General features: G+C 64.3%; 93 protein-coding genes and 1 tRNA gene (1 of these 94 only partly in view). 37 read left to right on the forward strand and 57 right to left on the reverse strand.

What is annotated here, in order from left to right:
• Positions 1–465, reverse strand: partial view of a M28 family metallopeptidase gene (locus DKB74_RS10955; protein ID WP_109808155.1) — the 5' portion only. 1,212 nt of this gene lie to the left of the window's left edge; 465 of the gene's 1,677 nt are visible here — the first part of the coding sequence; its start codon is at positions 463–465; its stop codon lies off the left edge, out of view.
• A 130-nt stretch (positions 466–595) separates the two neighbouring features.
• On the opposite strand from DKB74_RS10955, the gene pepN reads away from it, so the two are divergent.
• Positions 596–3,190 carry an aminopeptidase N gene (gene pepN, locus DKB74_RS10960; protein WP_109808156.1) on the forward strand — a complete coding sequence of 865 codons (2,595 nt, stop codon included), beginning with the start codon at positions 596–598 and terminating at the stop codon, positions 3,188–3,190.
• A 137-nt stretch (positions 3,191–3,327) separates the two neighbouring features.
• On the opposite strand, the gene DKB74_RS10965 is transcribed toward pepN, so the two are convergent.
• Positions 3,328–4,320 carry a DUF6607 family protein gene (locus DKB74_RS10965; protein ID WP_109808157.1) on the reverse strand — a complete coding sequence of 331 codons (993 nt, stop codon included), beginning with the start codon at positions 4,318–4,320 and terminating at the stop codon, positions 3,328–3,330.
• Positions 4,321–4,334: 14 nt separating this feature from the next.
• A complete protein-coding gene (locus tag DKB74_RS10970; protein ID WP_239987473.1) occupies positions 4,335–6,563 on the reverse strand; it encodes a TonB-dependent hemoglobin/transferrin/lactoferrin family receptor in 2,229 nt (742 codons plus the stop codon).
• Between the two features lie 189 nt (positions 6,564–6,752).
• On the opposite strand from DKB74_RS10970, the gene DKB74_RS10975 reads away from it, so the two are divergent.
• Genes DKB74_RS10975 through DKB74_RS10990 form a run of 4 tightly spaced genes read left to right on the forward strand, consistent with a single transcriptional unit; the run spans position 6,753 to position 9,669 of the window.
• The gene (locus DKB74_RS10975; protein WP_161956848.1) at positions 6,753–7,697 is read left to right on the forward strand and encodes an acyl-CoA thioester hydrolase/BAAT C-terminal domain-containing protein; all 945 of its coding nucleotides are present in this window, start codon (positions 6,753–6,755) and stop codon (positions 7,695–7,697) included.
• Positions 7,698–7,708: 11 nt separating this feature from the next.
• Positions 7,709–8,272: a hypothetical protein gene (locus DKB74_RS10980; protein WP_109808159.1), complete on the forward strand. Its 564-nt coding sequence runs from the start codon at positions 7,709–7,711 to the stop codon at positions 8,270–8,272.
• Complete coding sequence (locus tag DKB74_RS10985; protein WP_205007869.1) at positions 8,269–8,586, forward strand: transcriptional regulator; 318 nt, start codon at positions 8,269–8,271, stop codon at positions 8,584–8,586. Before DKB74_RS10980 ends, DKB74_RS10985 begins: the two co-directional genes overlap by 4 nt.
• Positions 8,587–8,631: 45 nt before the next feature.
• Entirely contained in the window at positions 8,632–9,669 is a 1,038-nt protein-coding gene (locus DKB74_RS10990; protein WP_109808160.1) for a glycosyltransferase family 2 protein, read from the forward strand.
• A gap of 191 nt (positions 9,670–9,860) precedes the next feature.
• Here DKB74_RS10990 and DKB74_RS10995 read toward each other — a convergent pair whose 3' ends face one another.
• Complete coding sequence (locus DKB74_RS10995; protein WP_109808161.1) at positions 9,861–10,592, reverse strand: class I SAM-dependent methyltransferase; 732 nt, start codon at positions 10,590–10,592, stop codon at positions 9,861–9,863.
• 1 nt (position 10,593) lies between these two features.
• A complete protein-coding gene (locus DKB74_RS11000) occupies positions 10,594–11,019 on the reverse strand; it encodes a GtrA family protein (protein WP_239987474.1) in 426 nt (141 codons plus the stop codon).
• Positions 11,020–11,143: 124 nt separating this feature from the next.
• On the opposite strand from DKB74_RS11000, the gene DKB74_RS11005 reads away from it, so the two are divergent.
• Positions 11,144–12,973, forward strand: a complete 1,830-nt coding sequence (locus DKB74_RS11005; protein WP_239987475.1) for an AcrB/AcrD/AcrF family protein — start codon at positions 11,144–11,146, stop codon at positions 12,971–12,973.
• On the opposite strand, the gene DKB74_RS11010 is transcribed toward DKB74_RS11005, so the two are convergent.
• The 6 genes from DKB74_RS11010 to DKB74_RS11035 all read right to left on the reverse strand — a co-directional run bounded on the left by DKB74_RS11010 (position 12,967) and on the right by DKB74_RS11035 (position 16,885).
• Positions 12,967–13,608, reverse strand: a complete 642-nt coding sequence (locus DKB74_RS11010) for a MarC family protein (protein ID WP_109808163.1) — start codon at positions 13,606–13,608, stop codon at positions 12,967–12,969. The two genes, DKB74_RS11005 and DKB74_RS11010, sit on opposite strands and share 7 nt — an antisense overlap.
• A complete protein-coding gene (folD, locus tag DKB74_RS11015; RefSeq protein ID WP_109808164.1) occupies positions 13,608–14,483 on the reverse strand; it encodes a bifunctional methylenetetrahydrofolate dehydrogenase/methenyltetrahydrofolate cyclohydrolase FolD in 876 nt (291 codons plus the stop codon). Before folD ends, DKB74_RS11010 begins: the two co-directional genes overlap by 1 nt.
• Positions 14,480–14,782 carry a DUF167 domain-containing protein gene (locus tag DKB74_RS11020; RefSeq protein ID WP_109808165.1) on the reverse strand — a complete coding sequence of 101 codons (303 nt, stop codon included), beginning with the start codon at positions 14,780–14,782 and terminating at the stop codon, positions 14,480–14,482. Before DKB74_RS11020 ends, folD begins: the two co-directional genes overlap by 4 nt.
• Before the next feature lie 7 nt (positions 14,783–14,789).
• Entirely contained in the window at positions 14,790–15,095 is a 306-nt protein-coding gene (locus DKB74_RS11025; protein WP_109808299.1) for a YggT family protein, read from the reverse strand.
• 57 nt (positions 15,096–15,152) lie between these two features.
• Positions 15,153–16,070, reverse strand: coding sequence for an acetylglutamate kinase (gene argB / locus DKB74_RS11030; protein ID WP_109808166.1), 918 nt, complete (start codon positions 16,068–16,070; stop codon positions 15,153–15,155).
• A 143-nt stretch (positions 16,071–16,213) separates the two neighbouring features.
• Positions 16,214–16,885 carry a queuosine precursor transporter gene (locus DKB74_RS11035; protein ID WP_109808167.1) on the reverse strand — a complete coding sequence of 224 codons (672 nt, stop codon included), beginning with the start codon at positions 16,883–16,885 and terminating at the stop codon, positions 16,214–16,216.
• A gap of 112 nt (positions 16,886–16,997) precedes the next feature.
• Here DKB74_RS11035 and DKB74_RS18575 point away from each other — a divergent pair, with 112 nt between their 5' ends.
• Together DKB74_RS18575 and DKB74_RS11040 are read left to right on the forward strand one after the other, a co-directional pair.
• Positions 16,998–17,471 (forward strand): hypothetical protein, encoded by a 474-nt coding sequence (locus tag DKB74_RS18575; protein ID WP_145960954.1) that lies wholly within the window; start codon positions 16,998–17,000, stop codon positions 17,469–17,471.
• A gap of 44 nt (positions 17,472–17,515) precedes the next feature.
• Positions 17,516–18,787 (forward strand): NupC/NupG family nucleoside CNT transporter, encoded by a 1,272-nt coding sequence (locus DKB74_RS11040; RefSeq protein ID WP_109808300.1) that lies wholly within the window; start codon positions 17,516–17,518, stop codon positions 18,785–18,787.
• 5 nt (positions 18,788–18,792) lie between these two features.
• Here DKB74_RS11040 and DKB74_RS11045 read toward each other — a convergent pair whose 3' ends face one another.
• From DKB74_RS11045 to DKB74_RS18580, 9 genes are all read right to left on the reverse strand, one after another.
• Positions 18,793–19,434 (reverse strand): exopolysaccharide biosynthesis protein, encoded by a 642-nt coding sequence (locus DKB74_RS11045; protein WP_109808168.1) that lies wholly within the window; start codon positions 19,432–19,434, stop codon positions 18,793–18,795.
• Positions 19,435–19,484: 50 nt separating this feature from the next.
• Positions 19,485–20,324 (reverse strand): hypothetical protein, encoded by an 840-nt coding sequence (locus tag DKB74_RS11050; protein WP_109808169.1) that lies wholly within the window; start codon positions 20,322–20,324, stop codon positions 19,485–19,487.
• A 186-nt stretch (positions 20,325–20,510) separates the two neighbouring features.
• A complete protein-coding gene (gene rpsD / locus DKB74_RS11055) occupies positions 20,511–21,125 on the reverse strand; it encodes a 30S ribosomal protein S4 (protein WP_109808170.1) in 615 nt (204 codons plus the stop codon).
• Between the two features lie 171 nt (positions 21,126–21,296).
• The gene (locus DKB74_RS11060; protein WP_109808171.1) at positions 21,297–22,028 is read right to left on the reverse strand and encodes an RNA methyltransferase; all 732 of its coding nucleotides are present in this window, start codon (positions 22,026–22,028) and stop codon (positions 21,297–21,299) included.
• A gap of 2 nt (positions 22,029–22,030) precedes the next feature.
• Positions 22,031–22,372: a GIY-YIG nuclease family protein gene (locus tag DKB74_RS11065; RefSeq protein WP_109808301.1), complete on the reverse strand. Its 342-nt coding sequence runs from the start codon at positions 22,370–22,372 to the stop codon at positions 22,031–22,033.
• Positions 22,373–22,451: 79 nt separating this feature from the next.
• Positions 22,452–22,913, reverse strand: coding sequence for a transcriptional regulator NrdR (gene nrdR / locus DKB74_RS11070; RefSeq protein ID WP_109808172.1), 462 nt, complete (start codon positions 22,911–22,913; stop codon positions 22,452–22,454).
• A gap of 142 nt (positions 22,914–23,055) precedes the next feature.
• Positions 23,056–24,366 carry a serine hydroxymethyltransferase gene (gene glyA / locus DKB74_RS11075; protein WP_109808173.1) on the reverse strand — a complete coding sequence of 437 codons (1,311 nt, stop codon included), beginning with the start codon at positions 24,364–24,366 and terminating at the stop codon, positions 23,056–23,058.
• Positions 24,363–24,815 (reverse strand): ribose 5-phosphate isomerase B, encoded by a 453-nt coding sequence (gene rpiB, locus DKB74_RS11080; RefSeq protein ID WP_109808174.1) that lies wholly within the window; start codon positions 24,813–24,815, stop codon positions 24,363–24,365. The genes glyA and rpiB overlap by 4 nt, the downstream gene beginning before the upstream one ends.
• Positions 24,816–24,861: 46 nt before the next feature.
• Positions 24,862–25,176 carry a hypothetical protein gene (locus tag DKB74_RS18580; protein ID WP_145960955.1) on the reverse strand — a complete coding sequence of 105 codons (315 nt, stop codon included), beginning with the start codon at positions 25,174–25,176 and terminating at the stop codon, positions 24,862–24,864.
• A 469-nt stretch (positions 25,177–25,645) separates the two neighbouring features.
• Between DKB74_RS18580 and DKB74_RS11090 the strand changes: the two genes are divergently transcribed.
• From DKB74_RS11090 to DKB74_RS11100, 3 genes are read left to right on the forward strand one after another with little or no spacing between them, the layout of a single operon-like run.
• A complete protein-coding gene (locus tag DKB74_RS11090) occupies positions 25,646–26,893 on the forward strand; it encodes a BtaA family protein (protein ID WP_109808176.1) in 1,248 nt (415 codons plus the stop codon).
• A complete protein-coding gene (locus DKB74_RS11095) occupies positions 26,890–27,561 on the forward strand; it encodes a class I SAM-dependent methyltransferase (RefSeq protein ID WP_109808177.1) in 672 nt (223 codons plus the stop codon). The genes DKB74_RS11090 and DKB74_RS11095 overlap by 4 nt, the downstream gene beginning before the upstream one ends.
• Positions 27,562–27,566: 5 nt before the next feature.
• Positions 27,567–28,952, forward strand: a complete 1,386-nt coding sequence (locus tag DKB74_RS11100) for a glycoside hydrolase family 47 protein (protein WP_164497941.1) — start codon at positions 27,567–27,569, stop codon at positions 28,950–28,952.
• A 4-nt stretch (positions 28,953–28,956) separates the two neighbouring features.
• Here the strand turns inward: DKB74_RS11100 and DKB74_RS11105 are convergent, their stop codons facing one another.
• Entirely contained in the window at positions 28,957–30,030 is a 1,074-nt protein-coding gene (locus DKB74_RS11105) for a YeiH family protein (RefSeq protein ID WP_109808179.1), read from the reverse strand.
• A gap of 96 nt (positions 30,031–30,126) precedes the next feature.
• Between DKB74_RS11105 and DKB74_RS11110 the strand changes: the two genes are divergently transcribed.
• Positions 30,127–31,002 carry a LysR family transcriptional regulator gene (locus tag DKB74_RS11110; protein WP_109808180.1) on the forward strand — a complete coding sequence of 292 codons (876 nt, stop codon included), beginning with the start codon at positions 30,127–30,129 and terminating at the stop codon, positions 31,000–31,002.
• An 11-nt stretch (positions 31,003–31,013) separates the two neighbouring features.
• Here the strand turns inward: DKB74_RS11110 and DKB74_RS11115 are convergent, their stop codons facing one another.
• The 3 genes from DKB74_RS11115 to hemA are packed head-to-tail and all read right to left on the reverse strand — an operon-like array spanning position 31,014 to position 33,216.
• The gene (locus DKB74_RS11115) at positions 31,014–31,451 is read right to left on the reverse strand and encodes a DUF695 domain-containing protein (RefSeq protein WP_109808181.1); all 438 of its coding nucleotides are present in this window, start codon (positions 31,449–31,451) and stop codon (positions 31,014–31,016) included.
• Positions 31,448–31,966 (reverse strand): SF0329 family protein, encoded by a 519-nt coding sequence (locus DKB74_RS11120; protein ID WP_193504424.1) that lies wholly within the window; start codon positions 31,964–31,966, stop codon positions 31,448–31,450. The genes DKB74_RS11115 and DKB74_RS11120 overlap by 4 nt, the downstream gene beginning before the upstream one ends.
• On the reverse strand, positions 31,966–33,216 hold the full coding sequence (gene hemA / locus DKB74_RS11125; RefSeq protein WP_420822408.1) for a 5-aminolevulinate synthase: 1,251 nt from the start codon (positions 33,214–33,216) through the stop codon (positions 31,966–31,968). The genes DKB74_RS11120 and hemA overlap by 1 nt, the downstream gene beginning before the upstream one ends.
• Positions 33,217–33,458: 242 nt before the next feature.
• Between hemA and DKB74_RS18585 the strand changes: the two genes are divergently transcribed.
• On the forward strand, positions 33,459–33,779 hold the full coding sequence (locus tag DKB74_RS18585; RefSeq protein WP_145960956.1) for a hypothetical protein: 321 nt from the start codon (positions 33,459–33,461) through the stop codon (positions 33,777–33,779).
• Between the two features lie 21 nt (positions 33,780–33,800).
• On the opposite strand, the gene murI is transcribed toward DKB74_RS18585, so the two are convergent.
• Entirely contained in the window at positions 33,801–34,598 is a 798-nt protein-coding gene (gene murI, locus DKB74_RS11130; protein WP_109808182.1) for a glutamate racemase, read from the reverse strand.
• Positions 34,599–34,676: 78 nt separating this feature from the next.
• On the opposite strand from murI, the gene plsY reads away from it, so the two are divergent.
• From plsY to yghU, 4 genes are all read left to right on the forward strand, one after another.
• Positions 34,677–35,279: a glycerol-3-phosphate 1-O-acyltransferase PlsY gene (plsY, locus tag DKB74_RS11135; RefSeq protein ID WP_109808183.1), complete on the forward strand. Its 603-nt coding sequence runs from the start codon at positions 34,677–34,679 to the stop codon at positions 35,277–35,279.
• Entirely contained in the window at positions 35,276–36,367 is a 1,092-nt protein-coding gene (gene dprA / locus DKB74_RS11140; RefSeq protein WP_109808184.1) for a DNA-processing protein DprA, read from the forward strand. Before plsY ends, dprA begins: the two co-directional genes overlap by 4 nt.
• The gene (locus DKB74_RS18590) at positions 36,364–36,747 is read left to right on the forward strand and encodes a hypothetical protein (RefSeq protein WP_145960957.1); all 384 of its coding nucleotides are present in this window, start codon (positions 36,364–36,366) and stop codon (positions 36,745–36,747) included. The genes dprA and DKB74_RS18590 overlap by 4 nt, the downstream gene beginning before the upstream one ends.
• 122 nt (positions 36,748–36,869) lie before the next feature.
• Complete coding sequence (yghU, locus tag DKB74_RS11150; protein WP_109808186.1) at positions 36,870–37,772, forward strand: glutathione-dependent disulfide-bond oxidoreductase; 903 nt, start codon at positions 36,870–36,872, stop codon at positions 37,770–37,772.
• A gap of 103 nt (positions 37,773–37,875) precedes the next feature.
• Here the strand turns inward: yghU and DKB74_RS11155 are convergent, their stop codons facing one another.
• Together DKB74_RS11155 and DKB74_RS11160 are read right to left on the reverse strand one after the other, a co-directional pair.
• Positions 37,876–39,753 carry an ABC-F family ATP-binding cassette domain-containing protein gene (locus DKB74_RS11155; protein WP_109808187.1) on the reverse strand — a complete coding sequence of 626 codons (1,878 nt, stop codon included), beginning with the start codon at positions 39,751–39,753 and terminating at the stop codon, positions 37,876–37,878.
• Between the two features lie 62 nt (positions 39,754–39,815).
• Positions 39,816–40,565 carry a COG4705 family protein gene (locus DKB74_RS11160; RefSeq protein ID WP_109808303.1) on the reverse strand — a complete coding sequence of 250 codons (750 nt, stop codon included), beginning with the start codon at positions 40,563–40,565 and terminating at the stop codon, positions 39,816–39,818.
• Positions 40,566–40,704: 139 nt separating this feature from the next.
• Between DKB74_RS11160 and DKB74_RS11165 the strand changes: the two genes are divergently transcribed.
• The 3 genes from DKB74_RS11165 to DKB74_RS11175 all read left to right on the forward strand — a co-directional run bounded on the left by DKB74_RS11165 (position 40,705) and on the right by DKB74_RS11175 (position 44,745).
• Complete coding sequence (locus DKB74_RS11165; protein ID WP_109808188.1) at positions 40,705–41,193, forward strand: helix-turn-helix transcriptional regulator; 489 nt, start codon at positions 40,705–40,707, stop codon at positions 41,191–41,193.
• 323 nt (positions 41,194–41,516) lie between these two features.
• The gene (gene topA / locus DKB74_RS11170; RefSeq protein ID WP_109808189.1) at positions 41,517–44,090 is read left to right on the forward strand and encodes a type I DNA topoisomerase; all 2,574 of its coding nucleotides are present in this window, start codon (positions 41,517–41,519) and stop codon (positions 44,088–44,090) included.
• A gap of 13 nt (positions 44,091–44,103) precedes the next feature.
• On the forward strand, positions 44,104–44,745 hold the full coding sequence (locus tag DKB74_RS11175; protein ID WP_161956849.1) for a metallophosphatase domain-containing protein: 642 nt from the start codon (positions 44,104–44,106) through the stop codon (positions 44,743–44,745).
• 65 nt (positions 44,746–44,810) lie between these two features.
• On the opposite strand, the gene DKB74_RS11180 is transcribed toward DKB74_RS11175, so the two are convergent.
• Both DKB74_RS11180 and panC read right to left on the reverse strand, forming a co-directional pair.
• The gene (locus DKB74_RS11180; RefSeq protein ID WP_109808191.1) at positions 44,811–45,107 is read right to left on the reverse strand and encodes an SEL1-like repeat protein; all 297 of its coding nucleotides are present in this window, start codon (positions 45,105–45,107) and stop codon (positions 44,811–44,813) included.
• Between the two features lie 75 nt (positions 45,108–45,182).
• Positions 45,183–46,025 (reverse strand): pantoate--beta-alanine ligase, encoded by an 843-nt coding sequence (panC, locus tag DKB74_RS11185; protein ID WP_109808192.1) that lies wholly within the window; start codon positions 46,023–46,025, stop codon positions 45,183–45,185.
• A gap of 80 nt (positions 46,026–46,105) precedes the next feature.
• Between panC and DKB74_RS11190 the strand changes: the two genes are divergently transcribed.
• The 4 genes from DKB74_RS11190 to DKB74_RS11205 all read left to right on the forward strand — a co-directional run bounded on the left by DKB74_RS11190 (position 46,106) and on the right by DKB74_RS11205 (position 49,520).
• Complete coding sequence (locus DKB74_RS11190; protein WP_109808193.1) at positions 46,106–46,900, forward strand: division plane positioning ATPase MipZ; 795 nt, start codon at positions 46,106–46,108, stop codon at positions 46,898–46,900.
• 7 nt (positions 46,901–46,907) lie between these two features.
• Positions 46,908–47,216, forward strand: coding sequence for a DnaJ domain-containing protein (locus DKB74_RS11195; protein ID WP_420822409.1), 309 nt, complete (start codon positions 46,908–46,910; stop codon positions 47,214–47,216).
• Between the two features lie 49 nt (positions 47,217–47,265).
• Positions 47,266–48,648 carry a phosphoglucomutase/phosphomannomutase PgmG gene (gene pgmG / locus DKB74_RS11200; protein ID WP_109808194.1) on the forward strand — a complete coding sequence of 461 codons (1,383 nt, stop codon included), beginning with the start codon at positions 47,266–47,268 and terminating at the stop codon, positions 48,646–48,648.
• Between the two features lie 113 nt (positions 48,649–48,761).
• Entirely contained in the window at positions 48,762–49,520 is a 759-nt protein-coding gene (locus tag DKB74_RS11205) for an exonuclease domain-containing protein (RefSeq protein WP_109808195.1), read from the forward strand.
• A gap of 33 nt (positions 49,521–49,553) precedes the next feature.
• On the opposite strand, the gene DKB74_RS11210 is transcribed toward DKB74_RS11205, so the two are convergent.
• The 3 genes from DKB74_RS11210 to DKB74_RS11220 form a co-directional block, all read right to left on the reverse strand.
• On the reverse strand, positions 49,554–50,483 hold the full coding sequence (locus tag DKB74_RS11210) for a TraB/GumN family protein (RefSeq protein WP_239987476.1): 930 nt from the start codon (positions 50,481–50,483) through the stop codon (positions 49,554–49,556).
• Positions 50,484–50,620: 137 nt separating this feature from the next.
• On the reverse strand, positions 50,621–51,844 hold the full coding sequence (locus DKB74_RS11215; protein ID WP_109808197.1) for an NAD(P)/FAD-dependent oxidoreductase: 1,224 nt from the start codon (positions 51,842–51,844) through the stop codon (positions 50,621–50,623).
• A gap of 192 nt (positions 51,845–52,036) precedes the next feature.
• Positions 52,037–52,111 (reverse strand) — tRNA-Thr (locus tag DKB74_RS11220).
• 87 nt (positions 52,112–52,198) lie between these two features.
• Between DKB74_RS11220 and DKB74_RS18905 the strand changes: the two genes are divergently transcribed.
• Positions 52,199–52,363 (forward strand): hypothetical protein, encoded by a 165-nt coding sequence (locus DKB74_RS18905; protein WP_164497942.1) that lies wholly within the window; start codon positions 52,199–52,201, stop codon positions 52,361–52,363.
• On the opposite strand, the gene DKB74_RS11225 is transcribed toward DKB74_RS18905, so the two are convergent.
• Together DKB74_RS11225 and DKB74_RS11230 are read right to left on the reverse strand one after the other, a co-directional pair.
• Complete coding sequence (locus DKB74_RS11225; protein WP_109808198.1) at positions 52,326–52,718, reverse strand: cupin domain-containing protein; 393 nt, start codon at positions 52,716–52,718, stop codon at positions 52,326–52,328. The genes DKB74_RS18905 and DKB74_RS11225 overlap by 38 nt on opposite strands.
• A gap of 58 nt (positions 52,719–52,776) precedes the next feature.
• A complete protein-coding gene (locus tag DKB74_RS11230) occupies positions 52,777–54,570 on the reverse strand; it encodes an aminopeptidase P family protein (RefSeq protein ID WP_109808199.1) in 1,794 nt (597 codons plus the stop codon).
• A gap of 259 nt (positions 54,571–54,829) precedes the next feature.
• Here DKB74_RS11230 and katG point away from each other — a divergent pair, with 259 nt between their 5' ends.
• Complete coding sequence (katG, locus tag DKB74_RS11235) at positions 54,830–57,064, forward strand: catalase/peroxidase HPI (RefSeq protein WP_109808200.1); 2,235 nt, start codon at positions 54,830–54,832, stop codon at positions 57,062–57,064.
• Positions 57,065–57,170: 106 nt separating this feature from the next.
• Positions 57,171–59,231: a S9 family peptidase gene (locus tag DKB74_RS11240; RefSeq protein WP_109808201.1), complete on the forward strand. Its 2,061-nt coding sequence runs from the start codon at positions 57,171–57,173 to the stop codon at positions 59,229–59,231.
• Positions 59,232–59,282: 51 nt separating this feature from the next.
• On the opposite strand, the gene DKB74_RS11245 is transcribed toward DKB74_RS11240, so the two are convergent.
• On the reverse strand, positions 59,283–59,480 hold the full coding sequence (locus tag DKB74_RS11245; RefSeq protein WP_109808202.1) for a hypothetical protein: 198 nt from the start codon (positions 59,478–59,480) through the stop codon (positions 59,283–59,285).
• 233 nt (positions 59,481–59,713) lie between these two features.
• Here DKB74_RS11245 and DKB74_RS11250 point away from each other — a divergent pair, with 233 nt between their 5' ends.
• Positions 59,714–60,793, forward strand: coding sequence for a lipase family protein (locus DKB74_RS11250; protein WP_109808203.1), 1,080 nt, complete (start codon positions 59,714–59,716; stop codon positions 60,791–60,793).
• Positions 60,794–60,796: 3 nt separating this feature from the next.
• Here DKB74_RS11250 and DKB74_RS11255 read toward each other — a convergent pair whose 3' ends face one another.
• The 4 genes from DKB74_RS11255 to DKB74_RS11270 all read right to left on the reverse strand — a co-directional run bounded on the left by DKB74_RS11255 (position 60,797) and on the right by DKB74_RS11270 (position 62,816).
• Entirely contained in the window at positions 60,797–61,210 is a 414-nt protein-coding gene (locus DKB74_RS11255; protein WP_109808204.1) for a DUF1330 domain-containing protein, read from the reverse strand.
• Between the two features lie 71 nt (positions 61,211–61,281).
• Positions 61,282–61,779 carry a globin domain-containing protein gene (locus DKB74_RS11260; protein ID WP_338062889.1) on the reverse strand — a complete coding sequence of 166 codons (498 nt, stop codon included), beginning with the start codon at positions 61,777–61,779 and terminating at the stop codon, positions 61,282–61,284.
• 126 nt (positions 61,780–61,905) lie between these two features.
• Complete coding sequence (locus tag DKB74_RS11265) at positions 61,906–62,301, reverse strand: hypothetical protein (protein WP_145960958.1); 396 nt, start codon at positions 62,299–62,301, stop codon at positions 61,906–61,908.
• A gap of 254 nt (positions 62,302–62,555) precedes the next feature.
• Entirely contained in the window at positions 62,556–62,816 is a 261-nt protein-coding gene (locus DKB74_RS11270) for a YjhX family toxin (protein ID WP_109808306.1), read from the reverse strand.
• Positions 62,817–63,218: 402 nt separating this feature from the next.
• On the opposite strand from DKB74_RS11270, the gene DKB74_RS11275 reads away from it, so the two are divergent.
• Both DKB74_RS11275 and DKB74_RS11280 read left to right on the forward strand, forming a co-directional pair.
• A complete protein-coding gene (locus DKB74_RS11275; protein WP_109808206.1) occupies positions 63,219–63,458 on the forward strand; it encodes a hypothetical protein in 240 nt (79 codons plus the stop codon).
• Between the two features lie 189 nt (positions 63,459–63,647).
• Positions 63,648–64,130 (forward strand): thermonuclease family protein, encoded by a 483-nt coding sequence (locus DKB74_RS11280; protein ID WP_239987477.1) that lies wholly within the window; start codon positions 63,648–63,650, stop codon positions 64,128–64,130.
• 124 nt (positions 64,131–64,254) lie between these two features.
• Here DKB74_RS11280 and DKB74_RS11285 read toward each other — a convergent pair whose 3' ends face one another.
• The 6 genes from DKB74_RS11285 to DKB74_RS11310 form a co-directional block, all read right to left on the reverse strand.
• Positions 64,255–64,794: a hypothetical protein gene (locus DKB74_RS11285; protein ID WP_109808207.1), complete on the reverse strand. Its 540-nt coding sequence runs from the start codon at positions 64,792–64,794 to the stop codon at positions 64,255–64,257.
• Positions 64,795–65,244: 450 nt separating this feature from the next.
• Positions 65,245–65,550 (reverse strand): GIY-YIG nuclease family protein, encoded by a 306-nt coding sequence (locus tag DKB74_RS11290; RefSeq protein WP_109808308.1) that lies wholly within the window; start codon positions 65,548–65,550, stop codon positions 65,245–65,247.
• Between the two features lie 350 nt (positions 65,551–65,900).
• On the reverse strand, positions 65,901–66,953 hold the full coding sequence (locus DKB74_RS11295) for a ribonucleotide-diphosphate reductase subunit beta (RefSeq protein WP_109808208.1): 1,053 nt from the start codon (positions 66,951–66,953) through the stop codon (positions 65,901–65,903).
• 91 nt (positions 66,954–67,044) lie between these two features.
• The gene (locus tag DKB74_RS11300) at positions 67,045–67,269 is read right to left on the reverse strand and encodes a hypothetical protein (RefSeq protein WP_109808209.1); all 225 of its coding nucleotides are present in this window, start codon (positions 67,267–67,269) and stop codon (positions 67,045–67,047) included.
• Positions 67,266–67,817: a hypothetical protein gene (locus tag DKB74_RS11305; RefSeq protein WP_145960959.1), complete on the reverse strand. Its 552-nt coding sequence runs from the start codon at positions 67,815–67,817 to the stop codon at positions 67,266–67,268. The genes DKB74_RS11300 and DKB74_RS11305 overlap by 4 nt, the downstream gene beginning before the upstream one ends.
• An 8-nt stretch (positions 67,818–67,825) precedes the next feature.
• Positions 67,826–68,158, reverse strand: a complete 333-nt coding sequence (locus tag DKB74_RS11310) for a hypothetical protein (RefSeq protein ID WP_109808211.1) — start codon at positions 68,156–68,158, stop codon at positions 67,826–67,828.
• A 125-nt stretch (positions 68,159–68,283) separates the two neighbouring features.
• On the opposite strand from DKB74_RS11310, the gene DKB74_RS11315 reads away from it, so the two are divergent.
• Entirely contained in the window at positions 68,284–68,541 is a 258-nt protein-coding gene (locus tag DKB74_RS11315; protein WP_109808212.1) for a DUF2171 domain-containing protein, read from the forward strand.
• Between the two features lie 200 nt (positions 68,542–68,741).
• Here DKB74_RS11315 and DKB74_RS11320 read toward each other — a convergent pair whose 3' ends face one another.
• Together DKB74_RS11320 and DKB74_RS11325 are read right to left on the reverse strand one after the other, a co-directional pair.
• Positions 68,742–70,655, reverse strand: a complete 1,914-nt coding sequence (locus tag DKB74_RS11320; RefSeq protein ID WP_109808213.1) for a ribonucleoside-diphosphate reductase subunit alpha — start codon at positions 70,653–70,655, stop codon at positions 68,742–68,744.
• 460 nt (positions 70,656–71,115) lie between these two features.
• Entirely contained in the window at positions 71,116–71,934 is an 819-nt protein-coding gene (locus tag DKB74_RS11325) for a LytTR family DNA-binding domain-containing protein (protein ID WP_205007870.1), read from the reverse strand.
• An 89-nt stretch (positions 71,935–72,023) separates the two neighbouring features.
• Between DKB74_RS11325 and DKB74_RS11330 the strand changes: the two genes are divergently transcribed.
• The 3 genes from DKB74_RS11330 to DKB74_RS11340 are packed head-to-tail and all read left to right on the forward strand — an operon-like array spanning position 72,024 to position 75,413.
• Positions 72,024–72,467, forward strand: coding sequence for a DUF2141 domain-containing protein (locus tag DKB74_RS11330; protein WP_109808215.1), 444 nt, complete (start codon positions 72,024–72,026; stop codon positions 72,465–72,467).
• Between the two features lie 17 nt (positions 72,468–72,484).
• Positions 72,485–73,948, forward strand: a complete 1,464-nt coding sequence (locus DKB74_RS11335; protein WP_109808216.1) for a carotenoid oxygenase family protein — start codon at positions 72,485–72,487, stop codon at positions 73,946–73,948.
• A 40-nt stretch (positions 73,949–73,988) separates the two neighbouring features.
• Positions 73,989–75,413 carry an alpha/beta fold hydrolase gene (locus DKB74_RS11340; protein WP_109808217.1) on the forward strand — a complete coding sequence of 475 codons (1,425 nt, stop codon included), beginning with the start codon at positions 73,989–73,991 and terminating at the stop codon, positions 75,411–75,413.
• Positions 75,414–75,531: 118 nt separating this feature from the next.
• On the opposite strand, the gene DKB74_RS11345 is transcribed toward DKB74_RS11340, so the two are convergent.
• Positions 75,532–77,841: a TonB-dependent receptor gene (locus DKB74_RS11345; protein WP_109808218.1), complete on the reverse strand. Its 2,310-nt coding sequence runs from the start codon at positions 77,839–77,841 to the stop codon at positions 75,532–75,534.
• A 160-nt stretch (positions 77,842–78,001) separates the two neighbouring features.
• Between DKB74_RS11345 and DKB74_RS11350 the strand changes: the two genes are divergently transcribed.
• Positions 78,002–79,645 carry an amidase gene (locus DKB74_RS11350; RefSeq protein WP_420822410.1) on the forward strand — a complete coding sequence of 548 codons (1,644 nt, stop codon included), beginning with the start codon at positions 78,002–78,004 and terminating at the stop codon, positions 79,643–79,645.
• 50 nt (positions 79,646–79,695) lie between these two features.
• On the opposite strand, the gene DKB74_RS11355 is transcribed toward DKB74_RS11350, so the two are convergent.
• Together DKB74_RS11355 and DKB74_RS11360 are read right to left on the reverse strand one after the other, a co-directional pair.
• Positions 79,696–80,088, reverse strand: a complete 393-nt coding sequence (locus tag DKB74_RS11355; protein ID WP_109808220.1) for a DUF4345 domain-containing protein — start codon at positions 80,086–80,088, stop codon at positions 79,696–79,698.
• Positions 80,085–80,543, reverse strand: coding sequence for a DUF2721 domain-containing protein (locus DKB74_RS11360; RefSeq protein WP_109808221.1), 459 nt, complete (start codon positions 80,541–80,543; stop codon positions 80,085–80,087). The genes DKB74_RS11355 and DKB74_RS11360 overlap by 4 nt, the downstream gene beginning before the upstream one ends.
• A gap of 51 nt (positions 80,544–80,594) precedes the next feature.
• Between DKB74_RS11360 and DKB74_RS11365 the strand changes: the two genes are divergently transcribed.
• Positions 80,595–80,972 (forward strand): SpoIIAA family protein, encoded by a 378-nt coding sequence (locus DKB74_RS11365; RefSeq protein ID WP_161956850.1) that lies wholly within the window; start codon positions 80,595–80,597, stop codon positions 80,970–80,972.
• Between the two features lie 52 nt (positions 80,973–81,024).
• Positions 81,025–82,128 (forward strand): GNAT family N-acetyltransferase, encoded by a 1,104-nt coding sequence (locus tag DKB74_RS11370; protein WP_109808223.1) that lies wholly within the window; start codon positions 81,025–81,027, stop codon positions 82,126–82,128.
• 12 nt (positions 82,129–82,140) lie between these two features.
• Here the strand turns inward: DKB74_RS11370 and DKB74_RS11375 are convergent, their stop codons facing one another.
• The 7 genes from DKB74_RS11375 to DKB74_RS11405 all read right to left on the reverse strand — a co-directional run.
• Positions 82,141–82,449, reverse strand: coding sequence for a GNAT family N-acetyltransferase (locus DKB74_RS11375; RefSeq protein ID WP_109808224.1), 309 nt, complete (start codon positions 82,447–82,449; stop codon positions 82,141–82,143).
• A gap of 14 nt (positions 82,450–82,463) precedes the next feature.
• Positions 82,464–83,144 carry a tRNA (guanine(46)-N(7))-methyltransferase TrmB gene (trmB, locus tag DKB74_RS11380; protein ID WP_109808225.1) on the reverse strand — a complete coding sequence of 227 codons (681 nt, stop codon included), beginning with the start codon at positions 83,142–83,144 and terminating at the stop codon, positions 82,464–82,466.
• Positions 83,145–83,210: 66 nt separating this feature from the next.
• A complete protein-coding gene (locus tag DKB74_RS11385; RefSeq protein ID WP_239987478.1) occupies positions 83,211–83,951 on the reverse strand; it encodes an EAL domain-containing protein in 741 nt (246 codons plus the stop codon).
• A 91-nt stretch (positions 83,952–84,042) separates the two neighbouring features.
• Positions 84,043–84,897, reverse strand: a complete 855-nt coding sequence (locus tag DKB74_RS11390) for an EAL domain-containing protein (protein ID WP_109808226.1) — start codon at positions 84,895–84,897, stop codon at positions 84,043–84,045.
• Positions 84,898–85,151: 254 nt separating this feature from the next.
• Complete coding sequence (locus tag DKB74_RS11395; protein WP_109808227.1) at positions 85,152–86,483, reverse strand: TrkH family potassium uptake protein; 1,332 nt, start codon at positions 86,481–86,483, stop codon at positions 85,152–85,154.
• Positions 86,484–86,617: 134 nt separating this feature from the next.
• Complete coding sequence (locus DKB74_RS11400) at positions 86,618–87,382, reverse strand: EAL domain-containing protein (RefSeq protein WP_109808228.1); 765 nt, start codon at positions 87,380–87,382, stop codon at positions 86,618–86,620.
• Between the two features lie 191 nt (positions 87,383–87,573).
• On the reverse strand, positions 87,574–87,715 hold a 142-nt coding region (locus DKB74_RS11405; RefSeq protein WP_161956851.1), incomplete at its 5' end, for a methionine adenosyltransferase domain-containing protein.

Raw genomic sequence — 87,715 nt, forward strand, 5'->3', positions numbered from 1 at the left:
CGGTGCATCGATGCCGAACCCGACAAAGACGAGCGGCGCGGACAGGTCGGTGGTGGCCTTTGCCGCATTGGCGCTCGGCACATAATCCTCGCCGAATAGCAGCGGCACCTGTGCGCCATCGGGGCCGGTCAGCGTGAAGCTGCCATGATCGGCGAGTTTGAACGTCGTCAGCGGCACGCGCTGCAGATAGCCGCCATTGTCGCCCGCCGGGCGCAGCCCCGCAGCATAGAATTGCGACGCGACATATTGGGCGGCGATGTCATATTCGTGGCTGCCCGCTTCGCGGCCCTGCATCGCATCGGTTGCCAGGAACATCACATGCGCCTTCATCGCCGCCTGATCCTGCGGCAGCGGGGCGGTGATGATTTCGTTCTTCGCCGCCGTGCCGGTCTGATCGGTGACGACCTGCGCGTGGGCGGGAATCGCCAGCGCGACAAGCGCGAGCGCCAGAGGGAATCGAAGCATGAAGTTCCTCGGTACAGCCTTCAGGATCGGACAGGCGTAGCATTCCGGTAAAACAGCGCAAGACCCGTCACGTGACGATTGCCGACAGATTTCGTTGGATAGCGCCCGGTCCGCCCTATATTCGCCCCCTATGGTTGATGCTCAGACTGCGGCCCAGACGCCCAAGACAATCCGGCGCGACGCGTATCGCGTGCCCGAATGGCAGGTTCCCGAAATCACGCTCGATTTCGATCTCGATCCGGCCGAAACGCGCGTTCGCGCCACGCTCAGCGTCGAACGGAACGGCGATCACGACGCGCCGCTGCGGCTCGACGGCGACGGGCTCTCGCCGCTTGCGGTGCGGGTCGATGGTGCCGATGCGCCGGGCTGGCATATGGACGGGTCCGACCTGGTCGTGCCGCTGTCGGGCGACGCGCATGTCGTTGAAACCGAAGTGCTGATCGCGCCCGAACGTAACACCACGCTGCAGGGGCTCTATGCCTCGGGCGGGATGCTCTGCACCCAGTGCGAGGCGGAGGGGTTCCGCCGGATCACCTTCTTCCCCGATCGCCCCGATGTGTTGTCGAAATACAAGGTGCGGCTGACTGCCGACAAGGCGCGTTTCCCGGTGTTGCTGTCGAACGGCGATCCAGTGGGTGAGGGCGATCTGGATGGCGGGCGGCACTGGGCCGAATGGCATGATCCCTTCCCCAAACCCTCCTATCTCTTCGCGCTCGTCGCCGGCGATCTGGTCGCCAATCGCGGCAGCTTCACGACCATGTCGGGGCGCGAGGTCCAGCTCGGCATCTGGGTGCGCGAACCTGACCTATCAAAGACCGATCACGCGCTCCATGCGCTCAAGCTGTCGATGGCATGGGACGAGAAAGTCTATGGCCGCGAATATGATCTCGACGTGTTCAACATCGTCGCGGTCGGCGATTTCAATTTCGGCGCGATGGAGAATAAGGGGCTGAACATCTTCAACAGCCGCTACATTCTTGCCGATCCCGATACCGCGACCGACTGGGATTATGACGCGATCGCGGCGGTCGTCGCGCATGAATATTTCCACAACTGGTCGGGCAATCGCATCACCTGCCGCGACTGGTTCCAGCTCAGCCTCAAGGAAGGCTTCACCGTTTTCCGCGATCAAAGCTTCTCGGCCGATCAGGGGTCGGCTGCGGTCAAGCGGATCGAGGATGTGCGCGGCCTGCGCGCCAGCCAGTTTCAGGAAGATGCCGGGCCGCTCGCCCATCCGGTGCGTCCCGACGAATATATGGAAATCTCGAACTTCTATACCTCGACTATCTACAACAAGGGCGCCGAGCTCATCCGGATGATGGCCACGATCCTGGGGCCGCAAAAATTTCGCAGGGCGACCGATCTGTATTTCAGCCGCTTCGACGGCACGGCTGCGACCTGCGAGGATTTCGTGGTGTGCATGGAGGAAGCGGGCGGCGTCGATCTGTCGCAATTCCGCCGCTGGTACAGCCAGGCCGGCACGCCGCGGGTCAAGGCGGAGCTGGCGCATCGGACGGGCGAGGCGCGCGCGACGCTGCGCCTTGCGCAAAGCGTTCCGCCGACGCCGGGCCAGCCGGTCAAGGAACCGATGGTGCTGCCGCTCCGGATCAAGCTGTTCGGCGAACAGAGCGGCAAGCCGCTGACGCAGGAACAGCTTGTCCTGCTTTCGGACCCGAGCGAGGAAATCGTCTTCGAGGATCTGGCCGAGCGGCCGGTCCTGTCGATCAATCGCGGCTTTTCCGCGCCGGTGATCGTGGACAGCGGACGCGATACCGCGGATCTCGCTTTCCTGTCCGCGCATGACGATGATCCCTTCGCCCGCTATGAAGCGATGCAGCAACTGATGCTCGACACGGTCGTGGCGGCGGTGCGGACCGGCAAGGGCGACCATGGCGCCGTGATCGAGGCGGTGCGCAACACGCTGGCCGACGATCGGCTCGACAATGCCTTTACCGCCGAAGCGGTGCTGCTCCCGTCGGAAAGCTTCATCGGCGACCAGATGGCGGTGGTCGATCCCGACGCGATCTTCCGCGCGCGGGAGGCATTGCGCCGTGATCTGGGGCGCGAGCTCGAGCATGAATGGCGGCTCGCCTATGAAGCGGTGCGTGCCAATCGGTTCGAACTGTCGCCCGCGGCCAAGGGCGCACGGCGGCTCAAATCGGTGGCGCTCAGCTATATCGCCGCGTCGGGTGCGCCGGATGCGGCCAGCCTGGCCTTTGTCCAGTTCGAACAGGCGGACAATATGACCGATCGGCAGGGCGCGCTGACGACGCTGGCGGGCGGCACGTCGGACAAGCGAGTCGCGGCGCTCGACATTTTCTATCAGCGCTATTCGGACAATCCGCTGGTGCTCGACAAATGGTTCCAGACCCAGGCCCTGTCCGCACGCGACGATACGCTGGAAATGGTCGAGGCGCTGTCGCGCCACCGCGATTTCACGCTCGCCAATCCCAACCGCGTCCGCTCGCTGATCGGCGCGTTCAGCGTCAACCAGCGCGCGTTCCACGACGCATCGGGCCGGGGCTATCGCTTTCTGGCCGACCAGCTGATCGCGCTCGACAAGCTCAACCCGCAGACTTCGGCCAAGCTGGTGCCGCCGCTGGGGCGCTGGCGCCGTTTCGATCCCGCACGCGCGGACAAGATGCGCGCCGAGCTGCAGCGGATCATCGATATGCCCGGATGCAGCAAGGACATGTTCGAACAGGCCAGCAAGAGCCTCGACTGAGCCGCTGGCTGGAGAAAAGTAAGGACCGCGCTTCGACAAGCTCTGCGCGAACGGTGTGCTTTTGCGGGGCGGTTGCCCCAAAGGTCCGTTTGCCCTGAGCTTGTCGAAGGGCTGTCCTGCTTACGCCAGCCGAGGCCTCACTCCAGCGCTGCCGTCGCCTGATCCATCAGCGCTTCGGCCTGGGCGATGGCTTCGGCTTCTGTCACTTCGCCCGCCTGCAGCGCATCGGCGATTTCGAGCAGGCGCACGCTGGTCGCGCTGCCGGTCTCGGCGACTTCCATGATGCGGATCCCGCCCTTGGTTTCGGCGATGCTGTCCCATTGCCCCCGGATCGCGGCCCAATATCCCTTGGTCGCTTCCCAATAGGTGTCGGCGGCGGCGACATCATATTCGTCGAACTTCGTATAGGTGTTGAGGACATATTCCTGGACCACCGGCTCGGCATCGGGGCCGACGCCGCGCATCTTCATATTGTCCTGCCAGTGGATCCAGCCGGTCGGCGTCAGCTGGTGGCGATTGACGGCGTAATAGCTGTCATAGGCCGGGCTGCGCACCGCGTCGCGGCGGGCAAGCGGGCGCCAGCTGGGGTTGGAGGTCCAGGTCGGGATGCCCGCGACGCTTTGCCATTTGCCCCATCCGGCATAGCGGGGACTGTCGTCCACCTGCCAAACCGTTTGCGACCATGCCCCCGCCCGTTCGCTTTCGGGCACGGTGCGATAGGCCCATGTGTCGGCATCGGTATAGGCCAGGATGCGGGTGGGCTGATATTGCCAGTCCTGCCGCCAATGTTTGATGATCATCGTGCTGCCGTCATGTTCGATCACCAGCAGATGCTGGAGCGCGATGAAATCGCCGCGATCTTCGATCACGCGGACGACTTCGTGCCCGCCCGATACCTTTTCCTCATACAGCGTGTAGTCGGCGGCCCATGGCGTCGCTTCGCGCATGTCGAAACGCACTTTGTAATTGCCTGCCATGGCCAGGATCGCCGTTCGGGCGGCTTCGAAATCCATCGCCGTGGCAAGCGATTGCTGCACCGGCGGCGCGGATTGCGCCGATACCGGCAAGGGCGTGAGTGTCGAACAGGAGATCACCGCCAGCGCGGCGACCGAATTGCGAAATGCCTTCATGCCTCTTCCCCTTTTCAGAATCGATAGCTTAGCGAAACACTGCCGTTCCGGCCCGGGCGCGTATAGGCGCCGGTTACGTCCGAACTGGCCGACAGGCCGCGAACATCACCCCATGTTGCATAGGTCGCGTCAGTGACGTTGAACAGGCCGCCGCGCAGCGTCATGCCTGCGCCCAGCCGGACATAGGCCGTGATGTCGAGGATCGTATAGGCATCGGGACGATAGCATTCGCCGGTGCACAGCCCGGTTGTGGCGCGGGCTTCCTTGCTGGCGCCGTGCGTCATCACCAGCTGGCCGCCGAAGCGACCTGCCGGATCGCGATAGCCCGCACCGAACACCAACGTCAGCGGATCGACCGACGATAGCGGGGACCGCGCGCCCGACGGATCGATGACATCGCCCTTGGCATAGGCGATCGCCATCCGTCCGGTGATGCCGCTGTCGCTCCACGCTTCGAACTTGGCTTCGACACCCTCGACTTCGGCGCGGTCGAGATTGATGAACTGGAAGATAGCGGGGTCGCTGGGGGTAAAGCCGCCGCCGACGACTTCCTGCGATATGAAGTCGTCATAATCGGCATGGAACGCCGTTGCCTCCAGCCGGAAATTGTCGCTGGAAAGGCGCATGCCCGCTTCATAGCTTTCGCTCGTTTCGGGCCGCAGATCGGGATTGGGCTGCGAAATATAGCCATAGGCCAGATTGCCGAAAAACTGGTTCACCTGACCCGGTTCGGGCGCCTTGAACCCCTGCGCATAATTGCCGAACAGGCGCAGTCCGCCGCCAAGATTCAGCACGGCACCGATCTTTGGCGAAACGCGCGACCCATGTTGCGCGGCGCCCGCAAAGCCGGGCAGCAGCGGGTCGTCGTCGGGATCGAGATCATACCAGTCGGCGCGCAGCGCGGGATAGAGCGTCACCGGCCCGACCGTGATTTCGTCGGCAAGATAGACGCCGGCGAGCATATAGTCGGTCGCCGGGAAGGCGCGGGTCGGAAACGTCTCTCCGAACGGCGGCACGGTGCCGTCGCGCAGCCCCTCCTGATGCGTGAAGCTGATATCGCCGCCCAGCAGCAGCCGATGGGCAAACGGCCCGGTGGAAAATGCCGCGCCGACTTCGCCCGATACGCCCCACACACGGTTTTCAAACGTGTTGCGCCGCTCGCGATCCGCCGCCGGGGTGCGGTCTTCGGCAGTGAACTGGCGGTCTTCGGCATCCTGCCAATAGATGCCGATCCGCGCATGATCGATCGTCCCGGCGCCCTGCCAGTTCCAGTCGGCGGCGATCCGCTTGCGCTCGCCGGTGTCGCGCGCGATCAGATTGTCGACCAATGTGCCCATGCCATTGTCGCCAAGGCCGGTCAGCACATCGGTGTAGAGATAGGTGTCGATATACTCACCCGTCAGCCGCAGCCGGTGATTGCCGGTATGATATACGATGCGGCCGAGCACCGCGTTGCTGTGCCCGTCCTGCGGATTGGGGAGCGTGCGGGTCGGCCCGGTGCCCCCGACATGGCCCTGATTCTCCAGCTCCTGAAAATCGCGCCTTGTATAGGCGACCATCGCCGACAGATCGCCGCTGCGTCCTGCCAGGATGGCGGTTTCGGCAAATTCCTGATCCGCCGAATGATATCCCGCGCGCGCGATGCCGCCGATATTCTGTCTCTCCGACAGGAAATCCTCGGGGTCGCTGGTGATGAAGCTGACCACGCCCGACAGTCCGTCGCTGCCATATAATGCCGAAGCCGGACCGCGCAGGAATTCGACCGATTTGATCAGGCCCAGATCGACATAATCGCCACGCCCCGCGCTTTGCGCGCCAAAGGTGAAGCCATCGGGCACGCGGACGCCATCGACTTGAATCAGGACGCGATTGCCGCCGATGCCGCGCACGGTGAAACCCTCATTTCCCGCGCGCCCGGTAACGCCCAGCGCCGCGCCGAAACGCGCGGGTTGGCGCGGTACGGTGATGCCGGGTTCGAACCGGACGAGATCGCGGATGTCGGTGACGAGTTCGTCGGCCATTTGCCGCGCATCGATCACGGTGACGGTCGCAGGAGCGTCTTCGACACCCAGCGGCTGGCGCGTTGCCGTAACGGTGATTTGCGGGATTGCGGGCGATTGCTCCGCTTCCCGGTTGGCCTGTGACGCGCCCTGTGCCGTCTGGCTCTGGGCGTGGGCGGGCATCGCGATGGCCAATGCCATCAGGCTGCAGCCGATTGTGATCCCCGATGTGCGTGTGAACATTGGCTCCCCATTTGTTGTTTTTGCTAATGCAAGTGATTCGCACTAACAATGCCTATGGGGAATCTCCGCTCCTGCGTCAATCGTTGCGCTCCAGCGCGCCTTCCGGCGGCGGTGCGACAAGCCGGCTTGCAATACTCTGTAATGCAGAGTAGATGCTCTGTATCGCAGAGTTATTGGAAGGGCGCGGGAATGCGATTGCGAATCTGGCACATGATCACGACGCTGTTGCTCTGGCCAGTCGCGGCGGCGGCGCAGCCGGTGGATCAGGCAGCGGCGGGTGTCGCAGTGCACGAACGCGGGCTGGTCGGCACCTGGTATGCTCCGGCCGGCACCGGGCGCGCACCGGTGATCCTCGTCCTGGGCGGTTCCGAAGGGGGCGAAGCTTCCGCTCAGGCGATGGGCCGGCGGCTGGCCCGCGAAGGCTATGGGGTGCTGGCGATCGCCTGGTTCGGGGCAGAGGGCTTGCCGACCGAGCTGCAGGAAATCCCGCTCGAATACTTCCGCACCGCGATCGACTGGATCGGTGACCAGCCGCGCGCCGATGCGGCGCATATCGGCATATTCGGCGTGTCAAAGGGTGGCGAGGCGGTGTTGCTTGTCGCCTCGCACGACGCGCGCATTCACGCGGTCGTCGCGGCGGTGCCGAGTTCGGTCGTGTGGCCGGGGATCAACCGCGCCAATTATATGGACATCAAATCGGGATTTTCAGAAGGCGGAAAGCCGCTTCCCTATCTGCCCTATGACACCAGCCGGGCCTTTACCGGCATCCACGATCTTTATCAGCGCAGCCTCGCCAATCGCGACGCGCATCCCGATGCGATCATCCCGGTCGAACGGATCAACGGCCCGGTCCTGCTGATTTCGGCGCAGGACGATGCGCTCTGGCCCTCGACGCTGATGTCGGAACAGGTGATGGCGCGGCTCGATGCGCATGGTTTTACGCCGATGCACCGCCATATCGCCTATCCCGACGCGGGCCATGGAATCGTCTCCCCCGAACCTGTTACGGGCGACGAAAGCGCCTATAGCCAGATGGGTGGCACTCCGGCGGGCAATGCCGCTGCGCGCGCCGACATGTGGCCGCAGGTGGTGGCGTTTTTCCGCGAGGCGCTCGGCGCCCCGCCGCAGCGATAAGGGAGGGAGCCATGGACCGCGAAGAAGCCGCCGGCGCCCTGCGCGACGTCGATCTTGGCCGCCGCCGCTCCACGGCACTGCGCGGCTATGCCGATGCCGGCAGCACGATCATCGTCTGGGGGCTGGTCTGGCTGATCTGCAACCTTGCCACCTATTTCGTGGCGGGCGGCTATCGCAGCTGGATGATCGGAATCCCGCTCGGCATTATCTGGTCGATCGCGCATCCCTATCTGGGCAAGCGGGCCTATCTGGGCAAGCGGGTGCGCGGGGACGGCGCCGACTGGCGCATCCCGCTCAGCGTCCTTGCCGCCTTTGTCTTTCTGGTGCTGGTGATGCGAGTCACCGGCGCCGACGGATCCCATGCGCAGGAAAATGTGCTGATCTCGCTGCTCGTCGCCGTCGCTTATGTCCTGGGCGGCATCTGGGCGGGGCTGCGCTTTGCCTTGCTCGGCATCGCCCTGACGCTGGCGATCTGCATCGGCTGGTTCGCCTATCCCGAAACGCTTCTCCTGTGGCTGGGGATCGGCGGCGGCGGCGCGTTGATCCTTGGCGGCATCTGGCTGCGGCGGGCATGACCGGCGGCATGGCGGACGAAGTCATCCATCAATCGACGCGGCTGCGGCTGATGGCGGCGCTCGATGGCGCTGCGGCTGGCGATGCGCTCGATTTCCCCCGTTTGAAGAAGATTTCGGGCGCCACCGACGGCAATCTTGGCGCGCATCTCACCACGCTCGAAAAGGCGGGTTATGTTGCGATCGAAAAGCTGCCGGTGGGCAAGCGCACGCGCACGCTGGTTCGGATCACGTCCGAAGGGCGCGCCGCCTTTGCCCGGCATCTGGTGTTTCTGCGCAGCATCGTCGATGGCGACGGCGGCGATCCGGGTGCATAAATCTCCCGATGACGATCGCGTTGCGGGGCGTTAAAGCCAGCGCCCATGACTCGGCCCCGGCTCTCCATTGTCGTCCCCTGCTATAACGAGGAAGGTTGCCTCGAAACGCTGCACATGCGCGTTTCCGCCGCTGCCCGCACGGCAGTGGGGGAGGATTATGAAATCGTCCTCGTCAATGACGGGTCAAAGGATGCCAGCTGGGACGTGATGCAGCGGCTGTCCGCCGCCGATCCGCATCTGGTCGCGATCAACCTGTCACGCAATCACGGGCATCAGCTTGCGCTGACCGCCGGGCTCGACCTGTGCTCGGGCGACGAGATTCTGATTATCGACGCCGATCTTCAGGACCCGCCCGAATTGCTGTCGGAAATGCGCCAGACGATGGTCGAGCAGCAAGCCGATGTCGTTTACGCCGTGCGCCGCAAGCGCGAAGGCGAAACGATCTTCAAGAAGATGACGGCGGCCTTCTTCTATCGGATGCTCGACAAGATCACCGATACGCCGATCCCGCTCGACACCGGCGATTTCCGCCTGATGACGCGGCGTGCACTCGATGCGTTTCTGTCGCTGCCCGAACAGGCGCGCTTCATTCGCGGCATGGTCGCATGGGTCGGATTCCGTCAGGTTCCGTTCCTCTATGACCGTGCCGAGCGCCATGCCGGCGAAACCAAATATCCGCTGGCCAAGATGGTGCGCTTCGCGCTCGACGCCGTGACGGGATTTTCCACTGCGCCGCTGCGTTTCGCCAGCCATGTCGGGCTGGTGCTGACCGCAGCCTCTGCGCTGCTGGTCCTCTATATCGTCGGCGGCTGGATCATGGGCCGCAACACGGCGGGCTGGACCTCGACGATGCTGGTCGTCGTCGTGCTCGGCGCGGTGCAGATGTTCGTACTCGGGATGATCGGCGAATATCTGGGCCGGCTCTATGTCGAATCGAAACGGCGACCGCTCTATCTCGTCGCCGATATCGCCGGGCCGGTGCAGGGGCGCGCGTCGCTCGGTTATCGCCATCAGGATGCCGGGCCGGTCACTTTCGCGCCGCACATGCCGCCGCTTCCCGAAGATCCTGAACCGGAAACCTAATCGCGCCGCATCGTCAGTTCGACATCGGGACCGAACGGTACGGACAGATAGGGCTGACCGCTCGCACGGACATGCTCCAGATATTCGGGGCAATAATCCGCATTGTCGGCAATGATCAGCGCACCGGGACGCAGCCGTGGCGCGATCGGGTGCAGAATGTCGCGATACGGCGCCTTGGCGCCCGTTGACGCTCAGCGCTTCGGCGATGCCAGTGCGATGATCGAGAGGCCCGGCGGCAGCGGGACGCGGCCAAGCAAGTGGCGCTCGATCCGGAAGATGGTTTCGAACGCCATGTTGAGCGGCTTTGCCGGCGGCGAATCGTCGCTGTCTTGCTTGCCGGTCAGCTTGCCGACCGCGCGCTGCGCGACCGCTGCGGGAAAGAGCAGCGAATTGAAATAGCCCAGCTTCTGCCATCCCAGTCCCGCCGCGCGCAGCGACTGAGTCAGCGTCGTTTTCGAATATCGGCGATGATGGTGATTCACCACGTCATGCGCGCTCCACATCCATTGATGCGCCGGCACGGTGATCAGGATGCGCCCGCCCGGCTTCAGGCATTCGGCGATGGCTTTCAGTGCAGCGACATCGTTTTCGACATGTTCGATCACGTCGAGCACCGCGACCAGGTCATAGGCGCCGCGCGGCACGCCGGTCAGTTCGGGCAGCGGCGCGGTGCCGACTGGCTTGCCGAGTCGTTCGGCGGCATATCTGCCCGCATCCTCGTCGATCTCGATCGCATCGACTTCGCCGAACTGCGCCAGCATCGGCAGATTGTGGCCGGTGCCGCAGCCGATTTCCAGAATATGTGCGTCGCCCGGCAAACCGCCCCAGCGCTTCAGATAATCGGTCAGGATGTCGCGGCGCGCGCGATACCACCAATGGGTGGTGTCATGCGCGGCCATGCGATCATAGACAATGCGATCCATATCAGCCGAATACCCATTGCCGATTGAGAGAGAAAGTGACGAGCGGCGTCACCGTGACGATGGGGATCAGCGGCGTCCAGTCGGCCAAGTGCAGATAATCGGCCATCACCCAGGTGAAGGCGGCATTGAGCACCAGCCCGGCGCCCTGCACCACGACGAATTTCAGATGTTGCCTGCCGCTATTGTCGCGCGTGCCATGCCCTTTGAAACTCCATAGCGAATGGAGAAAGAAACCCGCCGTCACTGCCACTGCAAAGGCAAAGGGCACCGCCGCGACGGCAAGGCCGGGAAACACCCAATAGGCAAGCGGCAGATAGACCGCCGAATAGATCAGCGTCGAAATTCCCCCGGCGATGCCGAAGCGGATGATCTGGCCCAGCACGCCGTTGCGGCGGAGCGTTTCGATCTGTTGGAAAAGTGCCGTCACTGGACTGCCCGTCGATACCGGGCACTGCCCGGTCCTGTACCAATATTATCCCCGCCGTCCCCAAAGGGGATTTGCGTGCGCCGCGCAGCGCAGTAGATGGCGAGCGAGCATAGGGGAAGCGATTTTGCAGCATTTGCCGTCCGGCGCGCTCCGCCTCAGGGACGATTTCGACCGGCACTGGATTCGCTGGGCGTTGCTCGCCTGGTTGCTGATCGCGGCATGGTTCCTGTTCGATCGCTGGGGCCAGATCTATTGGCTCGCGCTCGGCGATACCGACGATAATATGCGGTTGATGCAGGTCCGCGCGCTGCTGAACGGGCAGGGCTGGTACGATCTGCGCCAATATCGGCTCGATCCGCCTGCCGGGTTCAATATCCATTGGTCGCGGCTGGTCGACCTTCCCATTGCCGGGCTGATTTTGCTGCTGCAACCGATCGTCGGCACGGCGATGGCGGAAAAGCTGGCGTGCGGCATCGCGCCGATGCTGCCGATGGCGGTTGCGATCACGGCGCTGTCGCTCGCGGTACGGCGGCTGGTGGCGCCGCTGGCATGGCCGGTGACGATCGTGCTGATGCTCGGCTGCACGTCGACCATGTTGATGTTCGCGCCGCTGCGGATCGATCATCACGGATGGCAGCTCGCCTTTCTGGCAGTGACGGTGGCCGGCATGGCCGATCCCCGGCGCGGGCGCGGCGGCGCGACCGTTGGCCTGTCGAGCGCGTTGTCGCTGATTATCGGGCTGGAACTGCTGCCCTATTGCGCGGCGGCGGGCGCGATCGTGACATTGCGCTGGGTGTGGGACGCGGCGGAGGCGCGACGGCTGCGTACCTATGGCCTGACGCTGGGTGGCGGCTGTGCCCTGGGCTTTGCGATATTCGGTTCCTACGACAATATGGCAATGCGCTGCGATGCGCTGACGCCGGTATGGCTGTCGGCGATGGTGGTCGCCGGCGCCCTGCTGTTCGCCATGTCGCTGCCGCGGGTCGAGCGGCGCTGGCTGCGGCTGGTGATTGCCGGGGTGGCCGGTGCCTTTATCGCCGCTGCCTTTGCCAGTGTATTCCCGCAATGCGTGGGCGGGCGGCTGGAAGGCGTTTCGCCCGAGCTCGAACGGGTGTGGCTCAACAATGTCCGTGAGGCGCGCCCGATCTTCAAGGTGCCGCTGCGCAATGCGCTGCCGATTTCGGTGCTGCCCGCGATCGGCCTGATCGGCGCGCTCATCGCCTTCTGGCGCGCGCGGCGTTCGCCCGCCGCCGTGGGCTGGGCGGCGGTCATGCTGTTCACGCTGTTCGCTTCGGCAATGCTGTTGTGGCAGATCCGCGCCGGTCCCGCCGCGCAGATGCTCAGCCTGCCCGGTGCAACCGCGTTGCTGTGGATCCTGGTGCCGTGGTTCCTGCGCCAGCGCTGGATGCTGGTGCGGGTGGCGGGCGTCTTCGTCGCCTTCATGATCATATCGGGACTGTTCGTCGCCTATGTGATCAACTGGCTGCCGATCAACCTGCCGTCGGGGCGCAGTCCGGTGGTGGCCAAGGCCAATTCCAATTGCCAGCGTTTCTGGGCGATGAAGCCGCTCGACAAGCTGCCGGCCGCGACGATGTTCACGCAGGTCGATCTCGGCCCGCGGCTGATCACGCTGACGCACCATGATGCGGTGGCCGGGCCCTATCATCGCAACGGCCAGGCGATCCTCGACGTGCATCACGCCTTTACCGGCAAGCCCGAGGATTTCCGCCCGATCGCCGCGCGTCACCATGCGCAATATGTGTTGCTCTGCGTCAATATGGCGGAAACGACGGTCTATCGCGCGCGCAATCCCAATGGCTTTTATGCCCAGCTGGCGCGCGGACAGGTGCCGAACTGGCTGAAGCCGGTCGATCTACCCGAAAATTCGCCGTTCAAGCTGTGGCGGATCGACTATGGGTCCCAATCCGAACGGAGCCGTGTCGGCGGTCAGTGAAGCGCGGCGGTGGCTGCAGTGAAGCTCTCGCGCAGCCCGTCGATCACGAATTGCGTGGCCAGCGCGGCGAGCAGCACGCCCAGCAGCCGCGTGATCACCGCTTCGATCTTCGCACCCAGCAGCCGCATCAGCGGCCCCGCTGCGATCAGTGCAACCAGCGTCAGCACCAGGATCGTCAGCATCGCGCCAAGCACGACCAGCGATTGTTCGGTCCCTTCCGAACGCGCCATCAGCAGCATGATCGACGCGATCGAACCCGGTCCGGCGATCATCGGCATCGCCATCGGAAAGATCGAAACATCCTCGACTTCGGGGGTTTCCAGGATCTTCTGCGCACGATCCTCGCGACGCTGCGCACGCTTTTCGAACACCATGTCGATCGCGATCAGGAACAGCATGATGCCGCCCGCGATCCGGAACGCGTCGAGGCTGATCCCCAGCGCGCCGAGCAATTGTTCGCCGACCAGCGCGAAGACGAGCAGGATCGCCGCCGACACGACCACTGCACGCACCGCCATCGACACGCGTTCGCGCGCGCTCGCCCCGGCGGTCAGCCCCGCATAGATGGGCGCGCATCCCGGCGGGTCGATCACCACGAAGAAGGTGGCGAGCGAGGAGATGAAGAGTTCGATCATCAGATCGCGTTTTCGTCCAGCGGCACGCCTTCGCGGCGATGCGCGGCGACCAGCGTGTTGCGCAGCAGGACCGCGATCGTCATCGGTCCGACGCCACCGGGCACCGGCGTGATCGCTCCGGCGACGCTCGCCGCGCTGTCGAAATCGACGTCGCCGACCAGGCCGTCTTCGGTGCGGTTGATGCCGACATCGATCACGGTCGCACCGGGCTTCAGCCATTCGCCATGCACGAATTGCGGGCGCCCGACCGCAGCGACGACGATGTCGGCATGTTTCAGATAATGGGGCAGGTTGCGCGTGCGCGAATGCGCGACCGTTACGGTGCAGCTCCGCGCGGTAAGCAGCGCCGCCATCGGCTTGCCGACGATGTTCGACCGGCCGATCACCACCGCATCCTTGCCCGAAAGATCGCCGAGCTGATCCTCGAGCAGCATGACGCAGCCGAGCGGCGTGCACGGCACCATGCCGGGCAGGCCGGTGGCGAGCCGCCCGGCATTTACCGGGTGAAACCCGTCGACATCCTTGTCCGGATCGATCCGCAGCAGCACTTCGTCGGCGTCGAGATGCCCGGGCAGCGGCAGCTGGACCAGGATGCCGTCAACCGTGGGATCCGCGTTCAGCCGATCGACCAGCGCGTTGAGTTCGTCCTGCGATACCTTCGCGTCGAGGCGGTGCTCGATGCTCTCCATCCCCGCCGCGCGCGTCATCTTGCCCTTGTTGCGGACATAGACGGCAGAGGCCGGGTCTTCGCCGACCAGCACCACCGCCAGCCCCGGATTGCGTCCGGTGGCGGCGTGAAAGGCGGGGACATGGCTCGCAACCCGCTCGCGCAGGTCTGCGGCAAAGGCTTTTCCGTCGATGATCGTCGCGCTCATGGCGTGTCGCCATAAAGGCTGGCGGCGTGGTCCGCCAGCGCTGTCGTGTCGCCGGCGATCGCAATCCGCTTCAACCGCGCAGTATCGCCCGCGATCAATGTCACCGCGCGCTTGCCGACGCCGAATTCGCGCGCGACCAGCGCGATCAGTGCCGTATTCGCTGCGCCTTCGACCGGCGGCGCGGCGAGTCGGGCAGCGAAATGTTCCTCGGTGCCGGCGGCGAATTGCTCGCGCCTTGCCCGCGGCGTTACGCGGACGGCGATCTCGATGCCGTCCTCACATAAACGCCATGCGGGCACGACGGCGTCAGTAGCTCGCGATGGCGAGCGAGCGTATCGCGTTGGCGATGACGATGTTGTTGAGGATGTAGAGCACCAGCAGCACGATCAGCGGCGAAATGTCGAGCGCGCCGAAATCGGGCAGAATCCGCCGGATCGGACGATAGACCGGCTCCGTCACCATCTTCAGCCCGTTCCACATCGAACGGACGAATTCGTTATAGGTATTGATGACGTTGAAGACGATCAGCCACGACAGGATCGCCTGCGCGACAATGACGAAGGTGAAGACCGTCAGCAGCAGCTGAACGATCTGGAGCAGGGTAATCAGGATGCCGTTCAAGCCGAACCTCGCATAAGTGACTTAGGGTGCTGATACACAATATAGGGGCTATCGCTCAAGACCGCCCGTTTTTCGCACGAGCGTGCCCGCGCCGCGCCGGGTGAATATCTCCAGCAACATGCCGTGCGGAATGCGTCCGTCGAGGATGACGGCGGCATCGACGCCATGTTCGACGGCTTTCACGCAGGTTTCGACCTTGGGAATCATTCCGCCCGAAATCGTGCCGTCCCGGATCAGCGCGTCGATACCCGCCGGATCGAGATCGGTCTGCAGCTCGCCGTCCTTGGCCAGCACCCCCGCGACATCGGTCAGCAGGAAAAAGCGCGAGGCATTGCATGCCGCCGCAATCGCGCCCGCCATGGTGTCGGCGTTGATATTATAGGTATCGCCATCGGCGCCGAGCGCGACCGGCGCGACGACCGGAATGATGCCGTCCTTGGCCAGCTGGTGCAGGATCGACGGATCGACATGTACCGGATCGCCGACAAAGCCGAGATCGACATGCCGCTCGATCCCCGAATTGGGGTCGGGTTCGGTGCGCTTCACCTTTTCCGCGAGCACCAGCCGCGCATCCTTGCCCGAAATGCCGACCGCGCGGCCGCCCGCTTCGGCGATCCAGCCGACGATTTCCTTGTTGATCTTCCCCGCCAGCACCATTTCGGCGACTTCGGCGGTCGCCTTGTCGGTGACGCGCAGCCCGCCGACAAACTGCGATTCGATGCCGAGCTGTTTCAGCATCGCGCCGATCTGCGGCCCGCCGCCATGAACGACGATCGGATTGATCCCGACTGCCTTGAGCAGCACCACATCCTCGGCAAAATCGCGCGCCAGCTCCGGATCGCCCATCGCATGGCCGCCATATTTCACGACGAACGTCTTGCCGGCATAACGCTGAAGATAGGGGAGCGCTTCGGTAAGCGTCTCCGCCTTGGCCAGCATTGCGGGATCGGGGCTGTGATCGGTCATCGTTCGAAAGGAATCCGTTTCGTCCTGAGGTGCCGCTGAGCATCGTCGAAGCGGCATATCGAAGCACGCCTGGCGCGGATACTTCGATACGGGACTCCGACTGCGCTCAGCCCCTACTCAGCATGAACGGTAAAGGAAAGACTCTAGCCCCGGTCGACTGCGCGTCCGATCCCGACGAACAGATAGATGAGCAGCGGCACCAGCACCGCCGACAGCACCACTTTGGCCAGCATCTGTCCGGCGAGCAGCTCGAAGATCGGGAATACGCCGTAAAAGGCAATGGTGACGAAGATCAGCGTGTCGACGATCTGGCTGAGCACCCCGGCAATTGCCGATCGCAGCCACATCAGCCCCCCGCCCTCGCGTCGCAGCGCGCTGAAGATGGTGACGTTGAGCAATGTCGAAATGCCATAGGCGGTGATGCCGCCCAGCCAGATGCGCCAGGTCGCGCCGAGAATATATTGCACGGCGGCCAGCCCCTCGGGCTGCATGTCGGGCGAAGGTGGCAGTGCATGGACCAGCCAGGAAAGCGCCACCGATGTCAGCAGCGGGATGAAGCCGAACAACACCAGCTTGTTCGCGGTCGCGCGGCCATGAAGCTCGGCCACCGAACTCGACACTGCGACGAGCAACAAAAAGGCGAAGATTCCCGCTTCGACCGCCAGTGGGCCCAGCCCGACCCATTCGCCGATCCGCGAAACCGGGCCGAGTGCAACCTGTTTGTTGCCCAGCACGCCGGCGATGCAGACCATGCCGCCGTAAAAGACCGAGAGCAGAAAAAGCGAACGCGGGATCGCGCGGTATCGGGTGTCCATCGTCAATTGCTAGCGGCAATTTGGCACAAGCGAAAGATGCCCGCGCAACACCCTTGCCAAGCCCGGCAGCGCGGGCCAATCTGCGCGTTTGCGGCGCAGGGGGATACGCAATTTGATCAGGCTTGTTTCAGCGATCGGTGCGGCGATGCTGTCGGTATCCGCCATGCCCGCCGCTGCGCAGGACTGGCGGCTGATTTCCGTGGAAGGCAATGGCGACAGCGCCTTGTTCCTGGATGTCGATTCGATCCGGTCGGATGTGGCCGGGCAACGTGAATTCAGTCAGCTCATCATTTTCGCCGATGACGAGGATATGGTTGCTGCGGTAAAAACCCGTGCGCAGCTTCGATGTGTCGACGCAAAGGTGCGGATCGGCGATTTCGCGTCGCTCGATATCGACGGCGGCGAGGTTGAGCGCTCAGCCGAATTCACCGACTGGCTGACCGCCGGACCGGACTCCCAGTTCGCGCAATTGCATGATTATGTGTGCAATCAGGTCCGTACCGATCTCGACATTCCGCTGGGATCCGATCCCGGCTTTCGCACCGTGCGCGCAATGCTGAAGGCGCTGAAGCCGCAAATCGACTGATTGCAGCCGTTTCGCGCTTTAGATTTGAAGAAGAGGCAACGACCCTGACTCAGTTTCCCATCGGCGTCCTTGGCATTGTCGCCATTCTTGCGATCGCCTTTCTGATTTCCCCGCGCAAGCGCTCCATCCGCTTGCGACAGGTCGCTCCGGCCTTTGCGTTGCAGGCGGGAATCGCGGTGCTCGTCCTTTATGTCCCGGCGGGGCGTGAGGCGATCAAGACGATGTCGGCGGGGGTCAGCGCGCTGCTCGGCTATGCCGATGCCGGTACCCAGTTCATTTTCGGCCCGCTGGCCTCGCCCGAAATCGGCGGCAACAGCTTTGCGATCGCTGCCCTTCCCGTCATCATCTTCTTCGCCAGCCTGATTTCGATCCTGTATCATCTGGGCATCATGCAGCTGGTGGTGCGCTGGGTCGGCGGCGCGATCGAGAAAGTGACGGGCGTGACCAAGGTCGAATCGCTATGCGCCGCGGCCAATATCTTCGTCGGTCAGAGCGAATCGCCGCTCGTCATCCGCCCCTATCTTTCCAAGCTTACCGAATCGCAGCTGTTCGCGGTGATGTCGGTCGGCATGGCGGGCGTCGCAGGAACGATCCTCGCCGCCTATGCCAGCTTCCTCGGCCCGGAATCGCTGCCATCGCTGCTGGCCGCCTCATTCATGGCGGCGCCGGGCGGGCTGTTGATGGCAAAGATCATCATGCCCGAACTCAAGGCGAATCTTGCGGAGAGCGAATTGCCGCTCGACGACGATCGTGAGGAAGAGGTGATCCGCGCCGCCGAGCGGGATATCGAGGAAGAAAAGGCCGACAATATCATCATGGCCGCAGCTGCCGGTGCGCAGACCGGCGTCAAGCTGGCAGTGGCGGTCGGCGCGATGGTGCTCGCATTCGTCGCGCTGGTCGCGCTTGCCAATGGCCTGCTCGCCGGCATTGGCGGCTGGTTCGGCTTTCCCGAGCTGAGTTTCCAGCTGATCATCGGCACGATTTTCCAGCCGGTCATGTATCTGCTCGGCATTCCCTGGCACGAAGCCGGCACGGCGGGCGGCCTGTTCGGCACCAAGGTCGTGCTCAACGAATTCGTCGCCTTCATTCAGCTGGGCGCCGCGACCGATCTGTCGCCGCGAACCATTACCATCATCACCTTTGCGCTGTGCGGCTTTGCCAATTTCAGTTCGATCGCGATCCAGCTCGCGGTGACCGGTGGTCTGGCCCCCAATCAGCGCGGGACCATCGCGCGGCTGGGCGTCCGGGCATTGATTGCCGGCAGCCTCGCCAATCTGATGAGCGCGGCGCTGGCGGGGCTGTTGCTACCCGCCTGACCGGCTCAGAACAGCTTCGGGATATTGGCGATCAACAGCCATGCTGCGCCACCCGAAGCGGCAAAGCCGAGCAGCATCAGCAACCCGTCGCGGGCAGTAAGCCCCAGGCCGAGCAGCAGGATCGCGATGCCCGGCACCGCCGCGGCAAAGGGCAGCAGTTCCAGCGGCGGCATCATCGCGCCGAGCAGCACGCAGCATAAGGCAGCGATCCAGGTCGCGACGTGCCCCGCCGCCCAGTCGAGTCGCGGACGGATCAGCTTGTCGATATGGCGAAAGGCCCAGTCCGCCTTGTCGCGCAGCTTGCGCACCTTGTCTTTCGAAACGCTGCGGTCGCGGATGAACCGGGGCAGCCAGGGCTGATTGCGCCCGAACAGGATCTGCACCGCCATCAATATGGTGATGACGCCGACGGTGGTGGGCAGGCCGGGAATGCCGCCGACCGGCGGCACCGTCGCAAACAGCGCCAGGATCGCGATGATCGGCCCGAAACTGCGCTTGCCGAAATCGTCGAGCAGATCGCCGATCGATACCTGTCCGTCATGGCCCGCCTGCTCGGCGCGATCGATCAGGTCTTCCAGCGGGCGATCGCTGGTGTCCTTGTCACTTTCTCCGGCGCTGGCGATGACGATCCTCCCTGTGGCGCGGATTTAACGCGCCAGGACAGGAGTTTATCCCGATCCCGCCAAACCGGCCGGTGTCACAGCTTGCCGAATTGCTCCTCATAGCCCGCAATGTCGCCATTCGCGAGCAACGCCGCCTGTTCGATCCAGCGGTCCCGGCCCATCCGGCCCTGAAAATCGCCGAGCTGTGCATCGAGCGCCAGCGCATCTGCGGCGGAGAGATTGGCGATCTGGGCAAAGCGCCTGATGCCGAGCGACCTCAGCTTTTCTTCCAGCCGCGGCCCGACGCCTTTCATCCGGGTGAGGTCGTCGGCGGGCAGTTCGCCCGATGCAGGTGCCGGTGCAGGCGTGACGGGTTCCGCAGGCGCCGATGGTTCCGGCGCAGGCGCGTCGGCAACGGCTTCGACCGGCGGCTCGGGGGCGGGCTCGGCTTGCGCCACCGGTTCGGCGGCAGGTTCAGGCTCGGCAACGGGCTCGGGCGCCGTCGGCTCGGGCGCGGGTGCGGTTTCGGCTACCGGCTCGGGCATGACCGGTTCGGGCGCTGCCGGCTCGGGTTCAGGCGCCGGCTCGGCGACCGGTGCGGGCGCAACAGGTTCGGGCGCGGGCGGTGCTTCGGCAACCGGCTCGGCAACCGGCACCACCGGTTCGGGCGCGACCACAGGCTCCGGCTGGGGTTCGGGCATGCGCGCTGCCTCTGCCGCAGCGGCTGCCGCCGCTTCTTCCTCGGCGCGGATCGCGGCCAGCTCCTCGGCTTCCTCGCGGCGCCGCCGTGCGGCAACGCCGACTGCGCGCGCGATCAGCAGCAGCACGATCAGGATGATCAGCACGCCGCCGGCGATCACCGTGAAATTGACGGTCAGAAACGGCGGCGCTCCGTTATAGAGCAATTCCTGCCCCTTGGCTCCCAGCAGCGTCATGGCGCGATTTCCCCCTCGCGATGCGAATCCCGGTGTTCATGCATAGCCTACGCGCGGCGCAGGTCCAGCGCGCTGTTAACCTTTGCCTGTCCCATGCTGCGTCGCCGCAACACAGGAAACTTCGCCACAACGAAAAAGGGCGGCCCGCAAGGACCGCCCCGTTTCGATTCGACTGCGAAAGCCGGATCAGCGCGAATAGAATTCGACGACCAGATTCGGTTCCATCTTCACCGGATAGGGCACTTCGTCGAGCGTCGGAATGCGCGTGAAGGTCGCCTTCGAAGCGCCGTCCATTGCGACATATTCCGGAATGTCGCGCTCGGCCAGCGCCTGCGCTTCGAGCACCAGCGCCATTTCCTGCGCCTTGTTCGACAGGCTGACTTCCTCGCCCGGCTTGATGCGACGCGAACCGATGTTGCACTTCTCGCCGTTCACGCGGACATGGCCGTGATTGACCAGCTGGCGCGCGGCAAAGATCGTCGGCGCGAACTTGGCGCGATAGACGACCATGTCGAGACGCTGTTCGAGCAGGCCGATCAGGTTCTGACCGGTATCGCCCTTCATCTTCGACGCGTCTTCGTACGAACGCTTGAACTGCTTTTCGGTGATGTCGCCGTAATAGCCCTTCAGCTTCTGCTTGGCGCGCAGCTGGATGCCGTAGTCCGACATCTTGCCCTTGCGGCGCTGGCCGTGCTGACCGGGACCATATTCGCGCTTGTTCACCGGGCTCTTCGGACGACCCCAGATGTTTTCGCCCATGCGGCGGTCGAGCTTGTACTTGGCGCTGGAGCGCTTCGACATGTGATATTCCTTACAATTGCCAACAACGTTGACCCGGCGGAAGATATTTCCACCTGATCGCGTTCCCGGTTTCGCCTGCAATTCCAGAGTGTTGGAAATGCAGGGCCGCCGCTTCACCGGGGTGCGGGGCCGATTGCGAAGGCGCGCGGGTACGCGGGAACCCGCGCAAAGTCAACTCCGGCGCTGCTTCTTGCCCTCCAGCGCGGAAAGCACGCCGCGCAGCGTCTTGATCTCCTGGCTCGACCAGCCGGGCTTGGTCAGCAATGTGCGCAGCGTTCGCTTGGTCGCCGGGGTGCGTTCGGGGGGATGATAAAATCCCTTCGCCTCGAGCAACCCGTCGAGATGCGCGATCATGCCGTCCAGCTCGGCCTGCGGCGCGACGGGGTCGTGTTCCTCCAGCGTCGGCTGGACCAGATCGGCATGTTTCGACCATTCATAGGCGATCAGGATCACGGCCTGCGCCAGATTGAGCGATCCGAATTCGGGATTGATCGGCACGGTGACGATCGTGCCCGCGACCGCGACATCGTCGGTTTCAAGGCCAGAGCGCTCCGGCCCGAACAGGATTGCGGATTTGCCCGGCGTGGCATGGATCGCCTGCGCGGCTTCGTCGGGCCTGACCACCGGCTTGGTCACGCCGCGTTTGCGCACCGTGGTGGCATAGACATGGGTGCAGTCCGCCACCGCATCGGCGACGCTTTCGAAGATCTGCGCGCGTTCGAGCACGATATCCGCGCCGCTCGCCGCCGGGCCCGCGGAGGGATTGGGCCAGCCGTCGCGCGGGCTTACCAGCCGCATCTCGGCAAGCCCGAAATTGAGCATCGCGCGCGCCGCCTTGCCGATATTCTCGCCCAGTTGCGGGCGGACAAGGATGATCGCGGGGGGTGGGGTGGTTTCGCTCATTTCTATCTGTCTTCTTCCGTTCGCCCCGAGCGAAGTCGAGGGGCCGCCGCAACGCGTGACTCTCGTTCACCCGGTGGCATGGCCGCGCGCTTCAACGCCGTCCAGTCGCCAGCGATCAGGGCTTCCTTCTTGGCGCGCGACCATGGTTTGATTCGCAATTCAGCTCGAATCGCTTCCTCGCGTGTCTGGAAGCATTCCTGCCACATCAGCGAGACTGGGCGGCGGTCATGGGTGTAGCCGGGAATTTCGCCGGATTGATGTTGGGCAACACGGCGCTCCAGGTCGTCGGTATGGCCGGTATAGTAAGAAGCATCCGAGCAGCGCAGGATATAGACCCAGAACATCGTTACCGCTCCCCGTTGCGACTGTCCCTCGACTTCGCTCGGGACGAACGGGGGTGGCCAATGCCCATCCGGCCCAGTCTCACCCCTTGCCCACCTCATGCACGCTGCCGGCGAATTCCTCGAAATCGCGTGCCTCGCGAAAGTCCTTATAGACGCTGGCGAAGCGGATATAGGCGACCGAATCGAGTCCCTTCAGCCCCTCCATCACCATCTCGCCGATGCGCTGGGCGGGAATTTCGCTGTCGCCCTGGGTTTCCAGCTGGCGCTGGATGCCCGAAACCAGCTTTTCGATCGCGGCTGCGGCGATCGGGCGCTTGCGGCACGCGATCGCGACCGATCGCATCAGCTTGTCGCGCTCGAACGGCTCGCGCCGTTCCTCCGACTTGACGATGGTCAGGTCGCGCAGCTGGATACGTTCGAACGTCGTGAAGCGCGCGCCGCATGCCTCGCACTGGCGGCGGCGGCGGATCGCGTTGCCGTCCTCGGTCGGACGGCTGTCCTTCACCTGGCTGTCTTCATGAGTGCAAAAGGGGCAGCGCATCGCAAATTCACATCCGTTCGTGCTGAGTAGGGACTGAGCGAAGTCGAAGGCCCGTATCGAAGCATCGGTCCTTCGATATGCCGCTTCGACGGGCTCAGCGGCTACTCAGGACGAACGGACAGATAATCGGGCCCTCGCGTGCTCACGCCTCCGGATAGATCGGGAAGCGTTCGCACAGCGCCTGGACGCGTTCGCGGACATTGGCTTCGATCTGCGCATCGCCCGCTTCGCCATTCTTGCGCAGCCCGTCGAGCACGTCGGCGATCATGTTGCCGATCTCGCGGAATTCGGCCGGGCCAAAGCCGCGTGTCGTGCCGGCGGGCGATCCGACGCGGATGCCGCTGGTCTTCATCGGCGGCAGCGGATCGTTGGGAATGCCGTTCTTGTTGCAGGTGATCGCCGAGCGTTCGAGCGCTTCGTCGGCATCCTTGCCGGTAACGCCCAGCGGAGTGAGATCGACCAGCGCCAGATGCGTGTCGGTGCCGCCCGAAACCAGATTCGCGCCGCGCTCCTTCAGCGTCGCGGCCAGCACCTTGGCGTTTTCCACCACCGCGGCGATATACGCCTTGTAATCGGGCTGGAGCGCTTCGCCGAATGCAACCGCCTTGGCGGCGATGACATGCATCAGCGGCCCGCCCTGCAGGCCGGGGAACACTGCCGAGTTGATCTTCTTGGCGATTGCTTCGTCATTGGTCATCACCATGCCGCCGCGCGGGCCGCGCAGCGTCTTGTGCGTGGTGGTGGTGACGACATGGGCGTGGCCGAACGGGCTGGGGTGCGCGCCGCCCGCGACCAGTCCGGCGAAATGCGCCATATCGACCATGAACAGCGCGCCGACCTCATCGGCAATCGCCCGGAAGCGTGCGAAATCGATCTGGCGCGGATAGGCCGAACCACCGGTGATGATCAGCTTGGGGCTATGCTCTTTGGCGAGCGCTTCGACCTGATCGAAATCGATCAGATGCGTTTCCGGATCGACGCCATATTGCACGGCGTTGAACCATTTGCCGCTCATCGCCGCCTTGGCACCATGCGTCAGGTGTCCGCCGGCATCGAGGCTGAGGCCCATGATCGTATCGCCGGGCCGGGTCAGCGCCAGCATCACTGCGCCGTTCGCCTGCGCGCCCGAATGCGGCTGGACATTGGCAAAGCCGCATCCGAACAATTGCTTGGCGCGATCGATCGCCAGCTGCTCAACTTCGTCCGAAGGATGGCAGCCCTGATAATAGCGCCTGCCCGGATAGCCTTCGGCATATTTGTTGGTGAAGACGCTGCCCTGCGCCTCCAGCACTGCCTTGGACACGATATTCTCGCTGGCGATCAGCTCGATCTGATGCTGCTCGCGCTGCAACTCGTGCTGTACGCCGGCGAACACCGCAGCATCGGCTTCGGCCAGGCCGCGCGTAAAAAAGCCGTCGGGCTGTACGCCCGCTTCGATTGCACTGGTGCTCATGCGTCGGTCCTTTCAATCTGGGGATCGCTCAGCTTGTCGACGCGGCGCTGGTGGCGGTCGCCGGCAAAGCCGGTGGCAAGGAAGGTGTCGAGACAGGCGATCGCCATGTCGCGACCGGTCAGCCGCGCGCCCATCGCAATGACATTGGCGTCATTATGCTGGCGCGCCAGCGCTGCCGAAAGCGGTTCGGATACCAGCGCACAGCGGCATGCCGGATTGCGATTGACTGCGATCGAAATACCGATTCCCGATCCGCACAGGGCAACGCCGCGTTCGGCCTCGCCATTCGCCACGGCCTGCGCCAGTTTATAGCCATAATCGGGGTAATCGACGCTTTCCGGGCCATTGGTCCCCAGGTCGATGACATCATGGCCATGGTCGCGCAGCCATTCGGCAAGCACGGCTTTGAGTTCATAGGCGGCATGGTCCGCGGCAATGGCGATTCGCATGAAGGCGGCGCGCTCCCGACAATCTCAGTGCTGGAATGCGCGCCTATTAGGCGTTCGTGTCGGGCATTGCCACACCCGATGTGCCGCGGCGTGCCGATTGCGCGAGCCGGCTGCGTTCGCGCACGCGCGGCAGGTGCGACGCGCTCACCGGAATGCGGCTGCCGTCCGAAAGCAGCAGCATCCACCGCCGCCCTTCACGCGCCGCACCGGCGACCGCACCCGATGCGGCCCAGGCACCGCGATGCGCCTGTTCGCCGTCGATCTGCGCGAGTTCGCTCGGCGCGTCGCCGAAACGATAATGGACCAGCGGGCTCCGTCCCTCGCCCCGCCGGACCCGGCAAGAATGATCTTCGCCGATCACGGCGACCAGCGAATCGGCACGTTGCTGGACGGAACGGTGACGGCGATCGAAGGGCGCGGCTATCTGGCCGATGGCACCACCGGCTTCAATGGCGTCGCGGTCATTTCCTGCGATCCTGATGAAAAACCTATAGGATGCGGTCCCATGCGCAGCGCAAGGCAGCCGCTTTTGCGATCGTGCCGACCGAAACCGGCTATGCCGGGGAAATTCCGTACGGCAACGCAACGACCCGGTATGCAGTGGCGATTCGCGACGGCGAAGGGGCGGAGGCCGGGGACTATGTGACGGCGGGTCAGACCCCTCGCGGTTTCTTCGAAATGCGGGTCGCAAGGGTCGGGAATACCGGCTGGCCCTCTGGCGGCGCTGTACAAGGGATTGATTTCGGCAGCGCCTTCGCACAAGTCTCCCCGCCAATGTGCCCGGTGGCCCCCTATGGGGGCCGCTCGCGCACTCCCTCCGGGAGCAAGACATGTCTTCAGTTGCCAAGTCGTCCAAAAAAGGCGCCGTGAGCGATGCCGTTCATCGCCACGAACATCTTTCGAAGGAAGGGCTGCTCGAACGCGCCTTCACCTTCGCCTTTCGCGGTCTCGTCTATGCCCAGATCTGGGAAGACCCGGTGGTCGATATGGAAGCGCTCGAGCTGCAGCCCGACCATCACCTCGTCACGATTGCCTCGGGCGGGTGCAACGCGCAATCCTATCTGATCGCCGATCCCAAAAAGATCACGGCAGTCGACCTCAACCCGGCGCATATCGCGCTCAACAAGATGAAGCAGCAGGCGGCGCTCCATTTGCCCGACTATGACAGCTTTCATCAGCTGTTCGGCCTCGCCGACCAGCCGGGCAATGTGCAGCTTTATTACGAGCATGTCCGCCCGCATCTCGACGAAACCTCGCGCGCCTATTGGGAGCATCGCGGCCCCAACGGCCATCGCCGGATCACGGCGTTCAAGCGCGGCTTCTATCATTACGGTCTGCTCGGCCGGCTGATCGCCTTCACGCACTGGCTGGCGCATCGCTACAAGATCGACCCGACCGAAATTCTCAAGGCGCGCTCGATGGAAGAGCAGCGCGAGATTTTCGACAAGAAGTTTGCGCCGTTCTTCGACAAGAAGCTGCTGCGCTGGATGATCGACCAGCCCGCTTCGCTGTTCGGCCTCGGCATCCCGCCGGCCCAGTACGACCTGCTCAAGGCCGACGATCGCGAAGGCATTACCGGTGCACTGCGCTCGCGCCTGCGCAAGCTCGCCTGCGACTTCCCGATCAACGAGAATTATTTCGCATGGCAGGCATTCGGGCGCGGCTATGGCCGCACGCCCGATGCGCCGCTGCCCCCCTATCTGCAGCGCCAGAATTGGGAGTTGATTCAGAGCCGCGCCGACCGGCTCGAAATCCGCCATCAGAACATGTCCGAATATCTCGAGCAGATGCCGGCCCAGTCGATGGACCGCTATATCCTGCTCGACGCGCAGGACTGGATGACCGACGCCCAGCTGACGCGCCTCTGGACCGCGATCACTCGCACGGCAAAGCCCGGCGCACGCGTCCTCTATCGCACCGCTGCGGTGCCCGATGTGGTCAAGGGGCATATCCCCGACGACATCATGGCGCAGTGGGAATATGCGCCGCAGGAGAAGCTGGACGACTGGGTCGCGCGCGACCGCAGCTCGGTCTATGGCGCGATGCACCTCTGGACGCTGAAGCCACACGCGGCATGAGCAGCGGCGCAGAGGCAGAAAACCCGTCCGATCAGAAGCGGCTGATGGATGCCACCTATGGCCTCCATCGCCATTTCTATGATCTGACGCGCAAATTCTATCTGCTCGGGCGCGACACGATGATCCGCGAGCTCGATGTGCCCAGGGGCGGATCGGTGCTCGAAGTCGGCTGCGGCACCGCGCGCAACCTGATCGTCGCGGCGAAACACTGGCCCGATGCGCGCTTTTACGGCTTCGACATCAGCGACGCGATGCTGACTCAGGCGCGCAGCTCGCTCGGCAGGAAGGGGCTGGAGAACAAGGTCACGCTGGCGCAGGCCGATGCCGGGACATTCGACGTTTCCAGCCTGTTCGGCCTCGACAAGGTCGACCGCATCTTCATGAGCTACACCATCTCGATGATCCCGCCCTGGCAGGAAGCGATCGAGCGCGCCGCTGCGCAGCTGGCGCCGGGCGGCAGCCTGCACATCGTCGATTTCGGCCAGTATGAGCGGCTGCCCAAATTGGCGAAAAAGCTGCATTACAAATCGCTCAACGACTTTCACGTCTATCCGCGCCGCGAATTGCCCGCGGTGCTGAAGCGCGTGGCCGAGCAGCACGACATGGCGATGGACTTTCGCTCGCTCTGGCGCGGCTATACCTGGCGCGCAACGCTTACCAAGGGGTGACAGGCATGCGCTTCAACCGTCGCTGGCTGCTGCGAGGATCCTTAGGGTGCGCGGGGCTGGCGATGGCGCCGTCGGTGGCGGCGCGTGCCGCCAAGCGCGACTGGGCGGCGCTCGGTGAAGCGGTGAAGGCCGAAATGGCCTGGGCGTTCGACCAATATCGCGAACATGCCTGGGGCAAGGACGAGATCAAGCCGGTCAGCGGCACCACCTCCAGCTTTCCGCTCAAGCATGCGCATCTCGGGCTCAGCCTGATCGAATCGCTCGATACGCTCTGGCTGATGGGGCTCGACGATCGCTTTCAGGCAGGCGTCGACTGGGTGAAGGCCGAACTCGATTTCGACGTCGATGGCGAGGTTTCGGTGTTCGAAACGACCATCCGGCTGCTTGGCGGGCTGTTGTCGGCGCATCTCGCCTGTGGCGATCGGGTGCTGCTGGCAAAGGCAAAGGATCTCGCCGACCGGATGCTCCCCGCATTCGATACGCCGACGGGGCTGCCCTATCGCTATGTCAATCTGCGCAGCGGCGCGGTGCGTGATCCGCTGACGAACCCGGCCGAAGCGGGCACTTTGCTCAGCGAATGGGGCACGCTGTCGCGTCTCACCGGCGACTCGCGCTATCACGACGCCACGCGCGCGCCGATGGCGACACTGTTCGAGAAGCGCTCGAAGATCGATCTGGTGCCGGTGAAGATCGATGCGATGACCGGGCAATGGGTGGATCGCCGCGCCACGGTCGGTTCCTATGCCGACAGCTATTATGAATATCTGTGGGACGCATGGGAGCTGTTCGGCGACGCCGAGTGCAAGGCGATGTACGATGTCCTGACCGGCGGCATCGTCCGGCATCAACTCGTCTGGACCAAGGGCGGTGCATGGATCGCCGATGTCGATTATGAAACCGGCGAAATCCTGACCGGCGAACAGGACGAGCTATCCGCCTTTTACGGCGGGCTGCTGGCGCAGGGCGGGATGCCCGCAACCGGCGCGGCTTTGGTCGAAAGCTGGGCGAAGGTGCAGGATCGCTATGGCGTGCTGCCCGAAGCATATGATTATCAGACCGGCCAGCCGCTTCAGAAAACCAATGCGCTCCGCCCCGAACTGGCCGACGCGGCGTTCAACCTGTGGCTGCTCGATCGCGACGAACGCTGGCGCGAGGTTTGCGCCGTGCATTTCGAAAACATGCTCGCCGCGAACAAGGCGCAGTATGGCTATACCGATCTTGCCGACGTCACCGCCAATCCCAAGCGTCAGGCCGATCACTGCCCCGGCTATTGGTGGTCGGAACAGATGAAATATTATTGGCTGATCTTCGCCGATTGCCCGCGCTTTGACTATCGCAGCAACGTGCTGACGACCGAGGGCAATGTGCTCAGGGGCTTCATCGCCCCCTGACGCGTCACGCGATTGCCAGCAACGCGACCAGCGCCAGCGCGATCGTCAGCAGTAGCAGCAGCGAGAGCAACACCGCCGCCGTCACGCGCGGTCCCGCCTGCGCGATGCTGCGGACATCGACGCCCAGGCCCAGCGCCGCCATCGATACGACCGTCAGCGCGCCGGAAACCTGTCCCACCGGTGCGACCAGCGTTTCGGGAACCAGCCCCGTCGCGCGCAACCCGACCAGCGCGAGGAAGCCGAGGATGAACCATGGCACCAGCTGGTGCAGACCCGGGCGCTGCACATCGCCGGCCACAATTGCATCGGCGGGTTCGTCCACCGCATCGAGCCGCGGTGCGATCAGCGACAGCATGACACAGACCGGCCCCAGCATCAGCACGCGGACCAGCTTTACCAGCGTGCCGATATGGACCGCCGCAGTGCCGAACGGCGCAGCAGCGGCCAGCACCTGCGGCACGGCATAAACGGTCAGCCCGGCCAGCGTGCCATAGCCGATGGCGGACAGGTCGAGCGCCAGCCCGAGCAGCGGCAAACCCAGCACCACCGCGACTCCCAGCACTGCGGTAAAACCAATCGCCGCGGCAACATCGTCGCCATCGGCATGAATCACCGGTGCCACTGCCGCGATCGCCGAATTGCCGCAAATCGCATTGCCGCACGCGATCAGCAACGCCATGCGCTGCGGCAGCCGAAGCATCCGCCCGATCGCATAGCCCGCGATCAGCGCGAGCATCACTGTCAGTGCGATACCGCCAAGCAACGCGGGGCCGGCGCGCAGGATCGTGGTTGCGCTGACCGACAGGCCCAGAAGCACCACGGCGATTTCGAGCAGCGTCTTGGCGCTGAAGGCAATGCCGCGATGCCAGCCCGGCCCCGGCTTCCACAGGCTGCGCACCGCCGCGCCGATCAGAATGGCGAGCACCAGCGGCTCAAGCCATGGCTTGCCGAACAACGCAGTCTCCACCGCCGCTCCCGCATAGCCCGCAAGCGTGACGGCAAGGCACAGGCCAATGCCGGGCAGCAGCGGGGGGCGTTCGAACCGGCTGGGGATGGGGACGGACAGGGCGCGCGCCATCGGAAATTCCTTTCCCGCAAATCGCTACTTCCGGAAATTCAATCGATCCAACGCATGATAATTGTGATTCCAATCATCAAATGCGATTGATTGGCCATGACCCTCGAACAACTCCGCATCTTCCTGGCCGTGGCCGAGCGCGAACATGTCACTGCGGCGGCGCAGGCGCTCAACATCAGCCAGTCGGCGGCATCGGCCGCGATTGCCGCGCTCGAGGCGCGGCACGATGTGCGGTTGTTCCATCGCGTCGGACGCGGAATTGCGCTGACCGATGCCGGACGCGCCTTTGTTGCCGAAGCGCGCGGTGTCGTTTCGCGGGCGCAGGCGGCGCAACAGATGCTCGACGAATGGGGCGGGCTGGATCGCGGGACGCTGCGCCTGGTCGCGAGCCAGACCATCGCCGCCTATTGGCTGCCACCGCTGCTTGCCCGCTATCGCGCCGCCTATCCGGGCGTCGATGTGCATCTTGCGATCGGCAACACCGAAATGGCGGCTGCCAGCGTGCATAAGGGCGAGGCCGAACTCGGCATTGTCGAAGGCGTGGTCGCTGACCCCGCGCTCGCCCATTGGCGGATTGGAGAGGATCGCCTGCTGCTCGTCGCCGCCGCGCCACAGCCGCATGTCGATGCGGCATGGCTGCGCGGTGTGTGCTGGGTGCTGCGCGAATCCGGCTCCGGTACGCGATCGGCGCTGGAGGCCGCGCTGCGCGCGCAGGGCGTTGATCCCGATACGCTTCAGGTCGCGCTGACGCTGCCCTCCAACGAAAGCGTTCGTACGGCGGTGGAGGCGGGTGCCGGCGTTACTGCGCTATCGGCGCTGGTGGTCGCGCCGGCCATTGCCGCGGGCACGCTTCACGCGTTGCCCTGCGATCTTGGGGCGCGCGCCTTTCACGGGCTGCGGCACAAGGAACGCTATCGCAGCGCAGCCGCCGATGCGCTGCTCGATATGATCGGTCGGAACCGTAGCGCCTGACCCGGCGGGTTTCAGTCGATTGCGTCCTGCACTTCGCGCAGCGCGATCCAGGCGGGGTCTTCGAACATCGCGAATTTGAGCGGATAGACGGGCTGGCCGACCAGTGCTTCGTTGATGCCTTCCTCAAACCGTTCGGCATCGGGCGTGAAGCATCGCCATTCGCGCGTCCCGCCAAAGGTGAGCACGGCGACGCACACGCCCCATTCGCCCATCTCCATCCCGTCGATCATCGACTCTTCGAACGCGACCATCTGCGCGAGTTCATGCTCGTCGGGCATCCGCCCGTCCTCGCTTTCGAACGGCCATTGGATCAGCACCAGAGTCGGCATTTCCGCCTGCATCGCGGGCGTCGGCGGCTCGGTCAGCACCCGCAACAGCGTCGGGATGCCCTCACGCTCGCCGGTCGCGAAGGTCCAGGGGGTGTCGGGATTGTCGTTGAAGTTGGTCACGCATCCTCAAAATCTGCGGGTTCGGTTGCTGGCGAACCTTGTCGCGCGGCAATAAAGTCAGCCACAGATATGTCGTTGCCCAGACGGATCAACAGCAAAAAGGCAGGAAGCGGTTCGAGCGCATCCGGATCAATCCGCTGCAACCGCCGCATCCCGACACGGGTATCGGCGATCGCCAGCGATTGCGTCAGCAGATCATCGCTGGCCAGCGCTTCCTCAATCGACAGTTCGTGTATCAGTTGCCAGCAGGAGCGATAGGCATCTTGCCGGGACAACGCACCGAAGGGCGTGAGTTGGCGCTTATACATGCGATTGCGGTCGCTGCTCGCCGCCTCCCAGCCGCCGGCGATATAATGAGCGCGCGTGCAGAAATTGGCGATGACATCGCCGTCGAAGCTCAGCCACGCATGGCCGCAGGTGCAGTTGCCATAGGCTGCGCTATGGATGTCGAGCCTGCCCCGCAGCGGCTCGGCGAAGCGATCCAGAGCAAGCGCGCGAAGCTTGCTCCAGCGCATCACGCCGCCTTTTTGAGTTTCAGCTCGAGCCGGCCCCAGATTTCGCTCAGCGCCGCGACCAGTTCGGCCAGCATCGCTTCGTCATGCGCCGGGCCCGGCGTGAAGCGCAGGCGTTCGGTGCCGCGCGGCACGGTCGGGTAATTGATCGGCTGAACGTACACGCCATATTCGGCGAGCAGGATGTCGCTGATCTTCTTGGCCTTTACCGGGTCGCCGACCATCAGCGGCACGATATGCGTGGTGGTGTCCATCACCGGCAGACCCGCTTCGCGCATCATCGCCTTCAGGCTGGCGGCGGCGGCCTGTTGCGCGTCGCGTTCCGCGCTCGATGCCTTGAGGTGGCGTACGCTGGCCAGCGCGCCCGAAACGAGCACGGGCGACAGCGAGGTGGTGAAGATGAAGCCCGGCGCATAGCTGCGGATCACGTCGATGATCTGGCGGTCGGCGGCGATATAGCCGCCCATCACGCCGAATGCCTTGCCCAGCGTCCCTTCGATGATCGTCAGCCGGCGTGCCGAATCGTCGCGTTCGGAAATGCCGCCGCCGCGCGCGCCGTACATGCCGACGGCATGGACTTCGTCGAGATAGGTCAGCGCGTTATATTTGTCGGCCAGGTCGCAGATCGCATGGATCGGGGCGACATCGCCGTCCATCGAATAGACGCTTTCGAACGCGATCAGCTTGGGCAGCGCGGGATCGTCCGCCGCCAGCAATTCCTCGAGATGCGCGAGGTCATTGTGGCGGAACACGCGCTTTTCGCATCCCGAATGGCGAATGCCCGCGATCATCGATGCGTGGTTGAGCTCGTCCGAATAGACGATGCAGCCCGGCAGGATCTTCGCCATCGTCGACAGCGTCGCTTCGTTCGACACATAGCCCGACGTGAAGAGCAGAGCGCCCTGCTTGCCGTGCAGATCGGCGAGTTCGGCCTCCAGATCGATATGATAATGGGTGTTGCCGCCGATATTGCGCGTGCCGCCAGAGCCCGCGCCGACATCGTGCAGCGCTTCTTCCATCGCCGCGATCACCTTGGGATGCTGGCCCATGGCGAGGTAATCGTTCGAGCACCACACGGTAATCGGCTTCGGCCCGTTATGACCGGCGAAGCAGCGCGCATTGGGGAATTTCCCCTTGTTGCGCAGAATGTCGATGAACACGCGATAGCGGCCTTCGGCGTGAAGCCGGTCGATCGCCTGCGTGAATACCCGCGAATAGTCCACTGCCGCGGGCGCTTGGTCGGTCGTGCTCATGGGATTGCTCCGATAGACCCATTATTCGGCGATTACCAGTTGCCGAAAATGCTTATTGTAGGCGGCTTTCCCGCACAACACTCCGTGTCCGGGCGGCGAAGCCGATTGCATTTTCCCTTCCCGGACCGCCGCACCATGTTGTTTTCGCCCGATTCGCAACCGGCATCGGCTCGACTTTTCCCGGAAGGAAAGACGCGTCTTACAGTGAAGTCACATCCGCCAATTGATCTGGCGCAAGCCGATTGGAAATACTCGCCATCCCAGCCTGGGCGATTCGTTTTTGCCGCGCTTTCATGGTATTAGGCGGTCATCGCGAACGACTCGAACTCCAGGCACAGTTCGCGGCTGAGAGACCATCAGAACTCCCGCTTGGGCGGATCGAGGTGCCCATGAGAGCCGACGACCAGGAATATTATCGCCGACGCGAACGCCAGGAGCGCGAACGGGCGGATCGAACGCGCGATTCCGCCGTTCGGCGCCTGCATCTCGAAATGGCGGAGCGCTATTTCTCGATGGCCGAAGAAATTTCGCCGTCCCCATCGTCCTTCGCGCACGGTTCCTGAGCGCGCGACGACGGAACGTCGCTAAAGCGTTTCGACGATATCGAGGCCATAGCGCGCCAACGCCGGCGCGATCAGATGCGTGTCGCCCTGAGGCGCCGTGAACACTGCCTTTCCCATGCCGGGATCGGCCGGCCATGACTGACCCTGCGTCAGATATGCGATCCGCCGCGCGATCCCGTCCCCGCCATCGACGAAGCGCACCGGATGCGGCGCCACCGCGCCCATCTCGGCCGCGACCAGCGGGAAATGGGTGCAGGCATTGACGATGACGTCGATCCTGTCTCCCCCCGGCTGATCGAACAGCCCGGCAAGCACCGCGCGCAGCCGTTCGGGCGCGGGCGGCGTGCCGCGCAGCGCCGCTTCGGCCAGATCGACCAGTTCGGCCGATCCGTGGCGCAGCACGGTGCAATCGGCGGCGAACCGGGCGGCGAGATCGTCGACATAGGGCTGGCGGACCGTCGCGTCCGTGCCAAGCACGCCGATCGTGCCGGTGCGCGTGATCGCCGCCGCCGGCTTGATCGCAGGGACCGTGCCGACGATCGGCAGGTCGAGCGCCGCGCGCACCACGGGTAGCGCGATGGTCGAGGCGGTGTTGCACGCAATGACGATCAACCGCGGGCGATAGCGTTCGGCAAGCCGGCCCAGCAATGCCGGGACGCGCGCGGCGATTTCCGCTTCGCTGCGCGTGCCATAGGGATAGCCGCCATTGTCGGCGACATAGACGAACGGCGCCTGCGGCAGCAGCGCACGCGCGGGTCCGAGCACGGAGAGGCCTCCGACGCCGGAATCGAAAAACAAAAGGGGGCGGGGATCGGACATTTGATGGCGGGTCGCTGATGCCTGTTATTGCACCGGCTTAGGGGAGCGCCTAGCTTACTGGCAAGCAGGGGGGAATCCTTGAACGGCGAATTGCTCTGGCTCGGGCCGGTCGTGGCACTGGTGCTCGGCTATCTTCTGGGATCGATTCCCTTTGGTGTGCTGCTGACGCGCGCAACCGGTGCCGGCGATCTGCGCCAGATCGGCTCTGGCAATATCGGTGCGACCAATGTGCTGCGCACCGGGCGCAAGGGGCTGGCGGCGGCGACGCTGCTGCTCGACGCGCTCAAGGCGGTGGCGGCGATCGTGGTCATTCGCTGGATGTTTCCGGGCAACGAGATTCTGGCCGGTTCCGCTGCGTTCCTTGGCCATTGCTATCCGGTGTGGCTGCGGTTTCGCGGCGGCAAGGGCGTGGCGACGCTGATGGGTGTCGTGCTGGCGCTGCACTGGCCGTGCGGGCTGGTCTATGCCGCCGTATGGCTGGGGCTGCTCGCCGGGCTGCGCATCTCCTCGATCGCGGGCATGGCCGCTGCGGTATCGGCGCCGGTCAGCGCAGCCTTTTTCGGGCAATTCGACTCAGTGCTGCCGCTGCTCGTGCTGGCGCTGATCGTGCTGTGGAAACATCGCACCAATATCGATCGTCTGCTCACCGGTACGGAACCCAGGGTGGGCGCTCCCAAGTGACCGATAGGGGCGACGATGCCGCGCGGTTTGCGCGGCTTCGCCTGTTGCGCAGTGCCAATATCGGCCCTGTCACCTGGCGCCAGCTGATCGCGCGTTTCGGCGATGCACAGGCCGCGCTGGAGGCTTTGCCGATGCTCGCCGGCCGGGGCGGTGGCAAGCCGCGTATCGCTGACGAGGCCGCAGTGCGGCGTGAAATGGCGGCGGTCGATCGACTGGGCGCGCGCTATCTGTTTCTGGGAGACGCCGACTATCCGCCGCTGCTTGCGGAGCTGGAAAGCGCGCCGCCTGCCCTGATCGTGCGGGGCGATGTCGCGCTCGCACGGCGCAACTGTGTCGCGATGGTCGGCGCGCGCAACGCTTCGGCCGCCGCATGCCGCTTTGCGCGCCAGATCGCGCAGGGGCTTGCGCAGGAAGGCGTCACGGTCGTTTCCGGGCTCGCGCGCGGGATCGACACGGCCAGCCATGTCGGATCGCTGTCGGGCGGCACGATCGGCGTGATCGCCAGCGGGATCGACATCGCCTTTCCGCCCGAAAATGCCGAGTTGCAGGAACGCGTCGCGACCGACGGCCTGCTGCTTGCCGAACAACCGCCCGGCACCGAGCCGCTGGCGCGCTTCTTTCCCTCGCGCAACCGCATCATCGCCGCGCTGTCGCTCGGCACGGTAGTGGTGGAAGCCGCGCCGCGTTCGGGCAGCCTCATCACCGCACGTATCGCGGCGGAGGCGGGCCGCGAAGTGATGGCCGTGCCCGGCAGCCCGCTCGATCCACGCGCGCAGGGATGCAACCAGCTGATCCGCGAAGGCGCGACGCTGGTCCAGAATGTCGAGGATATATTGGAGGCGATCCGTCCGATCGACCTGCGCGCGCTGCGCGAACCGGGCGCCGGCTATGCCGGACCGCCGCTTCAGGACGCCGCCGATAGCGATCGTGCCCGGATCACCGGCCTGCTCGGCCCGGTACCGGTGGCGGTCGACGAACTGATCCGCCAATCGGGGCTGGTCCCCGCAGTGGTGCAGACGGTGCTGCTCGAACTGGAACTCGCCGGGCGGCTTGAGCGTCATGGGGGAGGGCGCGTGAGCCTGCAATGATGGGCCTGGCGATCAGTCTGTTGCTGCACATTGGACTTCGTCCCGACCCGGTAGCTTGTCTTGATCCGGCTCAAGCCCGCGCAAGGGCAGGCGAGCAGGTCGATCTGGCAATCGCGGTGGTTCAGGCGGGCGTCCACGATAGCGTCGAAGCCCAACAGGTTGATTGCCCTAATCATAATCAAGTCCTGCTGGTTGGAGATCAGCGCGCAGTCCGTGCGTTGGTCGATGCGCAGGTCGGCCGAAATGGCGGTGTGGTACACGCCCGGGTGACCGGAATAGTGCAGATCATTCCTGCGCCCCCGGGCGGTGGAAGCAGCGTCTTCGCATTGCGTCTGGGGCGTGTCGATGACGTGCGGGTCGTGCCCGCATCTGCTCCTTGATACCGCGTGCGACCAGCCATTGGTTTGCCCGATAGGCCGTTGCGCCGACAAGCATCGCCACGTCTCGCAATAGCGGACGGCAACCCTACATCAGCGGCTTGGCGAACTCGGAAGGAACGACAATGGCCGACAGCGATCCCGCGAACAATCAGCCGCCGGGCTATGTCCCTGCAAAGGTCTGGGAATGGAAACAGGGCAATGGTGGCCAGTTCGCCAACATCAACCGCCCGGTTTCGGGCGCGACGCATGACAAGCAACTGCCGGTCGGCGAGCATCCCTTCCAGCTTTATTCGCTGGGCACGCCCAACGGGCAAAAGGCGACGATCATGCTCGAGGAATTGCTCGCGGCGGGGCATTCGGGTGCCGAATATGACGCGTGGCTGATCAATATCGGCGAAGGCGATCAGTTCGGCAGCGGCTTTGTCGACATCAATCCGAATTCGAAGATCCCGGCGCTGATCGACCGCTCGGGCGCCGAGCCGTTCAACATTTTCGAAAGCGGTGCGATCCTGGTCCATCTCGCCGAAAAATTCGGCGCTTTCCTGCCCACCGATCCGGCGAAGCGCGCGGCGGTGATGAGCTGGCTGATGTGGCAAATGGGCGCCGGGCCGTTTCTGGGCGGCGGCTTTGGCCATTTCTATGCCTATGCGCCGTTCAAGATCGAATATGCGATCGACCGCTATGCGATGGAAGTGAAGCGCCAGCTCCACGTCCTCGACACCCAGCTGGGCAAGCACGAATATGTTGCGGGCGACGACTATAGCATCGCCGATATCGCGATCTGGCCCTGGTACGGCACGCTGGTGCGCGGCGGCGCCTATGGCAGCGCAGACGCGTTTCTCGACGTCAAAAGCTACACCAACCTGGTCCGCTGGACCCAGCAGATTGGCGAGCGCGAAGGCGTGAAGCGTGGCCGCATCGTCAACCGCAACCCCACCGATGAGGACCCCACGCTGATCCCCGAACGCCACAGCGCGGCGGATGTCGATGCGGGACTGGCGCAGGTGAACGACGCCGTAGCCTGACGCCACCCCGTTCGTGTCGAGCGAAGTCGAGACACCCTGCGCATCCGCGCGCGGCACGTCCCTCGACTGCGCTCGGGACGAACGGTTGTGGTGAAGGGGGAACTTAGGCCGCCACTTCCTCCAGCGCCTCGCTCGCCTCCATCCACGCCAGTTCGGCCGCCTCGATGCGTTCGCTCACTTCCGCCCGGCGTTTCATCAGGTCGGTCATGGTCAGCTTCGCCAGCGCCGGATCGGCCTTGTCGGGTTCGGCCATGGCGCGGTCGATTTCGGTGCGTTGCGCGGTGAGCTTCGCCAGCGCCTTTTCGGCTTCGTCCGCCGCCTTGCGCAGTGCCTTGTTCTTCTCGCGCGCATCGGCCGCTGCCTTGCGCGCGTCCTTCTTGCTCAACTTCGCGCCGCCGCCCGACTTGCCTTCGCCCGGCGCTTCCTTCGACAGCACGAACGCGATGTAATCGTCCATCGACCCGTCATAGTCATGCGCCTCGCCGCTATCGACCAGCACCAGCCGGTCGGCGGTCATTTCGATCATGTGGCGATCATGGCTGACGATCAGCACCGCGCCTGAATAGGCGTTGAGCGCCTGAATCAGCGCCTCGCGCGCATCGACGTCAAGGTGGTTGGTCGGTTCGTCGAGGATCAGCATATGCGGCGCATCGCGCGTGATCAGCGCCAGCGCCAGCCGCGCACGCTCGCCGCCCGACAGCTTGCCGACCTTGGTCAGTGCCTTGTCCCCGGCAAAGCCGAACCGGCCGAGCTGCGCGCGCACCGCGGCGGGCTTCACGTCCGGCATCAGCGCCTGCAGGTGATCGAGCGGGGTATCGCCGCTGCGCAATTCCTCGACCTGATATTGCGTGAAATATCCCACGCGCATCTTGCCCGTCGCATTCATGTCGCCGTCCATCGGCTTCAGCTGCGCCGCAAGCAGCCGCGCGAGCGTCGTCTTGCCGTTGCCGTTGCGCCCCAGCAGCGCGACGCGATCGTCGGGATCGATTCGCAGATTGAGCCGCTGGAGCACCGGCGTGTCGCCATAGCCCACCGCCGCCATGTCGAGCGTGATCAGCGGCGGGCGCAATTCGTCAGGATCGGGGAAATCGAAGCTGAGCGACGGATCTTCGACCATCGCCGCGATCGGCTGCATCCTGGCGAGCGCCTTGGCGCGGCTCTGTGCCTGTTTGGCGGTCGATGCGCGCGCCGAATTGCGCGCGACATAATCCTGCAGCTTGGCGCGCTCGGCATCCTGCTTGGCTTTGGCGGCGGCAAGCTGCGCCAGCCGCTCGGCGCGCTGCTTCTCGAACGCATCATAGCCGCCGGGATAAAGCGTCAGCTTGCCGCGTTCGAGGTGCAGCATGTGATCGCAGACATTGTTGAGAAAGTCGCGCTCATGGCTGACCAGCAGGATCGTCGCCGGATAGGATTTGAGGAAATCCTCCAGCCACAACACCGCTTCGAGATCGAGGTGGTTCGACGGTTCGTCGAGCAGCAGCACATCGGGCTGCGAAAAGAGCAACGCCGCGAGCGCCACGCGCATCCGCCACCCACCCGAAAAGCTCTCCAGCGCGCGATGCTGCGCCTCCTCGTCAAAGCCCAGCCCGTTGAGGATACGCGCCGCGCGTGCCGGCGCCGAATGCGCCTGAATCGCGTTCAGCCGCTCGTGAATATCGGCGATCCGCTCGGGATCGGTTGCCGTCTCGCTCTCGTCCATCAGCGCGGCGCGCTCTTCATCCGCTGCCAGCACCGTTTCGAACGGCGTCGCCGAGCCGGCGGGCGCTTCCTGCGCGACATAGCCGAGCCGCGTTGCGCGCGGCATCTCGACCGATCCGGTATCGGCCTCCAGATCGCCCGAGATCACCTTGACCAAGGTCGATTTACCCGCGCCGTTGCGGCCGATCAGCCCCACGCGCGAACGCGGCGGCAGCGCGGCGCTCGCACCGTCAATGATCGTGCGCCCGCCCAGGCGAACGGTGATGTCCTGCAAGTTCAGCATGGGGAGCGCCGTTAGCAGGGTGTGGCCGGGTTGGGGAGGGGCTGTTTCCCCGCGCTCGCGCCTCAGTTCATGCTTGTCGGCGCGTGACCCCGCTCGGCGCGCTGCGGCACCAGCCATATGAGCAGGATGATCGCGCCGGCCAGCACCGCCGAAGCCGCCGCACGGCTCAGTTCCAGCCCACCGTTGGCGATCGGCTTGTCGAGAAAGTCGCCGACCGCCGCGCCCAGCGGGCGGGTAAGCACGAATGCCAGCCAGAACAGCGCCACCCGGTCGATCCTGGTCGTGAAATAGGCAATGCCGAGCAACGCGATCGCTCCGCCGAAAATCAGCGCCGCGCCCGAATAGCCGAGCGGCCCGTCGGCCACCCAGTCGCCCAGCGCGGTGCCCAGCGTCTGCGAAAAGGTGATCGTGATCCAGTAATAGATTTCGGCATCGGCGCGGTGCAGCGACTGGATCGATATGCTGCCCAGCATCCGGTACCACAGGAACAGGCTGGCGAGCAGGCACGCGAGCAGCAGCGCCGATCCGCCGGGATAGCCGATGCCGATCGATCGCGTCGCGAAATCGGCCATCGTCGTGCCCGCCGTGGTCGATGCGATGATCGTCGCCCAATATAATGCGGGGTGGAATCGCGGGGCGCGGATCTGTGCCACCACCAGCACCACCAGCGCGGTGGCAAAGATCGCAGTGCCGATCAGATAGCCCAGATTGAGCGACATGCTCACTGTGTCCCCGGCGGTCTCGCCAAAGGTCGTCGCCAGTATCTTGATGATCCAGAAGCCCAGCGTCACTGCTGGAACCTTGGTGAGCATTTCCTGCTGTTCGCGTGTCAAAACCCTTGGTCCTTCCGCATAAATTCCCATGTCGTTTCTTAGGAAGTGCGGCTATCCGGGCCCATAAGCAGCTGTTGATACGGGCCGATATCGGCGGATGCGTATGGGGAGGAATGCCATGCCGGAAACGACGGGGAAGCGACGGTTCGGCCTGTCCTTCTTTTCATCGGTGGCGCTGTTTCCGGTGCAGCTGGTCGCCGCCATCTATGTTCTGGTCGACGGGCTCGACGAGGCGTTCGGGGCATTTTCGCTGGCCTCGCTGCTTGAGGCGCTGGTCGCAGTGGCATTGGTCGCCGGGATCGTGATCAACGCGCTGTATCTGCGCCGCGTGCTGGCGCGGGCGCGGCGTCGCGAAGCGGCGCTTGCGCTCGCCCGGGGCGCCTTTGCCGAAGCGATCGCGATGCGGTTCGACGAATGGAAACTCTCCGCCGCCGAATCCGAAGTCGCAATGTTCGCGCTCAAGGGGTGCAGCGTCGCCGAAATCGCATCCATGCGCGCCGCCGCCGCCGGCACCGTGCGATCCCAACTCAGCCAGATCTACGCCAAGGCGGGCGTCGGCAGCCAGTCGGCGCTGGTCTCGCTGTTCATCGACGATCTGCTGCAGTGAAAGGGAAATGACTCCGGCCGCAGGGCGCCATGTATAGCATGGTGGAGGGGGCGTAGCCGCAGCGCGCTGCCCCATCGACTAGGTCACGACCTAACCGCTGTCCTACACGCAACAAATCTGCCACTCCTTTCGCAATGGCCCAGCCCGCCAACCCACGCCGCGCCGCCTCGCAACCCTGCGACATGCCGCTCGGGGAGGGCGAAAGCGGGGGGGGGGGCGTGCCGTGAACTTCGTAAACTTTCACATGCCCGCCACATCTTGACGGCACGGGCAGGCGCTCCCCATCCTCGTACGCGCACACGTAAGGACGCCTTTAAAACCTCATGCAGCTTGTCATCGTAGAATCGCCGGCCAAGGCGAAGACCATCGAAAAATATCTGGGCAAGGATTATCGCGTCCTCGCCAGCTATGGCCATGTCCGCGACTTGCCGCCCAAGGACGGGTCGGTGAATCCGGATGACGGCTTTGCGATGGAATGGGAGCCCTATGCCGACAAGAGCCGGCAGCTGAAAGCCATCGCCGATGAAGCGAAAAAGGCCGACCGACTGATCCTCGCGACCGACCCTGATCGCGAAGGCGAAGCGATTTCGTGGCATGTGCTCGAAGTGCTGACCAAGAAAAAGGCACTGCCCGCAGAGGTCGAGCGCGTCACGTTCAACGCGATCACCAAGGCCGCCGTCACCAAGGCGATGGGTGAGCCGCGCCAGCTCGATACCGATCTGATCGATGCCTATCGCGCGCGGCGTGCGCTCGACTATCTGGTCGGCTTCACGCTCTCGCCGGTGCTGTGGCGCAAGCTGCCGGGTGCCAAATCGGCGGGCCGCGTCCAGTCGGTCGCGCTGCGGCTGATCGTCGAGCGCGAGCGCGAGATCGAAGGCTTCATCGCGCAGGAATATTGGTCGGTCACTGCTGATATGGAGCATGCCGGCACCGGATTTCAGACGCGCCTCGTCAAATGGAAGGGCGACAAGATCGATCGCCTGACGATCGGCACCGAAGGCGATGCGATGGCCGCGAAGAAAGCGGTCGAGGAAGGCCGCTTCAGCGTCGTCCGCGTCGAAACCAGGCCGGCGACCCGCAACCCGGCGCCGCCCTTCACCACGTCGACGCTGCAACAGGAAGCCGCGCGCAAGCTCGGCTTCTCGGCCAGCCACACGATGCGGATCGCGCAGGCGCTCTATGAGGACGGCGCGATCACCTATATGCGTACCGACGGTGTCCAGATGGACAGCGCGGCGATTCAGGAAGCGCGCAAGGCAGTCGCGACTCGCTATGACGGCAGCTATGTGCCCGACAAGCCGCGCGTCTATCAGACCAAGGCCAAGAATGCGCAGGAAGCGCACGAAGCGATCCGCCCCACCGATTTTTCGAAGGACCGCGCCGGTTCGGGCGATCACGCCAAACTCTATGACCTGATCTACAAGCGCGCGCTGGCGAGCCAGATGGCATCGGCGCGGATGGAGCGCACCACGATCGATCTGGAGGATGCGACCGGCCAGCATGGCCTGCGCGCCACGGGTCAGGTCGTGCTCTTCCCCGGCTATCTCGCGCTTTACGAAGAGGGCAAGGACGATGTTTCTGTTGGCGGCTCGGGCAAACATGCCGACGCCGCTGACGACGAGGATTCGCGCCGCCTGCCCAAAATGTCCGAAGGCGATGCGCCCGCCAAAAAGGGCGTGAATGCCGAACAGCATTTCACCCAGCCGCCGCCCCGTTTTTCCGAAGCATCGCTGGTGAAAAGGCTCGAGGAACTCGGCATCGGCCGCCCGTCGACCTATGCCTCGATCATTCAGGTGCTCAAGGACCGCGCCTATGTGCGGGTCGAGAAGAACCGTTTCTTCGCCGAGGAAAGCGGGCGGTTGCTGACGGCGTTCCTCGAACGTTTCTTCGCCAAATATGTCAGCTATGATTACACCGCCGAGCTTGAGGAAGAGCTGGACGATGTGTCGGGCGGGCGTGCGGGGTGGCAGGCAGTGCTCGACGAATTCTGGCACGATTTCAAACCGCGCACCGATGAGGTGATGGAACAGAAGCCGTCGGACATCACTGCCGAGCTCGACAAGTTCCTCGAACCCTATCTCTTTCCGGCCAAGGCCGATGGCAGCGACCCGCGCGCCTGCCCCGCCTGCGCCGACGGCAAGCTTGCGCTTCGCGGCGGCCGCTATGGCGCGTTCGTCGCCTGCTCCAACTATCCCGAGTGCAAATTCACCCGTCGTTTCGCCCAGCCGGGCGGCGAGGGGAGCGAGGACACCGGGCCCGAGGCGCTGGGCAAGGATCCCGAAACGGGGCTGGAGATCGAACGCAAGTCGGGGCGGTTCGGCCCCTATATCCAGCTGGGCGAAGGCAAGGACGCCAAGCGCGCGTCGATTCCCAAGGATCTGCCGGGCGAGCTCGATCTCGAATGGGCGCTCAAGCTGCTCAGCCTGCCGCGCATCATCGGCAATCACCCCGAAACCGGCGAGCCGATCGAGGCCGCGATCGGGCGCTATGGCCCGTATCTGAAGCATGACGGCAAATATGCCCGGCTATCGAGCACCGTCGAAGTGTTCGAAACCGGCATGAATGCGGCGGTGGTGAAGCTGGCAGAAGCGGCCGAAGCCAAGGGCGGGCGCGGTCGTGGCGCGGCGCGTGAGCCGCTCAAGACCTTCGGCGCACATCCGACTTCGGGCGGCGAGATGAAGCTGATGGAGGGGCGCTATGGCCCCTATGTCACTGACGGCACGACCAATGCGACTCTGCCCAAGACCGCCGATCCGGCAACGCTGACTGCGGAAGAGGCCGCCGCGCTGATCGACGCCAAGGCAGCCAAGGGCCCGGCCAAGGGCAAGAAAAAGGCTGCGCCGAAGAAAAAGGCTCCGGCGAAGAAAAAGGCTCCGGCAAAAAAGGCCGCGGAATAGGCAACGCGCCGTCGTGAACGGGGTCCGGCTCTCGATCATCAGCGATACGCATCTTCAACAGGATCGTATCGCGATGGGGGCGGGCGACGTGATGATTCATTGCGGCGACATGCTGAACCTGGCGTGCGACAGCGATGCCGAACTCGCGCGAGTCGACGACTGGTTCGGCGATCAGCGCTTCGATGCGGTCCTCTGCACCGGCGGCAATCATGACTGGGCGTTGCAGCGCCGTGTCGAAACCGGCGCGGTTGCTTTCGCCAATGCGCGATATCTGCAGGACGCGGGCTGGGAATATCGCGGGCTGAAATTCTATGCCGCGCCCTGGGTGCCCGACCTGCCGAGGCACGCCTTCCATGCGCCGGATCGGGTTTTGCGGCGCAAATGGGCGGAGATTCCGACGGGCATCGATGTGCTGATCACCCACACGCCGCCGGCCGGCATATTGGATGTGTCCAGCAATGGGAAAAGCCTGGGCTGTCCGCTACTTCGCGACGAACTTGCCCGCATCAGGCCGCGTCTGCACTGTTTCGGCCATGTTCACGCCGGCGCCGGTCAGACAAGGATCGGCGATACGCTGTTCGTCAACGCAAGCGCATTGGTCAGCCGCAGCAGCCATGTCCGTGGCGCGGTTTGCGTAACGCTCACGCCATTCTGATCGCGTGACGTTCGCGTCGGCAGGCGTCGGATACTTCCCGAACGCGCCTGCAATTCTGCCGCGGTTTATGCCGCCCGGCGGCTGGTCGCGCTCAGCCATGCACGTGCGGCCTTCTGCGCTTCGATGATTTCGCGTGCGCTCATGTCCTCGGCGATTTCCGCGCGGCATTCCTGCGCATGATCGCTTCCCGACATCGCCGCGATGTTGAACCATTTATGTGCTTCGATCAGGTCGACATCGACCCCGTCGGAACCGCTCGAATAAACGATTCCCAAGTCATAACATGCCTGCGCATCTCCGCGGGCCGCATCCTGCAGCCGGCTTTCGATCAGGAAACGCGCGCTCTTGAGGCTGTTGCCCATCTCGCTACCCCTTTTCCACGATCCACTCGCGAATCATGGTTTGGGGCAGCAATTGCGAACAATTGGTTAACGGAATTAACCGTTCCCGTTTACCGCGACATTGTCGATCAGCCGGGTTCCGTGGATTTTGGCCGCTGCCAGCAGCCGCTGCGGCTTTCCCGCTACGGGTTCGCCCAGAGTGTCTGAATCGACCAGCGCGACATAATCGACTTCGAATCCGGCGGCGGTCAGCATCTCGCGGGCCTGTTCGAGCGCCGCCTGCGCATCGCCGCCCTGGCTGATCGTCCGTTCGGCGACGCCCAGCGCGCGCGGCATCGCGATAGCCGCCTTGCGATCTTCCTCGACCAGATAGGCGTTGCGCGACGACATGGCGAGGCCGTCATCCTCGCGCTGGGTGGGCATGCCGATGATCTCGATCGGCATGTCGAGGTCGGTGACCATGCGGCGGATCACCGCGAGCTGCTGATAATCCTTCTCGCCGAATATCGCGGCATCGGGCTGAACCTGATTGAACAGCTTCGCGACCACCGTCGCGACGCCGTCGAAATGGCCGGGGCGGTGCGCGCCTTCCAGCGGTTCGCTGACTCCTGCGACCGAAATGCCTGACGAGAAGCCGTCGGGGTACATCGCTTCGACCGGCGGCATCCACAACAGGTCCACGCCCGCTTCGGACAGCATCCGTGCGTCGCGCTGTTCCTGACGCGGATAGCGGCTGAAATCCTCATCGGGGCCGAATTGGGTGGGATTGACGAAGATCGACACGGCCACGCGGTCGCCGTTGCGCCGTGCGGTATCGACCAGCGCGAGATGGCCGGCATGCAGCGCGCCCATCGTCGGAACAAGCACGAGTCGCTCGCCTGCGGCGCGAAAGCCACGTACGGCCTCGCGCAGCGCTTCGAGTTGGCGAATGGTTTGCACGCTTCAACACCCTCGGATACAGTCGGAGCGCGGCCTTCTATGGGGGGCGGGCCTCGCGATCAACAAGGGAAGCTACTGATTTGTCTGACGCAGCGAATCGCCTGCATGTCGTCGTCTTCGCGAACGAGAAGGGCGGCACCGGCAAATCCACCACAGCAGTGCATGTCGCAATCGCGCTGGCGGCGAAGGGCGCGCGCGTGGCCTGTTTCGATCTCGATCATCGCCAGCGCACGATGGGGCGCTATCTCGACAATCGTCTGGCGACGATTCAGCGGACCGGGCGCGAATTGCCGATGCCCCGGTATGAAACGCATGACGGCGAAACGATGGCGAAATTCTCCGCCTCGCTCGATCGGCTGAGTGCCGACGCCGATTTCCTGGTCATCGACACGCCGGGCCGCGACGACAAATTCGCGCGGATCGCAGTCACCAATGCCGACACGCTGGTGACGCCGATGAACGACAGCTTCGTCGATTTCGATCTGATCGGCCAGGTCGATCCCGAAACATTTCGCGTGATCCGCCCCAGCTTCTATTCCGAGCTGATCTGGGAATCGCGCAAGCGCCGCGCCAAGGCCGATGGCGAAACGATCGACTGGGTCGTGCTGCGCAATCGCATGCAGCATATCGAAGCGCGCAACATGCGCCGCGTGTCGGATGCGATCGACCAGCTTTCCAAACGCGTCGGCTTCCGCGTCATTTCCGGTCTTTCGGAGCGCGTCATCTATCGCGAACTGTTCCCGCAGGGGCTGACGATGCTCGACAGCCGCGAATTCGGCGAGATGGGGCTGGCCCATGTCGCCGCCCGACAGGAATTGCGGGAGATGATGGCAGGGCTGGCATTGCCCGAACCGGCCATGCCGCTGTTCGCGTGACGCGCGCGTGATCTTCAAATTTCTGACGGCGGCGCTGGTCGCGTATCTTGGCTGGCGAATGTGGCACGGCTTTGGGCCGCTTCCCGGTTCGCCCAAGCCGGCGCAAGAGCCTCCGGTGCGCGAGGGGCATCGCGATGCCTGCACCCTGCTCGACGTGCCCGCCGATGCCGATGCCGAACAGATCCGCGCGGCGCACCGGCGGCTGATCGCTCGCGTGCATCCCGATCGGGGCGGCAGCGCCGAACTGACGCGGCGGGTGAATGCGGCGCGCGACTTGCTGCTGCAAGATTTGGAGGCCAACAGGCCAAAGGATTGAACTTTTCCTGCGCCTGAGGGATTAGGGCGCTCACATCATCGGAGGCATCATGACGCATCAGTTCGATCCCACGTCGCTTCGGGAATATGACATCCGCGGAATCGTGGGAAAGACGCTGGGCCCGGACGATGCACGCGCGATCGGTCGCGGTTTCGCGACCCTGCTGCGTCGTGAGGGCGGGCATCGCGTCGCGGTGGGCCGTGACGGCCGCCATTCCTCTCCCGATCTGGAAGCGGCGCTGATCGAAGGTCTGACCGCATCGGGATGCGATGTCGTGCGGGTTGGCCTGGGCCCCACGCCGATGCTCTATTACGCCGAAGCGACGTTAGAAGTGGATGGCGGCATCCAGATAACCGGCAGCCACAATCCCGCAAATTACAATGGCTTCAAGATGGTGTTTCAGCACCGTCCCTTTTTCGGCGAAGATATCCAGCGGATCGGCAAGCTGGCGGCTGAGGGCGATTGGGAGGACGGAACCGGCGAAGTTACCGACGCCGACATCATCGACGCCTATGTCGGTCGACTGATGGCGGGCTATGCCGGCGGCGCCTATCGCATCGGCTGGGATTGCGGTAACGGCGCGTCCGGTCCGGTCGTGGAGAAGCTGATCAAGCTGCTCCCGGGTGAGCATTACACGCTGTTCACCGATGTGGACGGCAATTTCCCCAATCATCATCCCGATCCTACCGAGGAAAAGAACCTCGCCGATCTGAAGGCGCTGGTCGCGGAGAAGCAGCTCGATTTCGGACTGGCATTCGATGGCGATGGCGACCGGATCGGCGCGATCGACGGTCAGGGCCGCGTGATCTGGGGCGATCAGCTTCTCTCCATTCTGGCGGAACCTGTGCTGAAGGAAGAGCCCGGCGCGGCGATCATCGCCGATGTGAAGGCCAGCCAGATGCTGTTCGATCGCGTCTCCGAACTGGGCGGCGAGCCGATCATGTGGAAAACCGGTCACAGCCTGATCAAGACGAAGATGCGGGAAACCGGCGCGCCGCTGGCCGGCGAAATGAGCGGTCATATCTTCTTCGCGCATGATTATTACGGGTTCGACGACGCGCAATATGCGGCGGTGCGGCTGATCCGCGCAGTGCATATGATCGGCAAGTCGCTCACCGAAATCCGCGGTGCGATGCCCGATTTCGTCAATACGCCGGAATTGCGCTTTCAGGTGGATGAGAGCCGCAAGTTCGCGATCGTCGATGAAGTGCTCGCGCGGCTGAAGGAGGATGGCGCCGACGTCAACGGCACCGACGGCGCGCGGGTGAACACGCCCGACGGCTGGTGGCTGCTGCGTGCGTCGAACACCCAGGACGTGCTGGTTGCGCGTGCCGAGGCACGCAGCCAGGAAGGGCTGGACCGGCTGATGGCGCAGCTTGACGCACAGCTTACCGCGAGCGGAGTCGAGCGCGGCGAGACCGTAGGACACTGATCCGATCGGAGGCCGGGAGACATTTGTCCCCCGGCCTTGCGAAAACAATCTATTCCTTCTTCGGACCGGGAAAAGGCTGGCAATCGGCAGCGTGAGGCGCCACTTGGGAAGCCATGGCGCAGGCTCCCGAAATCATCCGCGTGATCGATCTTGAAACCACCGGTGCATCTCCGGCGGCGCATGGCGTGTGCGAAATCGGCTGGCAGGACGTCGCTCGCGGCGAGGATGGCCGCTGGGAATTGCAGGGCGAAGGCGGGTCGCAATTCGTCAATCCCGGCCGCCCCATCCCGCCGGTAACGCAGGCGATCCACCATATCCGCGACGAAGATGTGGCGGATGCGCCGTGGTGGCACGATGTCGCCCGGCCGCTGCTCAACCCCTGGCCGCGCCGCGTGGCGCTGGCCGCGCATCGCGCGGATTTCGAACAGCAATTTTGTACCGCCGCGCTTACCCGATCGGCGGACTGGATCTGCACCTGGAAATGCGCGCTGCGGCTATGGCCCGAATCGGCGGGCTTTTCGAACCAGTATCTCCGCTATTGGCGCAAGCCCGAGGGGATGGACCATGCGCGCGGTCTTCCCGCGCACCGCGCCTTTCCCGATGCCTATGTGACTGCATTCCATTTGCGCGACATGCTCAACGAAACGCCTGTCGATCAGCTTATCGCCTGGTCGGCGCTGCCGGGTCTGTTGCCGCGCGTGCATTATGGCCCGCATCGCGGCAAGGAATGGAGCGAGCTGGAGGAGGAAACGCTGGTCGCATTCCTCGACGATCGCAGCGAGGATGTGCGCTACACCGCCGATCTGGAACTGGAACGCCGGCGCGGGCCGGGACTGGGTGCCAGGACGCCGGCCGAGCGGCTGCTGCTGTAAAAGCGGGACCGGCGGTGCCGGCCCCTTGCGCCGTCAATATTCGATACGCTCGGCGGTCAGGCCGTGTTCGCGCTTCAGAAATTCCTGAACGCTGTCATTGCCGGCGAGATGCCCCGCGCCGACCGCGACGAACACGGTACCCGGCTGATCCATCCGGTTGTCGATCCAGATCGCCCAGCGCTGATTGCGTTCGGTGAGGAGACGCGCGGCAACGCCGGGCGTTTCGATCATGCCCTCGTTCATCAGTTCGCCCAGCTTCTCCGGATTGCCATCGGCCCATTGTTCGACCGTTTCGTCGAGCGCTGGTCCGATATCGGCATATCCGTCGAGCAGCGTCTTCAGATAGGCGATCTGAACGTCCTCGGGCATCGTGTCGAAAAAACCCAACTGCTCATCGACGGTCTCGAGCGCCGAAATCTTCTTGCCTTCCTCGGTCGCCGCCTCGGTAATCACATGCTCGACGCCGCTATTGGGATCATAGCCCATCTTGACCACCGGCAGCACGCTGAGGGTCATCGCTGCGAACCACGGTTCGAACCGGTCGAACGCCCCGACGGGCAGGCCCAGATCGTCCATCACTGCCTTGTAGGTGTCGCGATATTCGGCACCCAGCTTGTCGCGCAATGACGGGCCGGTCATCTGCATGGCCATCTGCATGACCTTGCTCTGCATCTCGTTCATGTCGGGCGGGATCATTTCCAGCACCAGTTCGTCGCTGTCTTCGAATGCGTCGTGCACCGCTTCGTCAAACCAGCCGAACCCCGGTTTCAGGACATGTACGGTGCCGAACAGATAGATGGTCGTATCCGCGTCCTTCACGACCCAGATCGCCGGATCGGCATCCCGCGTTGCCGCCGCGACCTCGGTCCGGGCAGGCGCGGTCGCGGGAGCTTCCTGCGCATGTGCGAGCGGCCCGGCGAACAGGGCAAGGGCGGCGGCGCCGCGGAGCAGTTTCTGAAACATGGGGATAATTCCTGTCATCGTATTCCCGGCATCCTGCCCGTCTGTCCTGAAAGGCCATCGGCGAGCGGCAGCAAGCGCTGTCACCAACGCATGCAGTGTGTCAGGATAGCCTGACGATGCGCCATTCGGGAATGGGGTCAGGCGAGCATTTCCTTGAGCGGTGTCGTGCTGTCGGCGAGCCGTTCGGGCGCGATCCCGGCGCGTTCGAGTACCAGCTTGCGCCCCTGGACATAGTCCCTGGTCGCGTTGACGCAATCGAGCGCGATGACGTGCCCGTCCTTCAGATATATGACCGAGAAGCTGCGATCGGCCGGGTCGCCGCGCACCACCGCATCGTCGAATCCGGTGGATAGCCCGACGGTCTGAAGCTTGATGTCATATTGGTTCGACCAGAACCACGGCACCGCATTATAGCTTGCTTCGATGCCCGCGATATTCTTTGCGACGACCGTCGCCTGATCATTTGCATTCTGCACCGATTCCAGCCGGATCGATGCGCCGTCCGCGAAACCGTTGGGATGGCGCGCGCAATCGCCGATCGCATAGATGTCGGGCAGGCTGGTCTGGCACTGGGCGTCGACATCGACGCCGTTGTCGCCGGTCGCACCCGCTGCCGTCAGCGGCGCGACGGCGGGGATGATGCCGATGCCGACGATCACCATCTCGCAGGGGATCTCCTCGCCATCGGCCATGCGCACGCCGGTCACATGCGTTTCGCCCAGGATGCAGTCGACTCTGGCATCGAGCCGGACATCGACGCCATGCGCGCGATGTTCCTTCTCGAAAAAGCGCGACAGCGGTTCGCCTGCGACGCGGGCGAGCACGCGGTCGAGCGCTTCGAGCAGCACGACTTTCTTCCCGAACTTGGTCAGCACGGCTGCCGCTTCCAGCCCGATATAGCCGCCACCGATCACCACCGCCCGCTGGACATTGGGAAGCTCGGCGGTCATCCGGTCGGCGTCTGCGCGCGTCCGGACGGTGTGGACGCCGGTCAGGTGATGGCCATCGCACAGGATGCGCCGCGGCGCGCCGCCGGTGGCCCAGATCAGCTTGCCATAGCCATAGGTCGCACCCGTTTCGGTGGTGACCGCATGCGCGGCGGGATCGACGCTGGTCACATGCTCGCCAAGCAGCATCGCGATGTCGCGTTCGGCCCAGAAATTTTCGGGGCGGATCAGCAGGCGTTCGAAATGCTTGTCGCCCTGCAGATATTCCTTGGAAAGCGGTGGGCGCTCATAGGGCGGTTCGGCTTCGTCGCCGATCATCGCGATCGTGCCTGCAAATTTGTTCTGGCGCAGCGCGATTGCCGCCTGCGCGCCGCCATGCCCGGCCCCCACGATGATGACGTCGAATTTCTTCATGCCCGCAACCGCTCCTTCGCCCGCAAATTCCGCCCGGTCTCAGCCCAGCTAGCGTATTCGCGGCGTCGATCAACATCAGACGGGCCCGTACCCGCTGGGCGACACAGAATCCGTGGCGGAAAACGATGCGTCAGGAAGCGCATCGACGCATGTGGCGGCGAATCGGCGGGGCGGGATTCGGACATGGGAAAATGGTGCTGCTGGAGAGGATTGAACTCTCGACCTCACCCTTACCAAGGGTGCGCTCTACCACTGAGCTACAGCAGCCCGCCTGGCTCCCGTGGAGCGGGAGGGGCCTATGTGCTTGGGGGCGGGTGATTGTCAAGCCGGGGCTTCCCGGTTTATCGCGGGACCATGGTCGACAAGGACGAACGCAAGGCGCGGCTGGCGGAGCAGTTGCGCGCAAATCTGCGCCGCCGAAAGGCGCAGGCACGTGCGATGCGCGACGATGCAGACGCTGCGGAGATGCCCGATCCCGCGCTCAGCGCGGACGGTGCTCAGTCCCCTGACCCGACGTGATGAACAATGCCGTTGCCGAGTCGCCGTTCACATCGGCGGTGTGCCATGTGCCGCGCGGATTGATCACATAATCGCCGCGCCCCAATGTGACACTGTTGCTGCTGCCGTCGGCAAGCTGCTGATGCACGGTCATCTGCCCGTCGATGCAGACGACCATTTCCTCGCCATCGGGGTGGACTTCCCATGAGTCCCAGCTTTCGGTGAAGGTATAGAGGCTGACGAGCCGTCCCTCCGCCCCATCGGAGGCGGTGCGTTCGCCATAAGCCTCATACCATTCGAGACCGGTGAAATCGGGCTGAACCTCGGCAGTGGCGCCAAGGCCGAGATGCACGGGCGTGGTGAACAGCGACGGCATTATGTTTCTCTCCTCGCACCATCCCGATGCAGATCGGCCCTGCGCCGGCCAGAACCGATCAGATCGGCGCGCACTTGGCCTTGAGCCAGGCCAGATCATCGCCGTCCATTTGCGGACCCAAAATCGCCTCGACCTTGGCGTGATAGGCGTCGAGCCAGGCGATTTCGGCAGCATTGAGCAACGATTTGTCGATCAGCGTGCGTTCGATCGGGACAAAGGTCAGCGTTTCGAAACCGAGCATCGGCAGCTCGCCGCCCGGAATCTCCCGGGGCACCGTCAGCACCAGATTTTCGATCCGGATGCCATATTCGCCCGATTTATAATAACCCGGCTCGTTCGACAGGATCATGCCCGCGCGCAACGGTTCGTTGGGTCCGCCGCCGGGATAGTTGGGCGCGGCAATCCGCTGCGGCCCTTCATGGACCGACAGATAGCTGCCGACGCCATGGCCGGTGCCATGCGGATAATCGAGCCCGGCTTCCCATAGCGGCTTGCGGGCAAAGGCGTCGATCTGACCGCCGACGGTCCCGTCGGGGAAAATCGCCATATCGATGGCGATATGCCCCTGAAGGACGCGCGTGAAACGGTCCTTCATTTCAGCGGTCGGCTCGCCGATCGGCATGACGCGAGTGATATCGGTCGTCCCGGCTTCATATTGCCCGCCCGAATCGACCAGATAGAGGCTGCCGACCTCGAGCGGCAGGCTCGATTCCTCGGTGACGCGATAATGCGGAATCGCGCCATGCTTGCCGAAGCCCGAAATGGTTTCGAACGACGTGTCCTTGAGCCCGCCCAGCGCCTGACGGAATTCGAGCAGCTTTGCCGCAGCCGAAAGCTCGGTGATGCCGCCCTTGGGGGCCTCCTCTTCGATCCAGCGCAGAAAGCGCACGACTGCGACGCCGTCCTGCGCCTGCGCGGCGCGATGGCCCGAAATTTCCGCGGGATTCTTCAGTGCCTTGGCCAGGACGGCGGGGTCGCGAACCGCAAGCGGCCTGGCGCCGCCTTCGTCGAGCAGGTCGAAAATCGCCGCCACGGCGCGTTCGGGATCGGCAGCGACGCGCTTGCCGGCAAAGCCACGCAGCGCAGGCGCAAAGGCTTCGCGCGGCTGAACCCGCACTGCGTTGCCCAGATGTTTGATCACGTCGTCGGTAACCTTGTCGGGTTCGACGAACAGATCCGCCGTGCCGTCGGCATGAACGATCGCATAGGCAAGCGCGACCGGGGTGTGGATCACATCCTTGCCGCGTACATTGAACGTCCAGGCGATCGAATCGAGCGCCGATATGACCACCGCGTCGGCCTTGCGCTTGTCGAGCCACTCGGCGATTTCGGCGCGCTTGGCGGCGGATGCCTTGCCGGCTGCCATATCGGTCTGAACGACCAGCTTCGCATCCGACGGCGCGGGCTTGTCGGCCCAGATCGCGTCGATCGGGTTGCTGGCGACGGAGACGAGTTCGGCCCCGCGCTCGGCCAGCGCTCGCGTCGCTTCCTCTACCCAGGCGCGAGTGTGCAGCCAGGGGTCATAGCCGATCCGGCCCCCTTCGGGTGCGTGCTCGCTCAGCCAGTCGGCGATGCTCGTGTCGGGAATCTTGACGTACTGATAGTCATTGCCGTCGACCTGTTCGCGCACCTGCAGCGTATAGCGGCCATCGACGAACATCGCCGCCTCTTGCGGCAACACGACCGCGCTGCCCTGTGACCCCTGGAAACCGGTCAGCCAGGCGAGGCGTTGCGCATAATCGCCGACATATTCGCTCATATGCTCATCGGTCAGCGGTACGACGAAGCCGTCGAGCTGCTGCGATTTCAGCTGGTCGCGAAGCGCCTTCAGGCGGTCGGCATAGGTGGACATGGCTGATTCTACTCCTGCCCCGGCGAGACCGGGAAAACTGTAAAGGGTCAAAGGGCTCACAGCGAGCCCGCTGCGAAACATGGCCCGGATATAGGGCGAAGGGGACGCGCGCGACAGGGGGCAACGCCCGACAGCGGTGAGAAGCAATTCCCCATTAAGATCGATATTTTGAATTTCTCTGACAAAAGCTAATCGTTTTCGCCAATCTCTGTCCGGCGCTATCCGTCTTCCATACCCAGTACCCCCGGAGGAGAATTTCATGGACGCCCCGACCAACGAACCGCAGGGCGGATGCCCGATGAAGCAGCACGCGGCGAAACGCTCGCTGCTCGGACGGACCAACCGCGACTGGTGGCCCAACCAGATGTCGCTCGACATCCTGCATCAGCAGGGCAAGTCGGGCGACCCGATGGGCGATGATTTCGATTATGCCGAAGCGTTCAAGTCGCTCGATTATGACGCGGTAAAGCGCGACCTCCATTCGCTGATGACCGACAGCCAGCCCTGGTGGCCGGCGGACTATGGACATTACGGCCCGTTCTTCATCCGCATGGCATGGCATTCGGCGGGCACCTATCGCACCGGCGACGGGCGCGGCGGTGCGGGCGCGGGCCAACAGCGTTTCGCGCCGCTCAACAGCTGGCCGGACAATGCCAATCTCGACAAGGCGCGCCGCCTGCTCTGGCCGATCAAGCAGAAATATGGCCGGAAACTCAGCTGGGCGGACCTGATGATCCTGGCCGGCAATGTCGCGATCGAATCGATGGGCGGGCCGGTGTTCGGCTTTGGCGGCGGTCGCGCCGATGTGTGGGAACCCGAAAAGGACGTATATTGGGGCACTGAGGAGCAATGGGTCGGCCAGGGCGCCGAAACCCGCATCCAGCCCGACAAGGAAATGGCGCTCGAAAATCCGCTCGCCGCGATCCAGATGGGCCTTATCTACGTCAATCCCGAAGGGCCGGGCGGCAATCCCGATCCGATCCAGTCGGGCCGCGACATTCGCGAAACCTTTGCGCGGATGGGCATGAATGACGAGGAAACCGTCGCGCTGACTGCGGGCGGTCACACTTTCGGCAAATGCCATGGCGCCGGTGACGCAGCGAAAGTCGGTGCCGAACCCGAAGGCGCCGATATCGCGCAACAGGGTCTGGGCTGGCAGTCGGGGCATGAAAGCGGCATCGGCGACGATACCATCACTTCAGGGCTGGAAGGGGCATGGACGCCCACGCCGACGCAATGGGACATGAGCTATTTCGAAATGCTGCTCGACCATGACTATGCACTGGTGAAATCGCCTGCCGGTGCGCAGCAATGGCAACCGGTCGGCAATCCCCAAGATACGCAGGCGCCGATGGCGCATACGCCGGGCCGCAAGGCGCCGACGATGATGACCACTGCCGATATGGCGATGAAGATGGACCCGGAATATCGCAGGATTTCGGAACGCTTCCGCGCCAATCCCGATCAGTTTGCCGATGCCTTTGCCCGTGCCTGGTTCAAGCTGTGCCATCGCGATATGGGTCCCAAGGCGCGCTATCTGGGCCCCGAAGTGCCGGCGGAGGATCTGATCTGGCAGGATCCGATCCCGGCGGCGGATTATGCCGCGATCGAACCGGGCGATGTGCAGACGCTGACGCGGAAGATCTTCGACTCCGGACTGAGCGTTCCCGAACTCGTCCGAACGGCATGGGCGGCGGCAGCGACCTATCGCGGGTCGGATCATCGCGGCGGCGCCAATGGGGGGAGGCTGCGGCTTGCTCCGCAAAAGGACTGGAAGGTCAATGAGCCCGAGAAACTTGCAAAGGTTCTCAAAGTCTATGCGGACGTCAAGGCCGATTTCGATGCCAATGCCGGTGGCGGCAAAAAGGTTTCGATTGCCGACCTGATCGTGATGGGCGGATCGGCAGCAGTGCACAAGGCGGCGTCCGATGCCGGCTATGATGTCGAAGTGCCGTTCACGCCGGGCCGCACCGATGCGAGCGCGGAACAGACCGATGTCGAAGGCTTTGCGGTGCTCGAACCCAAAGCCGATGGCTTCCGCAACTATCTGTCGACGCGCCACAGCGTGCCGACTGAAGAACTGCTGGTCGATCGCGCGCAGCTGATGGGGCTGACCGCTCCGGAAATGACCGTGCTCGTCGGTGGGCTGCGCGTTCTGGGCGCCAATTATGGCGATGCGCCGGAAGGCGTGTTCACGGATCGCAAGGGTCAGCTGACCAACGACTTCTTCGTCAACCTGCTCGACATGAACACTGCGTGGAAGGAAGTCGATCCGGCCGGCGACGAGGCATTTGTCGGCACCGACCGGGCGAGCGGCGAGGAGAAATTGCGTGCGACGCGGACCGACCTGGTGTTCGGATCGAATTCGCAGCTTCGCGCGCTGTCCGAAGTCTATGCCAGCGCCGATGCAGGCGAGAAGTTCGTCAAGGATTTCGTCGCCGCCTGGACCAAGGTGATGAACGCCGATCGCTACGATCTGTGCTACGGCGACTGAACCGGATCGACTGCGAAAGAAAGGCCGGAGCGCCCTTGGGGTGCTCCGGCTTTCTTGTGACCAATGGCTGGTTGGGGATTGCGAGGAAGCGCTCTAATAGGCGTGCATGACTGACACTCCCAAGCCCCCCGTCGCCGCGCCGCGCCCGCATAGTTTCGAACGCCACGGCATCACGGTGGACGACCCCTGGGCATGGTTGCGCGCGCCCGGTTATCCCGATCCGGTCGAGGATCGCGATGTGCTCGACTATATCGAGGCCGAGAACGCCTATTTCGAAAGCGTGATGGCGCCGCTCAAGCCGCTTTCGGAAACGCTGTTTCGCGAAATGCGCGGGCGGATCAAGGAAGACGATGCGACGGTTCCGCAAAAGGATGGCGACTGGCTCTACTGGACCGATTTCGAGGAAGGCGGCGAATATCGTCGCTGGTGGCGCAAGCCCGTTGCCGGGGGTGCCGATCAGCTGATCCTCGATGAGCCTGCGCTGGCCGCCGGCAAGGAATATTTCCGGCTCGGCGCGCTGAGCGTGAGCCCCGATGGGCGCCTCCTCGCCTATGCCACCGACGATAACGGGTCGGAGCGGTTCACTGCCTATGTCAAGGATCTCGAAACCGGCGAACTGCTTGCCGACACCATCCCCGGCACGCTTTCCGAACTGGTCTGGACCGCCGATTCCGGCGGGTTCCTCTATGCGCTGGTCAATGCGCATTGGCGTACCGATCGCATTCGCTGGCACAAGCTGGGTGAGCCGGTCGAGCGCGATGTCGAACTCTATCATGAAAGCGATGACGGCTATCGCGTCGGCGTCGGCGAAACCCAGTCGCGCCGCTATCTGATCCTGTCGACCGGCGATCATGTGACGAGCGAGATCCGCCTGGTCCCCGCCGACAATCCCGCTGCCGACCCGATCCTGGTCGCGCCGCGCCAGACCGGGCGCGAATATGATGTCGAGGAGCATGACGATACGCTGTTCATCCACACCAACGACACGCACACCAACTGGCGGCTGGTGACCGCGCCGATCGCCGATCCGACGCAATGGACCGAACTGATCGCGCCGTCGGATCATTTCTATATGACCAGCGTGGACGTGTTCGCCGATTTCTTCGTGGTCGAAGGGCGCGAGGATGGCCTCGATCAGATCGAACTACATTGGTATGACGGCCGCGCGCCGCGTCGCCTGCGCTTTCCCGAAGCCAGCTATGTCGCGGGGGTTGGCGACAATCCCGAATATGCGATCGACGTGCTCCGGCTCGGCTATGAATCGATGGTCACGCCGGGGACGGTCTATGACTATCACATTGCCGAGGACCGGCTCGAAACGCGCAAGGTTCAGGAAATCCCGAGCGGTTATGAACCGGGCAACTATGCCACCGAACGGCTGAAGATCACCGCGCGCGACGGCACGCAGGTGCCGGTGTCGATCGTCTATCCCGCCGGTTTCCCGAAGGACGGGTCGGGCAAGCTCTATCTTTATGCCTATGGCGCCTATGGCCACGCCATCCCGCCGGGCTTTTCGACCAGCCGTATGTCGTTTCTCGATCGCGGCATGGCGTTCGCGATCGCGCATATCCGCGGCGGCGATGATCTGGGCCAGCAATGGTATCATGACGGCAAGCTCGAAAAGCGGACCAACGCCTTCAACGATTTCGTCGATGTCGCGAAGGGGCTGATCGATCTGCGCTTCACCAGTGCGGGCCAGATCGCGATTGCCGGTCGGTCGGCGGGTGGCGAACTGATGGGCGCGGTGGTCAATTCCGATCCCGATCTGTGGGGCGCGGTGATTGCCGATGTGCCGTTCGTTGACGTGCTCAACACGATGCTCGACGAAACGCTGCCGCTGACGCCGGGCGAATGGCCCGAATGGGGCAATCCGATCGAGGACAAGGCGGCGTTCGAACTGATCCGCAGCTATTCGCCCTATGACAATGTCGCAGCGCAGGATTATCCGCCGCTGTTCATTTCGGGCGGCCTGAACGATCCGCGCGTCACCTATTGGGAGCCGACCAAATGGGCAGCCCGGCTGCGTGCGACCAAGACCGACGATAATGTGCTGCTGCTCAAGACCAATATGGGCGCGGGCCATGGCGGCAAATCGGGGCGCTGGGAAAGCCTCCACGAAGCGGCGGACGAAATGGCGTTCGTGCTGTGGCAATTGGGACTGGCCTAGCGCTTTCTCCGGTGGTGGTCCTGCGGGCCGCTGGACGCGACGAATCGAACGTCAGTTGGCGGGCTTTGCCACCGGCCGCGTGTCCAATCGCGTTTCGCGATGGCAATGATGGCAGAAGGCGAAATCGAAAGTCTGGCAAAGCGCCCATTGCTGGTCGGCGATATCCCATTCCGCCCAGGCTTCACGCGTAACCGCGTTGCCGCCGCAACGCGCGCAGAGATATTCGATCCGATCGGTTGCCTCGCCCATGAACTGCGTTCCGCTGTGTCGGGCGGAAGGCTAGACCGAGATGCTCCGTATTGGAGAAGTGTCTGATCCGTAACGGTGTAATCAGGCGGCTGCACGCGACGTGTCCTTGCTGCCGCGCCGTGCCGACAGCGCGGGTTCATCGCGCCTGGCTACGCAAAGCTCCCGAGCCGCAGATTCCCGGAATGGTCGATGGTTAACGGCCGGGCGATGCTGGCGTTCGAAAGGAAGTCGCCATGCACGCCACCATGCACGCCACCATGCACGATTGTATCAAGCGCCGCCTGCTCTATGCGTGCACGCAGGCTTATGATCCCGATCTCGAAACCTGGCGGCGGGGCGTCGGCTGGCAGGGGCGGCCCGAAAGCGTGACGCGCGAGGTCGAATTCTGGCGCGTGCCGATCGATCGCGCATTGGTCGGTCGCGTGGCCGAAGGCGTGGTGGTGGCGTTTCGCGGATCGCTGCCGCCGTTCGGCAGGACGGGCGCCGATGGCTGGGCGGTGTTGTTCGACTGGCTTAACGATGGTTTTTCGGTCTGCCGACGCGATCCCGATTATGCCGGTACTTCGGTGCATTGGGGCTTTGCCGAATCGATGCGGCGATTGTGGCATGACGCGCCCGACGGCAGTCCCGGTGTCGCGACACAAATCGAGCGTCTGTTTGCGGAGGGCGCGCCGCGCCGGCTGTGGTTTACCGGGCACAGCAAGGGCGGGGCGCTGGCGAACCTTGCCGCGTTTCGCGCGGCGCATGAGCCCGGGCTTCGCGATGTTTCGATCCGGGTGCTGACGGTCGCGGCGACGCGGCCGGGGGATGCGGCCTTTGCCGCGGCCTATGCCGATACGCGGATTTCGTGCCTGCGTTATGAGTTGGCGTTCGATCCGGTGCCGCATCTGCCGCCCGGGCCGCAGACGCCGCGCTGGGCATCGACCTTGTTGCGTCTCGTCGCGCCGGGATCGACGCCCTGTGCCCAATATGCGCCGGTGGGGCATCTGGTCGGCGGTGGCGAGGCCGAGGATTCGTGGCTGCGAAGCTGGCTGGGGCGGGTCGGCGGTCTGGCGGGCGCGGCGATCCGCGATCCCGAAGGGTTGCTTGCGGCGGCGCTGACTGCGCATGGCATCGGGCCGCATTCGGGATATGACCGGCTGATCTGCCATGGCGAGCGGGATTGTTCGCATGGGCGCCGGCCCGACCTGCCGCCGCGCCGCCATGAGAGCGAGCCGCTGCGTTCGCCGCGTCGCGAGGCGCGGGCAGGCGGCGGAAGCGGTTCCGCGACGCCGGTGCACCAGCCGGACAAACGATCGTCACGCTGCGGCTGAGCGTCATGTATCGGCGGCGGCGATCCGGATCAGCCGTGATGTCTGCACCCCCGCACGGCGATGCACCACTGCCTCGCGATATTCGGGGTCGGCGACCATCGCCAGGAATGCGGCGGCATCGGGATAGCGCGCGACGAACGCCAGGTCCCATGCTTCCGAATCGGGGCCGATCAACACCAGCTGCGGTTCGCCCTGCCACAGCATCCTGCCGCCGAAGCGCGCGAATACCGGCGCGCTGGTCGCCATATAGCGGCGATAGGCCTCTGCGCCGAACAGCCCCTCGGCAGCGCAGGCATGCTCATCGGGATATTCCGCCAGATCGCGATAGCGGATCAGGTTGAGCATCTCGATCGGGACATCGCCGGGCAAATCGCGGAACGCGTCCATCTGACCGGCGGCGGGATCGACATAATGCATCGGCGACTTCCTCTCCAAACCCCCATGGTTGCAGGTTGTAGCGGTGCTGGAAAGAGCCCGGAGTCAGTGCGTCAGGAAGCGGTTTCGCCGCGCGGCGCCATGGCGCGTGCCATGCGGCCAAGCTTGTCCTGCATCTCTTCGGCGATGCGCGGCGGGATGCGGGTTTCCGCAGCGATTGCGCGCGCCATCGCATCGGCCCATTGCCCGGCGGTGCGGTGATCGATCGGCACCGCGCCGTGCAGGCTGAAGATGCATCCGCGCCCGCTTTCGAACCAGTCGCGCGGGCCGCCGAGCCATCCTGACAGGAACCCCGCCAGCGAATCGGCGATCGCGTCCAGATCCGGTCCGTGCAGCGCGCGCAATTCGGCATAGGCAGGGTCCGAACCGACCAGCGCATAGAAGCGATGCGCCAGTGCCTGCACGGTCTGCGCGCCGCCGATCGCGGTATAGGGCAGCGTTGGCTGTGTGTCGGAACGCGCGTCCGCAGCGGCAAGATTATCGGCCATGGCGCCAGCATGGCGGCCATCGACCCGCGCGAAATTGACCGAGGTCAAAGAACGCCCGGCCACGCGTCCCGACAAAGGGGTACGCGTGGCGGGAAATATGTGACGGGCAGGAAGCCGGAAGGCCACCTGCCCGTCCACGGCGGGGTTATGGGGGGATGACCCCGCCGATCCGATTGTCGTTGCGAAGGATCAGTCGTCGATCGCCGGGACGATCATCGCTTCCTCGACCGTCACCGTGCCTTCGGGCGGAATCGCGTCTTCGGGAATGATGACGCCGCGTTCGGCCATTTCCTTGCGGAAATCATGGCGGGCATCGGCGATTTCGCGCTCATATTCGGCATAGGCGTCGATGCGATCGCCGGCATCGTTGGCGCGGCGCAGGTCGCTGCGCAGCTCGCGCCCGGCCTCCGACACGTCGGTCTTGTAATCGAGCCAGTGCGAATTGTCGTCGGTGAACACCATCGGGCTGAGCGTCGCTTCGGTGTGCGAACTTGCGCTGGTGCTGACGGCCGACTGGGCCATTGCAGGAGCGCCGGCGAACAGCGCGGCGCCGGCGGCGGCGAAAATGATCATGGTCTTTTTCATGGGATAACCTCCCTTGCTGTTGTGTGCCGGGGCCAAGAACGGGCGGTGTGCCGCGTCGGTTGCGGCGCGAAATGCCGGACTCGCGCCCGCCCCCGCGTAGGGCGGGACAGGCCGTGCAGCGCAAGCGACAGGGTGATCGCCCGAACTGTGTCCGGCGCCTGAACCCCAGCTTAACCGCGGCTTTGCGGGCTGAATGCCCGATGAACCGGGCCCCGCGCCGGGGCCTCCGTCCGGTGCCGGACGGAGGCGGGCGATCATCGATTGTCGAGCTGTGCGCGCACCGCGACCAGGCCGAGGCGGGAAATGCGATAGGGCGCGCCGTCGATGCTGACGATCAGGCCCCGCCGTTTGAGGCGGTGAAAGAGCGTCACTGTACAATCGGCGAGCACATGCCCGTCGCGCGTGAAGCAGATTGCTTCGATAATGCGCGGGCCGCCGGTTTCGCGGCGGTGGCGGATCATGCCGCCCTGCGCCAGCGCGTGGAGCACGCGCTGTTCGTGTTTCGAGATATTCAAGGGAATTGCCTTTGCGCTGAATTGGCTCATGCGCAGGCGCGCGCCACGCCGAGGGGCGGGCGGCGATGCGCAGGCGCGACGGCGTGCGGATGCGCGGGGCATCCGGCCATCGGCTCAGCGGGCGGCAATCTCCAGCATGCGGCACTCTTTCAGACGTTGTGCGGCGGGGATGCCGCGAAGCGGGCAGGGGGTCAAGCCGGTGGCGCGATACCGCCGCCATGCGGTCAGGGCGATTGCGGCCATAGATGGCGCGCCCCGCGCGCTTGCAACAGATACCGGTTGACCTGCCCCCGCAGCCTATTAATCTGGATCAATAATCAAAAATTCCGGGTCGCGATTGTTGAACCGGGCCGCAGAACATCTGCGGCTTGGGTGGCATTACTCTCGACCAGGGGATTGAACATGCAACTCATCGGTTATGCGAAAAGCACCGCAGTGGCCCTGTTTGCGCTGGGAGCAGCGACATCTGTTCCGCTCGCACCAGCCGTCGCGGCGCCAACGGAAGTCTGTTACGAGGCGATCCTGTTCTGCAAGTTGCACCCCCACATGTATCCCACGCAGGCGGAATGCCGGGAAGAACAGGCCCTGCTTCTGTGCGATGCCGTTGCGGGGACTGATCCGCTGGTAGGCGATCGCCGCTGAAGCGCTGGAGTACCGCCCGCGTTTCGCGGGCGGTGCTTGCGGAAACAGGCGCTTTTTCCTTATCCTGAACAATATGGGGAAGCGGACTGAACGGCAGGGGAAGGACGCCGTGGGCATGGCGCCGGCACCGGTCCGCAACTGCGGCTCGGATAAGCATCTGGTGACTGTCGTCGGCGTAATCCACTGACGATGCGGCAAAGGCGAACCATCTGGCGCGAGCTGTCGCTGATGCTGGGCGGGGGTGCGCTTGTGGGCCTCGTCTTTGCCATGTTGCCCGATGGCGTGCAGCAGGGCGTACCGTCGGCATGGCCGGCGGGGGAAAGCCGGTCGGCGATGTTCGCTCTGTGCAGTGGGCCGGTGCGGGTGACCTGTGTCGTCGATGGCGATACCTTCTGGATCGACGGGACCAAGATCCGCGTTGCCGATATCGACACGCCCGAAACATTCGAGCCGCGTTGCGCCGAAGAGGCGGCGCTGGGGCACAAGGCGACGGCGCGGATGATCGAACTGCTCAATGCCGGGCCGATCACGTTGGTGCCGATCGACCGCGAGACTGACCGTTATGGCCGCACACTGCGCATTGTCGAGCGTGATGGCGAGTCGCTGGGCGCGCAACTGGTCCGCGAAGGGCTGGCGCATCGCTGGGGCGGGCCGCGCCGCGAATGGTGCTGATCGCGGCGGTTCGCCGGTTTTTCCGAAATCCGCGCATTTGCGTGCAAAGTTCGCACCGGGTCGCACCGCAACATGCGCGCGCGTACGCGTAGGCACGCGCGTGGATGCGGGGCGGGGCGGGCGATCATTCGGCGCCGAACGGCGCGATCGCGTCCGCAGCGATGGTTTCGGGACGCAGCGCTTCGGCATCGGCATGGCTGTCGGCCAGCATGTCGGCGAGATCGGGCAAGGCGTCGCGCGCGGTGTCGCGCGGATCGCGGACATCGGCCTGCATCAGCCCCGCCATCCGGCCAAAGCGCATCGGATCGAGGTGGCGGAGCAGGAACATCAACAGCTTGTCCGACGGCACCCGTTCTTCGCCGACGCATTCGCCGCGCAGCCACACCTGACGAAGATTGCCGTGCACGGCGCGTTCGAACGCCATCGACAGCAGGCGATCGCTGGCAAGGGTGAGCGCGGCGTCCCAGGCGCGGTGAAACCCCTCCGCCCCCGGCCGCAAGCGCAGGCGATAGGCCGATCGCGGCGTCAGCCCGACGGCAGCGGCGGCATCGGAAACGCAGCCGGTTTCGGCGAGAACATCGATGAATTTACGCTGGCGCTCGGCAGTCCAGCCGTGCGCGCGGGTGGCGGGCGCCGGGGTGAAGTCGGTCGGTTCGTACGACATGATTTCGGCTCCTAAATGGTTCGCGGAGCCGGTTCATATAACCATATTGGTTCGTGTAGGACAGGGGGTTTTGGTATGGGCGGATGTGGTCGTGCGGTCTTTGTGGCTTCGTGTCTTTGTGTGAGGTCGTAGTATTTCTCACACAAAGGCGCAAAGGCACGAAGAAGAAGAAGAAGAGAAGCGGAAGGGCAGAACAAACTAAGCGCAGATGTTTTCCAACAAAGCTCCCGTCACCCCTGCGCAGGCAGGGGCCCATGTCTGTCCAGTGTTGCGATAGGGTTTGACACAGGCGGGTTGGCGCATGTGTCCGCCCGAAGCGGAACTCGCCACAGAGATAGGCCCCTGCCTGCGCAGGAGCGACGGTTATGGCTATCGGTTTGCCGGGGTGACGGCGGGGGAGCGGTCTTGGCGGCACCGGCTATGAGCGCCGTGCTTCACCCCGGTCGCCCATCACCGCTGCATATCCTCCCACAGATCGCGCCAGTCGGGATTGGCCTGGCCGATCAGATTGAGTTTCCATGCGCGCTTCCATTTCTTGATCGCTTTCTCGCGCGCGATCGCGGCGTCGATCCGTTCGTGCGTTTCGACATAGACCAGCCGGGTGAGGCCATGGTCGCGGCAGAAATCCGATCCGGTGCCGCTGCGATGCTGATGGATGCGCGCGGCCAGATCGGCGGTGACGCCGGTATAGAGCGTGCCGCTCGGTCCGTTGGCCATGATGTAGACATAGCCGCGCTTTTCCACTCGCCCCTCCATGGTCATCGCGCAAGGGCGCATTTCTGCGCAGTTTCGGGCTGGGCGCAACCGGTCAGGCCGATCCATGGTCACCATCAGGTGAGGGCATCATCAATCGCGCCCGTCGCCCCTGCGCAGGCAGGGGCCCATGTCTTTGTCGTATCGCGAGACGGCGCGACACAGGGTAGTCCGCTTATGGGGCGACGCCGGAACAGAACGCCACAGCGATAGGCCCCTGCCTGCGCAGGGGCGACGAAGTGTTGCCGAGGCGGGGAATTCGCAAAAGCACTTTCTTGGCCAGTTAACGAGACTATCCAGATGGCTAAACCAAGCAGTGCCAGCGCGATCGCCCAGATAAGTGCTTTCGCCGCCTACTCTGCCGCCACCCCGCCATTCGGGAACAGCTCCGCGCCGGCTTCATCCTCATTCGCCGGCTTTTCCGCCTTGGCCTTTTGGCGCTTGTCGAAGCTGTCCCAGACGTCGTTCCACTGGCCGCGGGTTGCGCCCTTGGAATATTCGGTCGCGCGGGTTTCGAAGAAATTGGCGTGTTCGACACCGTTGAGCAGCGGGGTGAGCCAGGGCAGCGGGTGTTCGTCGATCATGTAGATCGGCTTGAGCCCCAGCTGGCCCAGACGCCAGTCGGCGATGTAGCGGATATACTTCTTGATTTCCTTGGGCGTCATGCCGGGCACCGGGCCCTGTTCGAACGCCAGGTCGATGAACGCGTCCTCCAGACGGACCGTCGTCTGGCACACGTCCATGATGTCGTCCTTGACCGTTTTGGTGAGGCAGTCGCGTTCCTTGCAGAATGCGTGGAACAGCGTGGTGATGCCTTCGCAATGCAGGCTTTCGTCGCGTACGCTCCAGCTGACGATCTGGCCCATGCCCTTCATCTTGTTGAAGCGCGGGAAGTTCATCAGCATCGCGAAGCTGGCGAAGAGCTGAAGCCCCTCGGTAAAGCCGCCGAACATCGCGAGCGTCTTGGCGATATCCTCATCGGTGTCGACGCCGAACTTCTGCAGATAATCGTGCTTGTCCTTCATCTCGCTATATTCGAGGAACATGCCATATTCGCTTTCGGGCATGCCGATCGTATCGAGCAGATGGCTGTACGCCGCGATATGGATCGTCTCCATGTTGCTGAACGCGGCGAGCATCATCTTGACTTCGGTCGGTTTGAACACGCGGCCATATTTTTCGTGGTAGCAATCCTGCACCTCGACATCGGCCTGCGTGAAGAAGCGGAAGATCTGCGTCAGCAAATTGCGTTCGTGATCGGACAGCTTCTGCGCCCAGTCGCGGCAATCCTCGCCCAGCGGCACTTCCTCGGGCATCCAGTGCACCTGTTGCTGGCGCTTCCAATATTCATAGGCCCAGGGATATTCGAAGGGCTTGTAGGTCTTGCGGGCTTCGAGAAGGGACATGGGGGTTACTCCTGGACGAATGTAGCGAAAGGGGCGGCGGGGCGCGGGGCCCCGAACGGCGAATGCGTGAAGTGGGGGGCGGGGCGCACGGTCATGCGGCGCCTGCGCTGGCGATGGCGAACATATTGGCAAAGCCCGCGCAGAACAATGCGGCGGCGAACAACATCGCCCCGGCAATGCGCAGCGCATAGGTCGCTTCCGCGCTGTCGCGCACGCGCAGCAGGCGCCGCGCGACGGCGGGCCTTACCAGCAGGGCGAGGCCGGTGGCGGCAAGGACGGCGGCGATGCCGTCGGCGATGAGCAGGCCGCGGGTCACAGCAATGCCTTCAGATAGGCGATGGAATCGGGCAGGTCGCGCATGGAGAAGGATGCGAGGGCCAGCGTAAGCGCGCCTATTGCGACGACTCCGGCGATGCGGGCGAGCAGAGTGCGGCCTTCGGTGCGGGCGGCGACGTTATGATGCGCGGGCGAGATGACGACATGGCGCGGATCGGGCTGAGCATCGCGCCAGATGCGCCACGCATTGCGCAGCGCGGCAGCAAAACCGAACCCCGCGAGGGCGAGAGTGGCGAGCGGCAACAGCGGGTCGGGTAGGTCCCAGCCAAGCAAAGTCCAGCCACTGACAAACAGCCCGGTGACCAGTGCAGTGCGGATCAGCTTTGGCGTCCAATGGGTTTCAAGATCGCTGCTATATGCCTCAAGCGAGCGGCGCTCCTGGAAATAACGCTCGGCCGCACCCCCGCGCAGCGCGGCGATGCGTGCGGCGCGATGGCGCGCGTGCAGCGGCCCGGCGACGACGATCATGATCGCAATCAGCCCCGCCAGTCCCGCCCAGAAGATATCGCTGGGGATGCCTAGGATCATCGACGCGCTCATTCGTTGTCGATCACTCTGCCGCGCCGTGCCGGGCGTTCGACCACGCGGGTGCGATAGACGACTTTCGTGCCGCGATGCGATCCGACGCCGAAGAACATGATCCCGACGAAAAAGCCGAAATCATACCAGCCGCCGTTATTGGGCACGGCATAGACCGCGATATCGGGCACGAAGAGCGAGAAGATCCACGCCACCGGAAAGATGAAGCCGTGCCACAGGCCGGCAAGCAGCCCCGGGCTGCCCGGTTCGACGGCACTGGGAACCTGATGCGCGCAGGCGGAAACCAGGCTCAGCACGGCGATGGCGGCGAATGCGCGGGTGCGGATCATGCGGAAATCCCCGATCGTTGCGGAAGCGACGTATCTGCGCGGCAAAAGACGCGCCGCGCGACGGAGCCGTTGCGGCATCCGCGCGTTGAACCGGTCACCCCCAAAGACACAGAAAAGGACATGTCATGACCGACCTTTCGCAGATCCGCGAACATATGAACGTGATCGGCGCCGACGGCGTCCATCTGGGCACTGTCGACCATTGCGACGGACACCGCATCAAGCTGACCAAAACCGACAGCCCGCAGACCCGGGAAGGCGAAGGCGCCAAGCATCACTATATCCCCACCGGCCTGATCGCCGATATCGAAGGCGATACGGTGCGCCTGTCCGCCAATGCCGCGGTCGCGGCGGAAATGTTCGAAACCACGACCGAGAGCTGAGGCGCGGCGCGTAGCTCCTGTAACGACGGTCGCCCTGCGCGTGCAGGGGCGGTAGTCGTTACGGGGCTTCGCTATATTGCGCACCTTCATCATTCCACGTCGCCCTGCGCAGGCAGGGGCCTATTGCTGGAGCCGCAGGCGAAATCCGGTGCGGCGAAAGTCATGGACCCCTGCCTGCGCAGGGGCGACGGCTGAACCCTTCACTGACAGGCGAGACACTCGTCGTAATCGGTGGTTTCGCCCAGATCGAACTTGGCGAGTTCGGGCGTGTTGTCCGCCTCTACACCGCCTGCAAAGCCGGCGCGCTGCACCGATTTCGAGCGGAGATAATAGAGCGACTTGATGCCCAGTTCCCATGCGCGGAAATGGAGCATCAGCAGATCCCATTTCTCGACATCCGCCGGGATGAACAGGTTGAGCGACTGCGCCTGATCGATGAACGGCGCGCGATCGCCGGCCAGTTCGAGAATCCAGCGCTGATCGATCTCGAAGCTGGTCTTGAAGCAATCCTTTTCCTCGGGGCTGAGGAAATCGAGATGCTGGACCGACCCGCCCTTTTCGAGGATCGAATTCCACACCGCGTCCGAATTCTTGGACTTTTCGATCAGCAGCTTTTCCAGGAACGGATTGCGGACCGAGAAGCTGCCCGACAGCGTCTTGTGGGTATAGATATTCGCCGGGATCGGTTCGATGCAGGCGCTGGTGCCGCCGCAGATGATGCTGATCGACGCGGTCGGCGCGATCGCCATCTTGCAGCTGAAACGCTCCATCACGCCGACATCGGCGGCGTCGGGGCAGGGGCCGCGTTCGACCGCGAGCTGCATCGACGCTTCGTTCACTGCCGCATTGACATGTTTGAAGATGTTGCGGTTCCAGCTCTTGGCCATCGGCCCTTCGAACGGCAGGCCGCGCGCCTGAAGGAAGGAGTGGAAGCCCATGACGCCCAGGCCGACCGAGCGTTCGCGCATCGCCGAATATTTGGCACGCGCCATTTCTTCGGGCGCACGCTCGATATAATCGGTCAGGACATTGTCGAGGAAGCGCATCACATCCTCGATGAAGCGCTTGTCCTTGCTCCACTGGTCCCAGGTTTCGAGGTTGAGCGACGACAGGCAGCAGACCGCGGTGCGATCATTGCCGAGATGGTCATACCCGGTCGGCAGCGTGATTTCGCTGCACAGGTTCGACGTCGAAACCTTCAGCCCCAGCTCGCGATGATGCCTGGGCATATTGTCGTTCACATGGTCGGAAAAGACGATGTACGGCTCGCCGGTGGCAAGGCGGGTCTCGACCAGTTTCTGGAACAGCGCGCGGGCATTGACGGTCGAACGGACGCTGCCGTCCTTGGGCGATTTGAGTTCCCAGTCGGCGCCGTCGCGCACCGCTTCCATGAACGCATCGGGGATCAGCACGCCATGGTGCAGATTGAGCGCCTTGCGGTTGAAGTCGCCCGAGGGTTTACGGATTTCGAGGAACTCCTCGATCTCCGGATGGCTGATGTCGAGATAGCAGGCCGCCGAGCCGCGCCGCAGCGAGCCCTGCGAAATGGCGAGCGTCAGGCTGTCCATCACGCGGACGAACGGAATGATGCCGCTGGTCTTGCCATTCAGGCCGACCGGTTCGCCGATGCCGCGCACCGTGCCCCAATAGGTGCCGATGCCGCCGCCGCGCGAGGCGAGCCAGACATTTTCGTTCCACGTCTTCACAATGCCGTCGAGGCTGTCGGGAACCGAGTTCAGATAGCAACTGATCGGCAGGCCGCGCCCGGTGCCGCCGTTCGACAGCACGGGCGTCGCCGGCATGAACCACAGGCGCGAGATATAGTCATAAAGGCGCTGGGCGTGTTCGGCATCGTCGGCATAGGCCGATGCGACGCGCACGAACAGATCCTGATAGGATTCGCCGGGCAGCAGATAGCGGTCCTTCAGCGTTTCCTTGCCGAATTCGGTGAGCAATGCGTCGCGCGAATGATCGACCTCGACCGGGAAGGGGCGCGGATCGACGGACGTCGAATCGCTTCGGCTCTTCTTCGCCTTGGCCTGCTTCGCCGCAGGTGCAACGGCGGTTTCAGTTTCGGTGTCGCTCACGTTCGATTCCGTTTCCCTGAATTCCATTACGCACCCCCTGAAGGTTCACATTTGATGCGACTCAAAGGGGCAAGGGCGGATCGTACCACCGGAATGTCGGGACGCGAGAACAAAAAGTGATCACACGGCCCGGCGCAGGCACGAACAGGCATATTCCGCGAGATAGGGTCGCGGCCAGTGGCCTACCAGTGCTTGAGCTTGCCCCTCAACGCAACCACAACAGATTGTGCCCGAACGGCGATGGACGCAAGATGCTAAATGGTTAACGACTGACTCGATTCACCGCTAAAATGACTCGGTTCACGGCATGCGAGGGGGCCGCCACGGGGCGCGACGCGCGGACTTAGCTGGCGTTCGCGGAATGCAAGGGAACAGGGTGTGAACAACAAAAAAAGGTGTGGATCGGCACCGGCACCCACAATCTGTTGTGTCACACCCCTGTCATTACGGGTCGGCAACATCTTTACCGGCCTGTGGACGAATCACTTTAAGCTGAGGACAGCCATCCCGCATCGCGCAGCGCGGGATAATAGGAGCGGCTGACCGGGGCGACGATCCCGCCCGGCAACGTCAGTTCGGCACGGCCGTCGCCGCGTTCGACCGATTGGATCGCGTCGCGCGCGACCCACCAGCTGCGATGGGTGCGGGCACCCTCGATACCGTCAAGCTCGCTGACTGCGTCGGAAAGGCGCAGCAGGATGAGGTCTGACCCGGCTGCGGTATGGACGCGCAGATAATGATCCTCGGCCGCGACCGCGTGGATCGCCGCATCGCGCAGATGCGGGGGCAGGCGTTCGGCCAGGCGCGGGCGCGCCGGAATCGGCGGGGGGGTATCGGGATCGGGATCGGGCTGGGCAGCGGAACGCGCCGTGGCATAATTGACGGCGGTGATTGCGCCGGTCACGACCAGCACCAATCCGAACAGTCGCGCAATGCCGAGCGGCGTCCCCACCGTCTGGCCGAAAAAGACCAGCGAGGTTCCCATCACCAGCAGCGTCAGCGGCGCCGCGATCAGGATGCTGACCAGCGTGCCTTCGACAATCGGTCGCGGCGCCAACCGGCCCCAGCTGGTGATCGCGCTGGTCACGCCGATGCCGATCAGCGCGCCCGAAAGCATCAGCACCAGCCAATAGCCGAGCCGCGGCAGCAGCGGCACATCATCGGTGCCCAGCGCGCCGGTGATCGTCATCAGCACCGCCGCAATCGTCGCGACGGTTATGCCGCGTATATGGCTCTGCCCGGGACTGCCATTTGGTCCCACCGCCATTCGCGAAGCGCCAGTGGCGGATCGCTGTTCTTCACGCATTCGCCCCCTCCGTTCGCGCAAATCGGGATGACGGCATCAGCATAGCCGCGACATGGCCTGGGCGTCGAACCCAAAGAGGAGATTTTCCGATGCTTCGCTCGCTGCTTGCCGCCGCGCTGATCGCCCCGCTGCCGCTGATCGCGCCGATCGCCGCCGCCCCCGCCATGGCGCAGGGGGCCGCCACGCTGACCATCCATTTCGATGGTATCGAACAGGCGCAGGGTCGGATCATGGTCGCGATCTATGACGCCGAGGGGTGGAATGGCGGGGCGCCGGTGCGGGTCGCCATGATCGATGCCAAAACCGGTGGCGCCGATGTCGTGGTCGCCGGGCTGGCGCCGGGCACCTATGCCGTACGCGCCTTTCAGGATGTCGATGGCGACATGAAGTTCGGGACCAATCCGTTCGGCATGCCGACCGAGCCGTTCGGATTTTCCAACGATGCGATGGGGGCAGGCGGTCCGCCGAGCTTCGATGCGGCGGCCTTCGCGATCGGCGACGCGCCGGTTGCCCAGAATATCACGCTGCGCTGAACCGGGGAGACGATCAGATGCTCAGCCGTCGCAATTTTCTGGGATCGGGCCTGGCGGGCGCCGGGGTGCTTGCCGGGGCAGCGATCCTGCCGCCCGAAAAACTCTATGCCGCGATGGTCCCGGCCGACTGGACGCTCGGCGCCGCCGATATCGATACCGATGTCGCGCCGCATGCGATGCGGCTGGTCGCGGGCCGCGCGCCCGACGGGCTGAAGGGCGTGCTGTATCGCAACGGTCCGGCCAAGTTTCGCCGCCCCGGCGGGTCGGCGACGCATTGGTTCGATGGCGACGGCATGGTCCGCCGCTATGCGATCGACGGTGGCGAGGCGCGGATGGCGGCGCGCTTCGTCGACACCGAAAAGCGGCGGCAGGAGGCAGCGGCGAATGCGATGCTGCTGCCCGGTTTCGGCACGCCGGTGCGCGAAGGCGCAGTGATGACCAGCCCGGACAGTGCGAATGCCGCCAATACCAGCGTGCTGGTTTCGGGCGGCGAGCTGCTCGCGCTGTGGGAAGCCGGGTCGCCCTATCGGATGGACCCCGACGCGCTCGAGACGCGCGGGCTGAAGACCTATCGCAGCGATCTGGCGCATATGCCCTTCCTTGCCCATCCGCGCGTCGAGCCCGACGGGACGGTGTGGAATCTGGGGCTGGCGGGCAAGCGCGCGATCCTTTGGAAGCTGGCGCCCGGCGGCGCGCTGGCCGACACGCAGCTGATCGAATTGCCGCGCGCCAGCTATATCCATGATTTCACGGCGACCGCGCGGCATCTGGTGATCGTGCTGCAGCCCTGGGTGCTGGCGCGCAATGCCAATCCGATCATCCAGGGGCTGGAATGGCTGCCGGAGACGGGCACGCAGATATTGGTGATCGACAAGAATGATCCGACGCAGCGGCGCATCTTTGAAGTGCCGGCATTCTTCGCATTTCACATGGACGATGCATGGGAAGAGGCGGACGGCACGATCCGGTTCGGCATCTGCACCACGCCCGAACCCAAATTCGTCATCGACGAAGCGCGCGAATTGCTGCTGGGCCGCCGGGTGGCGACACCGTTGCCGATGCTGTCGGCGATCACGTTGCGCCCCGATGGCAGTGCGAGCCTTGAATCGACCGGCGTCGCGGCGGAGTTTCCGCAGAATGACCGCAGCCGTTCGGGGCTGAAGCGATCGCTGACGGTGCATACCGGGCTGTATGGCCATGGCTGCCCGTTCGCGCGGTCGGTCGGCGTCTATGACTGGGCGCGGCAGAGCAATGCCGAACATGATTTCGGCGCCGATCATCTGGTCGAGGAATTTCTCTATGTCCCGCGCGGCAGCGAGGAAGGCGATGGCTGGCTGGTCGGAACGACACTGAACCTTGCGGCGCGCGCCACCGAACTGCATGTTCTCGATGCACGCGACGTCGCGGCCGGGCCGGTGGCAAGCTGGCGCGGCGATGCGGCATTGCCGGTGACGTTTCACGGGACGTTCGCTGCGGGCTGACTCGCGGCGCTGCTCCCCAAAAGAGGGTGGGGAGAGCGGAATGCGCAAGCTGGGCCGGGCGGCCGCGATACTGGCCGGAGCGCTGACCTGCCACGCCCTGCCGGCATCGGCGCAGATGGAAATCGTCCGCGCCGATCAGGTGACCAATCGCGCGGGTGTCACGCTGTTCGTCACGCGCGGTACGATCATGGTTCCGGCGGTGCGCGGCGACGAACGGCCGGGCGACGCGCCGGTGAAGGTCGCCTTTGTCCGGATCAGCCGCGCGGTACAGCCAAGCGAGACCGCGACCTTCGTGCTGGCGGGCGGGCCCGGCGGATCGGGGATCGGCATTGCCGAATCGATCGTGCGCAACGGCGACGACGCGCTGTTCGACATGTTCGGCGGCGATGTGATCGGGATGGACCAGCGCGGGACGGGCGCGTCGACGCCCGCGCCTTATTTCCCCGCGCCTTATGACCTGCCGCTCGACGTACCGGGATCGCCCGCGGCGTGGCTGCCGATCATCGCACCACAGATACGCGCGGCAGCGGCGGAAATGCGCGCGCAGGGCATTCGCCCGGAAATGTTCGCAACGCGCGAGGCGGCGGACGATATCGACATGATCCGCAGCGGGCTTGGCTATGCGCGGATGAACCTGTTCGGCAGCAGCTATGGCAGCCATCTCGCGCTGTCGGTGCTGCGCCATCATGGCGACCGGGTGAACCGGGTCGTGCTGATCGGGCCGGAGGGGCCGGACGATAGCTGGAAGCTGCCCGACCATGTCGATGCGGCGATCGCCCGGATCGGCGCGGCGATCGGCGACCCGGACCTGCCCGACCGGATGCGCCGGGTGATCGGGCGGTTGCGCGAGGCGCCGGTGACGGTGCCGGTGATGCTCGCCAGCGGCGTCGAGCAGGACGTGACGCTCGGCGCGTTCGACTTGCAATATCTGTCCTATTCGCAGCCATCGGGGCGTGAGGGGCTGATCACGCTGGCGCGGCAATATCGCGCGATGGAGGCAGGCGATTTTTCGCAGATGGCGTGGAGCGCGATGCGGGTGCGGCAGAATATGTCGACCTGGTATGCGATGAGCCAGATCACCGACATTGCCGCGGGCGCCAGCGCCGAACGCGCCGCCGCGATCGATGCGCAGGCGCCCGATTCGATTCTGGGCAATGCAATCAACTTTCCCGACCGCGCGCTGGCGGATGCATGGGGCGTGACGCCCGAGCCGGCGGCGGAGCGCGCGCCGATCCACAGCGACGTGCCGGTGCTGATCCTGGTCGGCGATCTCGACATGCGTACGCCGATCGAAAATGGCGAGGCGCTGATCGAGACCTTGCCCAACGGACATCTGGTGGTGGTCGAAAACGCCGCGCACCAGTTCGACATTTTCGGTTCGCCGGAAATTCGCGGGGTGATCGCTCCGTTCATCGCGGGCGAGCCGGTAACGGTGGAGCGGATCACGCTGCCGGTCGGCCAGTGAAGGCGACGGCCCGCTTCCGGCAGGGGAAGCGGGCCGTCGCTTTGGCGCGCCGATCGGGGCGGATCGGCGCGCGGGTTGCGCGGCAGCGACCGGCGCGGTCGCTGCCGACGAGGGATGCTTAGTAGCGGACCGTGACCTGGCCGCCATAGAAACGCGGTTCGGCCGGGATGAAGGTCGGATAGCCGAACGCGCCGCCGGTATTGCCTGCGTCGAGCAGATAATCCTTGTCGGTCAGGTTGCGGACATAGCCTGCGATTTCGAAGCGATCGTCGGCGAAGCTGACGCCCGCGCGCAGATTGACGAGCGTCACCGGACCCTGGCTGATCAGCTGGGTGTTGGGCGTTTCGAAATAGATGCGGCTGCGATAGGTGACAGTCGGCGTCGCGAAGAACCGGGCGCTGCCGATCGGCGCATTGATGGTGAAGCCGCCCGACGCCTGCCATTCGGGCTGAAGCCGGAAGCGGGAACCGGCATAGACGCCGTTCGATGCCCTGTCGTCGATGCCGCCGTCGATCCATGCGCCATTGGCGAAGAGGCTGAGCCAGGATGCCGGGCGGACCTGCATTTCGCCTTCGACGCCCAGATTGCTTGCCGACCCTGCGCTTTCGGTGACTGTCGAACCCACCGGCTGGCCCGAGGGATCGTTGGGATCGGTGATGATCCGCGAGACCTGGAAGTTCGAATAATCCTGATAATAGACGGCGAGCGAGCCCGAGAACATGCCCGCGCTGCCCTTGATACCGGCTTCATAGTTCCAGACGGTTTCTTCGGGAACGACGCTCGACGAAGCCGCATTCTGATTGACGCTTGGCGAGCGGCGGCCCTTCGACACAGTGACATAGGCGTTGACCGTATCGGAGAAGCGATAGAGCGCATTGGCGCGCGGCAGCACCGCCGAGAAGCTGTCCTGTGACCACAAGGTGCCGTTGGTCGACGCCTGGCCCGGGATCAGCGGTCCGCCGCTCAGCACGCTGTTCGGTGCGACCGAATAATAGCCCGACTTGCGCTGTTCGATCAGCACGCGGACGCCGCCGGTCACTTCGAGCTTCGGCGTCAGATTCCAGCGCACATCGCCGAACACCGAATAGCTGTCGTTGACGCCCAGATTCTGGAAGACCGAGCTGTACGGGATCGCCGTGGCCAGTCCGCCGGTGAGCAGGGTGGTCGCCCCCGCCGCGCCGACACTGCCGTCGGGATTGATGCAGTTCAGGCCGAGCGATTGCCGGATCGAAGCCACCGAACAGGCGAGATAGGTGCCTTCTTCGGTCGAAAAGGGCACGCGCTGAAAATTGTCTTCGTGGAAGAAATTCCAGCCGAACGACGCGCGGACATGCGCGTCTTCATAGGCGAAGCGCGATTCGTGATTGACCTGCCAGCCCTGCGAATCTTCCTCGAATTCGAGATACCAGGCCGCCGAGCCATCGGCATCGAACACTTCCTGGCTGTCGAACTTGCGATAGCCGTTGACCGTGGTGAAGTTCCAGCCATCGGCGAAATCATAGCTGGCGGTCAGATTGACGTCATAGACTTCGCGGCGCAGGCCAAGCTTGTCGTTGCCCAGAACCGCCGCCGAGATACCCGCCGGAGCGCCCGACAGATTGGCATCGCCGAACGGGTTCGCCGGGCCTGCCGAAGTCGGGAAATTGCCCGAGATGAACGGGGTGCCGCTGTTGCGCTGCTGGTCATAGGTGCCGATCAGGTCGATCGTCAGTGCGTCGGTCGGCGTGAAGCGCAGCGAGCCGCGCAGCCCGAACTGATCCTGCGCATAGAGGTCGCCCTGACGGTCCGACAGATTGTGGACATAGCCGTCGCGCTTTTTCCATTCGCCGGCGATGCGGCCGGCGATCACGTCGTTGCCGATATTGATATGGCCGCCGAGCAGGCGGGCATCATAGTTGCCGAGGCCGCCGGTCAGCTCTGCCGACACGCCCGGTTTGGGACGCGCCGAAATGATGCTGATCGCGCCGATCGTCGAAGCGGTGCCGAACAGAGTCGCCTGCGGGCCCTTGATCACTTCGATCCGGTCGACGTCGTAAATCGACTGGTACGAGCCGCGCGAACGCGAAATGTCGACGCCATTATAATAGAGCGTGACGCGCGCCGCCTGTTGCGCCGATCCGCTGTCCGACGTGATGCCGCGAATGACGATGCCGGGATTGTTGGCGCTCTGTTCCTGGATGTTGAGGCCGGGGATATAGTTGGACAGCTCATCGAGGTCCGACACGCCCAGATCGCGCATCCGTTCGCCGGTAACCGCCGACACGGTGACGGGCACGTCGATCAGCCGCTGCTCTTCCTTTTGCGCGGTGACGATGATTTCGTCGGGATTGGAGGTCGAGGAATCCTGAGTGCTGGTTTGTGCCCATGCGGCGGGCGCGGTGCCGATCAGCAATGCTGCCGTGACGGAACGAATGGCGATATTCTTCATGTGCGGTCCCCTTGCTATGGCGGGCCCATGGGCCGGACATGTTTCGGCATCGCTAAGCTTCCGTGACAATTTCGCGGCAATTGCTGTTGCAGTGCATCATGGTTGTGGAGAACCCCGTTTCTGCCTAGCCTCGTGACAAATTGGACACGGGGAAATGGCGATGCTGAAACTCTTGCCGCTGCTGGCGCTGACGATCGGTGCGCCACAGGATGTTCCGACCGGGGCACAGGACGCCGCTCCGCCGGTTGCGGCCCCTGCCGATCCGGTCGCGCAGGTCGATATCGTCGAAATGTCGGTCGGCGATCTGCAGGCGGCGATGGAAGCCGGCACGCTGACCAGCGAAGCGATCACCCGCGCCTATATCGCGCGGATCGCGCAAATCGATCGGCAAGGGCCGACCTTGCGATCGGTGATCGCGATCAGCCCCGACGCGATCGCGCAGGCGCGGCTGCTGGACGAGGAACGCGCGATGGGCCGCGTGCGCGGGCCGCTGCATGGCATTCCGGTGCTGGTGAAGGACAATATCGAAACGCGCGACTTGCCGACCACGGCGGGCAGCCTCGCGCTTGCCGACAACATGACCTATCGCGACGCGCCGGTGGTCGCGCATCTGCGCGATGCGGGCGCGGTGGTGCTGGGCAAGACCAATTTGTCCGAATGGGCCAATATCCGTTCAACAAGTTCGATGAGCGGGTGGAGCGCGGTCGGCGGGCTGGTGCGCAACCCCTATGCGCTCGACCGGACGAGCTGTGGATCGTCGAGCGGATCGGGCGCCGCAGTCGCGGCGAGCCTGTCGGCGGTCGCGGTCGGCACCGAAACCGACGGATCGGTGGTCTGTCCGTCGTCGATGAACGGCATTGTCGGGCTGAAGCCGACGGTCGGGCTGGTCAGCCGCACCCATATCGTGCCGATCAGCCATAGCCAGGATACCGCCGGGCCGATGGGGCGCAGCGTGCGCGATGTCGCGATACTGTTTTCGGCGATGATCGGCACCGACCCCGCCGATGCCGCGACGGCGGATGCGGATAGCCACAAAGCCGATTATGCCGCGAACCTGTCGCCACGCGCGTTGCAGGGCGTGCGGATCGGCGTGCTGCGCCCCGAAATGCCCGCCGATCTGGCGGCGCGATACGACGAAGCCTTGCAGCAGCTGGTGACGGCGGGGGCAGTGCTGGTCGATGTCACGCCGCCGGATCATCCCGATCTGGACGAGGATGAATTTCAGGTCCTGCTGGTCGAGCTGAAGGCCGATCTTGACGCCTATCTGGCGACCACGCCTTCGACGGTGCGGACACGGACGCTGGCCGATCTGATCGCGTTCAACGAAGCGCATGCCGACGCCGAAATGCCCTATTTCGCGCAGGAGATTTTCCACATGGCCGCCGATACGCGCGGGCTGGACGATCCGGAATATCGCGCCGCGTGCGAACGGTCGCAGCGCATGGCGGGGCCGGAAGGGATCGATGTGATGCTGGCGCAGGCGGGTGCGCAGATCCTGGTGTCGCCTACCTATGGCATGCCGTGGCTGAGCGATCCGGTCCATGGCGATCAGTTCAGCGGCCCTTCGGCGAGCGGCCTGCCCGCCGTTTCGGGCTATCCGCACCTGACTGTGCCGATGGGGCTGGTCGACGGGCTGCCGGTGGGGCTGAGCTTTATCGGGACGGCCTATAGCGAAGCGACGCTGCTTGAAGCGGGCTATGCCTATGAACAGCAGAGCAAGGCGCGGGTGGTGCCGGAATATAAGCCGACCGTCGACGCGGGCGCGGCTATCGACGGGGTGGCGCAACCGGTATCGGCGCCCTAGGTCGTGAACCCATTCCGGCGCCTCGGCGGTGCCGTTTATGGGTTCACGACCTAGCTGCGGCGGGCGATCCGCGCCTGCCACAGCATCAGCAGCGGCATGACGCCCAGTTCCATGACCAGCCCGGCGGCGTGGCCGGTCGAAGGCATGCCGACGCTGAGCGCGGAGACCAGCCGGGCAAGACCGCCGGCGACCACCAGCGCGCCGAGCAGGCGGAAGCGCCCGCTCTTGCGCTCGATCCCCGGGATGCAGCTGGCAAAGGCGAGGCCGGCGGCGAGGAAAATGCCCGAAAGATAGCGGAAATGGCTGTCGAGATCGGTCGGCACCGGTCCCTGCACCAGCCAGCCGGCCCCGCGCAGCACGCCGATGCCGCCGATGATCAGCGGCACCAGCACCGCGATACACAGCACGGCCTGGAACAACCGGCGCTCGGCCGCGCGGCTCATGCGCCGTCCTCCAGCAGCTCCTTGCGGATCGTGATCGCGGCGAGCGACATCTGGACTTCGACCAGAAAACAGACGAGCCCGGCGACGAGCAGCAGCATCGAGGTGATGAACGCGACCGCGACGACCAGCCCGATATGCAGATCGATGATTTCCGAAACGAACATCAGCGCGACGACCAGGCAGATGGCGAGCGCGCTGCACACGCACAGGAAAATCGCGCGGTTGATCACGGCGATGCGCCGGTTGATCAGGCGCAGTTCCCAGACATGGCGGTCATGCTCCGGTCCGGTCGAGCTGGGATGGAGCTGTTCGATCGCGCGCGCGCGATCGACGATCCGCGCCAGCCGCCCGACCATGACGTTCAGGATGCCGCCGATCCCGGCGAGCAGGAACACCGGCGCGATCGCCGTCTGGATCGTTTGGGCGACCGTAGAAAGATGCGGAAAACTTTCCATCTCCGCTCGTTATGACTGAAACTGCCACAGCCGCAAGCGGAGGATGGAGCGTTGCTGACATTCGACAAGGACGCCGATGCGGGCGTGATCGAATTCACCGTGGACGGTGAAATCGGCGCGTCCGAATATGAAGCCGTGATCGCCGCGCTCGAGGAACAGATCACGCGCCACGGCCGGGTGAGCGTCGTCGAAGTCATCAAGAGCTTTACCGGCATGGCGCCGTCGCTGTGGTGGAAGGACGTGACCTGGGGCTTCAGCCATCTCAACGAATTCGCCCGCGCGGCGGTAGTGACCGATCATGGCTGGATCGGCCCGGTTTCGCGCGCGGTCGGCGCGCTGATGCCTGCCGAGATCCGGGCGTTCCGGCTCGAGGAAATCGAGGAGGCGCGCGATTGGGTGCGCGGCACGCCGGCGGACGAACCGGCATAGGCCGGAAAAACCCTCACGCGTTGGTAACCGGTTTGCGTTAGGCAATGGCGCCATGACCAGGGCCATGCCGCTATCCGAATTCCCCAAGCTGCCCCCGGCGCTGATGCTGGACGCGGTGGAGGGATTGTCCGTACAGATCGATCGCGTCGCCGAGGGCGCCGCGCCGACGCATCGTTTCCTGCGCTATGGCTGGTTCGCCGCGGCGCTTGCCGCCTATGGCGGACAGGCGCGGACGATCACGCTGACTCGCGAAGGCGATCCGGTCGTCGCGCTTCCCTATATCGCCACCGGGCCCGGCTGGGCGAAGCTGGCGAGCGTGCCGGGATGCTATTGGCCGTTCCGCAGCTTTCCGGTGCGCGAGGATGCCGGGGCGGAATGCGGCGAATTGCTGCTCGACCGGCTGGCGCGCGACGTGAATGCGTTGCGGATCGGCCCTGTCTATGACGGCGATCCGGCGCTGGAGATGCTGCGCGCGGCGGCGGCCAGCCGGGGGTGGACGGCGATCGACCGCACCATCGCGCAAAGCTTCCTGCTCGACATGGGCGCGCTCCGCGCCGAAGGTACCTGGCCGCGCAATTCGACGCTGCGCAAGAACCGGTTCCACGAAAAGCATCTGCGCGAACATGGCGAAGCCGACTGGCGATTCGTGTCGGGCGAGGACTGGAGCGAGGCGCAGTTCGATGCGCTGGCGGCGATCGAGCAGAAGAGCTGGATCGCCGACCGTACCGATGGCAGCGATGCGAAATTCACGCGTACGGGCCATGGCGCCTTCTGGCGCGCCGCGGCGGCCGATCCGGTACTGGCAAAGATGATGTGGGCGGCGATGCTGAGCGTCGACGGCGAACCGGCGGCCTTTTCCTTCGACCTCAATGCCGGCGATCTGAAATATGCCATCGCCAACAGCTATGATCCGCAATTCGGCAAACATTCGCCGGGCAAGCTGCTTTATTATCGAAATCTGGTCCGCGCGCTGGACGACGGGATCACGCGCGTCGACTGGGGCGCGGGTGACAGCGGGTATAAGCGGACGATCGGCGCCGATGGCGGCCCGATGATCCGCGACTGGCTGTTCGTACGGCCGGGGCTGCCGGGAATGGCGGCGAAACTCGCGCGCGGGCTGTGGCGGCGCAGCGGGAATCGGGTAGCGGGCAGCTGAGCGACGGAGTGGTTATTCCCCGAACTTATCCGGGTGCCGCTTCGCATAGCCGGGGTCGAGCAGATCCTGCGCTTCGGGATGACGCTCGAAATAGCTGACATAGAAGGGGCAGACCGGGATCACCTTCAGCCCCGCTTCGCGTGCGTAATCGAGGCTGGCGCGAATCAGCTTCGATCCGATTCCCTGCCCCTCATGCTGCGGCGGGACCAGCGTATGGGTAAAGCGGATCCGGTCGCCCGAGACAGTATATTCCGAAATCGCCGTGGCATCCCCCAGATCGATTTCGAAGCGGTTTTCGGCTTCGTTGCGCACGACATCCATGGCGATCTCCCAATTCAGACCCGCAGATAGCGGAAATACCAGACTTCATGTCCCTTGCGACGTGCCTTGCGCTCATAGCGGGTTTCGGGCCAGTCGTCGGGACGCGTGAGAAAGTCCTGCGCGCTTTGCGCCTGCCATGCAAAATCGCGGCGCTGGTTCATCACCATCATCGACCAGCGGCAATAGGTCGGATCGTCGGTGCCGAGGCGAAATTCGCAACCGGGCTTGAGCTTTGCCGCGATGATGTCGAGCGGGCCGTGGTTCATCATCCGCCTTTTGGCGTGCCGCGCCTTCCGCCAGGGGTCGGGATGGAGCAGATAGATGCGCTCCATGCTCGCATCGGGAAAGCGTTCGAGCACTTCCAGCGCGTCGCCCATATGGATGCGGACATTGGCCAGGTCGCCGTCGCGGATATGGCCGAGCGCGCCGACGACGCCGTTCAGAAACGGTTCGCAGCCGATAAAGCCGTGATCGGGCCGCGCCGCCGCCTGTCCGGCGAGATGTTCGCCCGCGCCGAAGCCGATTTCGAATTCGAGAGGGCGCGCATCGCCGAACAGCAGCCTGGCATCGAGCGGCCCTTCGGCGGGCACGCTCACTTGCGGCAGCAATTCTTCGACCAGCGCGGACTGGCCTGCGCGCAATTTATGGCCCTGACGGCGGCCGTAGAGACGGCGGATGGTAGTGGGATCGGACACGGCGCGCCTGTTAGCGCGGGATTTCCCGCCGGGGAAGCCGCAGCGCGCCGAACCGGGGTATCGGGGTCAGCCGGCGAACGGTCGGGGCAATCGGCCGACTGCAGGCCGGGCGATATAATAGCCTTGTTGATAGCGGACGCCGAGCGCGCGCAGCTTTTGTGAATCGCTGGCGGTCTCGACGCCTTCGGCGACCAGCCGCACGCCCAGCCGTTGCGCGATGGCGACGACCTTTTCAACGACCAGGCGGCGCGACCAGCTGCTCGAAAGATTGCGGATCAGTTCGGGGTTGAGCTTGACCAGATCGGGCGTGAAGCGGCCGAGCAGGCACAGCCCCTGATCCTGGGCATCGAAATCGTCGAACGACGTCATCATCCCCATCTTGCGATAGGCGGCGATGGTATCGGCCATGTGCAGCGTATCGAGCCGGTCATGGCCGCTGAATTCGAAGATCAGCCGTTCGGGCTGAAGTCCGCATTCGCGTGCGGTTTCCAGTGCGGCTTCGGCTTCGGCCAGCGGGTCGATCATCGTGTCGGGAATGAAGTTGATGGTCAGCCGCGCGCTGGTCTTGCCGATCCCGGCGGCCACCGCCGCGCGGATCGCCGTAAGCCGGCATTCGCGATCGAATGCGCGGCGCTGATCGGGCAGGACGGTGGCAATGATCTCGCCCGCGCTTTCGCCCTGGGGACCGCGCACCAGTGCCTCATAGGAGAAGATGCCGCCGCCGTTGACGTCGACGATCGGCTGAAACGCCATGGCGAGATCGAACGTCGCCTCTTTCGCCTCGGTGCAGATGGGCAAGGCCTGCACAGTCACACTCCTCCAGTTTCAATCCTCATTAATCATAGATGGATTCGCACAAAGGGACTCGATTGCGCGCAATCGTGCCGATTTCGCGGGGTCATGCGGGGAGCGGCATCAGCTGCACCGGGCCCTCGGCGGTCGGCGCGGGGCGGCCGCTCGCGCGATGGTGATGCTGGAGCCGGCGGTGCGCGCTGCCGATTTCGCGACGCGCGACGGCGGCATTGGCGCGGCGCGGTTCGATCGCACGGCCCAGTCCCAGCGCGGGTTCGTCGCACAGATGCGGCATTGCCAGCCGGGCGGTTGCCGGAGCGATCCAGTCGCCTTCGACCTGGCGGATGCCGATGCCGTGCAGCGCGGCGAGTTCGGCGGGCGACTGAATGCCCGGCGCGATCACATCGGCTCCGGCCCGGCGGGCCAGCCGCATCACGCTTTCCAGAATCTGGCGGCGCGCGCTGCTGGCGTCGATCGCGCGGACCAGCGTCGCGTCGATGCGCAGGAAGCGCGGCGAGACGCGGGCGAGCAGCTGAATGCCGGCAGGCGCGGCGGCGAAATCGTGCAGCGCGATGGCGAGTCCCCGGCGCTCGCTGGCGGCGATCAGGCGCGCCGCCGCTTCGGTGTCGCCATATTCGCCGGCGCTTACCGACACGATCAGCGACGACAGCGCGATCCGGTGGCGCATCGCGGCACGGACGAGCGATTGCAGCAATTGTTCGGGCATGTCGCCCTGTGTCCCCAGCGGCAGCAGCAATTGCGCGCGACGCTCGCCGATACCGGCGGCTGCCGCCGCGCCGATCGCGGCTTCGATCATCGGCGCATATTGGATCGCGCCGCTGTCGGCCCCACCACGCAGGACAAGGCGATAGGCAGTCGGCTGCGCACTATCCGCATCGATGATCGGCTGGAATGCGAAGGCCGTGGTGATTTCAGGTTCCGAAGTCTCGTAAACGAACATGGTGACATCCTCCTGGTAACCTTTTGGTAATGGTTAACCGGGGTGTTCGTGAACTACGGGCGGACTCCCATTGGATTCTTCCGCATACGGAGATTCACAGGGGCGGAGGATGGGGGCGCGTGCGTCGAAATCGCGCAAGCCGCGCATTCGCGCGAGTCGCGCCGGGCAGCGATTTCGCGAGTGTCGAAGGGCGGGCGCAGGGGGCGTTCCGCCACCCCCGCAGACAAAGCCTTGTTGTGGATCGGAATCGATCGTCAGACGACGAACACTTCGTCCGAATCGCCTGCTCCCGACTCGTCGCGCCCCGCCGCAGCAATGCCCAGCGTGACGAATCCGACGCGCCCGACGAACATCAGGAAGATGACAATGATCTTGCCCAGTTCGCTCAGCGATCCGGTCGCACCCATCGACAGACCGACCGTGCCCAGCGCCGACAGCGACTCGAACAGCAATTGTTCGAAACCGATCGTTTCGGTGAGCGAAAGCAGGAACAGCGCACTGCCGAGAATGAGGACATAGAGCGCACAGGCGGCGATCGCAGTGGTGCGAACCTGTTCGGGTATCGTGCGGCGCATGAAGGTGACGGTCTGGCGCTCGCGCGACACCGAACGGACGATGCCGATCAGCACGGCGAGCGTCGTGATCTTGAGGCCGCCGCCGGTGCCTGCAGGCGACGCGCCGAAAATCATCAGCAGATAAATGACCATGATCGCGGGCAGCGCCAGGGTGCCGATCGGCAGGGTGTTGAAACCGACTGTGGTCTGCGCGGTCATCGCCTGGAAAAAGGCGGCGAGCAGGCGTTCCCATGGCGGCATGTCAGCCGGCCAGACAGTGACGAGCAGCAACAGCAAGGTGCCTGCTACCGCAAGAATGCCGGTCAGGCGCAGGATCACCCGGCTGGTAAAGCCCAGACGCGGGCTTTTGCGCGTCAGCACGCGCCAGCCGTCATCGACCACGAGGAAGCCGATCCCGCCGGCATAGCTCAGCCCGGCAAGCGTCAGCGATATCGGCGTGTCGCCGACGAACGATTCGAAACTATTGGGATTGAGGCTGAACCCGGCGGTGCAAAAGGCGGAGACCGTGTGGAAGATCGCGCTCCATGCCGGCGCTTCGACTCCGCGCCCGAGCAGCAGGAAATAGAGGATCAGCGCGCCCAGCGCCTCGACCGCCAGCGCATAGATCACGATCCGCCGGAGAAAATCGCGCACTTCATAGCCGTGCGGCAGCGCGAAGGCCGATCGCGAGACCTTGAGCGACAGGCGCGATCGCGGATTGACGGCGGTCAGGATGACGAAGCTGATCAGTGTCATATAGCCAAGGCCGCCGGCCTGAATCAGCGCGACGACGACCAGCTGGCCGAACCAGCTATAGTGCGATCCCGGATCGATGGTGACGAGCCCCGTCGTCGAAACCGCAGAGACGGCGGTGAACAGATTGTCGAGCGCGCTGACCGGCGCCGATTGGGAAAAGGGCAGGCACAGCAATAGCCAGCCGATCATCATATAGGCCGCATAGCCGGCGACCAGCAATTTGGCGGAATGAAGATCGAGAAGACGGCGACGCAGACGGACAAGCGCACGTTTCATCGGACAAGGCCTCCGGAGGAGCGTGGCGGCGCCTCTACTCCTTTGCCGTGCCCGCGCAAGGGGTCAAAAATGGACGTGCCGCACCTTTCGGATATTTGCGGCGCATGTGTCGGCGCCGTGGCGGCGCCGGAGATTCAGGCGGCGATCTGGTCGGGATCGAAGGGCGACAACATGCCGATCTGTGCCGGGGCGAGATAATCGCCGCGCATCAGCGGAACGCCCAGCTGGCGCAGGCGATCGAATTCGGCGCGGGAATCGACGCCTTCGGCGATCAGCTTGATCCGCTTCTGTTCGGTGATCGCGACGATATTTTCGACCACCATCCGGCTGAGCCAGCTCTGGTCGAGCCGATGCACCAGATCGGCGGGCAGCTTGATCGTGTCGGGAGTGAAGCCGTTGAGCAGCGACAGCCCGTCATTGGCCGATCCGAAATCGTTGAACGCCACGGTGAAGCCGCGCTGCTGATAGGCATGGACCAGCGTCGTCATCTTTTCGCTCTCGAGATCGTCGAGTTCGGAAAATTCGAGCACCAGCTTGTCGGCGGGAAATTCGAGCCGCCGAACGATGCGCTGCATCCGTTCGGCGTCCTCGACGGGGTTGTCGATGAAATCGGTCAGCACGCGCGTCGCGAGTCGGACGTCCATTCCCATGATGCCGCCCTTGATCGCCTGACTGATCGCGGCAAGCCGGCATTTGAGGTCGAAGGTCGGGCGTTCGGCGTCGGGGATCATCCGCGCGAAATCGGCCGGCTTTTCGCCGCCCGGTCCGCGAAAGGTCGCCTGATAGGCAAATACGCGCATGGTGTTGGTGTTGACCGCTGCCTGAAACGCCATGTCGAACTCGCGCCATGAGCTGTCCGCAGTCGAATAGGGTGTCGCAGTCTTAAGGTGCGGTGCCATATCTCTCTCCATCGAGATGATTTCTATTTTGGAGAGAAATATCCGCGAACCCAAACGGGGTTGCCAGCGCGGGATTCCCCGGATGGGCACAAAATGCCGTACCCTGCGCGACATGCGGCAGGACTTGCCAAATAAAACGCCCCCGCAAGCAGGACTTGCGAGGGCGTTGCTATAGTCGCGCGAACGCAGGTTCAGGCCAGCGCGGCCTTCAGATCCTCGACGAGGTCGGTGCGTTCCCATGGGAAATAGTCGCCTTCGGCGGTGCGGCCGAAATGGCCGTAGGCGGCGGTGCGGGCATAGATCGGCTTGTTGAGGCCCAGATGCGTGCGGATC

The organism is Stakelama portus (genome assembly GCF_003171655.1).
GTDB lineage: Bacteria > Pseudomonadota > Alphaproteobacteria > Sphingomonadales > Sphingomonadaceae > Sphingomonas > Sphingomonas portus.

Bases quoted from the DNA above. Each gene is read 5' to 3' on its own strand.
- pepN (WP_109808156.1), top strand. From the start codon at position 596: ATGGTTGATGCTCAGACTGCGGCCCAGACGCCCAAGACAATCCGGCGC.
- DKB74_RS10965 (WP_109808157.1), bottom strand. From the start codon at position 4,320: ATGAAGGCATTTCGCAATTCGGTCGCCGCGCTGGCGGTGATCTCCTGT.
- DKB74_RS10970 (WP_239987473.1), bottom strand. From the start codon at position 6,563: ATGTTCACACGCACATCGGGGATCACAATCGGCTGCAGCCTGATGGCA.
- DKB74_RS10975 (WP_161956848.1), top strand. From the start codon at position 6,753: ATGCGATTGCGAATCTGGCACATGATCACGACGCTGTTGCTCTGGCCA.
- DKB74_RS10980 (WP_109808159.1), top strand. From the start codon at position 7,709: ATGGACCGCGAAGAAGCCGCCGGCGCCCTGCGCGACGTCGATCTTGGC.
- DKB74_RS10985 (WP_205007869.1), top strand. From the start codon at position 8,269: ATGACCGGCGGCATGGCGGACGAAGTCATCCATCAATCGACGCGGCTG.
- DKB74_RS10990 (WP_109808160.1), top strand. From the start codon at position 8,632: ATGACTCGGCCCCGGCTCTCCATTGTCGTCCCCTGCTATAACGAGGAA.
- DKB74_RS10995 (WP_109808161.1), bottom strand. From the start codon at position 10,592: ATGGATCGCATTGTCTATGATCGCATGGCCGCGCATGACACCACCCAT.
- DKB74_RS11010 (WP_109808163.1), bottom strand. From the start codon at position 13,608: ATGATCGAACTCTTCATCTCCTCGCTCGCCACCTTCTTCGTGGTGATC.
- folD (WP_109808164.1), bottom strand. From the start codon at position 14,483: ATGAGCGCGACGATCATCGACGGAAAAGCCTTTGCCGCAGACCTGCGC.
- argB (WP_109808166.1), bottom strand. From the start codon at position 16,070: ATGACCGATCACAGCCCCGATCCCGCAATGCTGGCCAAGGCGGAGACG.
- DKB74_RS11035 (WP_109808167.1), bottom strand. From the start codon at position 16,885: ATGGACACCCGATACCGCGCGATCCCGCGTTCGCTTTTTCTGCTCTCG.
- DKB74_RS11050 (WP_109808169.1), bottom strand. From the start codon at position 20,324: ATGACGCTGCTGGGAGCCAAGGGGCAGGAATTGCTCTATAACGGAGCG.
- rpsD (WP_109808170.1), bottom strand. From the start codon at position 21,125: ATGTCGAAGCGCTCCAGCGCCAAGTACAAGCTCGACCGCCGCATGGGC.
- DKB74_RS11060 (WP_109808171.1), bottom strand. From the start codon at position 22,028: ATGAGCGAAACCACCCCACCCCCCGCGATCATCCTTGTCCGCCCGCAA.
- DKB74_RS11065 (WP_109808301.1), bottom strand. From the start codon at position 22,372: ATGTTCTGGGTCTATATCCTGCGCTGCTCGGATGCTTCTTACTATACC.
- nrdR (WP_109808172.1), bottom strand. From the start codon at position 22,913: ATGCGCTGCCCCTTTTGCACTCATGAAGACAGCCAGGTGAAGGACAGC.
- glyA (WP_109808173.1), bottom strand. From the start codon at position 24,366: ATGAGCACCAGTGCAATCGAAGCGGGCGTACAGCCCGACGGCTTTTTT.
- rpiB (WP_109808174.1), bottom strand. From the start codon at position 24,815: ATGCGAATCGCCATTGCCGCGGACCATGCCGCCTATGAACTCAAAGCC.
- DKB74_RS11090 (WP_109808176.1), top strand. From the start codon at position 25,646: ATGTCTTCAGTTGCCAAGTCGTCCAAAAAAGGCGCCGTGAGCGATGCC.
- DKB74_RS11095 (WP_109808177.1), top strand. From the start codon at position 26,890: ATGAGCAGCGGCGCAGAGGCAGAAAACCCGTCCGATCAGAAGCGGCTG.
- DKB74_RS11100 (WP_164497941.1), top strand. From the start codon at position 27,567: ATGCGCTTCAACCGTCGCTGGCTGCTGCGAGGATCCTTAGGGTGCGCG.
- DKB74_RS11105 (WP_109808179.1), bottom strand. From the start codon at position 30,030: ATGGCGCGCGCCCTGTCCGTCCCCATCCCCAGCCGGTTCGAACGCCCC.
- DKB74_RS11110 (WP_109808180.1), top strand. From the start codon at position 30,127: ATGACCCTCGAACAACTCCGCATCTTCCTGGCCGTGGCCGAGCGCGAA.
- DKB74_RS11120 (WP_193504424.1), bottom strand. From the start codon at position 31,966: ATGCGCTGGAGCAAGCTTCGCGCGCTTGCTCTGGATCGCTTCGCCGAG.
- hemA (WP_420822408.1), bottom strand. From the start codon at position 33,216: ATGAGCACGACCGACCAAGCGCCCGCGGCAGTGGACTATTCGCGGGTA.
- murI (WP_109808182.1), bottom strand. From the start codon at position 34,598: ATGTCCGATCCCCGCCCCCTTTTGTTTTTCGATTCCGGCGTCGGAGGC.
- DKB74_RS18590 (WP_145960957.1), top strand. From the start codon at position 36,364: ATGATGGGCCTGGCGATCAGTCTGTTGCTGCACATTGGACTTCGTCCC.
- yghU (WP_109808186.1), top strand. From the start codon at position 36,870: ATGGCCGACAGCGATCCCGCGAACAATCAGCCGCCGGGCTATGTCCCT.
- DKB74_RS11155 (WP_109808187.1), bottom strand. From the start codon at position 39,753: ATGCTGAACTTGCAGGACATCACCGTTCGCCTGGGCGGGCGCACGATC.
- DKB74_RS11160 (WP_109808303.1), bottom strand. From the start codon at position 40,565: ATGCTCACCAAGGTTCCAGCAGTGACGCTGGGCTTCTGGATCATCAAG.
- DKB74_RS11165 (WP_109808188.1), top strand. From the start codon at position 40,705: ATGCCGGAAACGACGGGGAAGCGACGGTTCGGCCTGTCCTTCTTTTCA.
- topA (WP_109808189.1), top strand. From the start codon at position 41,517: ATGCAGCTTGTCATCGTAGAATCGCCGGCCAAGGCGAAGACCATCGAA.
- DKB74_RS11180 (WP_109808191.1), bottom strand. From the start codon at position 45,107: ATGGGCAACAGCCTCAAGAGCGCGCGTTTCCTGATCGAAAGCCGGCTG.
- pgmG (WP_109808194.1), top strand. From the start codon at position 47,266: ATGACGCATCAGTTCGATCCCACGTCGCTTCGGGAATATGACATCCGC.
- DKB74_RS11205 (WP_109808195.1), top strand. From the start codon at position 48,762: ATGGCGCAGGCTCCCGAAATCATCCGCGTGATCGATCTTGAAACCACC.
- DKB74_RS11210 (WP_239987476.1), bottom strand. From the start codon at position 50,483: ATGTTTCAGAAACTGCTCCGCGGCGCCGCCGCCCTTGCCCTGTTCGCC.
- DKB74_RS11215 (WP_109808197.1), bottom strand. From the start codon at position 51,844: ATGAAGAAATTCGACGTCATCATCGTGGGGGCCGGGCATGGCGGCGCG.
- DKB74_RS18905 (WP_164497942.1), top strand. From the start codon at position 52,199: ATGGTCGACAAGGACGAACGCAAGGCGCGGCTGGCGGAGCAGTTGCGC.
- DKB74_RS11225 (WP_109808198.1), bottom strand. From the start codon at position 52,718: ATGCCGTCGCTGTTCACCACGCCCGTGCATCTCGGCCTTGGCGCCACT.
- DKB74_RS11230 (WP_109808199.1), bottom strand. From the start codon at position 54,570: ATGTCCACCTATGCCGACCGCCTGAAGGCGCTTCGCGACCAGCTGAAA.
- katG (WP_109808200.1), top strand. From the start codon at position 54,830: ATGGACGCCCCGACCAACGAACCGCAGGGCGGATGCCCGATGAAGCAG.
- DKB74_RS11240 (WP_109808201.1), top strand. From the start codon at position 57,171: ATGACTGACACTCCCAAGCCCCCCGTCGCCGCGCCGCGCCCGCATAGT.
- DKB74_RS11245 (WP_109808202.1), bottom strand. From the start codon at position 59,480: ATGGGCGAGGCAACCGATCGGATCGAATATCTCTGCGCGCGTTGCGGC.
- DKB74_RS11250 (WP_109808203.1), top strand. From the start codon at position 59,714: ATGCACGCCACCATGCACGCCACCATGCACGATTGTATCAAGCGCCGC.
- DKB74_RS11255 (WP_109808204.1), bottom strand. From the start codon at position 61,210: ATGCATTATGTCGATCCCGCCGCCGGTCAGATGGACGCGTTCCGCGAT.
- DKB74_RS11265 (WP_145960958.1), bottom strand. From the start codon at position 62,301: ATGAAAAAGACCATGATCATTTTCGCCGCCGCCGGCGCCGCGCTGTTC.
- DKB74_RS11275 (WP_109808206.1), top strand. From the start codon at position 63,219: ATGCAACTCATCGGTTATGCGAAAAGCACCGCAGTGGCCCTGTTTGCG.
- DKB74_RS11280 (WP_239987477.1), top strand. From the start codon at position 63,648: ATGCGGCAAAGGCGAACCATCTGGCGCGAGCTGTCGCTGATGCTGGGC.
- DKB74_RS11285 (WP_109808207.1), bottom strand. From the start codon at position 64,794: ATGTCGTACGAACCGACCGACTTCACCCCGGCGCCCGCCACCCGCGCG.
- DKB74_RS11290 (WP_109808308.1), bottom strand. From the start codon at position 65,550: ATGGAGGGGCGAGTGGAAAAGCGCGGCTATGTCTACATCATGGCCAAC.
- DKB74_RS11295 (WP_109808208.1), bottom strand. From the start codon at position 66,953: ATGTCCCTTCTCGAAGCCCGCAAGACCTACAAGCCCTTCGAATATCCC.
- DKB74_RS11305 (WP_145960959.1), bottom strand. From the start codon at position 67,817: ATGATCCTAGGCATCCCCAGCGATATCTTCTGGGCGGGACTGGCGGGG.
- DKB74_RS11310 (WP_109808211.1), bottom strand. From the start codon at position 68,158: ATGATCCGCACCCGCGCATTCGCCGCCATCGCCGTGCTGAGCCTGGTT.
- DKB74_RS11315 (WP_109808212.1), top strand. From the start codon at position 68,284: ATGACCGACCTTTCGCAGATCCGCGAACATATGAACGTGATCGGCGCC.
- DKB74_RS11320 (WP_109808213.1), bottom strand. From the start codon at position 70,655: ATGGAATTCAGGGAAACGGAATCGAACGTGAGCGACACCGAAACTGAA.
- DKB74_RS11325 (WP_205007870.1), bottom strand. From the start codon at position 71,934: ATGCGTGAAGAACAGCGATCCGCCACTGGCGCTTCGCGAATGGCGGTG.
- DKB74_RS11330 (WP_109808215.1), top strand. From the start codon at position 72,024: ATGCTTCGCTCGCTGCTTGCCGCCGCGCTGATCGCCCCGCTGCCGCTG.
- DKB74_RS11335 (WP_109808216.1), top strand. From the start codon at position 72,485: ATGCTCAGCCGTCGCAATTTTCTGGGATCGGGCCTGGCGGGCGCCGGG.
- DKB74_RS11340 (WP_109808217.1), top strand. From the start codon at position 73,989: ATGCGCAAGCTGGGCCGGGCGGCCGCGATACTGGCCGGAGCGCTGACC.
- DKB74_RS11345 (WP_109808218.1), bottom strand. From the start codon at position 77,841: ATGAAGAATATCGCCATTCGTTCCGTCACGGCAGCATTGCTGATCGGC.
- DKB74_RS11350 (WP_420822410.1), top strand. From the start codon at position 78,002: ATGCTGAAACTCTTGCCGCTGCTGGCGCTGACGATCGGTGCGCCACAG.
- DKB74_RS11355 (WP_109808220.1), bottom strand. From the start codon at position 80,088: ATGAGCCGCGCGGCCGAGCGCCGGTTGTTCCAGGCCGTGCTGTGTATC.
- DKB74_RS11360 (WP_109808221.1), bottom strand. From the start codon at position 80,543: ATGGAAAGTTTTCCGCATCTTTCTACGGTCGCCCAAACGATCCAGACG.
- DKB74_RS11370 (WP_109808223.1), top strand. From the start codon at position 81,025: ATGACCAGGGCCATGCCGCTATCCGAATTCCCCAAGCTGCCCCCGGCG.
- DKB74_RS11375 (WP_109808224.1), bottom strand. From the start codon at position 82,449: ATGGATGTCGTGCGCAACGAAGCCGAAAACCGCTTCGAAATCGATCTG.
- DKB74_RS11390 (WP_109808226.1), bottom strand. From the start codon at position 84,897: ATGTTCGTTTACGAGACTTCGGAACCTGAAATCACCACGGCCTTCGCA.
- DKB74_RS11395 (WP_109808227.1), bottom strand. From the start codon at position 86,483: ATGAAACGTGCGCTTGTCCGTCTGCGTCGCCGTCTTCTCGATCTTCAT.
- DKB74_RS11400 (WP_109808228.1), bottom strand. From the start codon at position 87,382: ATGGCACCGCACCTTAAGACTGCGACACCCTATTCGACTGCGGACAGC.